General features: G+C 39.1%; 98 protein-coding genes and 4 pseudogenes (1 of these 102 only partly in view). 63 read left to right on the top strand and 39 right to left on the bottom strand.

What is annotated here, in order from left to right; translation table 11 throughout:
• Both tssM and E0H80_RS07980 read left to right on the top strand, forming a co-directional pair.
• Positions 1-737, top strand: partial view of a type VI secretion system membrane subunit TssM gene (gene tssM / locus E0H80_RS07985; RefSeq protein ID WP_131364741.1) — the 3' end only. It extends 3,088 nt beyond the left edge of the window; 737 of the gene's 3,825 nt are visible here — the last part of the coding sequence; its start codon lies off the left edge, out of view; it ends in the stop codon at positions 735-737.
• A 135-nt stretch (positions 738-872) separates the two neighbouring features.
• Positions 873-1,589 carry an OmpA family protein gene (locus E0H80_RS07980; protein ID WP_416224583.1) on the top strand — a complete coding sequence of 239 codons (717 nt, stop codon included), beginning with the start codon at positions 873-875 and terminating at the stop codon, positions 1,587-1,589.
• Positions 1,590-2,355: 766 nt separating this feature from the next.
• Here E0H80_RS07980 and E0H80_RS07975 read toward each other — a convergent pair.
• The 3 genes from E0H80_RS07975 to E0H80_RS07965 form a co-directional block, all read right to left on the bottom strand.
• The gene (locus tag E0H80_RS07975) at positions 2,356-4,560 is read right to left on the bottom strand and encodes an OsmC domain/YcaO domain-containing protein (RefSeq protein ID WP_131364737.1); all 2,205 of its coding nucleotides are present in this window, start codon (positions 4,558-4,560) and stop codon (positions 2,356-2,358) included.
• Positions 4,561-5,074: 514 nt separating this feature from the next.
• Positions 5,075-5,632 (bottom strand): DUF4385 domain-containing protein, encoded by a 558-nt coding sequence (locus E0H80_RS07970; protein WP_416224580.1) that lies wholly within the window; start codon positions 5,630-5,632, stop codon positions 5,075-5,077.
• A gap of 293 nt (positions 5,633-5,925) precedes the next feature.
• Positions 5,926-6,141, bottom strand: coding sequence for a cold-shock protein (locus E0H80_RS07965; RefSeq protein WP_067723482.1), 216 nt, complete (start codon positions 6,139-6,141; stop codon positions 5,926-5,928).
• A 1,173-nt stretch (positions 6,142-7,314) separates the two neighbouring features.
• Here E0H80_RS07965 and E0H80_RS07960 point away from each other — a divergent pair.
• The 4 genes from E0H80_RS07960 (at position 7,315) to E0H80_RS07945 (ending at position 11,578) form a co-directional block, all read left to right on the top strand.
• Positions 7,315-7,704 carry a hypothetical protein gene (locus E0H80_RS07960; RefSeq protein WP_131364735.1) on the top strand — a complete coding sequence of 130 codons (390 nt, stop codon included), beginning with the start codon at positions 7,315-7,317 and terminating at the stop codon, positions 7,702-7,704.
• A gap of 293 nt (positions 7,705-7,997) precedes the next feature.
• The gene (locus tag E0H80_RS07955; RefSeq protein ID WP_131364733.1) at positions 7,998-8,447 is read left to right on the top strand and encodes a universal stress protein; all 450 of its coding nucleotides are present in this window, start codon (positions 7,998-8,000) and stop codon (positions 8,445-8,447) included.
• An 849-nt stretch (positions 8,448-9,296) separates the two neighbouring features.
• Positions 9,297-10,145, top strand: a complete 849-nt coding sequence (otsB, locus tag E0H80_RS07950) for a trehalose-phosphatase (protein WP_131364731.1) — start codon at positions 9,297-9,299, stop codon at positions 10,143-10,145.
• Positions 10,133-11,578, top strand: coding sequence for an alpha,alpha-trehalose-phosphate synthase (UDP-forming) (locus tag E0H80_RS07945; protein WP_131364729.1), 1,446 nt, complete (start codon positions 10,133-10,135; stop codon positions 11,576-11,578). Before otsB ends, E0H80_RS07945 begins: the two co-directional genes overlap by 13 nt.
• 77 nt (positions 11,579-11,655) lie before the next feature.
• On the opposite strand, the gene E0H80_RS07940 is transcribed toward E0H80_RS07945, so the two are convergent.
• On the bottom strand, positions 11,656-12,846 hold the full coding sequence (locus E0H80_RS07940) for an MFS transporter (RefSeq protein ID WP_131364727.1): 1,191 nt from the start codon (positions 12,844-12,846) through the stop codon (positions 11,656-11,658).
• A 641-nt stretch (positions 12,847-13,487) separates the two neighbouring features.
• Here E0H80_RS07940 and E0H80_RS07935 point away from each other — a divergent pair.
• Entirely contained in the window at positions 13,488-13,811 is a 324-nt protein-coding gene (locus tag E0H80_RS07935) for a pyrimidine/purine nucleoside phosphorylase (RefSeq protein WP_131364725.1), read from the top strand.
• A gap of 102 nt (positions 13,812-13,913) precedes the next feature.
• Here the strand turns inward: E0H80_RS07935 and katE are convergent, their stop codons facing one another.
• Both katE and E0H80_RS07925 read right to left on the bottom strand, forming a co-directional pair.
• Positions 13,914-16,040 carry a catalase HPII gene (katE, locus tag E0H80_RS07930; RefSeq protein ID WP_131364723.1) on the bottom strand — a complete coding sequence of 709 codons (2,127 nt, stop codon included), beginning with the start codon at positions 16,038-16,040 and terminating at the stop codon, positions 13,914-13,916.
• A 91-nt stretch (positions 16,041-16,131) separates the two neighbouring features.
• Positions 16,132-17,538, bottom strand: coding sequence for an iron-containing redox enzyme family protein (locus tag E0H80_RS07925; RefSeq protein ID WP_131364721.1), 1,407 nt, complete (start codon positions 17,536-17,538; stop codon positions 16,132-16,134).
• A 238-nt stretch (positions 17,539-17,776) separates the two neighbouring features.
• Here E0H80_RS07925 and E0H80_RS07920 point away from each other — a divergent pair, with 238 nt between their 5' ends.
• From E0H80_RS07920 to E0H80_RS07910, 3 genes are all read left to right on the top strand, one after another.
• Positions 17,777-18,247 (top strand): CinA family protein, encoded by a 471-nt coding sequence (locus E0H80_RS07920; RefSeq protein ID WP_131364719.1) that lies wholly within the window; start codon positions 17,777-17,779, stop codon positions 18,245-18,247.
• A gap of 196 nt (positions 18,248-18,443) precedes the next feature.
• The gene (locus E0H80_RS16610; RefSeq protein WP_165494294.1) at positions 18,444-18,584 is read left to right on the top strand and encodes a hypothetical protein; all 141 of its coding nucleotides are present in this window, start codon (positions 18,444-18,446) and stop codon (positions 18,582-18,584) included.
• A 781-nt stretch (positions 18,585-19,365) separates the two neighbouring features.
• The gene (locus E0H80_RS07910; protein WP_131364717.1) at positions 19,366-20,232 is read left to right on the top strand and encodes an SDR family oxidoreductase; all 867 of its coding nucleotides are present in this window, start codon (positions 19,366-19,368) and stop codon (positions 20,230-20,232) included.
• A gap of 105 nt (positions 20,233-20,337) precedes the next feature.
• On the opposite strand, the gene E0H80_RS07905 is transcribed toward E0H80_RS07910, so the two are convergent.
• Entirely contained in the window at positions 20,338-20,631 is a 294-nt protein-coding gene (locus E0H80_RS07905; RefSeq protein WP_131364715.1) for a hypothetical protein, read from the bottom strand.
• Positions 20,632-21,222: 591 nt separating this feature from the next.
• On the opposite strand from E0H80_RS07905, the pseudogene E0H80_RS07900 reads away from it, so the two are divergent.
• The 9 genes and pseudogenes from E0H80_RS07900 to xseB all read left to right on the top strand — a co-directional run.
• Positions 21,223-21,702, top strand: a pseudogene (locus E0H80_RS07900) (lipocalin family protein); the annotation flags it as partial.
• Positions 21,703-21,809: 107 nt separating this feature from the next.
• Positions 21,810-23,231: a cryptochrome/photolyase family protein gene (locus tag E0H80_RS07895; RefSeq protein WP_131364713.1), complete on the top strand. Its 1,422-nt coding sequence runs from the start codon at positions 21,810-21,812 to the stop codon at positions 23,229-23,231.
• Between the two features lie 487 nt (positions 23,232-23,718).
• A complete protein-coding gene (locus E0H80_RS07890) occupies positions 23,719-24,042 on the top strand; it encodes a hypothetical protein (protein ID WP_131364711.1) in 324 nt (107 codons plus the stop codon).
• Positions 24,043-24,395: 353 nt separating this feature from the next.
• Positions 24,396-24,923, top strand: a complete 528-nt coding sequence (locus tag E0H80_RS07885; protein ID WP_131364709.1) for a fimbrial protein — start codon at positions 24,396-24,398, stop codon at positions 24,921-24,923.
• A gap of 22 nt (positions 24,924-24,945) precedes the next feature.
• On the top strand, positions 24,946-25,644 hold the full coding sequence (locus E0H80_RS07880) for a molecular chaperone (protein WP_131364707.1): 699 nt from the start codon (positions 24,946-24,948) through the stop codon (positions 25,642-25,644).
• Complete coding sequence (locus tag E0H80_RS07875; RefSeq protein WP_131364704.1) at positions 25,645-28,233, top strand: fimbria/pilus outer membrane usher protein; 2,589 nt, start codon at positions 25,645-25,647, stop codon at positions 28,231-28,233.
• Entirely contained in the window at positions 28,230-29,321 is a 1,092-nt protein-coding gene (locus E0H80_RS07870) for a fimbrial protein (protein ID WP_131364702.1), read from the top strand. The genes E0H80_RS07875 and E0H80_RS07870 overlap by 4 nt, the downstream gene beginning before the upstream one ends.
• Before the next feature lie 651 nt (positions 29,322-29,972).
• Positions 29,973-31,235, top strand: coding sequence for an exodeoxyribonuclease VII large subunit (xseA, locus tag E0H80_RS07865; RefSeq protein ID WP_131364700.1), 1,263 nt, complete (start codon positions 29,973-29,975; stop codon positions 31,233-31,235).
• Positions 31,228-31,422, top strand: a complete 195-nt coding sequence (xseB, locus tag E0H80_RS07860) for an exodeoxyribonuclease VII small subunit (RefSeq protein WP_131364698.1) — start codon at positions 31,228-31,230, stop codon at positions 31,420-31,422. The genes xseA and xseB overlap by 8 nt, the downstream gene beginning before the upstream one ends.
• Before the next feature lie 313 nt (positions 31,423-31,735).
• On the opposite strand, the gene E0H80_RS07850 is transcribed toward xseB, so the two are convergent.
• The 6 genes from E0H80_RS07850 to E0H80_RS07825 form a co-directional block, all read right to left on the bottom strand.
• Positions 31,736-31,954: a hypothetical protein gene (locus tag E0H80_RS07850; protein WP_131364694.1), complete on the bottom strand. Its 219-nt coding sequence runs from the start codon at positions 31,952-31,954 to the stop codon at positions 31,736-31,738.
• Positions 31,955-32,228: 274 nt separating this feature from the next.
• Positions 32,229-32,900, bottom strand: a complete 672-nt coding sequence (locus tag E0H80_RS07845; RefSeq protein ID WP_131364692.1) for a glycosyltransferase — start codon at positions 32,898-32,900, stop codon at positions 32,229-32,231.
• A complete protein-coding gene (locus E0H80_RS07840; protein WP_131364690.1) occupies positions 32,897-33,496 on the bottom strand; it encodes a class I SAM-dependent methyltransferase in 600 nt (199 codons plus the stop codon). Before E0H80_RS07840 ends, E0H80_RS07845 begins: the two co-directional genes overlap by 4 nt.
• Positions 33,489-34,271: a PIG-L deacetylase family protein gene (locus E0H80_RS07835; RefSeq protein ID WP_131364688.1), complete on the bottom strand. Its 783-nt coding sequence runs from the start codon at positions 34,269-34,271 to the stop codon at positions 33,489-33,491. Before E0H80_RS07835 ends, E0H80_RS07840 begins: the two co-directional genes overlap by 8 nt.
• Positions 34,259-35,287, bottom strand: coding sequence for an acyl-CoA/acyl-ACP dehydrogenase (locus E0H80_RS07830; protein WP_131364686.1), 1,029 nt, complete (start codon positions 35,285-35,287; stop codon positions 34,259-34,261). The genes E0H80_RS07835 and E0H80_RS07830 overlap by 13 nt, the downstream gene beginning before the upstream one ends.
• 229 nt (positions 35,288-35,516) lie before the next feature.
• The gene (locus E0H80_RS07825) at positions 35,517-36,680 is read right to left on the bottom strand and encodes a zinc-dependent alcohol dehydrogenase (protein ID WP_131364684.1); all 1,164 of its coding nucleotides are present in this window, start codon (positions 36,678-36,680) and stop codon (positions 35,517-35,519) included.
• Between the two features lie 1,007 nt (positions 36,681-37,687).
• Here E0H80_RS07825 and E0H80_RS07820 point away from each other — a divergent pair.
• A complete protein-coding gene (locus tag E0H80_RS07820; protein WP_131364682.1) occupies positions 37,688-38,875 on the top strand; it encodes a catalase family protein in 1,188 nt (395 codons plus the stop codon).
• Between the two features lie 196 nt (positions 38,876-39,071).
• On the opposite strand, the gene E0H80_RS07815 is transcribed toward E0H80_RS07820, so the two are convergent.
• The 6 genes and pseudogenes from E0H80_RS07815 to E0H80_RS07790 all read right to left on the bottom strand — a co-directional run.
• Positions 39,072-39,296: a hypothetical protein gene (locus tag E0H80_RS07815; protein ID WP_067867129.1), complete on the bottom strand. Its 225-nt coding sequence runs from the start codon at positions 39,294-39,296 to the stop codon at positions 39,072-39,074.
• Positions 39,297-39,588: 292 nt separating this feature from the next.
• A complete protein-coding gene (locus E0H80_RS07810; RefSeq protein WP_131364680.1) occupies positions 39,589-39,810 on the bottom strand; it encodes a hypothetical protein in 222 nt (73 codons plus the stop codon).
• A 508-nt stretch (positions 39,811-40,318) separates the two neighbouring features.
• Positions 40,319-40,588, bottom strand: coding sequence for a hypothetical protein (locus E0H80_RS07805; protein ID WP_067867133.1), 270 nt, complete (start codon positions 40,586-40,588; stop codon positions 40,319-40,321).
• Positions 40,589-40,759: 171 nt separating this feature from the next.
• Positions 40,760-41,194: an I78 family peptidase inhibitor gene (locus tag E0H80_RS07800; protein WP_131364678.1), complete on the bottom strand. Its 435-nt coding sequence runs from the start codon at positions 41,192-41,194 to the stop codon at positions 40,760-40,762.
• Positions 41,195-41,823: 629 nt separating this feature from the next.
• On the bottom strand, positions 41,824-42,108 hold the full coding sequence (locus E0H80_RS07795) for a hypothetical protein (protein WP_131364676.1): 285 nt from the start codon (positions 42,106-42,108) through the stop codon (positions 41,824-41,826).
• A gap of 112 nt (positions 42,109-42,220) precedes the next feature.
• Positions 42,221-42,362: pseudogene (locus tag E0H80_RS07790) on the bottom strand (IS5/IS1182 family transposase); the annotation flags it as partial.
• Positions 42,363-42,780: 418 nt separating this feature from the next.
• Between E0H80_RS07790 and E0H80_RS07785 the strand changes: the two are divergent.
• Complete coding sequence (locus tag E0H80_RS07785; RefSeq protein ID WP_131364674.1) at positions 42,781-43,215, top strand: PaaI family thioesterase; 435 nt, start codon at positions 42,781-42,783, stop codon at positions 43,213-43,215.
• Between the two features lie 81 nt (positions 43,216-43,296).
• Here the strand turns inward: E0H80_RS07785 and E0H80_RS07780 are convergent, their stop codons facing one another.
• The 5 genes from E0H80_RS07780 to E0H80_RS07760 all read right to left on the bottom strand — a co-directional run bounded on the left by E0H80_RS07780 (position 43,297) and on the right by E0H80_RS07760 (position 49,027).
• Positions 43,297-44,142, bottom strand: coding sequence for an IclR family transcriptional regulator (locus tag E0H80_RS07780; protein WP_067867166.1), 846 nt, complete (start codon positions 44,140-44,142; stop codon positions 43,297-43,299).
• Positions 44,143-44,272: 130 nt separating this feature from the next.
• Positions 44,273-45,490 carry a CaiB/BaiF CoA transferase family protein gene (locus tag E0H80_RS07775; protein WP_067867168.1) on the bottom strand — a complete coding sequence of 406 codons (1,218 nt, stop codon included), beginning with the start codon at positions 45,488-45,490 and terminating at the stop codon, positions 44,273-44,275.
• A gap of 12 nt (positions 45,491-45,502) precedes the next feature.
• Complete coding sequence (locus E0H80_RS07770; protein WP_131364672.1) at positions 45,503-46,705, bottom strand: 3-oxoadipyl-CoA thiolase; 1,203 nt, start codon at positions 46,703-46,705, stop codon at positions 45,503-45,505.
• 21 nt (positions 46,706-46,726) lie between these two features.
• A complete protein-coding gene (locus tag E0H80_RS07765; RefSeq protein WP_131364666.1) occupies positions 46,727-48,244 on the bottom strand; it encodes a 3-hydroxyacyl-CoA dehydrogenase in 1,518 nt (505 codons plus the stop codon).
• 3 nt (positions 48,245-48,247) lie between these two features.
• Positions 48,248-49,027 carry an enoyl-CoA hydratase gene (locus E0H80_RS07760; protein ID WP_131364664.1) on the bottom strand — a complete coding sequence of 260 codons (780 nt, stop codon included), beginning with the start codon at positions 49,025-49,027 and terminating at the stop codon, positions 48,248-48,250.
• Positions 49,028-49,338: 311 nt separating this feature from the next.
• Between E0H80_RS07760 and E0H80_RS07755 the strand changes: the two genes are divergently transcribed.
• The 4 genes from E0H80_RS07755 (at position 49,339) to E0H80_RS07740 (ending at position 54,688) form a co-directional block, all read left to right on the top strand.
• Positions 49,339-50,493: an acyl-CoA dehydrogenase family protein gene (locus E0H80_RS07755; RefSeq protein ID WP_131364662.1), complete on the top strand. Its 1,155-nt coding sequence runs from the start codon at positions 49,339-49,341 to the stop codon at positions 50,491-50,493.
• Between the two features lie 57 nt (positions 50,494-50,550).
• Entirely contained in the window at positions 50,551-51,789 is a 1,239-nt protein-coding gene (locus E0H80_RS07750) for an MFS transporter (protein ID WP_067867178.1), read from the top strand.
• A 122-nt stretch (positions 51,790-51,911) separates the two neighbouring features.
• Positions 51,912-53,624 (top strand): electron transfer flavoprotein-ubiquinone oxidoreductase, encoded by a 1,713-nt coding sequence (locus E0H80_RS07745; RefSeq protein ID WP_131364660.1) that lies wholly within the window; start codon positions 51,912-51,914, stop codon positions 53,622-53,624.
• Positions 53,625-54,250: 626 nt separating this feature from the next.
• Positions 54,251-54,688, top strand: a complete 438-nt coding sequence (locus E0H80_RS07740; RefSeq protein ID WP_416224582.1) for a DUF2147 domain-containing protein — start codon at positions 54,251-54,253, stop codon at positions 54,686-54,688.
• A 214-nt stretch (positions 54,689-54,902) separates the two neighbouring features.
• On the opposite strand, the gene E0H80_RS07735 is transcribed toward E0H80_RS07740, so the two are convergent.
• Together E0H80_RS07735 and E0H80_RS07730 are read right to left on the bottom strand one after the other, a co-directional pair.
• Positions 54,903-56,594, bottom strand: a complete 1,692-nt coding sequence (locus tag E0H80_RS07735) for an AMP-binding protein (RefSeq protein ID WP_131364658.1) — start codon at positions 56,592-56,594, stop codon at positions 54,903-54,905.
• A 100-nt stretch (positions 56,595-56,694) separates the two neighbouring features.
• Complete coding sequence (locus tag E0H80_RS07730; protein ID WP_131364656.1) at positions 56,695-57,321, bottom strand: TetR/AcrR family transcriptional regulator; 627 nt, start codon at positions 57,319-57,321, stop codon at positions 56,695-56,697.
• A gap of 146 nt (positions 57,322-57,467) precedes the next feature.
• On the opposite strand from E0H80_RS07730, the gene E0H80_RS07725 reads away from it, so the two are divergent.
• The 8 genes from E0H80_RS07725 to E0H80_RS07690 all read left to right on the top strand — a co-directional run bounded on the left by E0H80_RS07725 (position 57,468) and on the right by E0H80_RS07690 (position 66,987).
• Positions 57,468-58,640, top strand: a complete 1,173-nt coding sequence (locus E0H80_RS07725; RefSeq protein ID WP_131364654.1) for an isovaleryl-CoA dehydrogenase — start codon at positions 57,468-57,470, stop codon at positions 58,638-58,640.
• 42 nt (positions 58,641-58,682) lie between these two features.
• Complete coding sequence (locus tag E0H80_RS07720; RefSeq protein ID WP_131364652.1) at positions 58,683-60,284, top strand: carboxyl transferase domain-containing protein; 1,602 nt, start codon at positions 58,683-58,685, stop codon at positions 60,282-60,284.
• 12 nt (positions 60,285-60,296) lie between these two features.
• Positions 60,297-61,097: an enoyl-CoA hydratase/isomerase family protein gene (locus E0H80_RS07715; RefSeq protein WP_131364650.1), complete on the top strand. Its 801-nt coding sequence runs from the start codon at positions 60,297-60,299 to the stop codon at positions 61,095-61,097.
• Between the two features lie 13 nt (positions 61,098-61,110).
• Positions 61,111-63,105, top strand: a complete 1,995-nt coding sequence (locus tag E0H80_RS07710; RefSeq protein ID WP_131364648.1) for an acetyl/propionyl/methylcrotonyl-CoA carboxylase subunit alpha — start codon at positions 61,111-61,113, stop codon at positions 63,103-63,105.
• On the top strand, positions 63,102-64,004 hold the full coding sequence (locus E0H80_RS07705; RefSeq protein WP_131364646.1) for a hydroxymethylglutaryl-CoA lyase: 903 nt from the start codon (positions 63,102-63,104) through the stop codon (positions 64,002-64,004). Before E0H80_RS07710 ends, E0H80_RS07705 begins: the two co-directional genes overlap by 4 nt.
• Before the next feature lie 103 nt (positions 64,005-64,107).
• Complete coding sequence (locus E0H80_RS07700; protein ID WP_131364644.1) at positions 64,108-64,815, top strand: CoA transferase subunit A; 708 nt, start codon at positions 64,108-64,110, stop codon at positions 64,813-64,815.
• Positions 64,816-65,445: a 3-oxoacid CoA-transferase subunit B gene (locus tag E0H80_RS07695; RefSeq protein WP_131364642.1), complete on the top strand. Its 630-nt coding sequence runs from the start codon at positions 64,816-64,818 to the stop codon at positions 65,443-65,445.
• A 132-nt stretch (positions 65,446-65,577) separates the two neighbouring features.
• The gene (locus E0H80_RS07690) at positions 65,578-66,987 is read left to right on the top strand and encodes a short-chain fatty acid transporter (RefSeq protein ID WP_131364640.1); all 1,410 of its coding nucleotides are present in this window, start codon (positions 65,578-65,580) and stop codon (positions 66,985-66,987) included.
• A gap of 105 nt (positions 66,988-67,092) precedes the next feature.
• On the opposite strand, the gene E0H80_RS07685 is transcribed toward E0H80_RS07690, so the two are convergent.
• The 4 genes from E0H80_RS07685 to E0H80_RS07670 all read right to left on the bottom strand — a co-directional run bounded on the left by E0H80_RS07685 (position 67,093) and on the right by E0H80_RS07670 (position 72,106).
• Positions 67,093-68,097 carry an NADPH cytochrome P450 oxidoreductase family protein gene (locus E0H80_RS07685; protein WP_131364638.1) on the bottom strand — a complete coding sequence of 335 codons (1,005 nt, stop codon included), beginning with the start codon at positions 68,095-68,097 and terminating at the stop codon, positions 67,093-67,095.
• A 77-nt stretch (positions 68,098-68,174) separates the two neighbouring features.
• Positions 68,175-69,419 (bottom strand): OprD family outer membrane porin, encoded by a 1,245-nt coding sequence (locus E0H80_RS07680; protein WP_067867205.1) that lies wholly within the window; start codon positions 69,417-69,419, stop codon positions 68,175-68,177.
• A gap of 77 nt (positions 69,420-69,496) precedes the next feature.
• Positions 69,497-70,870 carry an MFS transporter gene (locus E0H80_RS07675; RefSeq protein ID WP_131364636.1) on the bottom strand — a complete coding sequence of 458 codons (1,374 nt, stop codon included), beginning with the start codon at positions 70,868-70,870 and terminating at the stop codon, positions 69,497-69,499.
• A gap of 321 nt (positions 70,871-71,191) precedes the next feature.
• Positions 71,192-72,106, bottom strand: coding sequence for a LysR family transcriptional regulator (locus E0H80_RS07670; RefSeq protein WP_131364634.1), 915 nt, complete (start codon positions 72,104-72,106; stop codon positions 71,192-71,194).
• 115 nt (positions 72,107-72,221) lie between these two features.
• Here E0H80_RS07670 and E0H80_RS07665 point away from each other — a divergent pair, with 115 nt between their 5' ends.
• The 14 genes from E0H80_RS07665 to E0H80_RS07600 all read left to right on the top strand — a co-directional run bounded on the left by E0H80_RS07665 (position 72,222) and on the right by E0H80_RS07600 (position 85,158).
• Positions 72,222-73,331, top strand: coding sequence for a muconate/chloromuconate family cycloisomerase (locus E0H80_RS07665; protein WP_131364632.1), 1,110 nt, complete (start codon positions 72,222-72,224; stop codon positions 73,329-73,331).
• Positions 73,332-73,346: 15 nt separating this feature from the next.
• On the top strand, positions 73,347-73,637 hold the full coding sequence (catC, locus tag E0H80_RS07660; RefSeq protein WP_067867210.1) for a muconolactone Delta-isomerase: 291 nt from the start codon (positions 73,347-73,349) through the stop codon (positions 73,635-73,637).
• A gap of 165 nt (positions 73,638-73,802) precedes the next feature.
• Positions 73,803-74,723, top strand: a complete 921-nt coding sequence (gene catA, locus E0H80_RS07655) for a catechol 1,2-dioxygenase (RefSeq protein ID WP_067867212.1) — start codon at positions 73,803-73,805, stop codon at positions 74,721-74,723.
• Positions 74,724-74,804: 81 nt separating this feature from the next.
• Complete coding sequence (gene benA / locus E0H80_RS07650; protein WP_131364630.1) at positions 74,805-76,190, top strand: benzoate 1,2-dioxygenase large subunit; 1,386 nt, start codon at positions 74,805-74,807, stop codon at positions 76,188-76,190.
• Positions 76,187-76,678 (top strand): benzoate 1,2-dioxygenase small subunit, encoded by a 492-nt coding sequence (gene benB, locus E0H80_RS07645; RefSeq protein ID WP_131364628.1) that lies wholly within the window; start codon positions 76,187-76,189, stop codon positions 76,676-76,678. Before benA ends, benB begins: the two co-directional genes overlap by 4 nt.
• An 80-nt stretch (positions 76,679-76,758) precedes the next feature.
• Complete coding sequence (gene benC, locus E0H80_RS07640) at positions 76,759-77,775, top strand: benzoate 1,2-dioxygenase electron transfer component BenC (RefSeq protein WP_131364626.1); 1,017 nt, start codon at positions 76,759-76,761, stop codon at positions 77,773-77,775.
• A 16-nt stretch (positions 77,776-77,791) separates the two neighbouring features.
• A complete protein-coding gene (benD, locus tag E0H80_RS07635) occupies positions 77,792-78,577 on the top strand; it encodes a benzoate diol dehydrogenase BenD (protein ID WP_067867439.1) in 786 nt (261 codons plus the stop codon).
• 60 nt (positions 78,578-78,637) lie between these two features.
• Positions 78,638-79,879: a benzoate/H(+) symporter BenE gene (gene benE, locus E0H80_RS07630; protein WP_131364624.1), complete on the top strand. Its 1,242-nt coding sequence runs from the start codon at positions 78,638-78,640 to the stop codon at positions 79,877-79,879.
• Positions 79,876-80,562, top strand: coding sequence for a 3-oxoacid CoA-transferase subunit A (locus E0H80_RS07625; protein WP_131364622.1), 687 nt, complete (start codon positions 79,876-79,878; stop codon positions 80,560-80,562). The genes benE and E0H80_RS07625 overlap by 4 nt, the downstream gene beginning before the upstream one ends.
• A 17-nt stretch (positions 80,563-80,579) precedes the next feature.
• Positions 80,580-81,233, top strand: a complete 654-nt coding sequence (locus E0H80_RS07620) for a 3-oxoacid CoA-transferase subunit B (protein ID WP_067867223.1) — start codon at positions 80,580-80,582, stop codon at positions 81,231-81,233.
• A 174-nt stretch (positions 81,234-81,407) separates the two neighbouring features.
• Positions 81,408-82,613 carry a 3-oxoadipyl-CoA thiolase gene (pcaF, locus tag E0H80_RS07615; protein WP_131364620.1) on the top strand — a complete coding sequence of 402 codons (1,206 nt, stop codon included), beginning with the start codon at positions 81,408-81,410 and terminating at the stop codon, positions 82,611-82,613.
• A gap of 88 nt (positions 82,614-82,701) precedes the next feature.
• Entirely contained in the window at positions 82,702-83,478 is a 777-nt protein-coding gene (pcaD, locus tag E0H80_RS07610) for a 3-oxoadipate enol-lactonase (protein WP_131364618.1), read from the top strand.
• Between the two features lie 150 nt (positions 83,479-83,628).
• Positions 83,629-84,345, top strand: coding sequence for an SIR2 family NAD-dependent protein deacylase (locus tag E0H80_RS07605; protein ID WP_131364616.1), 717 nt, complete (start codon positions 83,629-83,631; stop codon positions 84,343-84,345).
• An 84-nt stretch (positions 84,346-84,429) separates the two neighbouring features.
• A complete protein-coding gene (locus E0H80_RS07600) occupies positions 84,430-85,158 on the top strand; it encodes an HAD family hydrolase (protein ID WP_131364843.1) in 729 nt (242 codons plus the stop codon).
• A gap of 33 nt (positions 85,159-85,191) precedes the next feature.
• Here the strand turns inward: E0H80_RS07600 and E0H80_RS17130 are convergent, their stop codons facing one another.
• From E0H80_RS17130 to E0H80_RS07585, 3 genes are all read right to left on the bottom strand, one after another.
• Positions 85,192-85,383, bottom strand: a complete 192-nt coding sequence (locus E0H80_RS17130; protein WP_228259965.1) for a hypothetical protein — start codon at positions 85,381-85,383, stop codon at positions 85,192-85,194.
• Positions 85,384-85,701: 318 nt separating this feature from the next.
• Positions 85,702-86,871 carry a thiolase family protein gene (locus tag E0H80_RS07590; protein WP_131364614.1) on the bottom strand — a complete coding sequence of 390 codons (1,170 nt, stop codon included), beginning with the start codon at positions 86,869-86,871 and terminating at the stop codon, positions 85,702-85,704.
• A 95-nt stretch (positions 86,872-86,966) separates the two neighbouring features.
• A complete protein-coding gene (locus E0H80_RS07585) occupies positions 86,967-88,748 on the bottom strand; it encodes an acyl-CoA dehydrogenase C-terminal domain-containing protein (protein WP_131364612.1) in 1,782 nt (593 codons plus the stop codon).
• A 639-nt stretch (positions 88,749-89,387) separates the two neighbouring features.
• Here E0H80_RS07585 and E0H80_RS07580 point away from each other — a divergent pair.
• Positions 89,388-89,996 carry a TetR/AcrR family transcriptional regulator gene (locus E0H80_RS07580; protein ID WP_067867238.1) on the top strand — a complete coding sequence of 203 codons (609 nt, stop codon included), beginning with the start codon at positions 89,388-89,390 and terminating at the stop codon, positions 89,994-89,996.
• A 31-nt stretch (positions 89,997-90,027) separates the two neighbouring features.
• Here E0H80_RS07580 and E0H80_RS07575 read toward each other — a convergent pair whose 3' ends face one another.
• Entirely contained in the window at positions 90,028-90,963 is a 936-nt protein-coding gene (locus tag E0H80_RS07575) for a LysR substrate-binding domain-containing protein (RefSeq protein ID WP_067867240.1), read from the bottom strand.
• Positions 90,964-91,259: 296 nt separating this feature from the next.
• Between E0H80_RS07575 and E0H80_RS07570 the strand changes: the two genes are divergently transcribed.
• Entirely contained in the window at positions 91,260-92,867 is a 1,608-nt protein-coding gene (locus E0H80_RS07570) for a GMC family oxidoreductase (protein WP_131364610.1), read from the top strand.
• Between the two features lie 185 nt (positions 92,868-93,052).
• The gene (locus tag E0H80_RS07565; protein WP_228259964.1) at positions 93,053-94,483 is read left to right on the top strand and encodes a coniferyl aldehyde dehydrogenase; all 1,431 of its coding nucleotides are present in this window, start codon (positions 93,053-93,055) and stop codon (positions 94,481-94,483) included.
• 83 nt (positions 94,484-94,566) lie between these two features.
• On the opposite strand, the gene cysK is transcribed toward E0H80_RS07565, so the two are convergent.
• On the bottom strand, positions 94,567-95,565 hold the full coding sequence (gene cysK, locus E0H80_RS07560) for a cysteine synthase A (protein WP_131364608.1): 999 nt from the start codon (positions 95,563-95,565) through the stop codon (positions 94,567-94,569).
• A gap of 254 nt (positions 95,566-95,819) precedes the next feature.
• Between cysK and plsB the strand changes: the two genes are divergently transcribed.
• From plsB to E0H80_RS07525, 7 genes are all read left to right on the top strand, one after another.
• Positions 95,820-98,321, top strand: a complete 2,502-nt coding sequence (gene plsB, locus E0H80_RS07555) for a glycerol-3-phosphate 1-O-acyltransferase PlsB (RefSeq protein WP_131364606.1) — start codon at positions 95,820-95,822, stop codon at positions 98,319-98,321.
• A gap of 198 nt (positions 98,322-98,519) precedes the next feature.
• Positions 98,520-98,837 carry an ArsR/SmtB family transcription factor gene (locus tag E0H80_RS07550; RefSeq protein WP_067867249.1) on the top strand — a complete coding sequence of 106 codons (318 nt, stop codon included), beginning with the start codon at positions 98,520-98,522 and terminating at the stop codon, positions 98,835-98,837.
• A 101-nt stretch (positions 98,838-98,938) separates the two neighbouring features.
• Complete coding sequence (locus tag E0H80_RS07545; RefSeq protein WP_067867251.1) at positions 98,939-100,672, top strand: SulP family inorganic anion transporter; 1,734 nt, start codon at positions 98,939-98,941, stop codon at positions 100,670-100,672.
• A gap of 313 nt (positions 100,673-100,985) precedes the next feature.
• Positions 100,986-102,179 carry a serine/threonine transporter SstT gene (gene sstT / locus E0H80_RS07540; RefSeq protein WP_067867253.1) on the top strand — a complete coding sequence of 398 codons (1,194 nt, stop codon included), beginning with the start codon at positions 100,986-100,988 and terminating at the stop codon, positions 102,177-102,179.
• Between the two features lie 33 nt (positions 102,180-102,212).
• Positions 102,213-102,887 carry a YoaK family protein gene (locus tag E0H80_RS07535; RefSeq protein WP_131364604.1) on the top strand — a complete coding sequence of 225 codons (675 nt, stop codon included), beginning with the start codon at positions 102,213-102,215 and terminating at the stop codon, positions 102,885-102,887.
• 14 nt (positions 102,888-102,901) lie between these two features.
• Positions 102,902-103,438 (top strand): DUF2058 domain-containing protein, encoded by a 537-nt coding sequence (locus E0H80_RS07530; protein WP_131364603.1) that lies wholly within the window; start codon positions 102,902-102,904, stop codon positions 103,436-103,438.
• A 233-nt stretch (positions 103,439-103,671) separates the two neighbouring features.
• Positions 103,672-104,943, top strand: a complete 1,272-nt coding sequence (locus E0H80_RS07525; RefSeq protein ID WP_131364601.1) for a mechanosensitive ion channel family protein — start codon at positions 103,672-103,674, stop codon at positions 104,941-104,943.
• A gap of 260 nt (positions 104,944-105,203) precedes the next feature.
• Here E0H80_RS07525 and E0H80_RS16605 read toward each other — a convergent pair whose 3' ends face one another.
• Together E0H80_RS16605 and E0H80_RS07520 are read right to left on the bottom strand one after the other, a co-directional pair.
• Positions 105,204-105,365, bottom strand: coding sequence for a hypothetical protein (locus E0H80_RS16605; RefSeq protein ID WP_165494292.1), 162 nt, complete (start codon positions 105,363-105,365; stop codon positions 105,204-105,206).
• A gap of 521 nt (positions 105,366-105,886) precedes the next feature.
• Positions 105,887-106,411: a hypothetical protein gene (locus E0H80_RS07520; protein WP_131364599.1), complete on the bottom strand. Its 525-nt coding sequence runs from the start codon at positions 106,409-106,411 to the stop codon at positions 105,887-105,889.
• Between the two features lie 758 nt (positions 106,412-107,169).
• Here E0H80_RS07520 and E0H80_RS16830 point away from each other — a divergent pair.
• A pseudogene (locus E0H80_RS16830) lies at positions 107,170-107,521 on the top strand (mechanosensitive ion channel family protein); the annotation flags it as partial.
• Positions 107,522-107,673: 152 nt separating this feature from the next.
• Here E0H80_RS16830 and E0H80_RS07510 read toward each other — a convergent pair.
• On the bottom strand, positions 107,674-108,330 hold the full coding sequence (locus E0H80_RS07510) for a hypothetical protein (RefSeq protein WP_131364597.1): 657 nt from the start codon (positions 108,328-108,330) through the stop codon (positions 107,674-107,676).
• Between the two features lie 206 nt (positions 108,331-108,536).
• Here E0H80_RS07510 and E0H80_RS07505 point away from each other — a divergent pair, with 206 nt between their 5' ends.
• From E0H80_RS07505 to E0H80_RS07485, 5 genes and pseudogenes are all read left to right on the top strand, one after another.
• Positions 108,537-110,390 carry an ABC transporter ATP-binding protein gene (locus E0H80_RS07505; protein ID WP_131364595.1) on the top strand — a complete coding sequence of 618 codons (1,854 nt, stop codon included), beginning with the start codon at positions 108,537-108,539 and terminating at the stop codon, positions 110,388-110,390.
• A pseudogene (locus E0H80_RS16825) lies at positions 110,390-110,823 on the top strand (dehydratase). The gene E0H80_RS07505 and the pseudogene E0H80_RS16825 overlap by 1 nt, the downstream one beginning before the upstream one ends.
• A gap of 126 nt (positions 110,824-110,949) precedes the next feature.
• Positions 110,950-111,978 carry a helix-turn-helix transcriptional regulator gene (locus E0H80_RS07495; protein WP_131364593.1) on the top strand — a complete coding sequence of 343 codons (1,029 nt, stop codon included), beginning with the start codon at positions 110,950-110,952 and terminating at the stop codon, positions 111,976-111,978.
• A 71-nt stretch (positions 111,979-112,049) separates the two neighbouring features.
• Positions 112,050-112,424 carry a glycine cleavage system protein GcvH gene (gene gcvH, locus E0H80_RS07490; protein WP_067867270.1) on the top strand — a complete coding sequence of 125 codons (375 nt, stop codon included), beginning with the start codon at positions 112,050-112,052 and terminating at the stop codon, positions 112,422-112,424.
• Positions 112,425-112,739: 315 nt separating this feature from the next.
• Positions 112,740-113,921 (top strand): MFS transporter, encoded by a 1,182-nt coding sequence (locus E0H80_RS07485; protein ID WP_131364591.1) that lies wholly within the window; start codon positions 112,740-112,742, stop codon positions 113,919-113,921.
• Positions 113,922-114,021: 100 nt separating this feature from the next.
• Here the strand turns inward: E0H80_RS07485 and E0H80_RS07480 are convergent, their stop codons facing one another.
• Entirely contained in the window at positions 114,022-115,215 is a 1,194-nt protein-coding gene (locus tag E0H80_RS07480; RefSeq protein ID WP_131364589.1) for a PilT/PilU family type 4a pilus ATPase, read from the bottom strand.
• Between the last annotated feature and the right edge of the window lie 128 nt (positions 115,216-115,343).

Raw genomic sequence — 115,343 nt, 5'->3', positions numbered from 1 at the left:
AAATTAGCCAAATCTTTGGTGAAAATGGGAGTATTGCGCGCTTCGTGAAAGACAATCTGGATCGGTTGGTGATCCGACGAGGTTATAGTTTAACGTCAAAAACATGGAAAGATTTAGGTGTCAGCTTAAACCCTCAGTTTGTTATGAATTTTCATAGCTATGTTGCACCGAGTCATGGTATGGCGACAGGAGAGTTAAAATCAGTATCAACTGCAACGAATCAATCCAACTTTCAATTCTACCCACTTGAAAATGCGCAACTACTTTCTTATACCATTGATATTGATGGTCAGAGAATGGTCTATGAAAATGGTATTCAGCAATGGGTGAATTTTGTCTGGCCAAATCAAGGCGCTATTGCTGGTGCACGTATTACAGCTGTAGATTTGGAAGGGCAGACTCATACTATTTTTGATGAGCCGGGTGAATATGGAATTAACCGCTTAATTGATAGTGCGCAGCGCACTCAACATCAAGATGGTAACAGTTTTGAAATGATTTGGAAAAATCAACAAAATCCGAACTTGGCTGTGAAAGTGAACTTTCGCTTGATTAGTGGTAATTCAGGACAGATTGGTTCAAGTCGCGGTTATGCAGGCATGCACCTGGTTGATCTGGTGGTAAATCATAAGTCCGTGCATGTCGTTGCTGCGCAAGCAGCACCCATATCTGTTGTCGCAGTCAAAGCCAATACAACATCTCCATCATCGGGCTTTAATGGAGCACACTATGAGTAATAAAAAATCAATCATTAAAAGTGAGCTTCAACTGACTTTAAGCCAAAGTATGGAATTATTTAAACACACATTTACTAATGAATAAAAATTATGAAAAAACAAATAATTATAAATATTTTTAAGGCTGCTTTCTTTATGTCCAGTGCTGCAGTCGTTGCTTATGCAGACCCGATTGTAATTGAAGGTGCTGTACCCAATGAAACGAGTAAACAAGCGATTTTAAATAAAATGCATGCTGTTTATGGTTCTGGTCAAGTGATTGATAAAATTCAAGTTCGTGCTGTATCTGCACCAAATGGTTGGAGTGATTCAGTGACTGAAGTCATTACACCAGATTTAAAAAAAGTTAAACAAGGAAAATTAACTGTACATGGTACACAGATGGATTTGGCTGGGAAAATGTTAAATCAGAATGACATTCAGCCAATTTCATTAAATTTTAATAGCTTAGTTCAAGCACCGTATCGTTTGAAAACGCGATTAACAATAAATCACGCAGAACAGAAAATTATTGATCAGGCTTTAAAAAATCGAATTATTGAATTTGAATCTGGAAGTACTGTATTAGCAGCTTCAGGGAGGCAGATTTTAGATGAGATGGCGATCGTATTAAATAAGGTTGGTGGCAAAAAAGTAAAGATTATTGGCCATACAGATAATTCAGGCGATTCAGCGAAAAATTTAAATTTGAGCCAACAACGTGCGACAGCAGTTAAAAATTATTTAATTGGAAAAAATATTCCTACAAATAGTTTAAGTGTTGAAGGTGTAGGTTCAACTAAACCGGTTGCTGATAACACAACAGTTGAAGGTCGTAAGAAAAATCGTCGAATTGAATTCGAAGTTTTATAAGTTATCTATAAAGAGTTACATAATTGTATGTAACTCTTTATAGATAACTTCAATTTCGTATAATGTATATTATGTTAAATAGAATATCTAAGATTGTAGCCTACACAACCTTAGTTGTAGCCCTAGCTCCAGATCGTGAATCTGGATAAGTTTACTCATAATCTGGAGTAAGCTAAGTAACATAATATATGTTATGCCGAAATCTAAGCGTCTTACATTTTAGAATCTATTATTCTCAAAATATAAGCTTTATGTTTTAAAAGAAATTCTCTTTTTAATTCTTGATGCCGCCTCTTTAGTGACATAAATATTTTTATGTCGATATAAATATCCGGATTCTATTCTTACTCGTTTAGAAAAATTGATTCTACGGACAATGGAATCAATAGACCTCTTGCAAAAATCATTTTTTGATCAATTCTATGTTGTAAATTGCAGCAATCAAATTCAGGCGTAAACCGATATGTTATTTAAATGATGTATATAGAATCAGAGAGTTAAACTTACTTTCACCTAATGAAAGTAAGTTTATGCGCTTAAATCCAATAAAAGTAAAATACAATATTAAAAATCCATATATTTCATTAACTTAATTAATATATAGTTTTCTTGTGTATATTCATATGCCAAAAACAAGCCGAATCATTTGAAATCATTTGGCTGGTTGCTTAGGCTTAAGCATTTAGAAATATACTTATTTCACCTAAAAAGCTTAGGAGCAACTTCCTGGTGGCGGTGATTGCTCCCTCCCCGCTATGCAGTATTCCTATTTTAATAAAGCTGCAAACTTAGCACGTGCTGCATGAAGTTTTTTATAGCTCTCGATCAGACGTAAATGCCGCTCTAAGCCTTCCAGTTTCATACTGGTTTCAGTTAAGCCATAGAAGCGGATACTGCCATCCATAGAACCAATCACGGCATCCATACGTTCATCACCAAACATACGGCGGAAATTGGCTTCATAATCATCCAAATCCATGTCGTCATCCAGCTCAACTTCAAGCACAACATTTAGGCATTGGTAGAATAAACCGCGTTCAACCGTATTGGTGTTGTATTGCAGGAATTGTTCAACTAAATCTTTCGCTTCTTCAAATTGCTGTAAAGCAATATAAATGAGTAGCTTAAGTTCCAGAATAGTAAGCTGTCCCCAAACGCTATTATCATCAAATTCAATCCCAATTAAGGTCACGATATCGGTGTAATCATCAGATTCACATTCCTCTAAACGCTCAACCAAGGCTTCAAGCTGCTCTTCCTCCAAACGGTGGATATTTAAAATATCTTCACGGAACTGAAGCGCTTTATTGGTATTGTCCCAAATTAAATCTTCAACCAGATAGATTTCAGAATAACCTGGCACCAAGATACGGCAAGCCGTCGCACCTAAATGCTGATACACCGCCATATATACTTCTTTGCCCATTTGTTCGAGAATACCGAACATGGTTGCAGCTTCTTCCGCATTGGCATTTTCGCCCTCAGCAGTGAAATCCCACTCTACAAACTCATAATTAGATTTTGAGCTAAAGAAACGCCAAGACACTACACCGCTTGAATCGATAAAATGCTCTACGAAGTTGTTTGGCTCAGTCACTGCATTGCTGCTAAATGTTGGTTTGGGTAAATCGTTTAGACCTTCAAAACTACGACCTTGCAATAGTTCAGTTAAACTACGCTCTAAAGCCACTTCTAGCTTTGGATGCGCACCGAAAGAGGCAAATACTCCACCAGTACGTGGGTTCATTAAGGTCACGCACATCACCGGGAATTGACCGCCCAATGAAGCATCTTTCACCAGAACAGGGAAACCTTGTTCTTCTAGTCCTTTGATACCTGCCACAATGCCTGGATATTTCGCCAAGACCTCTTCTGGCACATCTGGAAGCGCAATCTCACCTTCTAAAATTTCACGTTTCACCGCACGTTCAAAAATTTCAGACAAACACTGTACTTGTGCTTCGGCCAAAGTATTACCGGCACTCATTCCGTTACTTAAATACAAGTTTTCAATCAGATTTGATGGAAAATAAACCACTTCATCATCGGACTGACGGACGAATGGCAATGAACAGATTCCGCGCTCAATATTGCCCGAGTTGGTGTCATACAAATGCGTACCGAGAAGCTCATCTTCAGGGTTGTAAATCTCTAAAGTATATTCATCCAGAATTTCTTTTGGTAACTCACCTTCTGAACCTGGCTTAAACCATTTTTCATCTGGGTAATGTACAAATTCAGCATTGGCAATATCTTCACCCCAAAACTGATCGTTGTAGAAGAAGTTACAGTTGAGACGTTCAATGAACTCCCCTAAGGCCGAGGCCAACGCACTTTCTTTAGTTGAACCTTTGCCGTTGGTAAAACACATTGGTGATTGTGCATCACGAACATGTAATGACCACACGTTAGGCACAATATTACGCCATGAAGCAATTTCAATCTTCATGCCCAAGCCGGCCAAAATACCTGACATATTGGCAATGGTTTCTTCTAGAGGCAGATCTTTACCCGGAATAAAGGTACTGCTGTCTGAAGCTAGACTCGGCATCAATAAAGCTTGTGCATCGGCATCAATGCTTTCCACTTGTTCAATGATAAATTCAGGACCGGTTTGGATCACTTTTTTAACCGTACAGCGGTCGATTGAACGCAAAATACCTTGGCGGTCTTTTTCAGAAATATCAGATGGCAATTCGACCTGAATTTTAAAAATCTGTTTGTAACGGTTTTCTGGATCTACAATGTTGTTCTGCGACAAACGAATATTATCAGTCGGGATATCACGCGCTGCACAATATACTTTTACAAAGTAGGCTGCACATAAAGCAGAAGATGCAAGAAAATAATCGAATGGCCCTGGTGCTGAACCGTCACCTTTATAACGAATCGGTTGGTCGGCAATTACCGAAAAATCATCGAACTTGGCTTCTTGTCGAAGGTTGTCGAGATAATTAACCTTGATTTCCATGCTGCTGGCACCTAACTATTCTCATGTGCCACTATGGCCCAATAAGATTCTAAATATTGAAACATAAGCCGAATCACGGAAAAGAAATTGACTTAAAAAAGAGAGTAACTAGCGTCATCCGTTTAGTGAGCACACCGAACGTCCGACATTTGCAATAATGGGCAATATTATAGAGGGATTTGGTTTAATTGATAACTTTTCTCTGTCTTTAAAGATTAATTATAAAAAATCCTTAACATAATAATAACTTAGAAAATATTTGCATAATCTCAAGTCATGTATTTCAAAATATGAGAATAAATATTATAAGTAAGGACGCTCTAGCGCTCGATCATCATTTTTAAGTATTGCCCTGATTTCACCTTAAGACCTAATTCAATCATCATTTTTAAGTATTGCCCTGATTTCACCTTAAGACCTAATTCAATCTCATATACGTTTTAGAATATCTGGGATGTAATACATTAAATTTCTGTTGTTGATTCATTCTACCTTTTAGGCCAGCTATTCCAGGTTACGCTTGGCTATTTTTCTGAATAAATGCATTAAATTTATCTTTTAGTTCTAAATACTTAGAATTTAATTTGGCTTCATCCCATTTCTTCTTAAAAATTCGTGCTGCCGCAGCTTTAACAGGATCTTCTACACTGCGTGCTAACTCTGGCCGACCATGTGCCCCACTCAAACCTTTCTTGTCTTCGGGCACTGAACCCTTATACTTCTTACCGCCTTTATGATTGGCATAGCGACGTGCGCGGGTATAACCCATTTGTAAAAATTTTCTGGCCATATCCGCACCAATAAAATCATCTTGTTCTAAATACTTTAAAAATAACGCATAGATTTTTTCGCTACTACCTAAAGCTTTATCTTGATCGGAAAATTGCCAATGCGGCAGTATTTCTGATTTATAGGGTTCTACCAGCAGTACCCCTTGTTCGCCCCGGCCAATACGATACAGCTCGGGTCTTTTTCTAAAATTAATATTTTTAAAATCCAAGGAATAATCAAAACTTTTTGAAAAAACGCGAGATTCTCGCTTGGGTACATCCGGTTGCCGATCTGGATTCACTATAAAAACTCCATGAATATTGCGCAGAAACTTGCTTGCTGCGTATAACATCATGGCGGATTGGATTAAAAATTTGCAGAGGATTTTTGCAATCAGATATTATTGTTATTAAATAAAGCTGTCAGATATAAATATTATAGAGAAACGAATAAAAGATAGCTTGAATGAATAAAATACATCGTCTATAGACACAAAAAAAGCCGAGAATCTCGGCTTTTTTTGGTATAAAAAAATAAAATAATTGGTAATTTACATTACTTTTAATTTATCTGATTTTTGTATTTTAATATCTGTTAGATAGCAACGATATTTACTGCATTTGGGCCTTTCTGACCTTGTGCAACGCTGAATTCAACTTGCTGGCCTTCCATTAAGGTTTTGAAGCCTGAACTAGCGATTTCGCTGAAATGAGCAAAAACGTCTGGACCATTTTCTTGTTGAATGAAACCAAAACCTTTAGTTTCGTTGAACCACTTAACAGTACCTTTAACAACATTTGAGTTAGACATAATAAATCCTACTGATTTTTAATAATTTTTAGTCATTTTACTGACCGAGTATAACTTGGAAAATAATAAAGAATGAAACTTAAAATCTGAAAAAACGAAGGATTATGACTAAAACTGCGATACTTAAAGAAGATTTACCGAAACAAGACTTTTTTTCTAGTTGAGTTAATAATACATGAATTAAATGAATATTCAAGTTTTTTTATAATTATTATTTATTGTGTTGATAAAAAATATGTATGCAAATGAAAATGATCAATTTTCTTAAATTTAACCAGGCGGGAATTTATTTTAGATTCAACTCAAGCACTAAAAAAACAGTTTTAAACGGGTATACGATTTTAATATGCAACAGAAATATCTTGTCATTTTGCCTATCGTTATCTACCTAAATAGATACCCTTTGGTTAATATTAAATTCACTAAAAAATCAAAGAGCTAAAGCTGCAATCAAAACTGATATGTTATTCTGAGAGGGATCTTCATATTTTATTTCATCTGCCTAAGGGGGGCTTTAATGTATAAAAAGATTGAAGATCAGAATTAAATCAGATTCTTATTCATGCCAGACAAAACACATAACATAATAATAATTACCGCATTAGCCCTGCTATCCCTCTCACCCCCTTAACTACAGAAATGATTTGCCTGCGCCTAATTTAGGTACAGTTGCATATGCCCCGAATAATATGACATCTGTCGCTATAGAGCTTTCATATGCGTATTTTTCCTAAGGCTATGTTTGGGTCAGTTGGTCATGAGGCCTTTGACGGTAAATTAATTCTCATGATTGGAACTGTGCTATTCACGTTATCATTACATAGCACTGATTTATATTGATTTTAAATCCTGAATTTATCTATAAGATTTTTTATCTCAACCAAATAAGGTAAATATCGAAGATTTTTGTCTTACCAATTTAAAAAATTGATTGAGATATTTATTTTTTAATATTTTTTTGTTTTAAACAGACTATTTTGCTTCAAAAAAGATGCGTTTAAGATCAGGGGGAAATGTATAAACAATGATTAAGTAATTTCTACAGTTATTGTTTTTTATTAATTTCCCTATTTCGATCTGAACAAAATTTCGATTCGTCTGATTTTTAAATGTTGTAGTTGTGTAAATTTTATCTATATGGTTAGATCATTAAAAAATTATAAGGAATAAAAAATGAAATTCCATTTACTCGTTGTTTATATAGCTTTAATGTTTAATTTTGCCCATGCAGCACAATGCTTATCAGCCAGTGAATCCAAAGAATTAAATAATATATATCAAAAATCGAGCGAATTTTATCGTCATGTCAAACTCGATTGTGAGTCTACTGATGAAATAGTTCAAAAAAACTGTAACTCTCCCGAACATAAAAAAATATTAGAAATATATCTCCGGACTGCAATCTATGATTATGAAAATACTCATGGAGAGGCCTTAACAGGCAAACCCTACCAACGTGAATATCATTCTGCTTTCAAAGAGGTCACCAGTAGTTTTGATAGTTGTGACGATCTAAAAAAATCTTTGAAATATTTCTTATCTACCTCTATCTGGACGGATTAAACAGTATATAAAGCATTTTCTTAAATAATCTGGTTATAGGGATGATGCTCAAGCACGTAACTCCTTTATAGACATCTTTTTTATGACTTTTTAGTGGAATTGAATAACCAGTTAATGGTGATAAGTACCTGATCATCAATCAGGTCAGTAGAAAAAACCATTAAGGGTAATAGCTCTAATACTTTCGAAACATAAGAGATGGAAAAGATCTATTTTTATCCTTTTTTATCCCCCTTCTCTAGCTATGTTAATCTTTAGGTAGATAAAGAATCTTGAAACAAGAGGAACGTATCATGGATTGCCAACACATTTTACTGTCTGTTGATGATTCCCCTATTGCCATAGCTACAGCTGATCAGACCATCGTTTTGGCCAAAGCATTAGGCAGTAAAGTCACCATAGCAAGCGTTGTCGTGATAGATCCTTTAACCAGTGTCAGTTTTTATAAAAATGTACCTGGAGTAACGGATTATTATATGGAAGCAAAAGCTCATGCTAAAAACATTTTGGCCGAGCTAGGACTGAAATTTACCAATGCAGGTATTGAAACCACTACCGAACTCCTTAGTAGTCAATCCCCTAGCGAGGCCATTGCCAAACTTGCTGATGAATTAAATATTGATTTAATCGTCGTAGGTTCTCATGGGCGTACAGGTTTTAAAAAAGCTTTTATCGGCAGTATCGCACAAGAGATTCTAACTTCAAGCCATGTACCGGTACTTGTGGTAAAACATACAAAATAATTCCGAATAAGCAATAAATTAGTCCACTTTTTAGTAGGCTAATTTATTCTATTATTTTCTATATATTTTTTAAAAAATTAAATATTTATAATTATTTTAATTGCTCATTAAATAGTTTTTAAACAAAAATATTTCGCATTTTCCATGCGAGCTATCCAAGCACAATGTGCCAATAATTTTTTGAATACCTCGATTAAATCTGATTTTTGTAGAGTTTTAATCAAACCAATACCTGATTAACATAGGTTTTTTTTACATCGTAAAATACCGTTGTGCGGTTAATTTGCACTAATCTCAATCCTACTCTTTATAGGTCGCACTAAAACGGTTCTTTAACGACCATCACAAGTTAATTCAAGCGCATCAAATAATGCTTTGTGCATAAATTATTCTAATACTTGAATACGAATTTTATTTTACTCTATTTTAATATATCTTGGTTTAACCTTTAAATTCAAAATAAAGTAATAAAACCCATATGAATCCAAAGGTATATTGTGAATAATTTCAATAGATTATTTTTTGTTAAATATAAATCATACCTATTGAGTACACGATGTATGAATCCATATATTTATATTGGGCCATAAAAGCTAAGTTAAAGATTTAAAGCTAAAAATTATTTATTTAAAGCAGAGTTTGTTTTTTATTTTCCTCAAATAAAAAATAAGTTGATTTAAGTAACAAAAGTAAGAAGATGTTACTAAAAACAAAAATATAACCAAAATTAAAAAAAGAACAAATGATGTAAATTTTATTTAAATTATGTAGGTTTAATAATAAATTTGATCAATATTCAATTTTTTAATGCTATTACTTATTAACCAGAATAAGTAGTAGATATCAAATATGTATAATGCTAAAAGCCAATTTTTAAATAATAAATCTTATTCATCAAATGTGTTGCAAATTATTACTCATTATTTTTCTAAAAAAAAACAATATTGTTTATTTCTTGATATAGATGGGACACTTTCTGAATTTCATGTAGATCCTACAAAAAGTTTTATTCCTAAAAATACTTTGCAAACATTACAACAGTTAAAAGATTTAAATATTCATGTTATTGCTATTACTGGACGTTCTGTAAAAGTAGCATCTCAGCTCTTTTCCCCCCTTCAGTTACCCATTGCGGGAACACATGGTTTGGAAATACAAATTGATCAGCAAGAGAAATTAAATACTGGCATTAATGAACTTAATATTTCTTTGCTGCAACACCATGTTCAAAAGGCTTGCCTTCCTTATCCTCAACTGCTAATTGAAAATAAAGATTATTCAGTCGCTCTACATTACCGTCAATGTCCTGAACTGGCTGAAGCCACAAGAAAAATTGCACAGGATATTCAATACTTACACCCAGAACTTAAAATTAATGAAGGTAAATATGTATTTGAATTATTACCTTTAGAGGCTGATAAAGGACAGGCCATTCAAAAGATTTTACAGCATTATAATTTCAGCAACGTTTTACCTATTTTTATTGGCGATGACAAAACAGATGAAGCTGGTTTTAAAGTTGTAAATGACTATAACGGTGTGAGTATAAAAGTTGGAGAGGAGGAAACCGAAGCATCCTATCACCTTAAAAATGTTGAAGATGTCGCTAATTTTCTGGATTTATTTTCACAATTCTTAAAAACTCATTTTTCAGGACAGTCTCAAGTATCAAATGGAGAAAAAGCATGTCTAAATTAATCGTATTATCGAATCGTGTAAGTTTACCTAATCCTGATAAATCCACTGCAGGTGGCTTGGCAGTTGCTCTGCAAGATGCGCTGAGCGATATTGGAGGAATTTGGCTAGGTTGGAATGGTGAAAAAATTGAAAATCATCAGCAGCCAAGCTTTAGTCTGGCTGCATATAAAGGTGTGGAATACATCACCTGCCCTCTAACTGAAGAGCAATATAGCGGCTATTATTGTGGCTTTGCAAATAGTACCCTTTGGCCAGCCATGCATAATCGTGAAGACCTAATAGAGTATAAATCAGAAGAATTTAAAACGTATCAACAAGTAAATCGTTTATTTGCCCAGCAGCTTTCTAAAATCGCTCATCCGGATGACATTATTTGGGTTCATGATTATCATTTTTTAAGTGTGGCACGTTATTGTCGTGAATTGGGCATGCGAAATAGGATTGGATTTTTTTTACATATCCCCTTTGCTGATTTAAAAATCTGGAGTTTACTACCTACAGCTCAAAACCTTATTCAAGATCTTTGTCATTATGATGTGATTGGATTGCAAACTGAACACGACCAAAAACAATGTATGGATGTATGTCATCATTTCTTAGCATCTCAGGTCATTCATCCTAATGTGTTGAGTTATAACTATCGCCAGATCACTATCCAATGTTATCCCATTGGTATTAATCCAGAACTTATCCAGAAAGTCGCTCAGCAGAAAAAAGGCAATCCTCACCCAGTCTTTGACTTTAAAGATTTAAAGGATCAAAAAACTATTATTAGTGTGGATCGGATTGATTATTCCAAAGGTTTAATTGAGCGTTTTAATGCTTTCGAAGATTTTCTGAAAAACAACCCCGAATATCATAAAAACATCACCGATTTACAAATTGCTTGTCCATGCCGCATGGAGATCCCCGCTTATAAAAATTTATATGAGCTTATGGATTCAAAAGTAGATTCAATTAATCACGAATTTGCACAGGACAATTGGCAGCCCATCAATTGTACGTATGAAACTGTAGAGCATGATGCGTTGATGAAAATTTATCGTCAGTCCGATATCTGTTGGGTCAATTCTTTGCGTGATGGAATGAATCTGGTCGCAAAGGAATTTGTTGCGGCACAAAATCCTAACAATCCTGGGGTTTTAATTCTTTCTAAATATACTGGTGCAGCAGAGCAAATGTCTGAAGCCATTATTGTGGATCCGGATAGCTGTGGCGATATGGTTAAGGGATTAAAAACAGCTTTAACCATGCCGAAATCAGAACGTTTAGAGCGTCATAAACATTTAATGCAGGGTCTTAAACGTTTTGATATTACTGACTGGCGTAATGCTTTTTTAAAAGATCTTAGACGAGTTGAAATGTTCAATATGTCTAAACCGTCCCATCGCAAATCCTATACTTACTTTGCTCATCAGCAAATATATACTTAAGAGAGGTTATTTCTTCTAGCGACTAAAAAGCCGGGATATCATTGTATATACCGGCTATATATATATTTAAATGAAAATTAAGAAGTCTTAAGCTGTGTGAAATGATTTAAAAAGGCGATCAGCATTAATAAAACGGCAATTATCCCAAAAACAAGGGTTAATCCCATCATTTCACTGGTCAATCCCACCAAAGCAGGTCCTAATAAAGATCCGCTATAAGCCATAGTAGAAACACAGGATAATGCTGCTGCTTTGGGCATGACATTTTGACGACCGACACGTGAAAACATCACCGGTACAATATTCGAACAACCTAAACCCAATAAAGAATAACCTGATAAAACAACTATCCAATGTGGTGCCATAACTACAGTGAAAAGACCCAGTGATGCACAAATTGCACTATAAATAATGATATTTTTTTCACCCAGTATTCTCTGTAAGTAATGACCAGCAAAACGTCCAACCGTCATTGCGATAGCAAAAAATGTATAAGCAAGTCCAGCAAATGCAGGTTTTAAGCCATATTCACTGACTAAATAAATACCACTCCAGTCCATAGCTGAACCTTCTGACAGAAAAGCAATAAAACAGATCAGACCAATCAATAAAATTAGTGGACTAGGTAATTTTCTCGTCTTATTTTCATGTTCAGAAGGGTTGATTTTTTTATCGTTTTCAATTTTAGACAAACTATTGGGAACAGCAATTAAACTAATAACCATGAGTAAAATGCAAACGGCCAATGCACTCATGAGTGGTGATAGGCCGATCGCAAGTAATGCCGTTACAGTCATTACTCCAGCCAATCCACCTAAACTGCACATACCATGGAATTGAGACATCATACTTTTAGCACTGTTTTTTTCAACAATGACTGCTTGTAGATTAATCGCAACCCCTAAGCTCCCGGCAGCTGTACCAAACAAGAATAATGCTACAGACATAAAGATTACGCTGCTACTCAAAGCAAAAGTCGGTAAAACCAGTAATAAGATTAACATTGCTACTGAGATAATTACACGACAGCCTACTTTCTGAATGAGTAAACCTGTTGCCGGCATAGCAATCATGGAACCTAATCCTATACTCAGCAGCAAAGTGCCAAAGTCGGCATGATTGAGATGCAGTCGTTGCTGCGCATAGGGAATAAGAGGTGCCCAAGCGGCAGTACTTAATCCAAGAGTAAAAAAGCAAAGTAAAGTAGAGAGACGCTGTGCACTAGGTTGTGTTGCATGGTCTAAATGTACTGTTTTGGAAGAAAACATGTGTGAGCCACCACGATAAGAAAGTTCTGGGCATCCAAATCCAAAATAATTCCATAGAAAAACCCCTGTAGATTTATTGAAAACTATTAAATCTACGGGGGTTAAATTTGGCGAAATTATACACAAAACAACTATAAATAAATTGTCTTTTTTAATTATTTAAGAACTGTTTTGTAACTGTTCCCTATTACATAAAGTACGCTTAAAAGATGTTATATATAAGCCATTAAAATAAGAGATTATTTAGTAGATATATAGAAAATAGAACTCATTTTTATACCGCATGCAGTGGTCCAGGCTGCATATACCTGTACATCAAAAATTATAGCTGAAACGAAAAAATAAATAATTTATTTAATGCTTGGCTGATTGGTGAGCAATAGATCACGTTAAATATCCTGTAAATTAAAATAAAAAATTTCACATAAATAGATTTAACTTTCGCTTTAAAGAAAATAGGAGAAATTTATTTTAATATATTGAATAATTGAGTTTTTTATAAAAATAAAATCGTCATTAAAAGCCATTAAGTAAATTTACATAATTAAACTAAAAAATATATTTCTCCTGTATATGTTTGGATTTCAAATACATATTCTAATATTGCTCAATTATTATAAAAAAATTTCAGGAGCATCTTTATGTCAACTCAATTTGATTTTGTTTCTGTGGTGAAAAAACCAAATATTTATTTTGATGGTTTATCTATTAGTCGCACCATTCAGTTTAAAAATGGTATAAAAAAAACAATAGGCGTGATTTTACCCACAGAACGACCTTTAACCTTTGAAACACATGTGTCTGAGCGTATAGAAATTATTTCAGGTAAATGTCATGTACAAATAGCAAATGATATAGAAAGTCAGATTTATTTTGCTGGACAATCTTTTTATGTTCCAAAGAATAGTCAATTCAAGATTATGACAGATGATATCTTAGATTATATTTGTCACTTGGAAGACTAAATTTCCACAAAATCAACGAATAAGGGGAACAGTAATGTTCCCCTTATTCGTTGAAAATTTGCTCTACATGGCCTTGATAAAAATCTATACTTTTATAGCCATTTAAGCAGGAATAGCTTCCGCATTTTTCTCCCTCGCCCAAATGCGATGATGACGAATTAAATCCTTAAATTTTTCCTGTATTGTAGAAAAATTATCCGTACTTAATGTACCCTCATCCGTAACGAGTTGTAGAGCATCAAGTAATTTTTGCTTATCACCTAAAAATACAATCGGTTTTAAATGCTTATAAGCTTCAAGAATGTAGTGTTTAGTCACACCATCTTGTTTCACTACTTCGTAATTATCACCATCAACAACAATCACTGCATCATAAGCGATGGATGGTTCTGCTTTCTGCATTCCATTTGAATCCAGTTTCGCCTGTTTGTTATTTAAAACTGGCGCTGGCGTAGGTGTGAGTATGTGAGCAACTGCATTTTCAGCTTTCGCCCACTGCTGAATGGCTTCAATATTGTCTTGGTTCACCTTATCATGAACCAGTACAGCAATTTTTCTTGCTTTAATATCTTCTGGAACAAAAGCCTCCATACTAAATTTTGCCGATTTTTCTACTGTAGATGATTTGATATTTTGTGAAGAACCAGCAACTTCTATTCCCAAGTTTTTACCCACTTGTTGAGCCAAATCTAAATCAATATTCGCCAGTATTTCTTGTACTTCTCTTTCTCGAATATGTTTGCGCTGCACTTTGCTTAATTCAAAGGTGTAAGCATCTACCACATGTTTTTGTTCATGAGGCGCCAAACTCTTGTAGTACAAACGTGCATGAGAGAAGTGATCTGAAAATGATTCACTTCGTGCACGAATTTTCTTCCCATCAATACGCTCCTGATAGCTCTCAAAACCACCATTTTCTACAGCAGGTGCTGTTTCTACAGGCCAATTATTATCAATGGAATTGGGTTGATACGATGCCTGACCTTTATGAATTGTGGTTTGGTGCATCGCATCTCGCTGGTTATTATGAAATGGGCAAACCGATTTATTAATCGGCAGCTGATGGAAATTAGGTCCACCTAGGCGGCTCAGTTGTGTATCGGTATAGGAAAATAAACGGGCTTGTAATAGTGGATCATTAGTAAAGTCTATTCCAGGCACAATATGACCAGGACAAAACGCAACTTGTTCAATTTCAGCAAAGAAATTATCGACATTACGATTCAGTACAAATTTTCCAATGGGTGTAACAGGAACCAGTTCTTCAGGAATAATTTTGGTGGGATCGAGCAAGTCAAACTCAAACTTCATTTCATCTTCTTCTTCCACGATCTGAATCCCTAGTTCCCACTCTGGATAATTTCCTGCTTCGATCGCTTCATATAAATCACGTCGATGAAAGTCAGGATCCTTGCCAGATAATTTTTGAGCTTCATCCCATACCAACTGGCTTACACCCTGTTTTGGTGTCCAATGATATTTAATAAAAATGGCTTTACCTTCGGCATTAATCAACCGGAAAGTATGCACACCAAAACCCTGTATTGAACGTAAATTGCGTGGAATAGCCCGATCAGACATCGCCCACATCACCGCATGAGCCGATTCGGGAACCAATGAGACGAAATCCCAGAAGGTATCATGGGCAGACCCCCCCGTAGGAACTTCTGTATGGGGCTCGGGTTTGACTGCATGAACAAAGTCTGGGAATTTAATCCCATCTTGCACAAAAAATACTGGTGCATTATTACCGACAAGATCGTAATTGCCTTCCTGTGTATAGAACTTGATGGCAAAACCACGAATGTCACGTACAGTATCTGCAGAACCCCGTGGTCCTTGCACTGTAGAAAAGCGCACAAATATTGGTGTTTGAATTTCAGAGTTAGTCAAAAAGCCGGCTTTGGTATATTTTTCATTCCCGGCGTATGCTTGAAAATAACCATGCGCACCCACACCGCGCGCATGCACAATTCGCTCTGGGATACGTTCGTGATCAAAATGTGTGATTTTTTCCCGGAGTATAAAATCTTCTAATAAGGTAGAACCCCGCACTCCTGCCCTTAAGCTATTTTGATTATCAGCGATTTTTACACCCTGATTGGTCGTGAGTGCTTGATTAGTAGCATCACTTCGAAAAGCGTCTAACTGTTGTGTTTTTACGCTTTCATTTTTTTTATCTAAAGTATCAGTACCTGCTACTTCACTTTTGTTTGTTTTAGGGTCCATATTTCTACCTATAATTGTTAGTTAAAGTACTACCGAGGATGTTAAAAAGCGATGCAAATAACCTTGTGTTTACATGCAATTAATGAATAGATTAGTTTTTCTCGCTCAGAAAGGGAAAAAGATAATCCACAAAACGTCGAGTACACCAAAGGCCAGTTTCGTTATGATGAGCATGAGGTGCCAGATAAGGCAGCAATTTATTTATTTTGACAGCTAAATTGCCTGATTCGGAAATTTGCTGCTGTAGGGTCTCTAACTCTGCATTAGCTAAATAACTGAACAAGAATTCATCTATAGAGTTAGAAGTAGAGCTGACCTTTTTATACTTCGAATACGATTGTTTAAAATAGTCGCCTGCAATCCAGTCATGAATGATTTGCTTTTCAGTCGCATTAAAGACCCCATACATTTTGCCTTCTTCATGACTGATCAACTTCCAGAACCTGCTTTGTTCAGGATCCTGATTTAAAATAATCCACTGCTTTTCAATCAGCAGTTCTACAAATTCTTCGACTAAATTCGGCTCTGAAAGCCACTCATTAATAGAGCGATTATTAAATTTACATTTATCATTATGAATGACATTGCCGACCAGAGCTTTTCGTTTCAAAATATTAATCACTAAAGCTTCTGAACTTAAATTTTTAATAATTTGTCTAGAGGATAATCCTTTGTTATTCAAAGCAAAGCCGATTTTCATTTTTTCCATAAATGAATCTTTATCTTTGAATTTTTTATAAATTTTTTCCAAGGCCTTAATGGATAAGTTTGCATGACCATTGTCCATATTATCTATAGTGATATGCAGATTAAAATATTGGGAATTAATGCCTAATTCATTGAGTTCATAATTGGTAATCAGAAGATGTAATGGCAACTGTTCGTAGCCCAAATTAAAACCGACTATTTCAGGAATAAATTCAGGGGGAGCATAAGCAAGTGCTAATTGAATTGCAGGCTGATGATAATATTCATCTTCTAATTCTAATACGAAGTGTTCCAGCCCCAGCTTAACCAGTAAATCATCAAATAAACTCACATGATTAGATTTGGCTAAGCCCAACCCTAATTCCTCTACATATATTTGGATTAACTCATGAAAAATTGGATCATTCCAATAATGAACTAAGCTATATAACCATGCACCATCTACCCGCTTTACCGGAGCAACTTTAATAAGAAATTCAAAAGCTTGACTTACATTCTTAAAATACTCTCGTTCTCCCCCGCTATTCCTTCTGTCTTTATATAACTGATATTCACCACATTGAAATTTATTATCATTACATAGCCATTCAGAAATTTTATTCAATTCCGAAGGAAATTCTAAGTTATCTAAATTCAAGCTCTGAATTTCCTTATGTAGAAAACTTGCAGCTTTCCGCTCTTTATCCTGTTGGCTAATGTGTGAATTCATAAAATAATTCACTAGATCGCAGTAATTCTGATGATTTTTATCAATTAAATCGAGTAAGCGTTCTGTTACTGCTACTGGCATTTTTATTCTCCAAGCGGTAATTCTGCTATAAACATAAGTTATCAATATGACATGGGAAAAGATTCAAATTGTTATTATTCGTTTAATTTATGTTTAAATAACTTTTAGGTATTTATATAAAACAATCACTTAGATTACATAAATTCAAAACCATGAAAAAAATTTTAAAAAACTATATTGTTAATATCCACCTTGCTTCTTAAAATAATGTAATAAAAAATCAGATATGGTTATAAATATGACTACTAAATGCTGTAAATTAATGGTCAAAAATAATCTTAATATTACTTTTATTGAAAGTGCTTCTGCAGGCTATCTGGCTTACCGATTCTCTCTTAGTCCTTTTTCTGGTGAAATTTTAAATGGTGGATTAGTTTGTTATGATTTAAAAATCAAGAAAAATATTTTAAAAATCCCCACTAGAATGATTAAAAAATACACACCAGAGTCGTCTAAAATTACTGAACAATTAGTTCAAAAATCAAAAAAAATATTCAAATCAGATATATATGTTGGATGTACTGGGTTGCTCAAACCTGGGGGGTCAGAAACAAAGGATAAACCTGTAGGAACTTTTTTTTATTCCATTTTATATAAAAATAAACTATATAGTTATCGGTGTTTTTGCAAAGGAAAAAAGGAAGAGAAATTAAAAAAACTGATTAATTTGGTATGTAAGAGTTTAGTTGAAATTATTAAAAATAATTAATTTTTTAATAGCATTTATCTTATTTTAATTTTTAATATATTTTGTTTATTGAAATCACTCTATAGAAACATTAAATATAATATCAAAAAATATGTAACATCTATTTTATTTATTAATTAAAAATTCATGCTAATGATTATATCTAGTTTATACAGATTCTAAAATTTTAATAACTGTATATTATGAGGTGTAAAAAATGAGTAATGTAAATAATCAGCAAGATCAAAATAATATTCACTCTAATAATCCCACTCAACAACAGAATGACAATCAGCGTCAGCAAACTGGACAACAGAAAAATTTTGGAAAAAATCTAAATGACCAAAATAAACAGTAGAAATAATTTGTAAATTAAACATTATTTATCCCACATAAGGGTATTAAATCACCTTATATATTGATTCAAGAAACAGCAGTTAAATAACGACTAATGCGAATTTAGAAAATCAAAATCATACTCCAAACAGTGTTAAATCTTAAAAATATGGGCGTAAAAACCACACTAATCAAACATATTTCAATGATTTACATCGTGTTATTCCAGATGTTGGTTATGCTCGAGATTTATCTTCTGCCTATGAGTTTGAACGTAATTCCCGATCTAAATATGGTAAAAATGCACATTTTGAAGATTCCAAAAATGATCGGAAAGTAAAATGGGATAAATTTAAAGCAGAGTCATTTTTAAAATGGGATCAAGTTAAAAATGCAATAAAAGATGCATGGGATAAAATTTAATATTTTATAATATTGGCTTTTATAGTGTATATTTTTCTGAAAAATAAAAATAAAAATAAAAATAAAAATAATTTATAATCTTAAATATGATTATTTTTTTTAATATTTATTCGTGTCATAATGATAATTCTATTCATTATTAATATATAATAATGAATAATTTATAAAAATTTAATCTAGTATTCATTTTATAAGAACAATTAATGATGGTCGAATTTTTTGAAATGTATTTCACAAATTTTCGGTTATAGCTTGATTTAACTTACTCTCTAAATAAGCTATTTAATTAATCAATTATGTTATTTAATGTTTCTCTATAATAAAATATATTAAAAATCTAATAATATATTATCGATATATTGAAGAATATGGGAAAGAATATGAACAAATATCCTAAGACTCCATCTATGGAAGTGCAAAGCCATCAGCCTGGCATTCAATCCAAAATGCATCCCCAGCCCGAAGTCATCAAAAACAATTACAAAGGAAGTGATAAATTAAAAGATAAGGTCGCTTTGATTACTGGCGGTGACAGCGGAATCGGTAGATCTATTTCGGTACTATTTGCCAGAGAAGGTGCAGATATTTGCATCTGCTATTTAGAAGAAGATCAAGATGCGCTTGATACTAAAAAAATGGTTGAAAATGAAGGACGTCGTTGCCTACTTATAAAATGTGATTTACAACATCAAGATGAAATAAAGAAAATGGTAGATACTGCCCTTCAAGAATTTAAAACTATCAATATTTTAGTCAATAATGCAGGAGTGCAATATCCACAAAAGTACATTACCGATATCAATACACAGCAACTTTTTAAAACCTTTGAAGTAAATATTTTTTCAATGTTTTATTTAACTGAATTATTAGTGCCCTATATGAAACAAGGCGATACGATTATTAACACTACAAGCATTACCAGTTATCATGGGCATGACTTGCTGATAGATTACGCGAGTACCAAGGGTGCAATCACTTCTTTCACACGTAGTTTATCTACCAACCTATTAAAAAATAAAACAGGAATTAGGGTGAATGCTGTCGCTCCCGGACCTATTTGGACACCCTTAATACCGAGTAGTTTTGATGAAGAACAATTGAAAGATTTCGGTAAAAATACACCGATGGGACGTATGGGACAGCCCAGCGAAGTCGCTCCCGCATATTTATTTCTTGCCTCAGATGAAGCAAGTTATATCTCTGGACAGGTCATTCATGTCAATGGTGGTAGCATTGTAAATGGTTAGATAAATATTAAAAAATTAAGTCTATATTAAATAATGCAGAAATTATTGAATACAGCTTATAAAAAGGCGCGGATCTAAGATCCGCGCCTTTTTATTTGTCATGCATTACTTTTGTTGGTCTTGCTGATTTTGCTGACGTTGTGAATCATTTTGTTGCTGCTGTTGACGTTGCTGATCTTGAGGGTTTTGCTGGTTAGGCTGACGCTGTGGATCATTTTGTTGCTGCTGTTGACGTTGCTGATCTTGAGGGTTTTGCTGGTTAGGCTGACGCTGTGGATCATTTTGTTGCTGCTGTTGATGTTGCTGATCTTGAGGGTTTTGCTGGTTAGGCTGACGCTGTGAATCATTTTGTTGTTGTTGACGTTGTTGATCTTGAGGATTTTGCGGTTGATTAGCCATTTTTAGTTCCTTCCTATTTTTAAAATAAAATAAGTCACATGAGTTTGTAACTATTCTAAATTTGCATATTCATTGTTATAAAGCTATGAGGCTCATGTGACATTTATTGTCATTGTAAATTTAAATTTTTTACAAATTAAATAAATGTTTCATTAAAATCAAATTATTTAAATATTTTAAAAGGAATTTATTACATTTTTTACCGAATCAAAACATAGATAAAGTTCAAATGGAGGAATTAATTCTATTGGGTTTAAGTCATACTTTTTAGGTAAATTTTCTAAAATAGTGCTCCATTCAAATAGAATGTAACTTTTAAAAAGTTACTAATGTTTATGAGGTCGCTAACACTATTTCGGGATAGATACTCTCCAATAAATGATGAGTTAATATTTATTCTCATTATTACATAATATTACACCAAATATTAAAAAGGTAATTAATGTAAGTATATGAAGTTAATCTCATATTTGAGTGGAAGGAATATTTATGTCGAACATGGGTAAAACATCAAGTGTTAACTTGGCAAAAATTGTATTAGCTCTGATGATTGGCACTAGCAGTATATTAACGCAAGCACATGTATAGACAGAGCCATTACAGGCTGTTGAAAAAGTTGATCTAAATAAGTATTTAGGAACTTGGCATGAAGTTGCCAGAAAACCTTTGTATTTTCAAAGAAAATGCGACAGCAAAGTGATCGCGAACTACTCTTTAAACAAGAATGGCAATATTAAAGTCGATAATAGCTGTTATACAAAAGATGGAAAGTTCAAACAGACGATTGGGGAAGCATTTGTACAAAATGCTCCGCTTAACTCCAAACTAAAAGTAAGTTTTTTACCTAAAATCATCCGTTGGTTTCCTGTGGGACGTGGCGATTATTGGGTTTTAAAAATTGATGAAAATTATGAAACAGTATTGGTGGGCGAACCCGATAAAAAATATATGTGGATTCTTTCTCGTTCACAACAGCCTAAACCAGAAGTGGTACAGGAGTATTTGGATTATGCGGAATCTATTGGATATGACTTGAGTGATGTGATTAAAACCAAACAGATTCAAAAATAATTTCCATCATGAATGATCTAAAGCATGAATCTAATGTTCATGCTTTTTTTCGATTTAAACATTGCATAAAATAAGCCTCAATCACCTTCTCGAGACATGATATGTCCATGCAGTTAATTTGGTTTCGACAAGATTTACGAATTCAAGACCATGCCGCTCTTTGGCATGCTGCTCAAGCGGGACCCTGCATTGCCTTGGTTGTCATTTCACCTGAACAATGGGCCCTACACAATGATGCCGCTGTTAAAATAGATTTTTATTTAAGACAACTTCAGGTGCTTAAAACCCAGCTAAAAAACCTCAATATCCCATTAGTGATTCGGCATATTCCGCTATGGAAGGATATTCCCCAAGTCGTTTTACAGCTTACAGAACAACTCAAAGTCAATTGCATCCATGGCAATATTGAACTAGGTGTCAATGAGTTGAAGCGCGATGCACAGATCCAAAAGCTTCTAGATAAATACAATAAAACACTCGAGCTGTATCATGACCGCACTTTATTCCCTGTCGGTAGCATTCGCAATAAAAGCCAGCAACCTTATCAAGTTTTTAGCGCATTCAAGAAAAATTGCTATGAACGATTCAGTGTGAGTTTGCCGCAGTGTTATCCTCAAATTGAAGCACAGCCTGATCTTCAACTTGACTCTCTCGAAGAAGGGTCTATTTGTACTTTTGCAGAGTTATATCCAAATCATCCTTCAATAGAACTCCAGGATCGTTGGCCGGTTAGTGAAGAATATGCCTTAACTTTATTGGATGATTTCATCAATGATAAAGTGATTCACTATGAGAAAGAGAGAGACTTTCCTCATCTGGCCTCAACCAGCCAATTATCACCCTATTTAAATTCCGGGATGATTTCTATTCGTCAATGTATTCAGGCCTTATTTCGTCGACAGCATGGACACTTCCATATTGAACATTCAGGTCAGCAAACCTGGCTGGATGAATTATTATGGCGCGAGTTTTATCAACATATTCTATTCGATTTTCCGCAAGTCTCTAAACATCAACCCTTTAAGGCTGATACACAAAAAATCCACTGGCGTGACCAAGCTGAAGATTTGGCCGCCTGGCAGCAAGGGCAAACCGGTATTCCTATTATAGATGCAGGAATGCGCCAATTAGTGGCAACGGGCTGGATGCATAATCGGGTGCGCATGATCACGGCGATGTTCCTGACCAAAAACCTGCTGATTGACTGGCGGCTCGGGGAACAATGGTTTATGCAACATTTAATTGATGGTGATTTGGCAGCAAATAATGGCGGGTGGCAATGGTGTGCCTCTACAGGTACGGATTCAGTGCCCTATTTCCGTATATTTAATCCCATCAGCCAATCGCAAAAGTTTGATGCAAATGGTGACTATATTCGTCAATGGGTTCCTGAACTGGCTCATTTGGATGCCAAAACCATCCATGAGCCTTATGCCAGAAATTCCAATTTGGCTTTAAATTATCCTAAACCGATTGCAGACTTGAAACAAACCCGAATTCGGGCAATCGAGGCTTTTAAAAGTATTTGAATGAATATGTTTTAGGTATTTAAACTAAAAATTTAGAATCAAAAATTTTCAATTCCTAATTTTTTCTAGTATTTACATCAGAAAATTATACGTAATAAAAAAGCTTAATATTATTGTTAAGCTTTTTTATCTCTTTGTCTTAGCTGACTGCTCTTAAAACTTATAATTTTTGTTACGAAACATGCTGTTTCTTATTATGTGATAATAAATTTATTATAATTAAATTACTAATATATAGATATTACAATGAAGGAGTAATCAATAAAATTTATTATTAATCAATATCTTACGAAAAAATTTATCCGACATTTTTTTAAAACAAATATCTCTATTAATATGATGAAAATTTAAGTTTTATCTTTAATGAATTTATTTTAAAAAATAATGTGACTCATTTATCACTAATGAAATTTTGTGTTTATTTAACACACTGCCAAGATAATAGTTAATATGTTATAAAAATAAAAACATGTAAGAGCAGAGAGATATGTATAAAAAATTAATTTTAACTATTATATTTACTCTTAGCCCTTTATCTATTTTTGCCCAAACTGAAAGCAACCTTAACTTCACAGGTGAAATCTATGAAAATACGTGTGACTTAATGAGTCCTTTTGATGACGAAAAATGTGAAATTTTAAGTAAAAATTCATCAATCAATGACATGGTCATAAATAAAGAAATGCAATTCTCACAAAATATTCAAACTTATATAAATAATTTCAGAGAAATACATACCACTTTTTATGCTGTAAATCTTAAATCAATAAAAAGCGTTCAAGCAACAAATTTAGAAATCATTTATAAATAAAATAATAACTATAATTTTCAAATAAATAATGATTTTTTATTGTTTTAGTCTGTAAATTCATCTTGAATTTGCACTCATCAGTCAATTTGTTTTTTTATATTTAATATCCAATTTTTTTCTTTTGTTTTAAACAATTTATTTTTATCTTTATAAAATTTTATTGAATAATTTTTAAAGAATTACTCTGCAGTGTTAACTAAATGTATAAAAAGTGTTGGCAAAAAGTTTTTTTCTGATACTCTCTTAAGTGAGACATGTGTCACATTTTATACAGTATTTGTGCTTGTGAGCGTGTTTTTTAAATCAATATTAAGTTTAATAAAAACTTATTCTTTATCTAAGAGTTACGTAAAATGAAAACACAAATTGCTTTATTACTTGGTACACTTACTACTCTAACAATGACTTCTCACGCACTTGCTGCGGGACAGATTAATTTTACAGGCGAAATTGTAAACGCGGCTTGTGATGTTAAAATTAACAGTAGCACTACTAACGAAGTAGTTTTAGGTAAATGGCCGACATCTATGTTTAAAACGGCAGGTGATAAATCTACACCGCAGACGTTTACCATTAATGTAGATAATTGCGCAGCAGGAAGTTATCAAGTAAATTTTGCGGGTGCAACAGATGCTACAAATCCGAAACTTTTAAAAACTTCAGCGGCGACTGGCGTAGGTATCGGCATTGCGAAGGCAAGTAATACCTCAAATTTAGTAAATTTAAATACTCCTGCTTCTACTACTGATTCAAATGCCTCATTTATTACAACAGGTACGACCGGATCATTACCTTTACAAGCGTTCTATGAAGCTACTGGTGCTGCTGTTGTAGCAGGTAAAGCGGATGCAACTGTAAGCATTACTTTACAAGTAAAATAATCAATGAAATTAAGGAATTAACATGCGTTTGAACCCATCTATTTTAGCTCTCGTTTTAGCTGGTATTTCTTTTGCTAATTCGAGTCAGGCTGCGGTTCAAGCCATGGCAAGTCGGGTTATTTATAATAGTGAAAATAAAGCTGCAACACTCTCACTTAAGAATAACTCGACTAAGCCTTATATCGTTCAAACTTGGCTAGAACCAGGTGAAGATAAGACGGCTCCAGCCAAAGTTCCTTTTATTGTTACTCCGCCTTTAATCAAGATTGAGTCGCAAAAAGAATCTGTTTTGCGCTTTATATATTCAGGTTCAGGTTTACCGACCGATCGCGAGAGCCAAGTGTGGATTAATATTCAAGAAATCCCACCTAAGCCTGAAAATGAAAATACCTTACAGCTTGCAGTACGTTCTAAAATCAAATTGTTTTATCGCCCTCAACAAATAGAGGCCGACCTACCTGCCGCGGTAAAAAAATTAAAGTGGTATGTGGAAAATGGAACTTTAAAATTAAAAAATAACAGTGCTCTTTTTATCACGATTGGTGATTTAAAATTGGGAAATAATTCTGCCCCTATTCGAAACATGAATCAGGATATGGTTCCGCCCTATCAAACGATAGATGTATTAGCCAACGTCTCCAAAGACGTGAAAAGTATTCATTATACTTATATTAATGATTACGGCGGAAATACCGAGATGCCAGTAATTTTTTTAAAATAAATGCTAAATCAATCACTTAAAAATAATTCTCACTATTTTAAAGTTGTTGTAATAAGCTCGAGTCTATGGGCATTCAATGCTTATGCTGACGACTCAGAATTTAATACCGCATTTTTAAAAGATGTCACAGATCAAGTGGTTTTTGAGGCTGTGACTAAAGGCTATTCCATATTGCCGGGCGAATATGAATTTACCGTTTATATTAATAATCAACGTATTGATAAAAGAGTAATTAAATTTTATCAGCAAGGCCAAGCAGTCATACCCTGTATAGATGCACGCTTTATTGAAGACTATCAAATCATTTGGAATTCAGAAAAAAATGATGCCAAAAGTGCAAGTGATGAATGCTATGACTTAACTTCCTTACCAGAGGCTAAGCTAAGTTTTGATGCAGGCCTACAGACGTTAAATGTTTTTGTTCCTCAAATCTTTTTACAGCAAAATATCCGAGGCTATATCCCGGCTAAGCTTTATGATCAGGGTATTAATGCATTGATCTTAAATTACAATGCGAACAGCAATATTTATAAGAATAAATCAGGTACAAATCATGTTAATAGCAGCTTATTTTTAAATAGCGGATTTAATTATGGTGCCTGGCGTTATCGTAACCAGAGCAGTTATTCTAAATATAGTGAGCAAGAAATACAGTGGGATAATGTCATCAACAAGCTTGAACGCGATATCCTTCCCTTAAAAGCGCGTTTAGAAATCGGTGATACGACGACTAGCAATGATGTGTTTGACAGTGTCAATTTTCGTGGATTACAGTTTAGTAGTGATGATGCGCAATTACCCATTGGCTTACAAAATTATGCACCCATCATTCGAGGCACAGCATTGAGTAATGCACTGGTTGAAGTGCGGCAAAATAATTATCTTGTGTACAGCATGAATGTGGCTGCGGGAAATTTTGAAATCAAGGATTTATATGCTGCCAATCAAAGTGGTGATTTAGAAATTCGTATTATTGAAAGTGATGGCAGTATACGTAAATTTACTCAGCCCTATTCTTCTGTACCTAATATGCTTCGCGCTGGACAAAACAAGTATCAAATCACCGGCGGGCAATATAAAAGTGGCTCCAGTGATTATCAACCTTATTTTGGTCAGCTCAGTTATACCTTGGGCTTAAATAATTATCTTACCCCTTATACCGGGATACTGGTGGCTGAAGACTACTATGCGGTCGCAGGTGGTTTCGCTTGGTCATTGGGTCATTTAGGTGCATTTTCTACAGATCTCAGCTATGCAAATAATACCCTCTCTGATGGTCGCCAAGAAGACGGTCTAGGGCTGCGTCTTTTATATGCCAAGTCTTTGAATACCCGGGGCACCGATATCCGTTTTGCAGGCTATCATTACACATCAAAGGGTTATTATGGCTTTGCTGATGCCGTACAAGAAAAAGCCCAGTGGAAAAATGGTCGTTATGAATATATTTATCAAGATAACAATTTAGTCGATGATTCATCCGGTTTAGAAAATGAGCAAACCAATACCTATTATTCGAATACTTACTATAGTAAAAAAAATCAGTATCAGATTTCTTTAAGTCAACAGTTCGGTAAATGGGGACAAATGTACGCCAATTTATCCGATATCCAATATTGGCAAAAAGATTATAATCAACGCAATTGGCAAATTGGCTATAACAATAATTTTCAGCGCCTGTCATATGGCATGTATTACCAAAATAGTAAAAATTTATTTAATGGCTCTGATTATTCAGTAGGATTAAATTTTAGCTTGCCCATTGATCAGTATAAAAAAATCAAAAAATATAATCTAAGCTCAAATAATAGTTATCAATATTCGCCCTCATCGGGAGCTATTACCCAAACCTCACTTTCTGGCACTTTTTTAGAAGATAAAAATTTACAAATACAGGCACAACTGGGTCATTCGGAGACTTCTGCAAACAATTTTAATTTAAATGCAGCTTATCGAGGTACAAAAGCCAATAGCAATTTTGGTTATGGCTATACTCAGGATAACCAGCAATTTTATGCGGGTGTGAATGGTGGGATCTTGGTGCATTCCAACGGTATTATTTTTGGGCAGCAACTCACTAGCTCTCCCATTTTAGTTGAAGCCAAAGGGGCTCAAAACATTCGTATTGAAAACCAAACCGGCTTGAAAATTGATAAAAATGGCTATGCTATTATTAGTAGCAGTAATGCATATGCCAGAAATCGGGTAGCCTTGAGAGCAGAAGACTTGGGGCAAAATATCTCCATTGAGGATTTAATTAAAACAGATATTGTTCCGACCAAATATGCGATTGTAAAAGTTAAATTTAATGTTAAAAATGGACACAGTGTTTTAGTCAATTTAACCTTTAATGAAAAAGAACTTGCCACAGGAACAGATATTACTGAAATAAACGGATTAAGCCGTGTTGGTCTGGTTGGATTAAATGGGCAGGCTTATCTAACAAATGTAGAATCAGGGCAAACCCTTATGGCCAAATGGGGTGATGCTGTAAATCAGCAGTGTCAGTTTACCCTGCCTCAGCTGAGCAATCGGGCAATGGGCTATGATGAATTGACAATTTCATGTGAAGCTGGAGATCTTAATAAATGAATATAAAACTTCTTCGACTCATTCGAAATTTAGTCATATTTTCTGTAAGTCTGGTAGCTGTTCAAAATACCTGGGCGCTACGTTGTTTATCTGGTCCGAAAGCATCCTCTTCCTTTGATATTGACAAAGCAAACAATACGACCAATACCACCACTGTAGGTGATATAACAGTGACCAGCTTTAATCAGGCTGCGAATAATTTGCTTTGGGAATCCCAAACTTATAGTTCAACTTTTACCTGTTATGATGATGCTCAATCCAATACTAATGAAGATGCATATTTATACATTGATAATATCGCACAACAATTGGCAAATGATTTTAATGATTCCAACCTGATTATTGGAATTCGGTTTAATGGCAGAGAATATCCAATTAGCAAAAACATGGATAAAATTTATACCGGCAAGCAAGCAATTAGTTATCAACCGAATGCGGGTACAATTTTTTCAGTGGCTGCTGAAAACTGCCGATTTATTGAAAAATCACCATTATTTAGACGATGTGCTGATCCGCAAACCCTTACTTTAAATTATTCTTTGTTTATTAAATCTCGTGGGACAGGTAAGAATTTTCCGGCATCATCAGCTAAAACTTATCAAGTATTTCAACTTGATGGTGCAGGTGGACGTAATGGTAAAGGTAATTTCCAAGAAAATGTCGATGGAATTCGAATCAATTATGTTGAATGTGTTCCCGTGCTGACCACGCAAACAGTAGATTTAGGCAAGTATTACTCTTATCAAGATGTGAATACCATTCTCCGAAAAGTACCGTTTAGTATTAATGTTACGACGAATGGTAAGGACTGCGCACAATACCCATTTGTTGGTGCATTTAGTTCATCACTACAAATTGATAATCAGACAGTGACTGCAAGTGAAACAAATATGAAAAATACCATGGGTATTCGTATTTTTGAACAGGGCAGCAGCCTACCTATTAACTTAAATCAAAATATCAATTTTGGTAAAAGTTCTGGTTCTCAAATTAGCAAGAATTTTGAAGCAGGCGTTTTATTTTTAAAATCACCTACAACTACAGGCAAATTTAGTTCGGTCATTAATTATGAAGTTTATTTCAAATAATATAGAGTGATGTTTTTATTGAATGAAGTACTACAACTTAAAGAATTGCCATTAGTTGTAATTTACTCATCTAAAATTAATAACGAGCGATGCTCTTAAAGCTTATGATTTAAATAATCGTTCTACGAAGCGTAAACTAGATCCATGGTTTTATCTTGCATAAGAGCTAAAAAATAAAGCCTTATAGTCTCTCCCAAAACTATAAGGCTTAGATCTGTAACTTACTCGTTATAACTTACGTTCCCTCAGGGTTCGTAGTTACGTTTTTATAATTATTATGCAATTTCCATCTATACAGGATGAAATTTATTAAATCAATAATTACATATATATAAGCTAATTCATATCGGCAATCTCTTGTTTCCTTGTAAGCATTTACCTACAAAATAAAATGCTATCAATTTTATACAGCTGTTTACAATCTAGATAAGAGCATTGATAAGAACCGAAAAAGGGATTAAAACCCCTCTACATTACTTAGGTTTATGCTTGAATGCTATTTTTCGTCCTCACTTGAAATATATAAACTCACTCACATGATAAATAACTTGAAATCACTCCTATAAACACAATGTAGACTTAAGTAAGTTGAATTGCCTTTCTGGGATCATTTCTATACTATTTTTATAACGACACCTTGCCAGCATATCTATGTTCGGATCTCAACTTTCATTAAGTGAATACTTATCTGCCATAAAAGAAGTTATCCGTATAGCTTTTGATGAGCCGGTGTGGATAAAAGCAGAGATTCGTAATCTCAGTATTAAAGGTGGGCATTACTATTTAGAGCTGGCGGAAAAAGAAAAAGATACCGATAAAGTCATTGCCAGCTGTAAAGCAACAATCTGGAAGTTTTCAGCAGCCAAAATGGTTAGAAAATTTGAACGTGAAAGCGGGATTGAGCTTGCAAAAGATTTAAATGTTTTTATAAAAGTAAAAGCCAATTTTAGCCCTCAGTATGGTTTTTCAGTCAATGTAGAAGATATTGACTCTAGTTATACTTTGGGTGACATTGCTCAACGCTATCAGCAAATATTAGAGCATCTTCGTTTAGAAGGCTTAGCCAATAAAAATAAATTACTCCCTCCGCCTTTTGATATTCAAAATGTTTTAGTCCTCGCGCCTGAAAATGCTGCAGGTCTGGGAGATTTCAAAAAAGATGCCGATGCTTTAGATCAGGCGGGGGTTTGTCACTTTGTCTATCACACGGCGACTTTTCAAGGAGATACAGCCGCTGTCAGTATGATTGAATCACTAGCGAATGGCTTAGCTCAGTGGGCAACAGATTTCGATTCCACTCCCGATCTGATTGTGATCATTCGGGGCGGTGGCGCTGTGAATGATTTAGCGTATTTGAATGACTACCCTTTAGCATCTTTGCTGTGTAGATGTTCAGTTCCCGTATGGGTAGGCATCGGTCATGAAAAAGACCGAACCATTCTGGATGAAGTTGCCAATCGTTCTTTTGATACCCCCAGTAAAGTGATTGGGGGAATTCGAAACCTGATTGTTGAACGGACCAATGGAGTACTTCAATCCCTACAGAGCATTAAAATTTTATCTGAGCACCACATCGCGGTCTATCAGGGCCAAAATGATCAACACATCAAAGTGATTAAAACGCTTGCTCAAAATCAGGTTAATACCACTAAGCAAAGCCTTGAATTAATGAAAAGCAATAACCAATATTTTGCGCAACAACAACTTAAAATGGCATCAACCTCGGTTGAATCATTGATGCGGGAAACCTTATTACAAAATCCTAGCAATGTGATGGCCAAAGGTTACGCTGTTGTCCGTAGCCAAGGAAAAGCCATTCGCTCTATTCAGCAAATTTCAGGCGATAGCATTCAAGTAGAACTGCAGGATGGCATTATCGACGCCCATGTAAAAAAGGTAATCAGCAATGGCTAAAAAAGAATTAAGCTTTAAACAAGGTTATGAGGTTCTCAAGAAAAATGTTGAACTGCTTGAGTCTCAACAAGACCCCGATATTGATAATCTAATGAAGATTGTTGAAGAGTCCATGGCTGCATATAAAGCCTGTAAGTCACGTATAGATGCCGTGCAACAGGCTCTGAACGAGACCTTTAAAGATTGATTAATCCGCTAATTTTTAAATACTCATTAAGCACCTTCAAGCACTTCATGGGTATTATTCTATCTGGAAAAAAGATGCCACAAAAACTTTTAAATCCGTCGTAATTGTCTTTCTCTTCGTAACAGTCCAAGTAACTTTTTTCGCTGGATAATCTGATCATCAGTAAAGGGTAATTTGATTCTCAGCTCAGCAAACGTGAGCAAATGGTTCTCAATCAAATAACTGTCCTGTTCTCTAGTCCAGTGAGTTGTGGCTTCAAGTTGCTTTCGGGATCGTCTATTCATTGACGGAATTATAAAACCTCTATCTTCGACTAGACACTTGAAACAATGACTTCCCAAATAATAGAATTTTCTTCAGCTTCACAAAACCCTACCACTTCATCACTGTCATCCATTTGGGGAATAAAATGATTATTATGCATATCATAATAACCGGCATGGTCTTGTGCCTTAGCTAAGGTGACTTCATCACCGAGCACTTTATTAATCGTTCTTTGTTCACCAGAATTTGGATTTTTAATTTTGATCATAGCTGTTTAACTCCCTATCTATGTTTCTATCATAAGGAATCTAGAGTAAATGTATAACTTACTTTGTAAGCTTGAATGTAAAGGTGTTGATTTTTAATATTTACAACTCGTCCTTTTATTAAAGACCAGAACTGCTATTGCTAAAATCAATTTTGGAATCAGGTCTTAAAATAAATTATATTTTAAATAGTTACCTTATATAAAAGCCTATATACCGTTAATTCTTTTTATTATTCTTAATTTCTCAGTTTAAAAAAATATTTATAAGTTAAAACTATTTGATTGGACTGCTTGCTATTTCTAGCTGATGTAAAAAACTGGAAAACCCTTCTGGTGCACGGGCATTTAAACGGCTACTCGTCTTAACGCGTACTAAATTACTCCAGATGATTTTCAAATTCAGCTTCAGCATTCGCTGGATTAGATCAACGTCTTCATGACAGCATAATGCTTCAAATCCACCCGTTTGGAGATAGGCATTTGAACTAAAACTCAAATTTGCACCATGAATATGGGGATGATTCATGACATCCTGATAATGTGCCAAGTAGTTTTTCCGGGTAAGAATGGAAAAATTTTGCCAGCTATCAACTTCCACCACCCCACAAATTGCATCTGCAGGTTGATGATTGATTTGTTGTAAAAGCCATTGGGTATCCACCCAAGTATCAGCATCAGTGCATGCGATCCAGGTCGCGCCTGAATCAATAAGGTGACGCACCCCTAAATCACGTGCTTTACCTACGCATCCAAAATTGCACTGTAAATATTCAACCCCTGCATTTTGGACAATTTCTAAAGATTGATCATTACAACTGTCTAATACAACCAGTACGCGGACTTCCTGGCTCAAAGTTGGCAAAGCTTGTATTGCTAGGCGTATATGATGTAAACACTTTTCTAAGTATTGTTCTTCATTACACGCTGGAATTACAATCCCAATCATATCAAGCCCTCTTTGAAAGCCAAAGTGGTTGTTTCTTTACTCCATAGATCAATTATACAATCAGGATCGTTGACATTCAAATAATGCTGTAAATGAAACTGCTGTTTCAATAAGTGATGAACTGTCTCACCTGTCAATATAAATCCATCAATCGGATAACGCCAATGACAACATAAAACTACCCCTTGTGAAGTTAAACTATTTTCAACTTTTTCTATTAATTTGGATAACTCTTCTGGTTGAAGATAGTACATAATTTCACTGATAATAATCAGATCAAATGAACCAGCAGGAAATTGGTCAGGAATACGCTGCTGGATGACTTTTACATGAGATAAATGTTCAAGACGTATTTTCGCCAACTGTATCGCTTTAGAATTAGCATCGAGACAGATTAATTGCTTAGCTCTTTGAGCTAAGTGCTGACTAAAAATGCCGTTAGAACAGCCAATTTCCAATACCTTTGAATAGACAGGTTTTAAAAGCAAGGCCAAGCAAATTTTCCGTTTACGCTCTTCATACCAACGCTGTTCATACTCCCACGGGTCATCACTTTTTTTATAAAGTTCATCAAAATAATCTGTTTGATTAAGCACAAATATAGACCTCGTAAGGCAATAAAATTCGTTGAATAGTCTGTTGCGATAAAATAGGCCCTTGTCCTGTAGTTGTATCGATTTCCAACTGGCTTTTAAAACACAGGATTGCTTTATTTTTATCTTGTAATTGTTGTGGGGTAAGTTTCAGCTTTAAAGCCTTTTGCCATGGAATACGGCGATCATCCGGAGTGGCCCAATGCCATGCCCAGATCAGTACTTGATAACAGCTTAAGCAAGATTCATTTGTCAATTGTTGTACAACTCGTCCCGTGGCTTCATGATCAGGATGCCCATCTTTATCAAAGGTACATACCAGAATATCATCCGGACAGATCAATTCTGTTAAAGCTTGATAAAGCCTGCCTTGCTGAGCAGTAATTTCGCCATCCCTCAAATTTAAAGCAATACGTTTAACTGCATGATTTAACCCTAATACTTCAAGCGCATGATGAGTTTCAGCGGGCCGTATGGTATCTAATTGATCAGGTGTGTAAAGCAGTGAGTCTGGATGACTTTGAGTCCCGTTGGTGACGGCTACAAGTACAATGTCACGCTTAAGCTCGGCAAGTTGTTGTAATAGTCCTGCACAACCTAGAACCTCGTCATCTGGATGTGGTGCAATGATAAGGACACGCTTTCCTTCAGGAAAACAGGAGACTAGATCTAACTGTTTTAAAGACTCCAGTCCAGGCCAACCTCGCCATTCTTGATAATTAGTTCCCTCTCCATAAATAATGCGATCTCCCACCTCATGGTCTTTTATAACATCCATGTAGCACCTTCATCTTTCTGAAGTACAAGCTTTGCAATTTGCTCTAAATCAAATGCTGCATGACTCTGTCTTAAAAAGACCGGCAAGTCTGCTGCCAAAGCGGCAAAGGTTCTATTTTCACAGAACGGTCGCGCACCGAGCGCCTTACCCACTTGATCTAAAATCAATTGTGCAGTCTGCTCAACTTTGGCACGTAATATCCGGATAATGAGTTCATGCTTTTGCGCAGGATATTGATCAATCTGATGTGCGACATGATGAAAATATTGTTTCGTTGTAAAGAGTAAAGTACTAATTTCTCCCAGATACATCAGACGATAAGCATGCGGCTTCGTTTGGCATTCCTGATATAAAAAATCGGCCAGACGTGTTGCAGCCCCAAACCAGCAGGCTGCCACTCCAGCTGCGCCGTGCCAAAACCCGGGTCTTTCTAAATAGGCATTTGAATCACCCACTGCTTCAGCATATACCTGATTAAAAGTTATTGATGCTGTACGGGTATGCTGCATTCCAACAGCGTTCCAACCCTTATGTTCGATTTGAATATTTGGCTGGCTCATATCGACAATGATTAATTGTGAATGATCGCGCTCATCGCGGTAGGTGAGCAGACCATAATCAACTAGTCCTGCAGCCGAACACCAGTTTTTCTGACCTGAACAGAGCGCTTGCTTAAAATGAATGGGATTTGTACTTCCTTCCGCTGCCCATACCGCCCAAAGCCCAGTTTTGACCGGACTATAATTTAATTCATTTAAAATGCTCAGTGCATCCAGATGGGATTCAAACCATTTGGCTAAATTTAAATTAGTGGATCCAACTTTTGCCAATATCTTCCATCTCGCTAATGTTTCTCCTTCTCCCGGATGAGGAATATCAGGTACAAACATGACGAGTTTTTTAATGGTATGTTCTAAATTTTGATGAATATCAGTTTCATGCTGTTCAAATTCAAACAAAACTTTATTTAAACCCAAGGATATTTCTCCTTTTATTTTATTGCTATACGCATTCATTCATACACCATAAATAGGAGTTTATAAGTGAATTTTATTTCTGTTGCATTTAAATCCATCTTAAAATGGTTAATTGTTTGAATTATAGTAATTTTGTATAGTAATGATAAAATAATATGAATTGCTTAAAGCAAAACAGTAGCACCATTTAGCATGACGCTACCGTTTAAGATAATTTACTTTTATATGATTCATTAAAGAATCTCAATGCACCATTTAGGGTGTCAAGTTAAGGCGTCAAGATCACTTTACGGCAGTCCTGTTCACGTTTATCAAAGATACGATAACCTTCAGCCGCTTCTGACAGATTCATGCGATGAGTGATAATGACTTCGGGCGATAAGTCGCCGTTTTCAATATACTCTAAAAGTTGAGGCAAAAATTTATGCACATGCGTTTGTCCCATTTTGAAAGTAAGACCTTTATCAAAGGCATCTCCAAACAGGAATCCGTGAATGGGGCCTGCATACACACCCGGCACACTCACCACACCACCGCGACGCACCGCGGCTATACATTGACGTAGCGCTGCCCCACTTGAACCTTCAATTTTAAGATTGGTTAGCACAGTTTCAATCATGCTTCCCTTAGCTTCAAACCCAATCGCATCAATGACCGCATCTACACCGCGTTGACCCGCAGTATTACTGATAATAAATTCGGCTGCATCGACCTTGTCAAAGTTTACAGGAATTGCCCCATAGGTGTTGCGAGCATACTCCAAGCGATAATGATTATGATCGACCATAAAGATCTGTTCAGCACCTAACATTTGTGCACATGCAGCGGATAGCAACCCCACAGGACCTGCTCCATAAATCGCTACACTGGAACCTTTACCAACATTTGCATTGGTCACCGCTTGCCAGGCAGTGGGCAGAATATCGGTGAGGAATAATACTTTTTCATCGGACAATGAGCCTGGTACCTTAAAAGGCCCTACATTTCCCTTTGGCACCCGTACATATTCCGCCTGACCGCCCGGTATACCTCCATATAAATGACTATATCCAAACAGTGCTGCACCTGGGGGAATCTGTTTCTTATTTAAAATGGCTCCTCGCCCGGTATTGGTCTTTTCACACGCTGCAGTCAAATCATGTTCGCAGAAGAAACAGTGGCCACAGGCAATAACAAAAGGGATAATCACCCGATCGCCTTTTTTGACTTCGGTGACAGCCGGCCCTACTTCTTCAACAATTCCCATAAATTCATGCCCGAAAATATCCCCTTCTTCAGTTGCAGGAATCTTACCGCGATAAAGGTGCAGGTCTGAACCGCAGATGGCCGTCGCAGTGACCCGCAAAATGACATCATCAGGTTCCTGAATCACTGGATCTGGAACAGACTCGACTCGAACATCTCGAGTGCCATGATAAGTAAGAGCACGCATAATGATTTCCTCTACTATTTTTCTATTTGAGTTTTAAATGCCACATTCATGGTGAATAGGTTTTTTTAAATTTTACGGTGGATATTTTGATACCAAACAAGGCTTCTTTAAACTTATGGCTAAACAGACAATTGTTCATGTCTAAAATTGTATAAAATATAACCTTTGAGTTATTTAATTGTGTATTTGAGGTATCTATAAATGATCAGTTTTGAATCTATTCCTTTCGTTTATATAAAAATCTTTTCTAACCCAAGATGGTTTTAACTGATTTTTCTCTACTTATAATTTATTGGCTAAGTCAAAAATGAATACCTTATCGTCTTTTCCAAAATGATAAAGCTTAAAGCGTAGCTGCTCTTTTATGCTTTGCATTTATATGATTTCGGAATTATTTTATTATAATTATTATGTGATTTTGCAATATCTTTGTTGTGAGGTTTGTTTTGAACAAGATGAGCAATAACTTCTATCGAAAATTTCTTTTTTGTAAGTGACTCCCTGCAAAAATAAAGATTTCATCCCTTATACAGGTGAGTCACTACAAGTAAGCGATCAATAATTTAAATAATGCGAATTAAGTGAAAATTCTAATTTTTAGCTGGCAAAAATTAGAGTATGCATATCTATTTCAATTCATGTTTAATTTTCATATTCTTATTTTAATAAGGAGTAATGAGTTTAAAAAACACTAAACAATAATTATAAGTGTTGAGTAGAAAATAAGGGATGACAAGATTTATAGCAAACAGCATATAAAGAAACCCTGACAGAACATCGGAGCTTATTTTTTTGTAATCCACTTTTCTATAGCCCCTAAAATGATATCTTGCAAGATATCTATAAAGTTGGTTTTTATTCATATCCCACATTGTGACTAAATGAGTCAAAAAAATGTCATAGATATTATAGTCATTTAGTGTATTAAATAAGCTCAAGGCTTTTAACATTCTGAGCGCAAAAAAATAATATATTTTGCTGTTATCATTGCAGCAAGGAGAAAACCGATGCCAAATATGATGCGGCCGATACACTTTACGCTACTGTTCACTCTGGCACCTTTAGTGGTGATGATCATCGGTTGCTCTGCTACGAAACCTCAAAACTCCACCCTTACAACGCTTCCCGCTCCTAACCGGATTGCTTATCCCAGCATTGATCCTGGTCTAAGTGAAAAACTGTATCCTGATGAAGAGGCAATAGCCGAAAAAATCTCGGAGGTAATTGAAAAATCCATCCGTACACAATATTCCGCGGGCACTGCCCTTCGTGATGCACATCCGAAAGCTCATGGATGTGTACGAGCAGAGTTTCATGTGAGGGAAACACTTCCTCATTCCCTTGCGCAGGGAATTTTTATTCCCGGTAAAACCTATCAGGCATGGATTCGTTTCTCGAATGGTTCCCGTGATGCAACGAAGGCAGACATTAAAAGAGATGCAAGAGGCATGGCAATCAAGATTTTAGGTGTACCCGGGGAAAAACTTTTAGAGGATGAGGCCACCACACAAGACTTCATTATGATCAATCATCCAGTATTCTTCGCTAATGATCCTGAACGCTATATGGCATTGATGAAGGATATAAATAGCGATAATTTTTTTAGAAAGTTGCATATTCCTTTCGCACTTGGTGCTAAAGGAACTCTGAATGCATTAAAGCTCAATACCAGAATTTCAAATCCCCTGAAAACCCGATATTGGTCGATGGTTCCTTACCAGTTAGGACTAGGTAATGATCGTCAGGCGGTAAAATATTCTGCTAGAGCTTGCTCCACAGTAACAGACCCTATACCAGAAAAACCGAGTCATGATTTTCTGCGAAATGCCCTACGAAATAGTCTACAAAAGGGCGATGCCTGTATGGAACTTTTGGTGCAACCTAGAACATCAGATCTGTTGCCCATCGAAGATTCAATGACCGAATGGAAAGAAACGCATGCACCCTTTTATCAGGTCGCGACTATTCGTATTCCTGAACAGATTTTTGATACACCTGAACAGAATAAATTTTGTGAAAATCTTTCTTTCACTCCATGGCACTCTTTACCTGAACATAAACCACTCGGAGCAGTGAACCGACTGCGTAAAGTGATTTATGACCGGATCAGTCGAGTCAGACATGAGATGAATTCCGTCAGCAGAAACGAATTCCCAATCCATGATTCATCGAAGCCCATTAACTCAGTTAAATGATAATTATCAGGATAATATAGCAAAATTTCAGGTTTGAGGAAGGTATTATGCTCATCTTTTCAAGTCTAATTTCAAATCTAAGTAGCCTTACAATTTAATAAGATATGCTTCTTGCTCTTGAGCATTTAGATTAATGGATAGAAAGGATCTATTAATCAAATTTGACCATAAAAAACCTCCCACAGGAGGCTGGTTGTTATTCTATTATTTCTATAATTAAGATGAATCTCTGACCTAAAGCAAGACGCATATTAGGCATCACCGAATGTCTAGGCATTTTGTCATAGGGATGTTTAGCTGAACACAAATAATTCCCCTCTCGATCACGATAAAAATAATTTAAAATACCCATGCTGGTATCTTCCTCAGCATCGAGTTCTATCATTTCACCTGTATTTCGATCTCTAGCAATAATTTTCATTCTAATGCCTTATATGTGGATTAGGCTCTACAACTTATCATGACGAATAAATAAAATTTCTATCTGGGAACTTAACCCATACTGATTCTTACATAAGAAAAGAAAAAACTGCCCATAACTTTTATATGACGGGGTTTTATCGGCCGTAGTAGATTCGGCTATCAGGGGTGAAACTCATATTTTGCCTAGGTTTTTTCCACATTTTCGGCACACTTTGATTGTCTTGCCCTTGTCATTCTGTTCATACTCATATGCGTGCCAACAACACAACTCTCTTAAAAATTGCATTAAATTAATACTCCACGGTAATCACAAATGTATTCTCGCCCTCTAAATGAGTTTGAAAATTAAAAGCGTGTTTTCGGCAGTATTCTTCCAATTCTAAAATTGCACCCTTTTCAATAGAATCTAGAGGTTCTTTTAACCGAACGGGATTTTGCTCTCGTTTAGCAATCGCATTGTGAAGTTCAGTAAATAACTCTTCAAATGTGAGTAGCGAAGTTGATTCAGTCATTTTGGTCACCATTGATTACCAAAAATACAATTATAACCTAAATATAAAGTCATAAAGGCTTCAATAATAAATCACAAACATTTGTTTTATATTATTAATTATCTATATAGTATTTACTCATCCACTTCGGTAATCAAATTCATTAAAGCATTCATAGGCATAAAGACAAAATAATTCAGGTGGAAATTAGCGCATTTAATTTTTTTTAAAAAATAGAATTTTAATTCAAATAAAATATACTTAATCGGGTGAATTATTCGAATTTAGCTAATTGATTTATTTTTCTCTATTTTCGAATAATTAAAAGATTTCACTCATACTTTATTGATAAATTTTAAAACAACTATTTTCAATAATTTGTTTAAATTGATTTTTTTAAAATGTAACCAGTTTGATGGTAATAAAAAAGCCCACCGTTGTTAGGCGAGCTTCTCTTGTTATTTGAATTGATTAAAGGAATAATATTAAAACAAATTAATTACTTATAATATTAAAATAAATTAAACACTTATCGATGTAATTGTTTATACACCCATGCCAGAAAATCATTTTTATGCCGTATAGGAGGCGCTAAATTAATATTGATTATTTGTCGGCTGCCAAATTTACCAATAATTTTAGAAGGTGAATCAAGCCTTATCTCCGATTTTTGATCCTGCTGTATTTCTGAAAAAAATTCTAATAATAGATCTAACTCTCCCTTGGTTTTAAAGTTTGGCTTCTCAGCCATAAAGTTATAAACTTGCTGTAACATCTGAAAATTAGTGGCACTTTTCATTTTTCATTACTCCAGCAAACCTATTAATTAAATAATATACACCCGAAGAATTTCAAAAATATTCACTGCATTTGTTAGCTGATTGTTCACATTTAGTTATAAAAAAAGCCCATCTTTCGATGAGCTTTTAAGCTGTTATTTTTACGTCAATAAATTTACTTTAATAAAAAATTAACCACAGTTTGCTTGGGTAATTTTCTTAGTAACTGGATCGATGGTCACTGTAATTCGATTTGCACGGTAATCCATCGTCACTGGCTGTCCAGGCGCTATTCTACGAATAATTTCAGATTGAGTTTTTTGTTTAATCTGGCCATCAGTTAAACCCATTTGTCCTACCAAAACTTTCGCTTCCTCTGCTAAGCATTCTTTTGAACTGTCTCGGAAATATTTCCACTCTTCAATAACCTGATTATTTGGCAAATGGCAATAAGCTACCTGACCGCTCATCTCATTTTTGATTTCTAATTTTCCACCTTGGTTAATACAATACTCACTCGCAGGATTGGCTAGAGCTAACTTTGGTGCAAGAGCACCTGTGTTGTGTACAGTTGAACAGGCTGCAACTGAGGAAATTATAAAGCCTAGTAACGCTATTTTTTTCATGATTTTGAATTCTTAGTAAAATTCAAAGATATCAAAAATAGGAATATTATCAATGTTGTTATTTAAAAAAAATAAGCTCATTTTTGGATGAGTTATTTTTCTTTACAATCTTTTATTAGTTTATTAAAAAATCAAAGTAGTCGTTTAATCTTTTTTTTAAATTTAATTCTATCGGTTTTTGGAATTACCTTTAATACCCCCCTGTTTTGGGGTGAATAACAATATTATCTTAATTTAAATTAAATCCTTTTTTCACTCATGATTATTTAAGGTAACGCCATCCAATTTAAACTTACTTCATCCTCTTTTAATTATTTTTAATGATTTTTTTCGACAATTATTTCTATGGCGCAACTGCTTATAGCTTTTACGTCTTTCAAAATTAGAATTTTAGACAGGCGTATAACCTTGTTATTATTATTTCCAATAAGTTACAGAAAAGCATTTATTTTATTATTTTATTATTTTAATTATATTGACCTATTTATCATTTATTTCGTATTTTAGGTAAATTATTTTATATAAATCCAAAACAACATTTGTTTAATGCTGCATTCCCTTTATATGTGCTGAAAATTAAAAAAATGACAATAAAAATCTCATTTTTCGGTGAGCTTTTTTTGAACAGATTAAATCACAGCTTCAGTTTTAAATTGTGGATGCTGTAATCGATATAGAATCAATGCTTCCTTTTCCTTATCTAAAAAAAATTCTGACTCTTGCTGCCATGTAGATTTACAGCCATCAAAATGTGTATTGTCAATAGTCCAATTGGAAACCACACCATAAATAAAAGACTGATCTGCAAACACTAATTTAGATTGATTGCCAGTTTCACTTTTAAAAACCTTATGCGTTGGTAAAGAACCAAACACATGAAAGCGAGTGTACAAATATTTATAAGTAAGATTCATGGTAAAAGTATTCTCCGCTACATTGAACTATAGCAGGAAAGTACAAATTCCATTACAGGTAAAACCAGATCTAAGGCAATAAAAGCCCATGAATTTAACGCAGTTTAATTCATAGCCTATGAGGGCGACCTGATTTTTTTGAGTGATCCTGCTTTTTCTAAAACTTCTACCATTTCAATAAAAATTTGTCGAGGCATGCCAACCAAGCGCTTGAATTCAGAATTTGAAAAAAGATTTAATTTCTGATATCTCAGTAAATTTATATTAAAGTGGTTTTTACTTTCGCCGGAGGTCTATTAATTAAATAGAAAGTTTTATTGAACAAAAGATGATTTAAAAATTAGATTTGATGCACCCTTGCTGATGCAAGCGGTTAGATTTTTTATCTTACATCAGAGGATTATAATCAAGATTGAATGATAAGATGCTATTGCTGAAAGCTCCATTGCTTCACGTTTACTTCTCTGTGGAACATTTCTAAACAAAAATATCCATACAATTAATTATAGAAACAGTCAATTTACATAAATTTCTAAAAACTCATTAAACTATACTGAATAACATAATAAAGACCCATAAACTTTTAGTTTTACTGAGCGGTATTTAATTCCAAAATAACTTAAAAAATATTAAAATAGTCACAACTAAAAGGCGTATAGGAAATAAGATTAAATGTCGATGGATCAATATACAGGATTAGAATTTTTAACTGCTCTCAAAAATGGTGAAATTCCACATGCACCCATGGCCAGAACCATTCCCATGAAACTGGTGGATGTACAAGAAGGTTATATCGTGTATGAGGTTACGCCCAGTGAAGAACATATTAATTTACAAGGTGGCGTACATGGTGGTTTTTGTGCCACGGTTCTAGACAGTGTAACGGGTGGAGTTGCCCACTCGATTATGGACAAAGGCAATCGCTTTGCTACTGTTGACCTGAATATAAAAATGATCCGCCCCATGCAGGTGGGAAAAATCTATCGAGGCATTGGGCACTTGATTAATGCAGGACGGACAATTGTCAGTACCGAAGGAAAAATTATGGATGAAAATAATAAAATTTATGCGCATGGTACTGCGACATTAATGATTATTCGAAAATAAATAAAAAGAGCAGTCTCTATTCAAAAAGATACTGCTCTTTATTTGATAATTTAAGTAATAGGTATAGGGTCTTAATACCCGCTACCCAACATCTATACGAATATTATTTACCATATGCACTAAGCGTGGAGCAATTTCATCTTCCAGCTTTTCACGGCTTAAAATAAAGCTGGGTCCACCACAGTTAAATACCAGTAATCCATGCTGATCATGATAATAAGGCGCGGCTACTGAATTCACATCTTTCTGCCAGTCACCGACCGAGAAACAATATCCGAAATCTTGATAATCTTTAAAAGCTTTATCTAATTCACGATTTATTTTTATCCAGTCTTCTTTGTGTTTGGCACGAATGGCATTCAATAGAAACTCACGCTCGTCTTCCGGCATTGCTGCCAGACATGCACGACCCACTGAACTTAAATGAAGGGGTAAATAAGTACCCACTTGGCGTCGCATAGTGACATTACCCTTGCCTTGCACGACATCTAGGTAAATCATGTTTAAGCGATCTCGGGTTGCCATGGCAACAGCTGCACCTGCGTAATCCGCTAATTCTTTCATGTACGGATGTGCAATCGAACGGATTGAAAGATTCGATAACATCGAATAACCAAATGAAAGCACCCCAACAGAAAGCTGAAATTTACTTGAGTTTGGTACTTGTTTTAAATACCCCAAACGTGAAAGCGTATGGGTTAAACGGGTAATGGTCGGTTTCGGCAAACCCGTCATTTGGGAGAGTTCTTGATTGCCTAAATATTGATGTTTTGGGGTAAAACAACGTAACAGTTCCAAGCCACGGGCAAGAGCGGTAATATATTGGCGATCATTTTCCTCCTGCATATCCTCAATAGGATCCAGGAGTTCATATCGTAAAGGAGCTAATAGCTTCTCCGCTTGTTCCGATTCCGTCACTTCAGTCATTTAAATGGCCTAATTTCTTTAATTCTGTTTCGCAATGCGAAAATTATAATATAAATATCCTATTAATAGCAAAGAAGCAACTTATAAAAAGTTGCTTCTTTATTCATCTTAACATGGCTTTTAAGAGGGATTAACCAATAATACCTTTGCTTCGTAGTTCTGCTAATTTTTCAGCATCGGCTACACGCGCCAGAATTTCATTGGTATGTTCACCCAGCATTGGAGGAGCTTGCTTGTATTCCACCGGAGTTCGAGAAAGTTTGATTGGAGAACCAATCACTTTCAGCTTATCTTTTAAAGGATGCTGCATTTCAACCAGCATATTTCTGGCTTTCACTTGCGGCTCTTCAAAGGCTTGCTCAAGGTTATTGATTAATCCAACCGGTACTTTCACTGCATGAATTACTTCAACCCAATGCTTCGCATTATCGCTAAGGAAATGTGCAGACAATAACTCGCCAATTTCACTGCGGTGTTTAATCCGTAATGCGTTGGTGGTAAAGCGTGGATCCTTTGGTAATTCCGGCAAGCCAATCGCATTGCTGAGTGACACGAATTGTTTGTCATTACCGCATGCAATAATAAAGTCTTGGTCTGCTGCTTTAAACACCTGATAAGGCACAATATTGGCATGCGCATTACCATAACGACCCGGCACTTTACCTGATGCTAAATAGTTCATGCCTTGATTGGCTAGAGTGGCCACTTGCACATCCAGCAATGCCATATCAATGTGTTGACCTAGACCAGTAATCGTACGATTCCACAATGCCGCTTGAATGGCAATAGTTGAATACAGACCTGTAGTTAAATCAGCGAAGGCTACACCCACTTTTTGTGGACCTCCACCCGGTAAATCATCTTTTTCACCGGTCACAGACATTAAACCGCCCATGCCCTGAATGATAAAGTCATAACCCGGTTCAGGTGCACGTGGGCCGGTTTGACCAAACCCGGTAATTGAGCAATACACCAATTTCGGATTGATGGCATTGAGGCTATCGTAATCCAGTCCGTATTTTTTCAGCGAACCGGCTTTATAGTTTTCAATCATCACATCAGAGTCTGCAGCTAAAGCGCGGACCAATTCCTGACCTTCAACAGTCGAAATATCAATCGCAACAGAAAGTTTATTTCGGTTCGCAGATTGGTAATAAGCTGCTTCACGTGTGTCCTCGCCTTGATTGTTCTTCATCCAAGGCGGACCCCATAACCGGGTGTCATCACCCGTTTCTGGACGTTCAACTTTAATCACTTCTGCGCCTAAATCCGCGAGGATTTGACCACACCAAGGACCTGCAAGTACGCGACTTAAATCCAGTACGCGAATACCCTCTAATGCACCCATGTGTCTTTACCTTTATACGCGTTCAATAACCATTGCGAGACCTTGTCCCACACCAATACAAAGACTGATCACGGCATATTTTTTGCCGCTACGTTGCAGTTCACGTGCCGTTGATAATGCCAGGCGAGCACCCGATGCACCCAGTGGGTGACCGACTGCAATGGCACCACCATTTGGATTTACACGCGGATCATCCAGTGCAACGTCCAAACCTCGAAGGCAGGCCAACACTTGAGAGGCAAAGGCTTCATTGATCTCGATAATGTCCATGTCTGCCAAGGTCAGGTTGGCACGTTTTAATGCCAGTTTGATTGCCTCAACGGGACCTGCGCCCATAATACGAGGCTCAATCCCTGCTGCACCCGATGCCAAAATCTTAGCAATCGGCTTAAAGCCCAAGGTTTGCTCAGCTTGCTGGGAACCAATAATTAATGCCGCAGCACCATCGTTGACCCCTGAAGCATTACCCGCAGTGACGACACCGCCCTCAAACAATGGTTTCAGTTTTTGCAAAGCTTCCATATTAGACGATGGGCGTGGATGCTCATCAAGCGCGACTAATTTAGGCGCTAACTTACGACCTTGCGGCACTTCAATACCGACAATTTCACCTTCAAAGAAACCGGCCTGTTTTGCCGCTTCATATTTGGCTTGCGATGCTGCGGCAAAGGTATCTGCATCTTCACGACTAATGTTATATTCAACTGCAACGTTGTCGCCAGTTTTTGGCATGGTGTCATCACCAAACTGCTTTTCAAGGGCAGGATTTGGGAAACGCGCACCAATCGCAGAATCGAACACTTTAAAATCACGACCAAAAGCTTTTTCAGATTTGGCAAATACAAATGGCGCACGCGACATCGACTCGACCCCACCCGCGATAAAAATCTCGCCTTCGCCACAGCTAATGGCACGCGCTGCATCAATGACAGAGGCTAAACCAGATGCACACAGACGGTTCACGGTTTGCGCCGGCGTTTTTACATCCAAACCTGCAAGCAATGCGGCATGACGTGCGATGTTACGGCTGTCTTCACCGGCTTGGTTAGTGTTACCCAAAATCACTTCATCATAGATATTATTCGGTAAATTGTGTTTTTCTACCAAGGTTTTAATTACATGCGCAGCCAGGTTGTCGGGACGAATCTTTGCAAGCTCACCGGCATGACGACCAAATGCGGTACGTACGCCATCATAAATATAGGCATTTAGCATAAAAAATTCCTTTTGACTTGCTTAGACAGCTGCGCTGTGAAGTAAAGATAAATTCAGTTGTGCACGACGTTTGAGCCATGGGCTTGGACGGTAGCGCTGATCACCGGTATTGGCATAGATTCGCTCTAGAATCAGCAAAATACGTTGGCTACCCAATACATCTCCCCATGAAATTGGACCATGCGGATAACCCAGACCCAGTTTCACCGCCTTGTCGATATCTGATGCTGTGGCAATTTGTTGTTGAGCAATATCACACGCCAGATTGACCACCATTGCCAATACACGCTGTGCCACAAAACCAACGCTTTCAGCAATCACCGTCACGCCTTGTCCATCTTGGGCAAAAATGGCATGCGCCTGTTCGATGTAATTTTTCGCGGTCACGATAGACGGCATCAAGGTGCGGTGCTTGGCAAAATCGGTCAGCAAATCAATACTCACGGCACGGCTTGCATCGACATTGAAGCGGATCGCTGCCGTTGTCGTGTCTTCACCATAAGTAGCTAGGATGATTAAGCTGTCTGCCGCAGGTTGTTCTGCGCTGTCCAATACGAGACCTTGCATGCGGATGTAATCACGTAATACGCTGGCATCTTGCTCACGATCCGCCGTAATCCATACTGCATTAAAGTTTGTTACTTCTGGAACAGCTGATACAGGTGCTTCATTGGTCTTTTTGCCATCATTATATTTATAAAAGCCTTCACCAACTTTACGACCAATTTTCTTTCCAGCCAACATTTGACGGGTTAAAGCATGCGGACGGTAACGGTCTTCCTGATAGAACTGATTAAAAATCGATTCCATCACCGGATGCGATACATCCAGTGCAGTCAGGTCAAATAATTCAAGCGGCCCCATACGGAAACCGGCACCGTCACGCAATATCCGGTCGATCTCTGAAATAGAGGTAACACCTTCACCCAACGCTTTTAACGCTTCGGTGCCGTAAGCACGGCCAGCATGATTAACGATGAATCCAGGAGTATCTTTGGTACGGACACCAAAATGTCCCATGCGCTGCGCCAGTTCTAACAAATCTGCAACCACTTGTTCTTCTGTTGCAAGCCCTGCAATCACTTCGACAATTTTCATTAGTGGCACAGGGTTAAAAAAATGGAAACCGGCCATCCGCCCTTGATATTGAAGATTTGAGGCAATTGCGGTTACAGACAATGAAGATGTATTGGTGGCTAAAATCGTGGTTGGTGCAACAATCGCTTCAATTTGTTTAAACAAACTTTGCTTGATCTCAAGGTTTTCGATGATGGCTTCAACCACCATATCCACACCGGCAATCTGTTCAATACTGTCTAAAACCATAAAACGCGCCAAAGTTTCATTCAGCACCTGTTCCGTGAATTTACCTTTGGCCTGCAATTTTTCCAGCATGGTTGTGAGTTTGGCCAAGCCGGCTTCTGCGGCACCGGCTTTTACATCAAATAAGCGAACTTCAACACCGGCTTGCGCAGCAATTTGCGCTATGCCCATGCCCATTACACCAGTGCCGATCAACGCAATAGATTGAATGGTCATATCTTATTCTCCCCTGTACTGTGCAGGACGTTTTTCAAAAAATGCGTTTACACCTTCTTTTTGATCTTGGGTGTCAAATAGAATATGGAAGGCTTTACGCTCTAAGGTTAGTGCACCTTGCAATGACAAGTCTTGACCCAAGTTGGTCACTTCTTTAATTTGCTGCACCGCAATTGGAGAGAAGCTCGCGATGGTTCTTGCAATCTCAAGTGCATGGGCAATGGTATTTTCATCTTCAACCACCTCAGACACCAAACCCATTTGACTTGCTTCTTCAGCACTGATGAATTTACCCGACAACAGCAACAGCATGGTTTTAAACTTGCCAATGGCACGCAGCAAACGTTGCGTACCGCCCGCACCCGGCATGAGTCCCAGTTTCACTTCAGGTTGTCCGAATTTTGCCGACTGCCCGGCAATGATGATGTCAGCATGCATCGCCAGTTCACAGCCGCCACCCAAGGCATAGCCGTTGACCGCCGCAATAATCGGCTTAGTGCAATCGACAATGCTTTGCCAGTACTGTTCGGTATGACGCAGATACATTTGCGCTGTAGTTGCAGTGGTAAAGTCCTTAATGTCCGCGCCGGCGGCAAACACTTTTTCCCCGCCGGTCAGTACAATCGCGCGTACAGCGGGGTTCTGGTTTAACTGCTGAAAAGTGTGTGAGAGTGCCTGACGTAATTCCAGATTGAGTGCATTCCTTGCTTCGGGTCGATGAATTTCTACAATCGCCACGCCATCTTCTTGAATATTCAGTTTCAATATTTGGGTGCTTTCCATAATTTTCTCATTTCGCACTGCGGTACAATAAAACCAATATACATAGTTTTTACGATGATTCAAGCTTACCTTAGGGTGCTTAAATATTTTATCTAGGTGCAAAATAAATTAATTTATATTAATAACAACAAGTTATACACAGGATATAAATAAAAGTAAATACCGCATAGCGATATTTACTTTTATTTATGTTGTTTAGTTGTGATTTTTTGATTAGTATCCAATTAAATTTAGCTTAGTGACTAGATCTTGTTCGATTTCTGCTTATTCAAAACCGAACAGGATTTACATCCTAAAAACGGAGTTAGGACATGATTCGTGATCAGGAAACCTTAGACCAGTTAGTCGATATGATTCGTCAATTTGTTGAAGGTGTATTAATCCCAAATGAAGAACTCGTTGCTGAAACAGATGAAATTCCTGTAGAAATCGTGCAGCAAATGAAAGAGTTAGGATTGTTTGGTTTAACCATTCCTGAAGAATATGAAGGTCTGGGTCTGACTATGGAAGAAGAGGTGTATATCGCCTTTGAACTGGGTCGCACCTCTCCTGCTTTCCGTTCGCTTATTGGTACCAACAACGGTATTGGTGCTTCCGGCCTGATCATTGATGGTACAGAAGAACAAAAACAATATTTCCTGCCGCGCTTAGCCAGTGGTGAAATTATTGGATCATTCTGCCTAACCGAACCGGATTCTGGTTCTGATGCTGCATCTTTAAAAACAACCGCAGTAAAAGATGGTGATGAATACATCTTGAATGGTACAAAACGCTTTATTACCAATGCCCCACATGCCGGTGCATTTACGGTAATGGCACGTACCAATCTTGAATTGAAAGGTTCAGCTGCAATTTCGGCATTTATTGTTGATAGCAAAACCCTTGGTATTTCTCTAGGTAAACGTGACAAGAAAATGGGGCAAAAAGGCGCACATACCTGTGATGTGATCTTTGAAAACTGCCGCATTCCAGCATCTGCATTGATCGGGGGTGTCGAAGGTGTTGGTTTTAAAACGGCAATGAAAGTGCTTGATAAAGGTCGTATTCATATTGCCGCAATAAGCGTTGGTGCAGCAACTCGCATGTTAGAGGATTCACTTCAATATGCAGTGCAACGCAAGCAATTTGGCCAAGCGATTGCAAACTTCCAGTTGATTCAAGGCATGCTAGCCGATTCAAAAGCTGAAATTTATGCAGCTAAATGTATGGTACTTGATGCGGCTCGTCTACGTGATGCAGGCAAAAATGTCAGTACTGAAGCTTCCTGCGCAAAAATGTTTGCTACAGAAATGTGTGGCCGTGTGGCAGACCGTGGTGTGCAAATCCATGGGGGTGCAGGTTACATCAGTGAATATGCTATTGAACGTTTTTACCGCGATGTGCGTTTATTCCGTTTATACGAAGGTACAACTCAAATTCAACAAGTAATTATTGCGCGTAACATGATTAAAGAAGTTACGCATTAACAGTTTGGCTGAGTCACTCTCCTTGCGACTCAGTCTTTTTTTATAAGGTAATGGATTATGGCTGTTAATACTTTATCCAAAATTAATTCAAACACATGGAAAATTGCATTTATTTTTGCGTTCTTGGCCTTATTGGTTGATGGCGCAGACTTAATGCTTTTATCTTACAGTTTAAGCAGTATTAAAGCTGAATTTGGATTAACAACGGTCGAAGCAGGGATGCTTGGAAGCTTTACTCTGGCAGGTATGGCGATTGGTGGTATTTTTGGTGGATGGGCATGTGATAAGTTTGGTCGCGTGCGCACTGTAGTTGTCTCGATTTTATTGTTCTCTGTATTGACTTGTGGTCTTGGTTTTACTCGGTCTTTTGCAGAATTCGGCACTTTACGTTTCTTCGCCTCCCTCGGTTTGGGCTCTTTATATATTGCCTCTAATACGTTGATGGCAGAATATGTGCCGACAAAATACCGTACAACTGTACTTGGTACACTCCAAGCAGGTTGGACAGTGGGTTATATCGTAGCAACCTTGCTTGCAGGCTGGTTAATTCCAGACCATGGCTGGCGTATGCTGTTCTACGTGGCCGCGTTACCGATTGGTTTGGCCATTCTGATGCATTTAATGGTGCCAGAACCTGCTGCATGGCAAGAAAACCGTTTCAAGAAAGTAGAAGTGACAGACAAACCTGCTGAATCAACCTGGAAAATGATTTTTCAGGACAAGAAGAACCGTAATATGTTCATTCTTTGGGCATTAACAGCGGGTTTCCTGCAATTTGGTTACTATGGTGTAAACAACTGGATGCCAACATACCTAGAAACTGAATTGGGTATGAAATTTAAAGAAATGACGGCTTATATGGTCGGTACATATACCGCAATGATTCTGGGTAAAATCCTTGCTGGCTATATGGCAGATAAAATTGGACGACGTTTTACTTATGCATTCGGTGCCATTGGTACAGCAATTTTCTTGCCTCTGATTGTATTCTATAACTCACCAGAAAATATTCTTTATCTATTGGTGATCTTTGGCTTCCTATACGGTATTCCATATGGCGTAAATGCAACGTATATGACTGAAAGTTTCCCGACAGCCGTACGTGGTACCGCAATCGGTGGTTCATACAATGTGGGTCGTCTTGGTGCTGCCATTGCACCTGCGGTCATTGGTTACTTAGCAAGCGGTGGTTCTATTGGTCTTGGTTTCCTTGTAATGGGTGCAGCATACTTTATTTGTGGTGTGATCCCTGCTCTGTTCATCAAAGAAAAACAATACGATCCACAAAAATCATAAATTTTTAAACACATTAAAAAAGTCTCTTAGGAGGCTTTTTTTATTTGAAAAATATAAAATTAGACTTCATAACAAATTTTAAAAATGATAAAATACCGCCAAGCGAAATAAGGTTTTACATTATGGATGATATAACTAGAGAATCGATGGAGTTTGACGTCGTTATCGTAGGCGCAGGCCCTGCGGGTCTTTCTGCAGCGATCAAAATCCGCCAACTTGCAATTGCAAACAATCTAAACGATCTGTCCGTTTGTGTCGTGGAAAAGGGCTCTGAAGTCGGTGCACATATTCTGTCGGGTGCAGTACTTGAACCGCGTGCCATGAATGAGTTGTTCCCGGACTGGAAAGAACAAGGCGCGCCGCTTAATGTGCCTGTAACCGAAGACAAAACATTCTTCCTGCTTTCAGATGAAAAATCACAGGAAGCACCGCACTGGATGGTGCCAAAAACCATGCACAATGATGGCAACTATGTCATCTCGCTTGGCAATGTGGTGCGCTGGTTAGGCAGCAAAGCCGAAGAACTGGAAGTTTCCATTTTCCCGGGCTTTGCCGCTTCAGAAATCCTCTATCATGCAGATGGTACGGTAAAAGGCATTCAGACCGGTGACATGGGCATTGGCAAGGATGGCGAACCGACGCACAACTTTACCCCGGGTTATGAACTGCATGCCAAATACACCATTTTTGCTGAAGGCTGCCGGGGTCATTTAGGTAAACGCCTGATGGCACAATACAATCTGGATAAAGATGCTGATCCACAGCATTACGGCATCGGGATTAAAGAGCTTTGGGAAATTGATCCGGCAAAACATAAACCGGGTCTGGTCATGCACGGTGCAGGCTGGCCTCTTGCCGAGACCGGTTCTTCAGGCGGCTGGTGGCTGTACCACGCTGAAAACAACCAGGTGACCTTGGGCATGATCGTCGATCTGTCCTATACCAACCCGCACATGTATCCATTTATGGAAATGCAGCGCTGGAAAACCCATCCTTTAATCAAGCAGTATCTGGAAGGTGGCAAGCGTATTTCTTATGGTGCGCGTGCCGTGACCAAAGGCGGTTTTAACTCGCTACCGAAATTCACTTTCCCTGGCGGCTCTTTGATTGGTGATGATGCCGGCTTCCTGAACTTTGCCAAGATCAAAGGCTCACATACTGCGATGAAATCCGGCATGCTCTGCGGTGAAGCGGTGTTTGAAGCGATTGCAGCTGGTGTGGAAAAAGGCGGTGATCTGGCGGTTGCGCGTGTTGTAGAAGGCGAAGATTTCTTTGCTAAAGAATTGACAGCTTATACCGAAAAGTTCAACCACAGCTGGTTGAAAGAAGAGCTGTATAACTCGCGTAACTTTGGCCCGGCGATGCACAAGTTTGGTCAGTGGATGGGCGGTGCGTTTAACTTTATCGATCAGAACGTGTTTAAAGTTCCATTCACTTTGCATGATCTTGTTCTGGACTACGCGGTACTAAAAACTCAGGCAGCGGAAAGCTTTAAGCCAACCTATCCAAAACCGGATGGCAAGCTGACCTTTGACCGTCTGTCTTCGGTGTTTGTATCCAATACCGTACATGAAGAAAACCAGCCAGCGCATTTGAAGCTGACCGATGCCTCGATTCCGGTGAATGTGAACCTGCCGAAATGGGATGAGCCTGCGCAGCGCTACTGCCCGGCTGGGGTCTATGAAATCATGGAAAATAATGATGGCTCAAAACGTTTCCAGATCAATGCAGCCAACTGTGTGCACTGCAAGACCTGTGACATCAAGGATCCGTCCCAGAACATCACTTGGGTAACGCCGGAAGGTGGTGGTGGTCCGAACTATCCGAATATGTAATTTGGTGACGTTTGGAAAGATAATGTTTAGCATCTCACAAAAAAGTGCCTGAACATTATCCTACCCACAATGCAGACGTTTGAATAACGCCTTCATTTATTTTTTTAGGTAATCTGAGTCTCCCAGGAGGCTCAGATTAAAAATATTTTTACTGACTATTCACATGAGTTAAAAATTAAATGTGAATCATTTTAATAAAACTGCTTATTTGACACTGACTGATAATTTTCATGATGAATTTTTTATCTCATAAATTAAGACAATTATAAAAACTCATGTAAATAAATTTTTATAAAAACGCTTTATCAATATGGTGCCGAAATCTTCTGAACTCGCACTACTATCTTGTTGATATCATAAATATATTAGATAATACAAATAATATCTTAATCTATATAAAATCATGTCAAACGACTGTATTTACTTACTTATTAATTTATCTTGATATACGTTAAAAACACAAATACATGAAAAATTCATAATAAATACTATTTTATTTAGCATACTCCTATCTGAACATAGTTCTTCAATGCATGTTTTCCGAGTAGAAGTCTTGTAGCTGTATTACACAACTTCTATAAATTTTGAAGAAAAACTTACTCAAAATCAGTTGAGGTCTAATGATGATAAAAACAACTCTAAGCGTATTAGGACTATCTTTAGTTTCTAGCCTAGCTCTAGCTTCCGATCCCTTACATGGCACTAAATGGAAAACTATTGATGATGTGACTAAAAAACCATTATCAGTTGTGCAGTTTACTGAAACCTCTAACGGTGTGCTCTCTGCAAAAATCGTGGATGTTCTGGAAGCGAGTGAAAGTGAAAAATGCACAAAATGTGCGGGTAAATTCCATAACAAACCACTTAAAGGTATACAGATTGTCTCAGGTCTGAAAAAGACTGCAAACAATGTGTATGATAACGGGAAAATTACCGACCCTAAAAATGGTAAAACCTATAGCTTTAATGCCAAGCTATCTCAAGATGGTAAAACCTTGGCGGGTCGTGGATATATTGGTATTTCTGCTTTAGGACGTAACCAAACTTGGGTTCGTGTCAACTAATCCTGATTGAAGTATTTAAAAAAGCGACTTTATTAAGTCGCTTTTTTATTGGTAGGCATAACCGCTAATAATCGACTGTCATAACAATGAATATCGGTGTTATTCAAACCTGAATACTTTTAATATTTTTAATTTTCTCAAATTTCTGCTCCTCCCGTTATTTAGCATACTATCGGGAGGAATGCAGATTGTGAGAGAAAATAAGCAATCAATCTTAAGCAATATCTTCCACTAAATTCAGTTCCTGACGCATCAATTCCTGCAATTTGAACTTTTGCGCTTTGCCTGAAGCTGTCATTGGAAATTCGGTAAAGAAGCGCACATATCGCGGTACTTTATTGTGAGAGATATGTTCAGCGCAGTATTCACGAATGGTTTTTTCATCGGTTTGATGGTCGTCATGTAAAATAATACATGCACACAACTCTTCACCATATTTGGCATCCGGTAGCCCAATCACTTGCACATCGGACACATCGGGATGGGTATATAAAAAGTCTTCAATTTCTTTGGGGAATAAATTCTCGCCGCCACGAATCACCACGTCTTTAATTCGGCCTTTAATTTTCACAAAGCCATCTTCATCCATTTCGGCAATATCACCGGTGTGCATCCACTTGGCAACATCAATCACTTCCTGAGTTTTGTCGTTGTCTTCCCAATAACCCAGCATGACCGAATAACCACGTACACAGAGTTCACCAAGTTTTCCACGCGGTACCACTTTGCCATTTTCATCAACAATCTTGATTTCAAGATGTGGATGTACCCGGCCGACAGTTCCGACACGGCGTTCGACCGAATCTGAAGTCGAGCTTTGCACACTCACAGGTGCAGTTTCAGTCATACCATAACAGATGGTGATTTCGGCCATATGCATACGGTCAATTACACGCTGCATAATTTCACGCGGACACGGGCTGCCCGCCATAATACCGGTACGAAGGCTGGAAAGATCGAACGCATCGAACTGCTCATGCTCAAGCATGGCAATAAACATGGTCGGAACGCCGTAAGCGGCCGTGCATTTTTCTTGCTGAATGGTTTTTAAAGTGTCGAGCGGATTAAAAACCGCCGATGGATAAACCATGGTTGAACCATGAGTAATACAGGCCAAATTACCCATCACCATGCCAAAACAGTGGAATAATGGCACCGAAATGCAGACCCGATCCTGTGCGGTTAGATGAATCGCTTCACCGACAAAATAACCATTATTTAAAATATTATTATGCGTCAGCATGGTTCCTTTCGGATTACCCGTGGTGCCCGAGGTAAACTGAATGTTAATGGTTTCATCAAATTGTAAATCAGCGGCAATCTCTTGTAATTGCTCTAACTGAACAGCGGTCGGTTCTGGCAACAAGTCAGCAAAACGATGAATACCGATATGCTGTTCATGATCAATTTTAATCACGTGCTTTAAATGCGGCAGGCGTTTTACAGAAAGTCGTTTATCTACCGATTCGGTAATTTCAGGGGCAATTTTAGTTAAAATTTCCTGATAATTACTGGTTTTAAATTGTGCTGCAATCACCAATGCCTTGCAGGACACTTTATTCAGTACATATTCAAGTTCACTACTTTTATAGGCTGGATTCAGATTGACCAGAATTATGCCGGCTTTAAAGGCTGCAAACTGGGTGATGGTCCACTCCACACAATTTGGCGACCAAATCGCAATTCGGTCGCCCTTTTCCAAGCCCAATTGAAGCAGGCTACAAGCAAATGCATTGACCTGATCCTGCAGCTGTTTATAGCTTAAGCGTACATTTTGATGCACGCTGACCACAGCATCCTGTTCAGCATATTGCTGACATGCCTGATCAAACTTTTCACCAATGGTCATCCCAAGTAAAGGCTGACTGCTTGCTCCATAGGCATAACTTAACCGTACTTGTGTCATTGAATCGCTCTCCTTGATTCTTTGTAATTATGATTCTTTCACTTTAATTGTTTTGACTCAGACGACTTTTCCAAACAGCCTTATTTTTGTGTTTAACTGATCACTCACCCTCCTTTAAATAAACGCCACTCACACAAAAATCGGCAATCTGTTTGACAAAATAGTCTTTATACGCCTGATCAAACCTGACACTTTTAGAAGGATTCAAGGGTTCAATCACCACAAAAGTCATGGCACCCACCACACACAAGGCTGCGGTATTTAAATCTTCAAATCCAAACTCACCATTGATTTTACCTTCGGCAAGTATTTCATTAATGCTTTGTTTAATCAGTTGCTTGCTGCGAAAACGCTCATGTTCGAGTAAAGGATCGACAGGTTCAAACATCAGCGAATACGCAAGTTGGGGGCTGTTCAATGCACGTTTAACAAAAGTCGTCACTGCCTTGTGTAATTTTTCAGTTGCAGAAAGATCACTTGCAGCAATGGTGTTCAAAACTTGAACTTCATACTGAATGGATTCTGACAATACCTCAATTAACACCTGACTTTTGTTATCGAAATAACGATAAACCAGACCACTGGATACGCCTGCACGATCAGCAATTGCCTGAATTTGCGCATCTTTAAAGCCCCCTAGAGCAATCAGTTCACGCGCAGACTGCAAAATCGTTTGACGGTTTTGCTCCATTCGTTCCTGCATCAATGATGATCTTTTATAACTCATAATCTTATTCTCATCCAGCTAAAATGAATTGTAAATCATTTTGTGAATTTTGATTCACTTTTTTAAAAAATAGTTGTATTGTAAAAATCAAGCACAACAAAAATGCTTTTGGAACAACAAATATAACCATCAGGATGAATGAAGAAATGAATCTACAAAGCTTAAATTTCGGTTTGGATGAAACGTTAATTGCCCTTAAAGATTCAATCGCAGCATTCTGTGCAAAGGAGATTGCACCGATTGCTCAGCAAGTTGATCAAGACAATGAATTCCCCGCTCACCTGTGGAAAAAATTTGGTGATATGGGGCTGCTTGGCCTGACTGTAAGCGAGGAATACGGTGGAACGAACCTGGGTTATTTGGCCCATATTCTTGCGATGCAGGAAATTTCTCGCGCATCCGCCTCTATTGGCCTGTCTTACGGCGCTCATTCTAACTTATGTATCAATCAAATTAATCGCAATGGTTCTGAACAACAAAAACAAAAATATTTACCTAAACTGATTTCCGGCGATTTTGTCGGTGCTTTGGCAATGTCTGAACCCAATGCAGGTTCCGATGTGGTCAGCATGAAACTCAAAGCCGAAGATAAAGGTGATCATTACCTGCTGAATGGTTCAAAAATGTGGATCACCAACGGTGGCGATGCTGACGTATTGGTGGTTTATGCCAAAACTGATCTGCAAGCTGGTTCTAAAGGCATGACGGCTTTTCTGGTTGAGAAAAGCATGCCAGGTTTTAGTCATGGCACGCATTTAGATAAATTAGGCATGCGCGGATCAAACACCTACCCGCTTTTCTTCGACAATGTAGAAGTGCCGAAAGAAAATGTGCTAGGCGGTGTGGGCAATGGCACCAAAGTTTTAATGAGTGGTTTGGATTATGAACGTGCTGTTTTAAGTGCCGGCCCGCTAGGCATTATGGATGCCTGTCTGGACACGGTAATTCCCTATATTCACGACCGCAAACAGTTTGGTCAGGCACTCGGTGAATTCCAGTTGATGCAAGGCAAAATTGCCGATATGTATTCGACTTGGCTGGCTTGTAAAGCGCTGGTTTATGCCGTGGGCGCTGAATGTGACAAGGCTGATCATAGCCGCAGCTTACGTAAAGATGCAGCCAGTGCAATTTTATATGCTGCTGAAAAAGCCACCTGGATGGCAGGTGAAACCATTCAGACCTTAGGCGGCAATGGTTATATCAATGAATTTGCAGCAGGCCGTTTATGGCGCGATGCCAAATTGTATGAAATTGGTGCGGGAACTTCTGAAATCCGTCGCATGCTGATCGGACGTGAACTGTTTAATGAAACAGCTTAAATCACGAGCGCTTGGCACAATGAATAATAAGGAAGTTTGAACATGAATATATTACAAAGCAAAATTAATATTCGAAGCGAAGATTTTAAAACCAACCAGACTGCCATGCAGATTTTGGTCGATGACTTAACACAAAAAGCGCAAAAAATTGCTTTAGGCGGCGGTGAAAAAGCGCGCGAAAAACATTTGGCCCGCGGCAAACTTTTACCACGCGAACGTGTTGATCATCTGATTGATGCCGGAACTGCCTTTTTAGAAATTGGGCAACTGGCGGCTTATCAAGTTTATCCAGATGATGTGCCGGCTGCCGGCGTGATTGCCGGAATTGGTCAGGTGAATGGCGTGACCTGCATGATTGTCGCCAATGATGCCACGGTAAAAGGCGGCACTTATTATCCGCTGACAGTAAAAAAACATTTACGCGCTCAAGAAATTGCCGAACAAAATCATTTGCCATGTATTTATCTGGTCGATTCAGGCGGCGCATATTTACCCATGCAGGATGAGGTGTTCCCGGACCGTGATCACTTCGGTCGTATTTTCTATAACCAGGCGCGCATGTCAAGCCAAGGTATTGCTCAAATTGCTGTAGTGATGGGTAGCTGTACCGCAGGGGGGGCTTATGTCCCGGCCATGTCGGATGAAACCATTATCGTGCGTAATCAAGGCACCATTTTCCTGGGTGGCCCGCCTTTGGTGAAGGCTGCGACGGGTGAAGTGGTCAGTTCCGAGGACTTAGGCGGCGGTGATGTGCATACTCGTCTTTCTGGGGTGGCCGATCATCTGGCTGAAAGTGATGAACACGCGATTGCCCTAGCCCGAAATATTGTGGCGAATTTAAATAAAAAACCCAATAAAACTGCAGATGAAATTGAAGCACCGTTATTTGATGCTCAAGAACTTTATGGTGTGGTGCCCAGTGATGCACGTAAGCCCTTTGATGTGCGAGAAGTGATTGCCCGTATTGTCGATGGTTCACGTTTTGACGAATTCAAAGCCCGTTTTGGTACCACGCTGATTACCGGTTTTGCTGAACTTTTCGGTATGAAAGTCGGCATCATCGCCAATAATGGCATTCTGTTTTCGGAATCTGCACAAAAAGGGGCGCATTTCATTGAACTGTGTACCCAGCGCAACATTCCCCTGCTCTTTATTCAGAACATTACCGGCTTTATGGTCGGTCGCCAGTATGAAAATGAAGGCATTGCCAAAAATGGTGCCAAACTGGTGATGGCGGTGGCCAATGCCAATGTACCAAAATTGACTTTAGTGATAGGCGGATCATTTGGTGCCGGCAACTATGGCATGTGCGGTCGTGCCTATTCTCCACGCTTTCTGTGGACTTGGCCAAACTCGCGTATTTCGGTGATGGGTGGTGAACAAGCTTCAAGCGTACTTTCTACCTTAAAACGTGACCAGATTGAACAAAAAGGTGAAAGCTGGTCAGCCGAACAGGAAGATCAATTTAAACAACCGATTCGTGATCAATACGAGCGCCAAGGTCATCCTTATTATGCTTCAGCGCGTCTTTGGGATGACGGTGTGATTGATCCTGCGCAAACGCGTCAGGTCTTGGGCTTAAGTTTGGCAGCTGCGCTGAATGCGCCCATTTTACCCACCAAATTTGGCGTGTTCCGCATGTAGGGGGTAAAAATAATGAACTATCAATTTTTACAACTCGAACAACAGAGTCAGGTCGCTACGGTCTGGATTAACCGCGCTGAATTGCACAATGCCTTTAATACCAACGTTATTGAAGAATTACAGCATTGTTTTACTGCATTAAACAGTCGTGATGATGTGCGGGTGGTGGTTTTGGCTGGACGCGGAAAAAGTTTTTCAGCCGGTGCCGACTTGAACTGGATGAAACAGGCCGGACAAGCATCTCAAGCGGAAAATGAAGCCGATGCCTTAAAGCTGGCAAAAATGTTGCAAAGTCTGGCGACTTTAAAACAGCCGACTATTGCCCGTGTGCATGGAATCGCGTTTGGTGGCGGCATGGGGCTGGCTTCAGCCTGTGATATCTGTATTGCCAGCATGGATGCCAAATTTGCCACGTCTGAGGTTCGTTTAGGTTTAGCGCCATCGACCATTAGCCCCTATGTGATTCGTGCCATCGGTGCCCGTCAGGCTTCGCGCTACTTCTTAACCGCAGAACGGATTACTGCCGAGCAAGCGCACAAAATCGGTCTGGTTCATGAGGTTACAACGGTAGAAGAACTGGATAGCAAGATTGACGAAATGGTTCAAGCCTTGCTTTTGGGTGGCCCTCAAGCACAGGCATCATCGAAACAACTGATTCAAATGGTCGACCAACAGGTATTAACCGAAGAATTACTGCTGCAAACTGCTCAACATATTGCTCATATACGCCAAGGATCAGAGGCCAAGAATGGCTTGAGTGCTTTTTTGGATAAGCAAAGTCCTTCCTGGATTATCTCTACAGCACAACAATAATAAGGATCATACAATGTTTGAAAAAATCTTAATTGCAAACCGTGGTGAAATCGCCTGCCGTGTGATTCGTAGCGCAAAAAAACTTGGAATCGCCACGGTGGCGGTCTATTCAGATGCCGATGCCCAATCGCAACATGTCAAACTAGCCGATGAAGCGATTTATATCGGCGAATCCCCTGCCGCACAAAGTTATTTACAGATGGACCGCATTATTCAGGCTGCGGTAAAGACCGGTGCTCAAGCGATTCATCCAGGGTATGGCTTCTTGTCTGAAAATGACCAGTTTGCCGAAGCCTGCCAAGCCAACAACATTATCTTCATTGGTCCACCGGTAGCCGCTATTTTGGCTATGGGTTTAAAAGCAACCTCGAAAACCTTGATGGAAAAAGCCGGTGTTCCGCTGACCCCGGGCTATCATGGCAGCAATCAAGAGGCTGAATTTTTAAAGCAACAGGCCGATGCAATTGGTTATCCGGTCTTGATTAAAGCCAGTGCCGGAGGTGGTGGGAAAGGCATGCGTCTGGTTGAACGCAGTGAAGATTTTCTGGGTTCACTGGCATCTTGTAAAAGCGAGGCCAAATCGAGCTTTGGTAATGATGAAGTGCTGATTGAGCGCTATGTGATTAATCCGCGTCATATTGAAGTACAAGTCTTTGGTGACTCACACGGCAACTATGTGCATTTGTTTGAACGTGATTGTTCGGTACAGCGCCGTCATCAAAAAGTGTTAGAAGAAGCCCCAGCGCCATTGGTTTCACAAGACAAACTTGATGCCATGCGCCAAGCCGCCATTGATGCCGCACGTGCGGTCGATTATGTCGGTGCAGGAACGGTCGAATTTATTGTCGAGCAAGATGGAACCGCGTATTTCATGGAAATGAATACCCGTCTACAGGTTGAACATCCGGTCACTGAAATGATTACTGGGGTTGATCTGGTGGAATGGCAATTGCGTGTTGCTTTTGGTGAGCCACTACCAAAACAGCAAGATCAGTTAAAGATTCACGGTCACGCCATTGAAGCCCGTGTTTATGCCGAAGAACCGGAAAAAGGCTTTATTCCTGCGATTGGGCAAATCAGCTATCTACACTACCCTGAACAAAATCAGCATGTTCGTGTCGACAGCGGTATTGTTCAAGGCGATGAAATCAGCAGCTATTATGATCCGATGATTGCCAAACTGATCGTGTGGGGCGAAAACCGTGAAGCGGCTTTATTGCAAATGCATCATGCCCTGGGTCAGTTCCATGTCGATGGTCTGGGTAATAATATTGCCTTCTTGGACCGTATTATTCGCTGTGATTCATTTAAAAATGCCGAATTGGATACCAACCTGATTCAGCGTGAAGATGAATTCCTGTTTAAGAATATTCCATCATTACAACCGGAGTTGGTGGTTGCCACGGCATTGACTGAATTACTCCTGCGTTTTAGCAAGAATAAACCGGCAAGCAATCCGGTCTGGCAAAGTGAAACACTATGGCGCATCAATATTAGTCCAAGTTATGCGATTAAATTAAAGTTAGACGAGACCCTTATCCAAGTCAATTTAAGCGCTGAAAAAAAAGCTTTTGTTGCTGAATATCAAGGTGAAAAATTCCATATTTCCGGACAGCTTTTAAATAGCAATAGCGCACATTTCAATATTAACGGCAAACAAGACAAAATTGCGTTTAGCCAAAATGCACATGGCCTCACTATTTTCAAAAATGGTCAAAGCCACAAGTTCAGTTATTTGAATCAGAAATTCAATTCTGAGGATGCACAAAGCACTGAAGGCAATCTAAAAGCACCCATGCCGGGCGTGATTACCCAAGTTCTGGTTGGCGCCAATGATCGGGTGAAAAAAGACGATGTGCTAATGACCCTTGAAGCCATGAAAATGGAATATTCAATTCGCGCACCATATGACGGCATCATTGCAGCTTCCTATTTCCAGGCTGGTGACCAGGTCAAAGCCGGCGATGAACTGGTGGAATTTCAGGCCTTGGCGGAGGAAGTTGCATGAATGACTTTGTCAAAATTGTAGAAGTCGGTCCGCGCGACGGTCTGCAAAATGAAAAGACCCCTTTGACGCTTGAGCAGCGCAAAGACTTTATTCTGGACTTGATGCAAACAGGCTTAAAGTCGATTGAAGTGGGTTCTTGTGTTTCGGCAAAGTGGGTGCCGCAAATGGCAGATAGTGATTTGCTGTTTAGCCAGTTGCCACAAGATCCCAATATTCAGTTCAGCTTGCTGACCCCAAATTTAAAAGGCTTTGAGTCGGCTTTAGCAGTCGGTTGTAAAGAGGTTGCGGTATTTACCGCAGCTTCTGAAAGTTTCGCCCGCAAGAACATCAACTGTTCCATTGATGAAAGCTTTGAAAAATTTGCCGATGTCATGGCAGCAGCCAAAGCCAATGATATTAAAGTGCGTGGTTATGTCTCCTGTATGGTCGATTGTCCTTATGAAGGGGCAATTGATCCTCAGCAAGTCGTCAAAGTCAGCAAGCGACTATTGGATATGGGCTGCTATGAAGTGTCCTTAGGGGAAACCATTGGTACCGCCACTCCGGATCGGGTCAAACAAGTATGGGAGGTTTGTTTGGCCGAATTGGACAGCCAGGTTTTAGCCGGACATTTTCATAATACTTACGGCATGGCCATTGCCAATATTTATCAATCGCTTACTCAAGGCATTCGGGTTTTTGATTCTTCGATTGCCGGTTTAGGCGGTTGCCCCTATGCCAAAGGTGCTTCGGGCAATGTTGCCACGGAAGACTTGTACTATCTTTTATCCAAGATGGGCTTTGAAACTGGTATTAATCTGGATGCCTTAATGCAGGCCAGCCAAAACATCAGTCAGGTATTAAAGCGCAACAATCCATCCAATTATGCCAATGCCTATTGGCAAAACAAGTGTGCTTAAACGCTGCATGATTTTCTCATCGCCAAGAAATCATGCAGGAAGTTTATAAAAAATTAAAGTTCGGTCATACACGGCCTGACCATAAATAAAAAAGAGGGATCAAATGCCAAATAAGGTTTATGAAAGTGCACAAGCGGCATTACAAGATATTGTCAAAGACGGTCAAACCTTGGCGGTCGGTGGTTTTGGTTTATGTGGTATCCCGGAAGCTTTAATTGCAGCGCTTAAAGATACGGGTGCCAAACAACTGACCTGTATTTCCAACAATGCCGGCGTCGATGGTTTTGGTTTGGGACTTTTATTAGAGACCAAACAAATTAAAAAAATGATTTCATCTTATGTCGGTGAAAACAAAGAATTTGAACGTCAATATTTGAGCGGCGAACTGGAAGTTGAACTAACACCGCAAGGTACTTTAGCTGAAAAACTTCGTGCCGGTGGTGCAGGTATTCCGGCCTTTTTCACTCAAACCGGTGTCGGCACTTTAATTGCCGAAGGCAAAGAAGTTCGTGAATTCGATGGCAAAGAATTCATTCTGGAAAATTCCTTAACTGCCGATATTGCCTTGATCAAAGCCTATAAAGCCGATAAAGCCGGCAATTTGATTTTCCGTAAAACCGCACAAAATTTTAATCCGGTCTGTGCTATGGCCGGCAAAATCAGCATTGCTGAAGTGGAAGAAATTGTAGAAATTGGTGATTTGGATCCCGATGAAATTCATCTTCCCGGCATTTATATCAACCGGATTGTTTTAAATCGTAATCCTGAAAAACGCATCGAACAAATGACATTAAAAACGGAGGCGGTATAAATGGCTTGGACGCGCAATGAAATGGCACAGCGTGCCGCTTTGGAACTGGAAGATGGTTTCTACGTTAATTTAGGCATCGGCTTGCCGACATTGGTCGCAAACTATATTCCTGAAAATATGGATGTCTGGTTACAGTCGGAAAATGGCCTACTCGGTATTGGTGAATTTCCAACTGAAGCAACGGTAGATGCCGACCTGATCAATGCCGGCAAACAAACGGTCACTGCGCGTAAAGGTGCGGCGTTTTTTTCCAGCGCGGAATCTTTTGCGATGATTCGTGGCGGTCATGTCAACATTGCCATTTTAGGTGCCATGGAAGTTTCCCAAACAGGTGATTTGGCCAACTGGATGATTCCGGGTAAAAAAGTCAAAGGTATGGGCGGTGCCATGGATCTAGTCGTAGGTGTACAAAAAGTAGTGGTGTTGATGGAACATTGCGCCAAAAATGGTACGCCAAAAATTGTGGATCAATGTGCCTTGCCACTGACGGGTAAAGGCGTGGTACACCGGATTATTAGTGACTTAGGTGTACTGGATATTACCGCTGACGGGGTCAAACTGGTTGAACTGGCAAAAGAGGTCAGCTTTGAAGATATTCAAAAAGTCACCGGTGTCAAACTGCTTCAATAATGCTGTGTTGCTGTGATCTTCTATTCCCGCTCTCCCCTTAAAGCTGACCAAAGTTTTAAGGGGAAATCATTTCTGGCATAGATTTTCCTGCTCTAAAAACAAGAGTTTCAACTATAAAAGGAAATTAAAAGTATGGATAACTCTCAAAACATCTTGCAACGGTTTGCCCTGAAAGTCAGTGACTGGTCAGAAAAATGGTTTCCCGATTCCTATATCTTTGCACTTTTAGGTGTGGTGATTGTCGCGATTGCGGCCATGGGGATCGGTGCGCCTGTGCAAGATGTAGCTATTTCATTCGGTAACGGTTTTTGGAGCCTGATTCCGTTTACCATGCAAATGTGTATGTTGATCGTGGTCGGTTATGTGGTGTCTGTCTCCAAACCTGTAGAACTGCTCATTCAAAAAATGGCGCAGATTCCAACTTCCGGTCGAAATGCCATTGTTATGGTCGCCACTGTCAGTTTATGTATTTCTTTAATTAACTGGGCTATGAGCACGGTGTTGACCGCTCTTTTGGTGATTGCCTTGGCAAAGCGCAAAGAACTGAATATGGATTATCGTGCGGCTGCCGCTGCTGCCATTATTGGCATGGGCGCGACCTGGGCACTCGGCATCAGCTCATCCGCTGCGCAATTACAAGCCAATAAAGCCAGTTTGCCTGAGCCAATTTATAACTTAACCGGCGTGATTCCTTTCACTGAAACCATCTTTTTGCCGCAGTCGATGATTATGACTGGCGTACTGATTGTTGTTTCGATCGCGATTGCCTTCTGGTCGGCGCCAAAAGGAAATAGCATTAAGACTCTGGATGATTTTCCCATTCAGTTTGAAGATGAAAAGAAAGAAGTTCAGACAAGTAAACGACCGGGAGACTGGCTGGAAAACTCTCCCATTTTAAGCATTCTCATCGTCGCGTTGGGTCTAATCTGGATGTTTAACGAATTTACCAAAAGCAATCCGATTATCGCGATCTCTAGTCTGAACACCTATAACTTTATCTTTTTAATGCTCGGAATTGCCTTGCATGGCACCCCCCGAAACTTCCTAAATGCCGTGTCCAAGGCCGTACCTGCGGTATCGGGTGTACTGATTCAATTTCCGTTGTATGGCAGTATTGCTTTTATTATGACCAGTGCGATGAATGCACAGGATTTGTCCCTGTCTCACTATATTGCGGAATTTTTTGTCTCGATTGCCTCTAAAGAAACTTTTGCCATTGTGATGGGGATCTATTCAGCCATTTTAGGATTCTTTATTCCCTCTGGTGGTGGAAAATGGATTATTGAAGCGCCGTATGTGATGCAGGCAGCGCATGATTTAAAAGTCCATCTGGGTTGGTCAGTGCAAATTTATAATGCCGCTGAAGCACTTCCGAACCTGATCAATCCGTTTTTTATGTTACCCATGCTGGGCATCTTAAAACTCAAAGCCAAAGATGTGATTGGCTTTACCGTGACCCAGCTGATTTTCCATGTTCCTCTGGTATTGTTTTTATTATGGATCTTGGGTCGAACCCTGACCTATATGCCCCCTACTTTTTAATCCTACAATATAGAAATCAAGGGCATGTCAACATGCCCTTTTGTATGACTCATTCGATTCAATCAATAGACCTGACTTTAAGAGATATCCCGTTGATAATGCCCTTCAAGGTTTCAGCCCTACTAGCTGTTCAGCACCTAGAACACTTAACAGGGTTTGCTCCACTTCTTGCGCCATGCCTTTTAAACTGCCACAAACATATATGGCGGCACCTGCTTCAACCCCACTTAAAAGCTGTGCCGATTTTTGCTGCAAGATATGCTGCACATAGATTTTTTCAGACTGATCACGGGAAAATGCATAGTCCACTTCAGGTAGAAAGCGTTGCGCTTGCCACAGTTGAATCTGCTCCTTATAAAGATGATCGAACTGCTGTTGTCGCTCAGCAAAAATCAGCCAGTTTTGGGGCTCATTCCATTGCTGCCTTTGCGACAAATGAGCGACCAAGCCTGCGATTCCTGTCCCATTGCCAATTAAAATTAACGGTTCCTGGGTGGGTTTTAAATAAAAGGCGGGCTGAGAACGAATTCTGGCGATTGAATATTCACGAATGGCCAACAGATCAAAACGCTGAATCCAATCATTAAAAGATTCATTCGGCAACTGTTCGGGTATTTGGCTTAAATTCTTAAACTGCAATGCCGCTAATAAATCTTGATTAACTATTTGTTGCTGTACCTGTAAAAAGGCTTGTATATCTTCAAGCAGATTGCCACATTGAACTTCTAGAATATCGCCAGATGACCGGGGTGTACTTTCAGCATAAGACAGTTGAATGTGATAAATCGGCTTGCCTTGGCTCCCTGTATTTAAGCACACCCGATTTTTTAACATAAAGGCACGCCAGTTTTGCGCTTGTTCAACAGGAGTGAATTGTTGCTGCGTGAGCTGTTCTAAACCTTGTGTCCAGCGCTTTAAATCTGCTTGCTTTAAATGGTCGACACAGACCATTTCAAATACAGCTTTCGCCTGATGCTGTTTTAGATGTTGATCTAAGGCTTGTCCAAAACGGCAAAAATGCGTATAGGGTTTATCACCCAAAGCTAAGATGGCATAAGACTGGTGGGAAAGATCTAAGGCGGGATGGCTAAAGGTGTTTTTTATAGCCATTCGTGCAGTATTTGTGTATAAAAAATCCCAGTGTGAAAACTGGGATTTTTTATAAACTCAATCTGTTATAGGACTGATTAAAATTTCTTTGTATAAGTTGTTAGCACGCGATTTTCTTGGAAAGAGTTGCCATGTTCAACATCATAATTGATATATAACCATTGGAATGCCAAGCCTTTTAATTTTGGATTTTGCGCTTCATAAGACAAAATAAAGTTAGTTTCTGATTCATGGTTATCACGACCTTGTGCATCTTTAAAACCTGTACCATATACATATTTAACCAATGTATTTAAACCAGGTACATAGTCTTTGAAATTATAGCCATATAACAAATGAACTGACTTCTCATCCTTTTTAAAGAATCCTGTCGTATTCCAGTTAATAAAATATAACTCTGGCAAGAAACCATCAGGTAAAGGATAACCGGTATCACCAAAAATTTGCTGATAGCCTAATCCCAACGTCTGATTTCCGACAGAAACTTTCTCTAGTAATCCTATATTGTGGTTGTCAATTTCCCCTGCTTTAGCATCACCTGAGTCTTGAGATCTAAAATATTTTAACCGTGTTTGGGATTTTAAATAATCATTTTTCCATGAATACTCTAAGCCAAGGTAGTGTTTGTCGTACAAATCCTCTAAATCACCATAGTAATATTCTGCTTTGACGTTTGGCGTAACATCATATTTTAAATCAACATAATTGAGTGCATCTGAATAATTCCTAACGCCATTTGTGGTCACTGAAAATTCATGAAACCCTTCTTCATAGCGCGGTGAAACCTGAGTAACACGGCCTAATTCAAGTGCAAGCTTATCGTTTACTTTGGACTTTATTTGTCCACCCCAATACGAACTGAGTAATTGGCGACTTCCATCGACAGAAGTAATCGGTAGGTCTAACCACAATTCACCAATTTTAAGTTCAGTGGTGTCATATTTGGCTTTGAACGTTCCACCATACTTAAAGAAGTTACGATCTTGCGTTTGAGTATTTTTGTTAAATGGCAGAATCGTATCATCAATATGACGATCACCACTTAAACGTACAGCATATTGCAGTGAAGCATCTAGACCAAGTTCAATCGGTTTGTCTGCAATAGTCAAAACAGTAGGAATATATTTAGATTGATAAAATCCTGAAATCCCTTGCGACCAACTTCCTGGATCTTTAAGGTTTTCATTATCAAAATTACGCTCAATAAAAGCATTCTTTAACACTAATTTAAATTGGTTTTCATTGCTTTCAGCATGGCCCACATTACACAGCGCCATATTTCCAATCATAATAGCCAAAAGAGGTTTTAATTTAAGATTCATAATATTCCCTTGAATTTAATCCTTATTTATTAATTTACTGACTAAAGGTTTTAAGCTTTAGTCAGTTTTCCATTAATTTAGTTCGCAACTTTTTTAACTAAAGTTTCTTGATTTAAATCTTTTTTGACTTTATGAGCTCCATCTACAGAAGCTTTCAAATTCACCAGATAAATAGCAATCGCTGCAATAATTCCTGGAATCGCTATGGCTAGGAAGTTCATTTGATGCGGTAATTCAAAGGTTAATAACGTACCGGTTAAGACTGGCCCAACAATAGCGCCAATTCGTCCAATTCCTGATGCCCATCCCATACCTGTCGAGCGAACTGCGGTTGGATAAAACTGTGCAACGAAGGTATAAAGTAGAATTTGTGAACCAATGGTTGCTGCACCAGCAATGGCAATCAGAACATAAAGAACCGCTTGTGGGCTATTAAAACCAAGCAAGATTAAAGCAATCGCACCGACAGTAAACATAGTGGTGAGCACGGGTTTTAAATGGAATTTATCTGCTAGAACTCCGCCACCAATTGCACCGATCATGCCGCCAATATTCAGGGCAAACAGGAACATGAGACTTGCACCCAATGAATAGCCGGCCTGAATCATCAATTTCGGTAACCAGCTGCCTAATGCATAGACCATGAGCAAGCACATAAAGAAGGCTGCCCAAAACATTAAGGTACTGAACATGCGGCCTTGCTGGAATAAAGCGCGTAATGGTGCTTCATCACCCACCGTAGGTTCATTCAAAATAAAGGTCGTTTGTGGGCCAATTTCTTGTTCAGGAGCAATTTTTTTCACAATTGCACGAGTCTGTTCTGTTTCACCTTTTTTGGTCAAGAACATCAATGATTCTGGTAAAAATTTCCAAATCAACGGTAAAGTAAACAAAGGAATACTGGCAAGATAGAACATGATTTTCCAGCCATAAGTGGGTACTAACCAAGCACCCAATAATGCTGAAGCCATACCACCAATGGCATAACCACTGAACATAATGGCAACCAATGTACTGCGAATACGTTTAGGGGCATATTCGGTCATCAGCGCAACCACGTTTGGCATGACACCGCCAATACCTAGTCCGGCCAAGAATCGTAAAATTCCAAACTCGGTCGGTGTCGTTGCGAATGCACCTAGAAATGTAAAGCCACTGAAAATGCTGATACAGATCATGATGGTCTTTTTACGACCCAGCTTGTCTGACAGCGTTCCGAAACTCATGGCACCAAACATCATGCCGAATAATGCGGTACTGGCGAGCAAACCTGCCTGTACTGTAGTGAGTGCCCATTCTTGCATTAAAATAGGTAAAACGACGCCATAAATGACCAAATCATAACCGTCAAAAATAATAATCATTAAACACCAAATCAGCACTCCCCAATGAAAAGGCGTAAATTTGGCTTCATCCACTAAAGTATTTATGTTCAATTTGTTGGTATTCACTTTGCGCTCCTGCATATGAATCTTTAGATTTGTAGCCACAATGCAGCAAAGTGATTTTATTGTCCAAAACCGATTGCATATATATTCATACCTTAAAAGTAAGACGAGCGATATTAAAAGCCAAAACAATACTTTATAGATATGCAGAAACTATATAAGGTTGATTATGATATTTAATTTTCTATTTCAAGCTTTGTTGTTTAAAAAAAAATGCCTGCTGATCAAATATAAAATACTGATCGGCAGGCATATTATTAAAAATAGTCGAGTAATTTTTAGGATAATAATTCTAATGATTATAGGAAAATTAGTTCTGATCTGTTAAATCACGGCACGGTCGTAACCAATCGCCTCTAAATCATAGACCTGATAAATACAGTCAAATAATGAACGGATATCATCACTTTCATCCATACTGCGAATCGCCAGAAATATCGGGCTAACTGCAGCATCATCCAGTATCGGAATATAGTGCAAGTGCGGTAACTGTATGGTTTTAGCGCTTTCCGGAACCACGCAAATCCCTTCACCTGCAGCAACCAGGCCTAAAGCCAGCTGAATTTCGCGAACTTCTTTTAGACTTTTTGGATCTAAGCTGTATTCGGAAAAAAGAGAGCGGACTTGGGTAGAAAAGTTAGGTTTGGGATGACTTGGATATAAAAACAGGTTCTCATCGACAATGTCTGTAAGAAAAACACCTTGCTTTTGCATGGCCAGTGGGTGACTTGAATGAACAGCCACCATGAGGGGCTCTTCGCGCAAAAGGATCCGTCTTACGGCAGGATCCGAAATGCGCAGTCGACCAAAGCCTACATCTATACGTCCCTCTTTAAGTGCTTGAATTTGATTTTTGGTGCTCATTTCAATCAGTTCAATTTTCAAATGCGGTTGTTGCTGACGAAATAAATACACGATTTTTGGCAATAGTCCGTACAATAAAGAACCAACAAAACCCATCGTAACAGTTTTTTCGACCATCCCCACCCGTTGGGTCATCGCCTTAATCTCTTCAGCATTAGACAAAAGTTTAACAGCATGCTGATAAAAAAATTGTCCTGCTTCAGTTGTCATTAAAGGTCGACTTCCACGCTCAAAAAGCTGAATACCGAGCTCTGCTTCTAGGTTTTGTATCTGACGGCTTAAAGGAGGCTGGGCAATAAACAGTTTTTCAGCCGCTTTGGTGAAGCTTTGTTCCTCAACTACGGCAACAAAGTATCGTAAATGTCTTAATTCCATAATTACCCATACCTTTAAAGCATATTAAAATGCAAATTTGATCTTAGACAGCATAACTTTATTCTTTTAAGGTATACCACATGAGATAGACAAAGCAAGATTGGGAAGCTTAAAGATGTACAAATCCATAGAAACATTGCTTGTTGAAATTCCAACCATCCGTCCGCATAAGATGGCGGTGGCAACCATGCAAACCCAAACATTAGTGTTGGTGAAAGTCACGACCGAAGACGGTTTTACCGGTTGGGGCGAAGCGACCACGATTGGCGGATTGGGATATGGGGATGAAAGTCCGGAAAGCGTTAAAACCAATATTGAAACTTATTTTGCCCCATTACTGAAATCACTTTCAGGTCTAAATGTCGCTCAAACCATTCAAATCCTAAAACGTCATATTAACGGTAACCGTTTTGCTAAATGCGCTATTCAAACTGCGCTCATGGATATTCAGGCACAACGTTTAGGTTTGCCGCTCAGTGAAATTTTAGGCGGTCGTCTACGTGACAGCGTGCCTGTACTTTGGGTATTGGCGTCAGGTGATACTGATAAAGACATTGCCGAAGCGAAAAAAATGATTGAGCTGAAACGTCACAACGTATTCAAACTCAAAATCGGTTCGCGTTCTGTTGACGCGGATGTCGAGCATGTTCTGACAATTAAAAAAGCCCTAGGTTCTGATATCTCGATCCGTGTCGATGTCAATCGTGCCTGGTCAGAACTGCAAGCGATTAAAGGTATTCAATTGTTACAAGATGGCGGTGTCGACCTGATTGAACAACCATGTGCCATTGAAAATCTGGATGCCATGCAGCGTTTAACCCGTCGTTTTGATATTGCCATTATGGCGGATGAATCGTTAAACGGTCCGCAGAGTGCCTATCAAATTGCCCGCAACAATGGTGCATCGGTATTTGCAGTCAAAGTTGCACAGTCAGGTGGTCTGATTGAAGGTTGTGAAGTTGGAAAAATTGCCAAACTTGCAGGCATTGATCTATATGGCGGCACCATGCTTGAAGGTCCAGTCGGTACGATTGCTTCAGCGCATGTGTTTTCAACTTTCGAAAACTTAGCCTATGGCACAGAGTTATTTGGTCCATTGCTACTGACTGAAGAAATTTTAAAAACACCTCTTCAATATCAAAACTTTGAGTTGGTTCTGCCAACTGTAGCAGGTTTAGGTATCGAACTGGATTTAGACAAAATTGACAACTTACGTCGTCAGTAATTGAAGGAATTAGATATGCTTTTCCAAGTACGTATGGATGTAAATATTCCGCTAGATATGCCGATTGATAAAGCCAGCGAAATTAAAGCAGTTGAAAAGGCTTATTCGCATGATTTACAGCGTCAAGGTAAATGGCGTCATATCTGGCGCATTACCGGTCAGTACTCAAACATCAGTATTTTTGATGTCGAGAGCAATGAAGAACTACACAATATTTTACAAGGTCTTCCGCTATATCCATATATGAATATTGAAGTCATGCCGCTGAACCGTCATCCTTCTTCTATTCATGAAGACGATCGCTAATTTTAATAATATGCAACATGGTGAGAGTTTATTCACCTTCTGTAGAAGCGCACCGCCCCTTAAAAGGCAATTGACAAGGATTGTGGCCAGCCAGCTTTAGCCAGCCAAAATAAATGCTAAAAAGCCTGCCACTCAAAAATGTATACATACTTCAGGAGCAATAGTATGAATCGCCAAGAAATTGATGCACTTGTAAAAAAAATGAATGTCGACACAGCGACAGGTCCTGTAGATGAACGTGTACAACAGGTTGTTGTACGTTTATTGGGTGATCTTTTCCAAGCGATCGAAGACCTTGATATTTCACAAACTGAATTGTGGAAAGGTCTTGAGTATCTTACTGATGCAGGTCAAGCCAATGAACTTGGTTTATTAGCGGCTGGTTTAGGCTTAGAGCATTATTTAGATTTACGTGCAGACGAAGCAGATGCCAAAGCAGGTATTACTGGTGGTACACCACGTACCATTGAAGGTCCTTTATATGTAGCTGGCGCACCTGAATCGGTAAGCTTTGCTCGTATGGATGACGGTTCTGAATCAGATAAAGTCGATACCTTAATCATTGAAGGTACGGTAACAGATACCCAAGGTAACCTTGTTGAAGGTGCTAAAGTTGAAATTTGGCATGCCAACAGCCTAGGTAACTACTCGTTCTTTGATAAAGCACAATCTGATTTTAACTTGCGTCGCAGCATCATTACAGCTGCCGATGGTCAATATACCGCATTAACTACCATGCCAGTAGGCTATGGATGCCCTCCTGAAGGCACGACTCAATTTGTTTTAGACAAACTTGGCCGTCATGGTAACCGCCCTTCTCACGTGCACTATTTCATCTCTGCACCAGGCTACCGTAAGTTGACCACCCAATTTAACATTGAAGGCGACAAATACCTTTGGGACGACTTTGCATTCGCAACTCGCGACGGTTTAGTTGCAACAGCTGTAGATGTAACAGACGAAACTGAAATTGCAAAACGTGGTCTGAATAAAGCATTCAAACACATTCAGTTCAATGTTGAACTTGTGAAAGAACAAGCAGCTGCACCTAACACTGAAATTGATCGTCGTCGCGCAAGCGCTTAATGACCTCATCATAAGGAGCCGAGATGTCAATTTAATGACATCTCGGCAACTTGCCTAAATTTGGAAAGTCGGAGAACGGACATGCCTCGTATTCCTGTAATTAACACCAGCCATCTTGATCGCATTGATGAATTACTGGTTGAAAATTATGAAACAGGTGAATTTAAGCTTCATCGTTCAGTATTCACAGATCAAGCCTTATTTGATTTAGAGATGAAATATATCTTTGAAGGCAATTGGGTTTACTTGGCACATGAGAGCCAAATTCCGAATAATAATGATTATTACACGACCTATATGGGTCGCCAACCGATCATCATCGCACGTAACCGTGCTGGTGAACTCAATGCAATGATCAATGCCTGTTCACACCGTGGCGCACAACTTTGTCGTCATAAGAAAGGCAACAAGGCAACTTATACTTGCCCATTCCACGGTTGGACATTTAACAACTCGGGTAAATTGTTAAAAGTAAAAGATCCTGCTGATGCAGGCTATTCTGATTGCTTTAACAAAGAAGGTTCTCACGATCTTAAGAAAGTGGCCCGTTTTGAAAACTATAAAGGTTTTTTGTTTGGCAGCTTAAACCCAGATGTTCAACCCTTAGAAGAATATCTTGGCGAAGCAACCAAAATTATGGATATGATTGTTGATCAGTCTGATCAAGGTCTTGAAGTTTTACGTGGTGCGTCTACTTATACCTATGAAGGTAACTGGAAGCTCACTGCCGAAAATGGTGCCGATGGTTACCACGTTTCTGCCGTTCACTGGAACTATGCAGCGACAACTCAACAGCGTAAAGAAAAAGAAGCTGGTGATAATGTCCGTGCAATGAGTGCCGGCGCTTGGGGCAAACAAGGTGGTGGTTCTTACGGCTTTGACAATGGTCACATGCTGCTTTGGACACAATGGGGCAATCCTGAAGACCGTCCAAACTTCCCGAAAGCAGAGGAATATACCGAGAAATTCGGTGCTGCCATGGCGAAATGGATGATCGAGCGCTCTCGTAACCTGTGTATTTATCCAAACGTCTATTTCATGGATCAGTTCGGTTCACAAATTCGTGTACTTCGTCCTTTATCTCCCTCTAGGACTGAAGTCACCATTTACTGTATCGCACCTGTGGGTGAAGACAAAGAAGCGCGTACACGCCGTATTCGCCAATATGAAGACTTCTTCAATGCTTCAGGTATGGCAACTCCTGATGACTTAGAAGAATTCCGTGCATGCCAAGCTGGCTATGCAGGTATTGCGCTTGAATGGAATGATATGAGCCGCGGTTCGAAACATTGGATTCAAGGTCCAGATGATGCAGCCAATGAAATTGGTTTAAAACCAAAACTTTCAGGCATTAAAACTGAAGATGAAGGTTTATACCTGGCTCAGCATGAACACTGGTTACATTTGATGAAAGACGCGATTACTTCTGAAAAAGAACTTGCTGCAACTGAAGGAGAAAACGCATGAGCGCGATGACTTTAGAAAATATTGCTCAATTCCTCTACAAAGAAGCGCGCTTTCTGGATGATGAACAATGGGATGACTGGTTACAGTGTTATGCCCCATCAGCAGAATTCTGGATGCCGTCTTGGGATGATGATGATAAACTGACTTCAGACCCTGAGTCTGAAATTTCCCTGATTTATTATCCTGACCGTCAAGGTTTAGAAGATCGTGTATTCCGGATCAAGACTGAACGTTCTTCTGCAACCATGCCCGATACCCGTACCAGCCACAACATTTGTAACATTGAAATTGTTGAGCAAAACGGTGATCAAGTGACTGTACGTTTTAACTGGAATACTCTAAGTTTCCGTTATAAAACCAATTACAGCTACTTCGGCATGTCACGTTATGTGATTGATTGCTCAAGCGAGCAGTTCAAAATCTTAAACAAATACGTGGTGCTGAAAAACGATTATATCAATCAAGTCATTGATATTTACCACCTCTAAAAACCTGCAACATGCCTTCAGCTAAATGGAATATTGGCTGAAGGTTATCAACCGTTTTAAATATTTATAGGATTCTAGCCATGTCAAACCTAAATGTTGCACTTCAATTTGAAGATGGCGTTACACGTTTTATTAATGTCGTTCAAGGCGAAACCTTGTCTGATGCTGCATACCGTCAAAAGATTAATATCCCTTTGGACTGTCGTGATGGTGCTTGCGGAACGTGTCGTGCGTTTTGTGAATCAGGTTCGTTTGACATGCCTGAAGAAACTTATATTGAAGATGCGTTAACGCCTGAAGAAGCCGCTGAAGGTTATATCTTGGCATGCCAATGCCGCCCGACTTCTGATGCAGTATTCCAAATTCAGGCATCATCTGAAGTATGTAAAACAGAAATCCACCAGTTCCAAGGTACGCTTGAGCGTGTTGAAAAATTATCAGACTCAACCATCACTTTTGATATTCAGCTAGATGAAGGTCAACCTGACATTCACTTCCTCGCAGGTCAATATGTGAATGTAGGACTGCCGAATACTGACGAAACGCGTTCTTATTCTTTCAGTTCTAAACCGGGTAACCGTTTAACAAGTTTTGTCGTACGTAACGTGCCGAATGGCAAAATGAGCGAATTTTTAAGTGCCACTGCCCAAACCGGTGACAAAATGACTTTCGCCGGTCCATTTGGCAGTTTTTACTTACGCCCTGTGATCCGTCCTGTACTTATGTTGGCAGGTGGAACAGGTATTGCACCGTTTATGTCAATGCTGCAAGTGTTAGAAGAAAAAGGTTCAGAACACCCTGTACGTTTAGTGTTTGGTGTAACCAATGACTTTGACTTGGTGGCAATTGAAAAACTGAATGAACTTCAAGAAAAATTCCCTTGGTTTGAATATCGCACAGTCATTGCCAACCCAGAATCTGCGCATGAACGTAAAGGTTATGTAACGAGTCATATTGAAAATGACTGGTTAAATGCAGGTGATGTCGATATCTATCTGTGTGGTCCTGTCATGATGGTGGAAGCTGTTCGTGGCTGGTTAGAGGCGGAAGGTGTTAAACCTGCAAGCTTCTTATTTGAAAAATTCTCTGCAAACTAATTCGGGAATCCATCAAATGTCTGATCGTCAAAGATTTCAAAATAAAGTCGTGATTGTAACCGGTGCCGCTCAAGGCATTGGTCGCGGTGTTGCCCTACAGGTGGCATCGGAAGGTGCACAAGTGGTCATGGCAGACCTTTCTCCTTATGTGGAAGAAGTTTTAGCTGAAATTCAAGCTGCCGGTGGTGATGCTGTGACCATCAATGCAAACCTAGAAACCTTTGCAGGTGCACAATCGGTTGTTGAAAAAGCATTAGCGACTTATGGTCGTATCGATGCCCTGATTAACAATGTCGGTGGCGCAATCTGGATGAAGCCTTTCCAAGAGTTTTCTGAACAAGAAATTCTTAAGGAAGTGAATCGTTCATTGTTCCCGACGATGTGGTGTTGCCGTGCAGTTTTACCTGAAATGATTAAAAATCAGAAAGGTACAATTGTAAATGTGTCATCTATTGCCACCCGTGGTATTAACCGTGTGCCTTACTCTGCTTCTAAAGGCGGCGTAAATGGTTTAACCGCTGCTCTTGCGTTTGAGCATGCCAAAGATGGCATCCGTGTTAATGCAGTGGCTACAGGTGGAACCGAAGCTCCGCCACGTAAAGTGCCGCGCAATGCCAATCCATTAACCGAATCTGAACAAGCCTGGATGCAAGAAGTGGTTGATCAAACCATTGATCGTACTTTCTTGGGTCGCTACGGCACCATTCAAGAGCAAGTCAATGCAATCGTATTTCTGGCTTCAGATGAATCTTCATATATGACAGGAACTGTGGTTCCTGTAGGTGGTGGCGATCAGGGTTAAACCTGATCTCATCAAAATTCAACAGGATCATTGAAATCTACGCATGGAGGCAATAGCCCAATGGCATCCCTGTTTAAAACTTTAAAAGATGATTGGTCACTTTCAGCAACAGTCGCAGGATTTCTGGCTGTGCTGATTTCCTATTCAGGCCCACTCATCATCTTCTTTCAGGCTGCACAAAAAGCCAATGTTCCCTCCGAGATGATGATCTCGTGGATCTGGGGTATTTCCATCGGTGCTGCAGTTGCCGGTATTTTTTTATCCATCAAATACAAAGTACCTGTAATTACCGCATGGTCTGCGCCCGGAACCGCCTTGTTGGTGACCCTTTTTCCCGGTTTAAGTTTAAATGAAGCCATAGCAGCCTACATTACGGCTGCTTTAGTGATTTTATTCATTGGCTTAAGTGGTTACTTCGACAAATTACTGCACTGGATTCCGCAATCTATTGCGGCCGCGATGATGGCGGGAATTTTATTTCAGTTTGGTTTGGGACTCTTTACAGCCACAGACACTATGCCGTGGATTGTCTTTAGCATGCTGCTGGTGTTTTTAGTCTCTAAACGGATTTCACCGCGTTATAGCATGCTTTGGGTCTTGATCACGGGTGTCATTTTAAGTCTGGTACTGGGCAAAATGAATCCGGTTGAAATGAGCTTTAGCTTGGCCATTCCACAATTTATTGCGCCTGAATGGACCCTGAATGGCATGCTGAATTTTGCCATTCCCTTAATTTTGGTCAGCTTGTCTGGACAGTTTTTACCGGGTATGGCTATTATGAAACTTAGCGGTTATGACACCCCGGCCAAACCCATCATTACGGCTACCAGTATCGCTTCATTAGCGGTGGCCTGCGTAGGAGGAATCACCATTGTCTTGGCCTCTATTACTGCAGCCTTGTGTATGGGTAAAGATGCGCATGAACTGAAAGAAAAACGCTATATTGCCGGGATTGCCAACGGCATTTTTTACATTTTAGGCGGTTTATTTGCCGGCAGTATTGTCATGTTGTTCAGCTTACTGCCTAAAGAACTGGTCGCCGCATTGGCAGGCTTGGCTTTGCTGGGTGCAATTGGTATAAATATTACAACCGCCATGAAAGATGAACATCAGCGAGATGCCGCACTAATCACATTTTTAGCTACAGCTTCAGGCATGCATTTTTTAGGACTCAGTTCCGTATTCTGGGGAATTTGTATTGGCTTAATTGCCCATGTCATGCTGAGTAAAAAAGCAGATACCCCACCTCCTCATTCAATGTCTAATCAAGAAACGCCATTATTGCGTCAGGAAAAACTATGATTGATAAAAGTACAGCGTCTCTCACTGAAGCGCTCTCCCACATTAAAGATGGTGCCACCATCATGATTGGCGGTTTTGGTACAGCTGGACAACCGGCAGAACTGATTGATGGTTTAATCGAACTTGGTGTAAAAGACCTGGTCATTGTCAATAACAATGCCGGCAATGGCGACTATGGTTTGGCCAAACTGTTAAAAACCGGTGCAGTACGCAAGATTATCTGTTCTTTCCCGCGCCAGTCCGACTCTTATGTATTCGATGAAATCTACCGTGCCGGCAAAATTGAACTGGAACTGGTACCGCAAGGCAATCTGGCCTGCCGTATTCAGGCGGCCGGAATGGGCCTCGGTCCAATTTACACGCCGACTGGTTTTGGTACCTTGTTGGCGGAAGGCAAACCGACCCTGAACTATGAAGGCAAAGACTTTGTGCTGGAAAACCCGATCAAGGCCGATTTTGCCTTGATTAAAGCGCATAAAGGCGACCGCTGGGGCAACCTAGTCTACAACAAGTCGGCACGCAACTTTGGCCCGATCATGGCGATGGCCGCCGATGTCACCATTGTCCAGGTATCTGAAGTGGTTGAACTGGGCGCGCTCAATCCTGAACATATCATCACCCCGGGAATTTTTGTACAGCATGTGGTGGCGGTCACTCCGTCTGTCCTAGGCAAAGATCAATAACGAATAAGGAAAATATGATGAGCTACACTAAACTTAGTCGTGATCAAATTGCAGAACGTGTTGCACAAGACATTCCCGATGGTGCTTATGTCAATTTGGGCATTGGCTTGCCGACCAAGATTTCCAATTACTTACCAAAAGACAAAGATGTGTTTCTACATTCTGAAAATGGTCTTTTGGCTTTCGGTCCACCACCGGCTGCTGGCGAAGAAGACCCGGAACTGATCAATGCCGGTAAAGAGTTTGTGACTTTATTACAGGGTGGCGCGTATTTCCATCATGGCGACTCGTTCGCGATGATGCGTGGCGGTCACCTGGATATTGCGGTACTGGGTGCTTTCCAGATTGCTGAAAATGGCGATCTGGCCAACTGGCATACCGGAGCACCGAATGCGATTCCTGCTGTGGGCGGTGCCATGGACCTGGCGGTGGGTGCGAAAAAAGTCTTTATCACCACTGATCATGTGACTAAAAAAGGCGAACCGAAAATTGTCGCGGAACTCAGCTACCCAGCAACCGGCCTGAAATGTGTCGATCGCATTTATACCGATTTATGCGTGATTGACGTGACCAGCGACGGCATGAAAGTAATTGAGAAAGTTGAAGGTTTAACTTTTGATGAATTGCAGGCTTTGACCGGTGCAAAGCTGATTGATGCGACACAGGGTTAATACGCTTTAACAAAATTTTAAATCTGCCCTTTAATTCCCCTGAGCGAGACTTAAGCAGTGCTTTAAGTCGCTACGCAACCAAGGGACGACTTTATACTCAAGCTCAAATCATTTTGAAGCCCGGTAAGTCGCCCTTGTTTCAGGAGGGATTAAAGGAGCTAAAAGGATTAAATAATGAAAAACGCCTATATTATCGATGCCATTCGTACGCCATTCGGTCGTTATGCCGGTGGTCTGGCACCTGTTCGTGCCGATGACCTCGGTGCACTGCCTATCAAAGCCTTAATGGAACGCAATCCATCGGTTGACTTTGCAAAAGTGGATGACGTGATTTATGGCTGTGCCAACCAGGCCGGTGAAGACAACCGTAATGTCGGTCGTATGTCGGCCCTTCTTGCCGGTCTGCCGTATCAGGTGCCTGCAACCACGGTAAATCGTCTATGCGGTTCATCGATGGATGCTGTAGCGATGGCTGCACGTGCCATTAAAGCTGGTGAAGCAGAGCTGATTATTGCCGGTGGTGTAGAATCCATGTCACGCGCACCTCTGGTGATGGGTAAATCTGAAGGTGCTTATGGCCGCAGCCAGAAACTTGAAGACACCACCATGGGCTGGCGTTTTATCAATCCGAAGCTGAAAGAAATGTATGGCGTAGAAACCATGCCGCAAACCGCGGAAAACGTGGCTGAGCAGTTCAACATCAACCGTGCCGATCAAGACCAGTTTGCGCTAGAAAGCCAAAAGCGTACTGCAGCAGCACAAGCGCGTGGTTTCTTTGACCAGGAAATGATTCCGGTCAGCATTCCACAGCGTAAAGGCGATGCAGTTGTTGTTGCAAAAGATGAACATCCTCGTGCATCGACTACCCTTGAAGCGCTCACCAAGCTAAAACCGGTGGTGAAAGCCGATGGTACCGTGACTGCCGGGAATGCGTCAGGCATTAACGATGGTGCAGCAGCCCTGCTGATTGCTTCCGATGATGCTGTAGCACAGTATGGCTTAAAACCACGCGCCAAGATTATTGGCGCAACTGTGGTCGGTGTTGAACCCCGTATCATGGGCTTTGGTCCTGCGCCTGCAATTAAAAAGCTCTTGGCTCAAACAGGTTTAACCCTTGAGCAGATGGATGTGATCGAGCTGAATGAAGCTTTTGCAGCACAAGCCTTGGCGGTGACACGTGATTTAGGTTTGGAAGACGGCTCAGAGAAAGTCAATCCGAATGGTGGCGCGATTGCGATTGGTCATCCACTCGGTGCATCTGGAGCACGTCTGATTACCACGGCACTGAATCAACTTGAAGCAACAGGTGGCACCTACGCGCTGTGTTCAATGTGTATTGGTGTCGGTCAAGGCATCGCACTCATTATTCAACGCGTTTAATCCTCAGTATAGTCCCCCTTCTTGCATTTCGGCTTACAGCCTTGCTAGGGGGATTTAGGGGATATATATAATAAAGGAATAGATTTTCATGCCAACTTTTAACTCTAATGGTGCTCAAATCAATTACCAAACCTTTGGTAATGTCACTAAACCGGCAATCATCTTTTCAAATTCGCTCGGAACGAATTATGGAATGTGGCAACCTCAGATTAATCATTTTCAAAATGATTTTTTTGTGATCTGTTATGACACACGTGGTCATGGTGCTTCTTCTGCTCCAAAAGGTCCATATACGCTTGAGCAATTAGGTCAAGATGTCGTGAATCTGCTTGACCATCTTGATATTGAAAAAGCTGTTTTTTGCGGTATTTCGATGGGTGGCTTAACCGGACAATGGCTTGCTATTCACAAGGCCAAGCATTTTAACAAAGTTATTGTCTGTAATACTGCAGCGAAAATTGGTCAGGAACAAGCCTGGAATGAGCGTGCAGCACTGGTACGTGAACAAGGTTTACAGCCGATCGCTTCAACTGCAGCCGGGCGCTGGTTTACGGAAAAATTTATTCAAGACAATGCAGCAGAAGTTGAAAAGTTGCAAAATGGTCTGGCAGCTGGCAGTGCTGAAGGTTATGCAAGTTGTTGTGAAGCTTTGGCAAAAGCAGATTTACGCAAACAACTTAAAGACATTGCGGTGCCAGTATTGGTTGTAGCAGGTCAGCAAGATCCCGTGACCACAGTGGCTGATGGCCAATTTATGGTTAATCAGATTAAAAATAGTGCTTTATTTGAAATTAATGCCTCGCATATTTCAAATATTGAATGTCCGGATGAGTTTAATCAGGCGGTTCAACAGTTTATTGCTTGATAGAAAAACAACACAATGAGCCCTCACAACTTTGTGGGGGTTTTTGTTTGATAGCTGCTTAAAAGTAAAATTAAAGTGTGATGTAAAACTTATAAAACCTGAATAATTTATGATAAGTTTATCTAAACCAAAGACAGCGAAGCGATAGAAATGCCAAAAATCGTGATTTTTTCCGGTGCAGGAATGAGTGCAGAAAGTGGAATTAATACCTTTCGTGACCATGATGGACTTTGGGAAAATTACAAGGTTGAAGATGTCGCGACACCCCAGGCATGGCAAAAAAATCCAGAATTGGTGCAACGCTTTTATAATGCACTGCGCAAAAGTGTTCTGGAAGCACAGCCAAATTTAGCACATCAACTCATTGCCAAAATTCAGGACTTTGCAGCATGTGATGTCATTACCCAAAATATAGATGACTTGCATGAACGCGCTGGAAGCCGGCATGTTTTACATTTACATGGCAATATTCGCTTGGCCAAAAGCTCTGCCCCGGGTGCCGAGTATTCGGAGACTTTCTATCCAGTTCAAGGCTGGGAATTAAATCTGGAATGCGACAAATGTCCGCAGGGCTATCCGCTGCGTCCGCATGTGGTCTGGTTTGGCGAAGCCGTCCCTGCTTATGAGCAAGCCATGCAACTGGTTCAAGATGCCGATATTTTTATCGTCATTGGATCCAGTTTGGTGGTTTACCCTGTTGCCGGCCTGATTCATGAAATACCTGAAACATGTGAAGCCTATTATATTGACCCTAAAGCCAATCACCTTCGTGTACCCAAGCAATATCATTTAATCCCCGAAACCGCGACTCAAGGTATGCAGATGCTATTTACCCAACTTAAAGAACGATTTTCAAATAACAGTTAAAACAAGAAATATTTTCTATTCATCTTACCGGGCATATTCAGACGAGATATAATTCAGCTCATTCAAACCAAATGTCAGATGAAAATGTTTCAAGGGAAAAAGTTAATTTGTTTTGATTTAGATGGCACCCTGATTGATTCCGTGGGAATCTGGAATCAAGTCGATGCCGCCCTGATTCAGCAGTTATCCAATATTGAAGTGGATCTGAAAACTATTCAGCAGCAGCGGGATATCCAGCTGAAAATTTTCAGACAATCTGCTGATCCATATTTGGAATATTGCGGTTATCTGAACGAATTTTATGCTTTTGGATTAACCAAAGCACAAGTCAAATCACGACGTTATAGCATTTCACATTATTTTCTGGATCATGTCGTCCCCCTTAAACCACAAGCCAACCTATTGATTCATACGCTTAAACAACGAGAAATTAAATTAGCGATAACCACCACCACCAGTTTATCCAATATTCAGCGTTATCAAGACAACAACACCCTTATTAATAGCAAAATTGATTTCACGAACGATTTTTCACTGATCTTAACCCGAGAAAATGTCGAAAACATCAAGCCACATCCTGAAGTCTATTTAACCGCACTTCAGCATTTTGGCTTTAAAGCGGAAGAATGTTTAATTATTGAAGACTCACTCATTGGTGTCGAGGCAGCGAAACAAGCCGGTATTGAGGTTATCGCCATTTATGACCAACATTCGGCACATGAGTTAGAGGAAATTAAAGCTCAGGCAAATTATTTTGTGCAGGATTATGCCGAGTTATTAAATTCTCTTAACGGGATAGAAAAGATGCCGTGACTGAACTAAATCATGGTATGTGATTCAATTATTTTACTTTTTATAAAGTGAGTTTGAATCTACCAGAGTTCCGGTTGTCTCATTAATCACACCGTTATTTGCATTCACCTCAAGTAATCCATTCTTGCTGAAGGAGGCAGGAATAGGATTTTCCTTTTCAGTTTTACTGGTGGCTTTGTCTTTTAAGATATTGGTAATTAAATAATTATCACCATTTTTACTCATCACCAGTGAATTTTCAAGTTTTTGGATTTTCTAAGGTGTTTTTGAAGTGCCCTGATCATCTAGTGCTTTGGATCAATATCAATAATGACCCGCTCCTCCATTTCAGTAAAAAAGTAGGCCCAGTAACCGCATGAACCGGTTGAAATAACGATCTTTAGTGAGGGAGAATGCTGCGATAACAGCCATATTAGTACGCAGTAAATTAATGATGACGAGTATTATTTTCCAGTTCAGATAGTAGAAACAACAAACACCATGCTCCTAGCGCACTAGAATGATGGTGTTTGTTGGACTTACTGATGGATTCATTGAACCAGTTTAAATTAACTCGACCGCAATAGCAGTCGCTTCACCACCACCAATACATAATGCTGCAATGCCTTTCTTGCCGCCAGTACGTTGCAGTGCATGAATCAAGGTCACAATAATACGTGAACCTGATGAACCTAGGGGATGTCCAAGGGCACACGCACCACCGTTCACATTGACTTTGGCTTCATCTAAATTAAAAGCATCCATGGCTGCCATAGTCACCATCGCAAAGGCTTCATTAATTTCCCAAAGATCAACCTCAGCAGCCGTCCAGCCAGTTTGCTTCAAGACTTTCTCGATTGCACCCACGGGAGCAATACTAAATTCAGAAGGATGCTGTGAATGGCCTGCATAGGCGATAACTTTAGCCACAGGTTCAAGTCCACGTTCAGCTGCAATTTCTTCTGAAGTAATCACCAGTGCAGATGCACCATCGCTGATTGAACTGGCATTTGCTGCTGTAATGGTTCCATCTTTTTTAAATGCTGGACGTAAAGTTGGAATCTTGTCAGCTTTGGCATTGAGTGGTTGCTCATCTTGCTCAACAATCACCTCGCCTTTACGGCCAGATACGGTTACAGGTGCAATTTCAGCCTTGAAATAACCATTATGAATTGCCGTCACCGCTTTATTTAAAGAGCTGATTGCAAAAGCATCTTGCTGTTCACGGGTATAACCTTTTTTATCGGCCATCTCTTGGGCAAGTATGCCCATGGACAAACTGGTTTCCGCATCTTCTAGACCTTCCTGAAACATGTGATCTGTGGTTTTACCATGTCCCATACGGTAACCGGCACGTGCTTTTTCAAGTAAATATGGCGCATTGCTCATCGATTCCATACCACCGGCAACCACAATTTGTGCAGAACCGGCTTTAACAGCATCTGCAGCCTGCATCACCGCTTTCATACCCGAACCACAAATCTTATTGATGGTGGTTGCACCGGTAGAATCAGGCAAACCTGCCTGGCGCATCGCCTGACGTGCTGGCCCTTGCTTTAAACCTGCAGGTAACACACAACCAAAAATCACTTCATCAATATCAGTCGGCTGTAAGCCTGAACGTGCAACTGCTTCTTTAATGGCCACTGCACCTAAATCGGGTGCTGTACATGCTGAAAGCGAGCCTTGAAAACCACCCATCGCTGTACGTACAGCATTCACAATAACAATCATTCTTTTCCATCCTCATTTATAGATTTTGTTCACTTACATGAACAGAATACTCTACCCATGTCATTTCCTTTTGAAGTAAAGCACTGGTCTTAGACTTAAGATTGAGCCGTAAAGTAATCTTCTGGCAACTGCATCATTAAGCTTGAACCGGCTTTAATTTGTGCAATACGAGCAGTCATGCCGGGTAATACTTTCTCTGCAAAATACTGCGCCAAAATAACTTTGTTTTGATAGAACGCTTCGGTTTTAGCTTGAGCCACTTGTGCGATTCTAGCAAACATATAACTAAAGCTCAGCAAGCCCACTGCATGCAAGTAATCTACCGCAACACCGTTGGCAAAATCCGGCGCGCCTTTCGCCTGTTGCAAAATAAACTGGGTGATGGCTTCTACTTCATTACACGCATTTAAAGTTGCAGCTTTAATGGCAAGTGAATCCTCTAATGTAGCGACAAATTCACGAATTTCAGTGATATATTCCGCCATATTTGCACCATTGTTGCGAATGGTTTTACGCCCGATTAAATCCTGAGCTTGTACGCCATTGGTACCTTCATATATTTGTGAGATCCGCAGATCACGCACGCATTGTTCCATGCCCCATTCCCGGATATATCCATGACCACCAAACACCATTTGGGCATCCAGCACCGCATTCAATGCCGTATCGGTTAAATAGGCTTTGGCGATTGGCGTCAACAATGCTACACGGTCATTGGCTTTTTTCACCGCTTCCGCATCGCTAGAGAATTTGGTGATATCCAGTTGCTGACCGACATACACCGCAAATGCACGCGATGCTTCATTGTTGGCGCGAGCGTTAAGGAGCATACGGCGTACATCACCGTGGACCAAAATCGAATCGGCTGGCTTTTCTGGAGATTTTACCCCAGTGGCACTGCGACCTTGCAAACGGTCTGTGGCGTATTGCGCTGCATTTTGATAGGCAAACTCAGATGCGCCCAGTCCTTGAATGCCCATCGACAGGCGTTCATAGTTCATCATCACAAACATCGCCGCCAGACCTTCGTTTTCCTTACCCACCAGGAAACCTTTAGCGCCATCAAAGTTCAACACACAAGTTGCAGAACCTTTAATGCCCATCTTGTGTTCAATAGAACCGGCACCCATGCTATTACGTTCGTCCAATGAACCATCTTGATTGATCAGGAATTTTGGCACGATAAATAAGGAAATACCGCGTGAACCTGCAGGTGCGTCCGGTGTTTTTGCCAACACCAAGTGAATAATGTTTTCTGACAGGTCATGTTCACCGCTGGTAATAAAAATTTTGGTTCCGCTAATGTCATAAGAACCGTCATCATTGCGTTCCGCTTTGGTTTTAATAATGCCTAAATCGGTTCCTGCATGCGGTTCAGTCAGACACATGGTACCGGACCATTCACCCGTGTAAATTTTAGGTAAATAGGTTTGCTTCTGCTCTTGAGAGGCATAGTTGTTCAATGCCATACCTGCGCCTACGGAAAGTAACGGGTAAAGCATAAACGAGGGATTGGTTGCCCAAATCATTTCATCCGCAAGAACAGTCAGCATTTTTGGCATGCCTTGACCGCCCCATTCTTCTTCTGCGCCCAAGCCAATCCAGCCACCTTCTGCGTATTGCTTGAATGCTTCTTTAAAACCTTGAGGCGTGGTGACTACACCATTGCTAAATTGAGCACCACCTTCTTCATCACTTGAGCGGTTTAAATCCAGAATGACATTTTTAGAAAATTTCGCCATTTCTTCTAAAATGGCATTGGCCGTTGCCATGTCAATGTGGGCTAAGTCATCATTACCCTGCCAAAAATCTTCAGCCTTAAATACGTCATTTAAAATAAAATCCATGTCTTTAAGAGGTGCGTTATAAATAGGCATATTGCTTTCCTTGGGTGAAGACTTCGCATTAAACCGTGAAGTGCTTTTTTAAGTTGTAAGAACCTAAACTGAAATAAATAGCTGTATTTCAACCGCCATCTATTTAAATAGAGTTTGGGCGTTTAAACCGGTTTTCAATTACCCTCAGGAGAAATGGAATTGAACTCAGAACCGCGTTTGAAAGATTTTCTAAAAGGATTTAAGCATCAAAATGTGTTCATCCGATGTTCACTTGAATGCTTGCGAAATAAAACCTCTTTTCTGTAATTTACTTTGACTTAAAGGATCCATCTTGAAACCTCATCTTTAAATGACCGGTTGAAATACTGTCTGATCAGAACATTATTCTGTTTGCGTTTATTCAGTAAATTCACTTTTACAGCCAAATGACAATAAAATAATTATTCTCCAATTGGAATTTTATTGTCGATTATTGACCTCGCAGGTTCTCATTTATTGACTTTTAATTTTCGCTATGCAATTGAGCGTTATAAAATTAAAAATGGGGTTAAATATAAATATAAATATCTATTTTAACTGTTAATTTTTACCCCTACCCGACAATGGTGGAATGGTCATCAGGATTTTATCGGTATATGTTGAAGACGCTTTTTTTAATGTCTGCTTGGAACGATTGCCATGAATACAGTACGCCAACAAAATTTTCTATTACGCAAAGAGAAAATTTTAGCCATGGCGGAAACGCTGTTGCTGGATAACAATCAGGATATTACCCTTGGAGAATTGGCCTCTGAACTGGATATTGCCAAAGGCACTATTTATAAGCATTTTACAAGCAAGAATCAGCTGTATTTAGAACTGATTATTTTAAATGAAAAAAGACTGTTGGAAATTTCAAAGAAATATAAAAATAATATTAAAACCTATGTTTCGCAGTACATGCTTTACAACATGTTAAATTCTAACAGGACTATTTTATTACATGTGATTGAAGACCGATTAACCAACAATGAAAGAAAATTAAAAGAATTATTTGAAGAATTATATCAGGTACGTGAAGAGCGGATTATTGAAATCAAGGACATGACCGACCAATATTTAAAATCTTTAGATAGCGCCATGTCGATTCGGGATTATTTATCTTATATCTGGACGGTAACTTATGGTGCATCATTACTCCTCAATTCAACCCATTATCAAAAGTCCATTGGTTCACGTGAACGTTTAATCAAGCTGTATATTAATCAGGCGCTGATGACACCTGATAAAATCTCTTCAGTGCATTAATCATCATCCATGATTGAGTTTCTGGTTGCTATTATGGATGAATAATCCCATGAGCTGAACCATCTAATTCATTCATATGACTGAATAATTCATGGCACATCTGACGTAGCCATTGATGGCTGGTTTTATGATGACAGGACATGTGCCAATATTGTTTTACCGCATAGCTTGGAAAGGTAATGGGCGCTTCTAAAATTTGTAAATTGCCGCGCGACAATAACACTTTACTTAAATAATAAGGCACCGTCGCAATCGCATCAGTTTCCTGAACCACCAACCCCACGCCTAAATAACTCGGCAGACGCATCAGGATATTACGTTTTAATTCTAAATTTAATAACTCGTTTTCAATATGGTAGTGCCCCATTCCCGCATCAATATCAATATGCGATTCACTGATATATTGTTCAGTCGTTAAACTGTTTCCACTCAGCCTTGGATGATCCTTAGAAGCAATCACCACATAATATTGTTCAAATAATTTTTGCTGATAAAAACCATTTTCCAGATTCGGTAAAAAACCAATCGCCAAATCAATTTCACCATTGGCCATTTGATAACTGGTTTCAGAGGTAATCGCACGGACATTTAAACGAATGTTGGACGCATGTTGTTTTAAATACTGGGATATTTTAGGCAATAACACCAAATGCGACACATCGGTCATGGCAATGGTAAATTTTTGCTGCGAGGTGGACTGGTCAAAATTAATGGTGAAATTATTAATAATCTCGACTTTACTGAGTGCCTCACTGACCAATGGGAAAAGCTGTTTAGACAGTTCAGTCGGCACCATTTCATTGCCGATTCTTAAAAAAAGCGGATCATTATAATGTTGACGAATCTTATTTAGGATATTACTGACCGTCGGTTGGCTCATCGACAGATTTTCTGCTGCAACCGAAACACTTTTATATTTATAGATATAAAGAAAAACACTGAGTAATTTACAGTCAAGCTCAAACACGAATCGAAATCCCTAATCTTCTATTGTATAAAACTGCTCTATCATCTGCTTTTTTTGACATATTTCCAATGTTGATTTATACCGAATATGGCCTGGAATTGTAATTAAATTAATGCCGATCATATCCGGATGAATAACAATAAAATATTTTTTTATTTTATGAATCAAGCTTTAAACTGTATATCTTTTCATCTCAAGCTTCGGTAAGATCAGTTTCAATAGGTGATTAAAACAATAGAAATATCACTTAAAACAAAAATGACATTCAAGAATAAATCACAGGAACAAGATCCTCTATGGAAAACCAGATATTTGATTATATAGTCATTGGTGGCGGCAGTGCCGGCTGTGTACTGGCTGGACGGTTATCAGAAAATCCAGAAATTTCAGTGTGTTTATTAGAAGCTGGTAGTCATGGCAATACCTGGACGGTAAATACCCCCGCCGCAGCCGTGATCAGCATACCGAGCAAAATCAACAATTGGGCTTTTGAAACCGTGCCGCAAAAAGGTCTTAATGGGCGTAAAGGTTATCAACCGCGCGGGAAATGTTTAGGTGGATCTTCTGCCATTAACGCAATGATTTATGTGCGCGGTCATCAAAAAGACTATGACCAATGGGCGGAACTGGGTAATCACGGTTGGAGCTATCAGGAGGTTCTGCCCTACTTCATTCGTTCGGAAAACAATCACGATATTGAAAATGAATATCATGGCAATACCGGACCTTTATCGGTATCGAATTTGCGCACCGATAGTCCATGGCATGAACGTTATATTACCGCAGCCAAAGAACAAGGTTATAAAATTCTGGATGACTTTAACGGCGCGGAACAGGAAGGTTTAGGGGTATATCAAGTCACGCATATTAACGGTGAGCGCTGTAGTGCGGCGCGTGCCTATTTATTTCCGCATCTGCAACGTTCCAACCTGACCATTTTCACCCATGCATCGACACAGCGTATTTTAATTGAAAATCAGGTTGCAGTGGGCGTTGAGGTTAAACATGCGGGACAAATTAAACAGCTCCGTGCCAACAAAGAAGTACTGTTAAGCGCAGGGGCAATGCATTCGCCGCAGATTTTAATGCTCTCCGGTATTGGTGATAAAAAAGAGCTGCTTGAGCATGGTCTTGACGTGGCTCAGCATTTACCGGGTGTGGGTAAAAATTTCCACGATCATCCTGACTTTGTTTTTAGTTATACCGTCAGCGATATTGCCGGTACTTTTGGGGTTTCATTGGCCGGTACGGTTGACCTGATCAAACAAATTTCGCGCTACCGTAAAGAACGCCGTGGCATGCTCAGCACCAACTTTGCCGAATGTGGCGGCTTTTTAAAAAGCACCCCGGAAAAGGATATTCCGAATTTACAGCTGCACTTTGTGGTGGCCTTGGTTGATAACCATGCGCGCACTTTTCATGCCAGTCACGGTATTTCCTGTCATGTGTGCCTGTTAAATCCGAAAAGTCGTGGCAGCATTCAAATCAGTGGTCCAAGCATTGATGATCCTTTATTGATTGACCCGAATTTCTTGGATCATGAAGATGATATTGAAGACATGGTCGATGCCTATAAAATAACGCAACAACTGATGCATTCACCGGTATTGAAAATGCTGCATAAAAAAGACCTGTTTTGTGCTTCGGTCAAAACCGATGATGAAATTCGGCACATTTTGCGTCAACGTGCCGATACCGTGTATCACCCTGTCGGCAGTTGTAAAATGGGCGTTGATGATATGGCCGTGGTTGATCCGCAGCTTTGTGTCTATGGCATTAAAAATTTACGCGTGGTCGATGCTTCCATTATGCCAAATGTGGTCAATGGCAATACCAATGCCCCAACCATCATGATTGCTGAAAAAGCGGTGGATATGATACGCAGCAAGCAGTTGCATGCTTAATTCAAACAGCAAGCTCGGCTGATTCTTAATTCACTTATAGCGACTTGAGGATATATTTGAACCTGTTATGTAGTATTTTAAAAATATTCAAAGGCATAACAATTGAGAATCACGGAATCATACTGAAAAATTCAAGTTACTCTCTTTTCAAGTTACTCTCTTATTACTGGCAAAGGATATGCAGGATGTTGAATCACCAAATGGATCAAAATACAGATCAAAATATCTCGTTCGAATTACAACAATTATTCCAGAAGCAAAAGCAGGCATTCACCGAAAACAGTTATCCGAGTCTAGAACAGCGTAGGCAGCAGCTTAAAAGTTTGCAGCAAATGATTCTGCAAAATAAGACCGAGATTAATGTGGCTATTAATCATGATTTTTCCAATCGCAGCCATTCTGAAACCGAAATGTTCGAGGTCATGACCAGTGTATTCGGCATCAAATACGCATTAAAAAATCTCAAGAAATGGATGCGTCCCAGCAAACGTCATATCGGCATTCTTTTTCAGCCTGCGACAGGTTATGTCTTGTATCAACCGGTCGGTGTAGTAGGCATCGTGGTCCCGTGGAATTATCCGCTATTTCTCGCCATTGGCCCACTTTGTCAGGCTCTTGCTGCAGGTAATCGGGTGATGTTGAAAATGAGTGAATCTACTCCTGAGTTTTCTGCACTGTTTAAACAACTCATTACCCAAGCCTTTCCGGAAGATTTGGTCTGTGTAGTGAATGGCGATGCAGAAGTTGCGCAGCAATTTACCCAATTGCCTTTTAATCATATTTTATTTACCGGTGCCAGTGAGGTCGGTAAACATGTGATGCGTGCAGCAGCCAACAACCTCACGCCTGTGACCTTGGAACTTGGAGGAAAGTCTCCCGCGCTGGTTTTAGCCGATGCCAATATACGCGAGAGCGCACGGCGGATTGCTTTTGGTAAAGCCATGAATGCTGGACAAACCTGTGTTGCACCCGATTATGTGCTGATCCCTGCACAATTACAGACCCAATTTATTGAAGAATACTCCAACGCAATTCAGGAATTTTTTCCAAAATTAGTCGATAATCCTGATTACACCGCAATTATTAATGAACGTCAGCTCAATCGTTTGAATCGCTATCTTGAAGATGCAGCTGCAAAAAATGCCACCATTAAAATCATTACCGATGCTTCTTCAGGACGACGTTTGGCGCATTATGTTTTAAGCAACGTCACAGATGATATGCAGGTGATGCAAAATGAAATTTTTGGTCCCTTGTTGCCGATTGTGACTTACCAGCAGCTTGATGAAGCAATTGACTATATTAATCAAAGACCTCGCCCTCTGGCTTTATATTATTTTGGTTATAACAAGCACGATCAGCAAAAAGTTCTGATGCAAACTCATAGTGGCGGTGTTTGCCTCAATGAAACCCTGATGCATGTCGGTCAGGAAGATCTGCCTTTTGGTGGTGCGGGTACATCCGGTATGGGTAACTATCATGGCCATGAAGGTTTTGTCACCTTTAGTCATGCAAAAGCCGTGTTTGACCGGCCGAAATTTAGCTTGATGCGTTTGTTCTATCCGCCTTATGGCACATTTATTCAAAAACTGATTTTAAAGCTGTTTATCCGTTAATTTTTTGCCTCGGATATCTCTAATAAAAAGGCTGAAGATCAACTTCAGCCTTTTTAGGTATTAGGAGAATCATTCTTGCTGGATTAATCGGCAGAAATATCTTCAAATAAAACCGAAGATAAATAACGTTCACCGGCATCCGGTAAAATCACCACAATGGTTTTGCCGGCATTTTCAGGACGTTCTGCCAGTTGAGCTGCTGCTGCCATTGCCGCACCACTTGAAATCCCGACCAAAATACCTTCATGAGTTGCGGTTTTACGCGCCCACTCAATCGCGGCTGAACTGTCAATTGCAATGACTTCATCCACCAAGTTTAAATCCAGATTTTTTGGAATAAAGTTTGCGCCAATACCCTGTATTTTATGCGGTCCCGGAGTCAGCGCTTCACCACGTTTGGCTTGTCCAATAATTGGCGATTCAGCCGGTTCAACTGCGACTGAATAAAGCGCTTGATTTTTCACTTGCTCAAAATAGCGTGAAATACCGGAAATGGTACCGCCTGTGCCTACGCCTGAAACTAAAATATCAACCTTACCGCCAGTAGCTTCCCAAATTTCAGGACCGGTGGTCTGTTCATGAATTTTAGGGTTGGCCGGGTTTTCAAATTGCTGCGGTAAATAATACAGTTCCGGTTGTTCAGTGGCCAAACGTACGGCTTCATCCACTGCACCTTTCATGCCTTTAGCCGGCTCAGTCAGGATCAGATTTGCACCAAATGCTTTTAACACTTTACGACGTTCAACACTCATACTTGCAGGCATGGTCAAGGTAATGTCATAACCTTTTGCCGCAGCTACGAATGCTAGTGCAATCCCGGTATTACCACTGGTCGGCTCTACAATATGCATGCCGGGTTTAAGCAAACCTTTTTCTTCGGCATCTGCAATTAAAGCGGCACCAACACGACATTTCACGGAAAATGCAGGATTACGGCTTTCAACTTTACCCAGTACCGTGGCGGGTGCAGAAATTGAACGATTAATGCGAATTAATGGGGTGTTGCCAATTGATTCAGCATTATTACTATAAACCGCAATGCCTAGATTATTTGGTGTTGGAAATGCAGAATCTGTACTCATTTTAACTCCTTGAGCGATCTTTTGATTTTAATGCCATTTATTTATCATAAGCCATTTAGACGATGAAGATAAGTTTTTCTATTTCAATTTTTTCTTTTTAGTCCTAAAAAATAAAGACTTTTCCAGATTATATCGCCGTGGTTTCTCTTAAATCGTTACAACTTAAATGACTTATTTGTCATCAATAGGATTTGTATTTATCCTTGTTATTGCACACAATATCCCTCAAATGAAAACTGATTTTAGGGAAGCAAATGTCTAATAAGGGTTATAGCCGATTCTATCGACAATTTACACAGAAAATCCTCGATAAAATCGTGACTCCTCAAGTCTTAGGCAATACTGAAGAATTAGAAAAAAATATAGAAGATCAGCTTGATAAAAAATTGATTTGTTATGTCTTACAAGATGCTTCACTCAGCAATACGGTATTAATCGATACTGAAGCGAAAGCACGTAAACTGCCTTCAGTTTTTGCGCCATTAACGATTCAGCAGTTTAAAGAAGATGACTCGATTCTGGCTTTAAATGTGCCGAGTTCGAAAAATGAGGCTTATCATTATTCAGCCAAACTGATTCGCCTGATTGAAGTTTTAGACAATTACCCAGAATACGATATTGAACTGGTGCCGGTAACCGTTTTATGGGGTCGTTCACCTGAATATGAGGGTTCTTGGTTTAAAGCCTTATTTTTCGATGCTTGGTCCACCCCATCCAAATTAAAACAAGCCTTGAATATTTCATTATATAGTCGTGAAAACTACATTGAATTTCATAAGCCAATTTCTCTTAAATCAGCGATTGAAAAAGCCAAAATTGAGCATCCTAACTTTTCTCCTGCCCATTCGATTGTTAAAGAACTCAATACTAATTTTAATAAACACAAAGAAGCCATTTTAGGGCCCGATTTATCCGACCGTCGCAATTTGATTAATAAGTTAATGAAAACCGAAACGGTTCAGGATGCCATTCGCAAAGAAAGTATTGATGATAAAATTAGTATGTTTGAAGCGGAAAATCGTGCCAAAGGTTATTTAACCGAAGTGGTTTCGGATTTTTCCTATTCAACTTTACGTTTTGCGGAACTTGCCCTGACCAAATTATGGACGCAACTTTATGACGGGATTGAAGTGCATAATTTCGATACGGTACGGGAGTTGGCCAAGGATTATGAAATTGTCTATACCCCATGCCATCGCAGTCATATCGATTATTTGCTGCTATCTTATGTGATTTTTAACCGTGGACTCATGGTTCCGCATATTGCTGCAGGAATAAATTTAAACCTGCCGATTGTGGGTCAAATCATGCGTGGTGGCGGTGCCTATTTTATTCGCCGTACCTTTAGTGACAATGAACTTTATACTTCAGTTTTTAAAGAGTATTTACACAGTCTTTTATCACGTAACACACCTTTGGAATACTTTATTGAAGGTGGACGTTCGCGCACAGGATTATTGTTGCCACCTAAAAAAGGCATGCTTTCGATGACGGTTCAAAGTCACTTACGCGGCGCGACCAAACCGATTGCTTTTATTCCGACCTATTTTGGTTATGAAAAGCTGATGGAAGGCACCTCGTACTTAAATGAACTCAATGGTAAACCCAAGGAAGCCGAATCGATCTGGGGCATTTTAAGTTCAGCGCGTAAAATTGAAAAAGTTTTTGGACAGGTTCATGTTAATTTCGGCGAACCTATTTTTCTCGATAAAATATTAACTGCGAATCAGGCAGATCAAATCAAATTAAATATTGATGATGAATTACCGCAACCCGTAGTTCAGACTGTCAATCAAGTCGCCAGTTCAATCTTAGAAAATATTAATAAAGCTGTTGTAGTGAATCCGATTTCATTGATTTCATTGATTTTACTTAATGTTGAAAATCATGCTTTAACTGAAAATGCTTTAATATCGCAGATTGATCAATATCGTCAGTTATTAAATAAAACAAAATATGATCAAAGAATGATGATGACGGAATTATCCAGTGCTGAAATTATTCAATATGCTCAAAAATTAAAACAGGTTGAAACTTTTAATCAAAATAATGAAAACTGGATTCGTGTTGCTGAAAGCCAAAAAATTCTGTTAAGTTATTTTAGTAACAATATTCTGCATTGTTTTATTATGCCGGCATTAATTGCCAAGCTAATTCAATCTTATAAAAAGATTTCAAGTCATTATTTAATCGATACCGTTAAAAATATGTATCCCTATTTTAAAGAAGAGTTTTTCTTAAAATGGAATCTGGAAGAATTAGAAAGTGAAATTGTATTAATTTTAAATAGTTTAGAACAATTGGGCTGGATTATTAAACAAGATAATACAGTCTCGATTGCATTAGATGAACAGATGCAAAATAAGTTGTTATCATTGGCACATCTGTCTGATTCTAGCCTAAATAATATGATGATGATTTCAGGATTGCTCAAGCAGTACGCTCCTACTCAATCGCTGACCATGAAAGCGTTAGAGAAAATGGGTAAAGCAGTATTGCAAAAACTTTTCCAGACTCAAAAAATTCAATCTGGCTATTATTTTGACAGTGCAACCTTAAAAAGTTTTATTTCTATACTGAAACAAAACAGTTTATTAAAAATTCAAGATGACTATTTTGTTATTAGTGATGATTTTGAAGATAAAATGTCAGCTATTTTTAACTGGTATAATCTTGATACTCGTCAAGCCATTATCCAAGCACTTCATTTTAATGAAAAAGAATTAAAACAATTTAAACAAGCGATAAAAAAATAAGATTAATTTATTTTTTACAATAAAATAAGGCATGGAGTTTAAACTCCATGCCTTATTTATTTATATATTTTATTCATATAAGAATATTTGATATTTAGCTTCATTAAAAACCATTGAAAATATAACTTTTTACTAATGTATTCAATTATACAACCCTTATACTGCATATATTACTGATGAGTAGTATGGAAATGCTGTATGAACACCGATCTTGAAATTGCGTCTATGCATGATTCTGTCGATATTGTTGTCACAATATTAAAATCACTTGCCAATACAGATCGCCTTGTTATTTTATGTCATCTGGCTAAACAGGAACTTAATGTTTCGCAAATTGAAGAAAAGACTCAAATTAATCAACCCACCCTATCTCAACAGCTGATGATGTTACGCAAAAGTGATGTGGTTTCCACCCGTCGTGAGGGTAAACAGATTTTCTATTCCATTAAAGATGAAAAACTGGTTCAAGTTTTAAATACGCTCTATCAACTCTACTGCCCTAAAATTTTAATTTAATTCTATAAATATCATTAAATTAAAGAGATAAATCCATCATGCTAAGACTTCTTAGCATTTTTTATGCATAATATATCTAAAATAGTGATTTAGCTTTAGATATGTCAGATTTAAATTCTCGCTTAACAAGATTATTGCCTGCTTGGCAGTGGCTGCACAAATATAACCAAGCTAAATTTAAATCAGATCTTCTTTCTGCACTGATTGTCATTGCAATGCTGGTTCCGCAAGGTATGGCTTATGCCATGCTTGCAGGCTTACCGCCGATTATGGGCTTGTATGCCAGCATTCTGCCGATGATCATTTACGCCATGGTCGGTGGCAGCCCTACGCTATCGATCGGTCCGGTGGCGATTATTTCGATGATGACTTTTGCCACTTTAAATCCCTTATTTGAAGTCGGCTCTCCGGTTTATATACAAGCTGCCTGTCTGCTTGCAGTAATGGTCGGAGTGATTTCATTATTGCTCGGAATATTTAGATTTGGCTTTCTGATTCAATTGATTAGTCATCCAGTGATTAAAAGTTTCATTATTGCTTCCGCTTTGCTGATTGCTTTAGGTCAATTTAAATTTCTGGTTGATGTCCCTTTAAAAGCCAATAATATCCCTGAATTCCTGTTCAGCTTTTGGCAATACATTCGCTATAGCAATATTCAAACCTTCATTTTTGGCATGTTTGCCTTACTCTTTCTCATCTATCTGCCTAAAGTTTTAGGTTCCAATGCCGTCAAGAGCCGCATCGGTTCTACAGCTTTTATCTCTAAAGCCTTGCCATTGGTACTGGTGGTGGTTTCAATTGCTGCCGTTTATTTTCTGAATTTACAAGAAATCGGGATTAAAACCGTCGGAGACGTTCCTTCAGGATTCCCGCCGATCACGATGCCGTTCTGGAATATGGATTTGGTCATCACGCTATTACCGGGTGCTGCGATGATCGCCATGATTAGTTTTGTCGAGTCTTTATCCATCGCTCAAGCGACTGCTTTACAACAGCGTAGTAATCTAAATAGCAACCAGGAACTGATTGCCTTAGGTTTAGCCAATTTAAGTGCCGGTCTGAGCTCTGCCTTTCCTGTCACCGGCAGTCTGTCTCGAACTGTGGTTAATGCGGACTCGGGTGCTAAAACGCCAATGGCGGGGGTATTTTCCTCGCTGCTGATTGTTGTGGTCAGTCTTTATTTCACCGGTTTTTTTCGTGATTTACCTTTGGCTATTTTGGCAGCCACCATTATTGTCTCTATCTGGAAGCTGGTCGATTTCAAACCTTTTATTGAAACTTGGCGTTATTCAAAAGCAGATGGTATTGCCATGTGGATTACCTTTTTTGGCGTGATCTGCATCGATATTTCTACCGGTTTAATCATCGGTATAGTCTCCACCTTTATGCTTTTATTATGGCGGATTAGTCGCCCCCATATTGCGGTGATTGGCTTGGTTGAAGGTACGCAGCATTTTAGAAATGTACAACGTCATCCGGTAATGACCTGTTCAAAAGTCATTTCCATCCGTATTGATGAAAACCTGACTTTTCTAAATGCCAATACTTTAAAAGGTTTTTTAATTAATACAGTGAGTCAAAATAAAAATTTAGAACATGTGGTGATCAATTGTTCGAGTATTAGCACAATTGACCTGAGTGCATTAGAGATGCTCGAAGATATCAATGCTGACTTTATAAAAATCAATATCAAATTGCATTTTTCTGAAATCAAGGGTCCAGTGATGGACAAATTACAGCATTCAAAACTGTTAAAGCATTTAAGTGGTCAGATTTTTCTCTCTCACTTTCAAGCCATGCAAGAACTTTCCCCTGAAGTTTTTCTAAATGAATAAGATCAATACCCCACTATAAATCTAACTGGTGTATCCATAACCATTGACTGGATTAAATTGGGTTAATGGTGATGAATACATGAAGAAATGCTTGAAGATTTCAGCCCCATAATGACGCTTTGCATCATTTGGATGATAAATATATTTCAAGTTTTGGCCTCAGAAAAATATTTAAAAATAGAAATATCAACTTTAAAAATAAGTATTTAGTTTTTATATAAAAATTATTTTTTAGCAGCCACTATTTTAGGTATAAAATGGCGAGCATATTTGTGAATTTTTTTAGTCCTCGTATTTGTAACAAGGCACCCTTATGTTCTCTGCTTTAATGCGTTTGAGTTTAGTCTCCCGAATTATTATCGCCATTATTTTAGGTATTGGTGTTGCTGTCTTGTTCCCCAATGTGGCTCCCTACTTAAGCCTGTTGGGTGACTTGTTTATTAAAGCGCTTAAATCTGTTGCTCCTATATTGGTTTTTGTCTTGGTTTTATCGTCCATTGCTAATTTTAAAGTTGGACATGGCGCTAAAATCAAACCCATTATCGTGATGTATGCTGTGGGTATGTTCTTGGCTGCGTTAAGTGCAGTGATTGCGAGTATCATTTTTCCGAGTACCCTATTTCTGGATATTCCCGCAGAAACCAACTTGCAACCCCCCGGCAGCTTGATTGAAATTTTAAAGAATCTGCTGTTAAGTTTTGTGGCAAACCCTGTTGTTGCAATCAGTGAAGCGAACTTTATTGGCATTTTGGCTTGGGCCGTTGCTTTGGGTACCGCATTCCGTCATGCCAGTGACAGCACCAAAGTATTGCTTACCGACGCTGCAAATGCGGTAAACACCGTGATTCGTCTAGTGATTAATTTTGCACCGATAGGTATTTTTGGTCTGGTGGCGGTAACCGTTGCAGAAGCCGGATTAAGTACTTTTGAAAGTTATGCACAATTATTAGCCGTGCTGATTGGCACAATGTTCTTTGTGGCCTTGGTGGTGAATCCGGTTATGGTTGCCTTTGTTACCCGTGCAAATCCGTATCCGCTGGTGTTTAAATGTCTACGTGAAAGCGGCATTACCGCCTTCTTCACCCGCAGCTCTGCAGCAAATATTCCAGTGAATCTGGATTTAGCCAGACGTTTAGGCGTGAATGAATCTACGGCAAATGTGGCCATTCCCCTTGGTGCGACCATTAATATGGCCGGTGCTTCAGTCACTATTACAGTGCTGAGTCTGGCTGCTGTGAATACTTTAGGGATTCCGGTTGATTTCACTACTATGCTGGTTTTATCGGTTCTTGCCACTGTTTCAGCCTGTGGTGCTTCAGGTGTTGCTGGCGGTTCTCTGCTGCTTATTCCAGTGGCGTGCGGTTTATTTGGTATTAGTTCAGATATTGCGATGCAAGTCGTTGCCATTGGTATGGTTATCAGTGTATTGCAAGATTCAACTGAAACAGCATTAAATTCTTCTACAGATGTGTTATTTACTGCTGCTGTAGACCGTGGTTTAGATTAAGATAGTCATTATTAAGAATTTTTTTATGACGTTATGCCTCTTCAAACTTTACCACTTTGGGTTCAATTAGGTGCTTTTCTTCTTGCCGTAAATGCAGGAATGATTAACGTCCTCGGACTGGTGACCGTCTTGCATCAGTCCGTTTCGCATATGACCGGCAATGTCAGCATGTTGGCCATGGCTTTACTGCACTGGCAACCTGAACAGATCGTCTACTTGGGCCTGGTGGTCCTATGTTATGTGATCGGGTCATGTTATAGCGGATTGATACTGGGAAATAGCCACTTTAGCTTAGGGCGCCGTTATGGTTTGCCTTTAAGTCTGGTGGCTTTGTTCATTTTACTGTGCTGGTTTCTATTGCCCTATTTCCCACGCTATGCCTTGCTTTGGGCATGTGTGGCGATGGGCGTACAAAATGCCATGTTCAGTCATTATAAAGGCACAATTATTCGCACCACCCATTTATCTGGTGTTTTAACCGATTTAGGTTTAGCGTTAGGTTATCGCTTACGTGGTTTAGAGATAGATCGCAGACGGATTATTCTGCATTTAGCCATTTTTTTTGGATTTTTCCTGGGTGGTTTAGTTGCCAGCATGATTTATCCTTATTTAAAATTAAATTCATTCCTTGTCCCTGCGCTGTTGAGCTGGACGCTTAGCATCGTATATTGGATTATTTATTTTCGTTATCGACGTATTCAAGAGTAGTTTCGGAATTTATTATGGTCAAAAATGCATTACAGGCTCAATTGCTAAAAGCCGGTTTAGTCGATAATAAAAAGGCTAAAAAACTGTCTAAACAGGCGGTTCATGAACAACGTACTGGACAAAGCAACGAAGCCGAATTGAAAGCGAAAATTGCGCAAGATAAGCAAGAAAAACTCGCTAAAGATCAAGCTTTGGATTTAGAGAAAAAACGTCTGTTGCAGGGTAAAGAATTAAAAGCTGCCATTGTTCAAATGATCAATCAGCACAAAATTCACGACATCGATGGCGACGTGTCTTATCAGTTTATTGACGAGAGTAGAATCAAAAAGATTTATCTCAATCAGCAAATTTATAATGCGCTGGTTTCAGGTTCATTGGTGATTGCCAAAGAAAGCGAATCTTATGCAGTTTTACCTAAAGCCTTGGCAGATCGCATTAATGACAAAATGGAAGGTTTTATTATTGTGAATAATTCTGAGAATAATGAACAAATCACCGATGAAGAAGATCCATATGCAGCGTATGTGATCCCTGATGATTTGATGTGGTAAGTCCGCTTATCTACATTAAAAATAGCGATGCCAATATGTTTATTGGCATCGCTGCTAAAATTAAAAATAAACTTAAAAAATTGTTAAAGATACTCGCAGTCTGATCTCGACATTATACAAGGTCGTTAATTCAGTTTGAGTTCATGTAGCTAAAACGTTACCGTCTACAATGATAAAAGCATAACTCTATAAACTATAAAGAATTTTTAAATCTCTATCTTGAGGGTATACTTTTGCAGCATTTTGCTTTTATCCAAAATATTCAGGATTGGTCAGATCAATATCCATGGTTAGAGATGCTGACCTCCTTAAGTATCTTAATTTTACTGGCAGTTCTGGCAAACTTTATTGCCAAGCAAGTGGTGGTTCGGGGTATTCGCAAGCTCGTTTCAAAGATGAAATGGGCTAATTCGAGTATTTTTGCTGAGCATAGCGTTATCAGCCGTATTTCAAATATTGTGCCTGCAATCGTCATTATGAACGGCATCGTGACAATTCCGCACATTTCAGGAAAATTGGTCACCTTGGTTCAGATGGGTGCACAAGCCTTTATTTTTCTGACTCTGGCATTGGCCATCAGTGAATTTTTAAGTATCTTCAACCTGATTTATCAGCGTAATCCAAAATCAAGAAATAAGCCGATTAAGGGTTATTTACAACTGGTTAAAATGATTATCTTTATTGTCTGTGGCTTGATGATTTTAGGCACATTTCTGAAAAAAGATGTCTTTACCTTGCTGGCAGGCTTTGGTGCCATGGCTGCGGTGCTGATGTTGGTGTTCCAAAATACCATTCTGTCTTTAGTGGCTTCAGTGCAGATTTCATCTTATGACATGGTGCGTATTGGTGACTGGATTGAAATGCCGACCCTGAATGCAGATGGTGATGTCATTGATATGTCATTACATACCATTACCGTACAGAACTTTGATAAGACTTTTACCACCATTCCGACCAATAAACTGGTGACGGATACCTTTAAAAACTGGCGTGGTATGGCTTCTGCCGGTGTACGACGCATCAAACGCTCAATCTACATTGATCAGAGTAGCGTGCATTTTATGAATGAAGCTGAACAGCAAAAACTCAAAGAGTTTTTATTGCTCGATCAATACTTAAATACCAAACATAATGAACTGGCAAGCTTTAATCAGCAATTATCCAATCAGGCTTCATATAATCAGCGTCGTTTGACCAACTTAGGGACATTTCGTGCCTATGTGGAATTTTACTTAAACCAGCATCCCGGTATCGCGCAAAATCAATCTTTAATTATTCGCCAATTACAACCGACCAGTGAAGGTTTGCCACTAGAAGTTTATGCTTTTACCAACACCACGGTATGGAAGGATTATGAGGCAATACAGTCGGATATCTTTGATCATCTGATTGCAATTATCCCGGAATTTGGTTTGAAAGTTTATCAAGCTCCTTCTGGCGCTGATTTTAAGCAATTTTCAGCTATTACAGCGGCGAGAGCACAACCCAATCATTCATCGGTTTAAGCTTTAAAATAAAGCGGGGTTGTCGTAATTGAAAACAACGCTTTATTTAAGAAAATCAGTTATGAATTATATTTTTATAAGCGTTAAGCAGATGTAATTACTTTAAATGACGAACTGATTATGATTTAAAAAACCCCTCAAAAGAGGGGTTTTTATTACTTTTATTTTTCTTATTTTAAATAACAACAGTTTTAAAGACCTGAATTCAAAATTTTAAACAGGAAATATATCAGCCTTTAATTTCAGTAATTTACCAGTTTTTACTGAGGCTGCTTCAATAAATTTGAGTATTGAAGATGTTGGTTGGGTTGATCAAGCTGTGGATTAGGAGGAGTATATCCCTTCTCATCGTTCGGCCTTTGAGAGAATTCAATATGTAGGTTCGGTTGATCCAGTTGCGGATCTTGGGGTTGGTTATTCATGTTTAATTCCCTCTTTTCAGATTGTGAATCTATATCACCTAAATTACAACACTAGCAATTTACCCTTTTTTTTACTTTATCTCAGTCTAACTCTGTATCAATTTACTTCATTGTAAACCGACAGCACTTTATATTACTGATTCCCCACTAGACCTTTAAAATCACGTTCACAATTGTTACCTAAAATCACATGTCTTTAATATTAAGAGCAGCATTAAAAATAACTTCACTTATATTGAGTTCATAATTATTTAATACTGAGACTCCCCAAATTAATGTCAGCTAAGATCAAAGCCAGAAAATAACGACTGTATAAATTAGAACTCCGGCTGTTGAAAAAATCATTTAGTAAATATGCTCACGTGGAGTTTGCAAAAATTAGCTCTCACTTGACAGGCATTCTAAAAAAATGAGGATAAATTAAACAGGATTCAACTTCTACATCAAGTACTAAAGCAAAAAAAGCCAACCTTTTAAAATTAAAAAGACTGGCTTAAATTTAATTGAAATTATTGAAGCTGCTAGGGACGTAAACGATTCCATGCATCACGTGAAGCGTGTTTAGCCTCCTCCCAAGAGAGTCGTGATTCTGCTTTTGATTGCTCCCATTTAGACCGAAGATCGGGTTCTACATCTTCAAACCTTTTGGATGAATCATAGGTAGATAAATCCTCATAACCTACCCGATAGGCATGCCGATAATCGCGATCATAGTCCAAATCCGGATAAGTATTTTGCAAGGACTTATAATAGGGTTGATGAGCACTGTTTTCACGCCAATAGGTATCTTCAACAGTGGGATCTATCGCTTCACCTGCTGTACTGCCGGCTATACCTCCCACTATGGCACCCAATGCTCCACCGACAATAGCTCCGATTGGGCCACCCGCACTGCCGATTGCGGCTCCTGCAGCAGCTGCACCTGCAGCACCTACACCTGTGCCCACTGGATGTGGATCTCGCTCATCAGTGTGTGTATCAGCATTTAAATCCTTTCTTGTCTGATTTGGATTGTTGTTATTACGATCATCATCAGGGTTGACCATCTTTTTTCTCCTTATCACATTATGGTGTTTAGGGAAAATGGCTGGTTCTAGCCAGTTTCACTTCTCACGATTTATCTTCAAAAAACATTTAGTTTAAATGTATTGCTATTGATCAGCTTTCACATCAATGTACCGCTTCTACGCACTTGAGCTTATTTTGTGCATAGGGCTAAGCAGTGTATTACTTTGCCTATTCTTTAAATCGCCCATATTTTCATTTTTATTTCTTTCGTATAGGGAATAAAGAATAACTGCAATAATTACAACGACTATGACAGCGATTATGATTTTTACATCTTTTGAGTTCATATTACTCTTCCCTTTTGTTAAATAATGAAACAATAAATCTGGTAAAACCTTGAACCCCGAGATAAACCCTGCATAACAATTAATATTCAGCGAGCAGAAGATCAAAGTTTTATTTGGGTTGTTTATCGGGATGTTCTTGGTGATGATCGTTTTGTTGATTTGGTTATTTTTGTGGGTTTTGTTTATCTGGTTCTTGAGTAGTCATAGTCATTTATATTTACCTCCTACAGTAGGTATTTTGATATATAACGCCCAAATCCTGACTTTCTTTATTAACTTTACTCTTTATATTTCATTCACCAATTCTTCATCTGTTTCAATTTCCTTCAATGTAAATTTTATAAATCTATATGCTTGATACATAATTAAAACTTAAAAAATTTATTAACATTTATTACTAAAAGCATCACAAGATTTAAGCAATAAACCACAAAATAAATCAATAATTCAATACCAAACATAGTGGACTGGAAAGCTTTAATCAGTAATTGCCGAATCAGGCATCTTATAATCAGCGAGGTTTAACCCAGTTAGGGACATTTCGAGCCTATGTGGAATTTTACTTAAAACAGCATCCAGATATCGCGCAAAATCAGTCTTTAATTATTCGCCAATTACAACTGACCGGTGAAAATTTTCCAGTTGAGATTTAGGCGTTTACAAACACCGCGGTATGGAAGGATTATGAGGCGACAATCGGATAATTTTGATTATCTGATTGCGATTATTCCAGAATTTGGTTTGAAAGTTTATCAAGCACCCTCAGGCGCTGACTTAAAGGAATCATCGAATGTTTCTTAAAGCCAATGAATAAAATAAAAGCCTGAAACTGCATGCAGTTTCAGGCTTTTTAATGGTGTAAATTTATTGCTTGAGAATTTAAATTATGAGTACAGAAATAACAAAGTGCTAAACACCCACCAACATCAGATGATATGTGTAGCGTTATACGCTCAGCCCGCTTGAGCAAATTGATGCAGCTCTATGAGTTCTTGGATTATTCTTTGAAAATTATGTCCGAGGTCAGACTGATCTTCCCAGATACTTTTACCGTTGAGCAGCATGTTCTGATAAGCCTGATCCTCATAGATTACCGTATTCAAAAACTGAGTACCGGGCATATTCTTAAGCAAGTCCTGAGTTTGTATCAACTCTGAAAGTTGATGCTGATCAGGAAGCTTATTTAATACAGTATAAACTTTTAATTGAGTATTATATTGTGCGATCCCAATCGCCAATTGCACCAGTTCGGTTTCAAGCTGAATATCTTCTGGATTGATCGAGTTGGGAATAATCAGCTTATCGGCATGTTTCAGGACTGAACGTAAAGCGGGTGTATCCTGGCCATCAATATCGACGACTATATGATCAAAACGCTGTTTTACCATTTTCAGACGATGATCCAGACTATGGCCATCCTGCTTTGCTATATCCAGATGCTCAAAAGAAAATAGTTTATTTGAGTGATTCGCCCATTCATAATCATGACCTTCCAGATTGGCATCTATTAGCATTACGGAGCCTTGGCCACGTAAAGATTTAGTCAAATGTACTGCTATCGTGGTTTTCCCTGAACCTCGTTTACGGCTGGCCACTACCCAAATACTCATATCCAATTTCTCTCACGTGTAATTCTTTTCATTATGAAAAATGGTTTAAACCTTAATATAATTATGAGTTTAGAATTACGTATCTATCATGAAATGTAAAGTCTGATTTTGATAATATTTTGTGGAGATTTCGCCCAATTCTGCACTTGTAAATATTGAATCCTTTATAATCACTCCAAAGCAAAATGCATGATAAGAGTACGTTAATGTTTCGATGGCTTGAAAGACTGGTTGATCCCTATCCCACCAAAAACCTGAATCAACCTTTACCGACCAAGTTTTTTCCCTTTGTCTGGCAGGCAGCCTACGGCGTACGCCGTTATTTACTGTTACTGGTATTATTTACTGCAGGCGCGGCAAGTTTTGAAGCGGTACTGTATGCAAAAATTGGCGATTTGGTCAATTGGTTGAGCAAGAGTCAACCCGACACCTTCTTAGCAGAACATGCGCAAAATTTAACCCTCTTGACCTGTATTTTGCTGGGCAATATTTTATTCGCTAGCATGCAATCCCTGATCAAGCATCAAATTTTATACAGTACCTTCCCCATGCGTCTACGCTGGCGCTTTCACAACTTGCTCCTGCTGCAAAGTCTGGATTTTTTCCACAATGATTTTGCCGGCCGTTTATCTGCCAAAGTGATGCAAACTTCACTTGCGATCCGTGAATTCTGGGTAATTTTGGGTGACATGCTGGCTTATGTGCTCATTTATTTTGTCACCATCAGTGTTGTTCTGGGTGCGATCTCCCCGCTGCTGATTTTGCCACTGATGCTGTGGTTGGTGCTGTTTATTGTTGCGGCTTGCTATTTTATTCCGCGTTTAAGCCAGATTTCCAATAAACAGGCAGATGCACGTGCAGTAATGACCGGTCGCGTAACAGATGCCTATACCAATATCCAGACCGTGAAACTGTTTGCCCATGCGGGTCGTGAAAGCCAGTATGCCAAAGAATCCATGCAAGGTTTCATGATCACGGTTTATAGGCAAATGCGCTTAGGGGTGCAGTATGAAATCAGTATTAATTTACTCAGTGTGGTTTTATATGTAGGCGTGTTAGGGACAGCTATTTGGCTCTGGATCAATGGGCAAGCTCAACTGGGTATTATTGCAGCCACGACGGCCATGATCTTAAAACTCAACAGTATTGCCGAATTTATGATGTGGCAATCATCCGCTTTGTTTGAAAATGTCGGTACCATTCAAGACGGCATGAAAACTATGGGCCGCCCGATCAGCATTCAAGACAAGAAAGATGCCCAGCCTTTACTGGTGCCACAGGGTGAAATCAAGTTCGAAGATGTCAGTTTTGCCTATAACAATAGAAATGTGATTGATCATTTAAATTTAACCATTAAACCGGGTGAAAAAATTGGCATCGTGGGGCGCTCTGGTGCAGGTAAATCCACCCTGATTCAGTTATTGTTGCATTTTTATACTCTCAACCAAGGTCGCATTTTGATTGACGGTCAAAATATTGAAGAGGTAACTCAAGACAGTTTGCGTAAAAGCATTGCCTTGGTGACTCAAGATACTTCTTTGTTGCACCGTACGGTGGCTGAAAATATTAAATATGGTCGTCCGCATGCAAGCGATGAAGAAATGTTTGAGGCGGTTCGTAAAGCCAAAGCTGAAGATTTCATTCCGCAGCTGACCGATTTACGCGGTAAATCTGGCTATGAGGCCTATGTAGGTGAACGTGGGGTTAAACTCTCTGGGGGGCAACGTCAACGCGTGGCCATTGCAAGGGTATTTTTAAAAGATGCGCCTATTTTGATTCTAGATGAAGCGACCAGTGCTTTGGATTCTGAAGTTGAAGCTGCGATTCAATCCAGTCTGGATGACTTGATGGAAGGCAAAACCGTTATTGCCATTGCCCATCGCCTGTCGACCATTGCTCAAATGGATCGTTTGGTTGTACTGGATGAAGGCAAAATAGTGGAACAAGGCACCCATGATGAACTTGTGGCCCTGAATGGTATTTATGCACATTTGTGGCAAAGACAAACAGGCAGTTTTTTGATAGAACAACAGGCCTTAAAGAAAAAGGAAGCGCATTGATGCTGTATTTGGAAGATATAAAAATGGGTGATCGTTTCATCAGTCGTGAATATGAAATGACTCTGGAGTAAATTAAGAAATTTGCCCATGCTTAGTATCCGCAAGTTTCCATACTGATGAAGATCAGGCCAAAGCGCATCCCATTTTTCATGGAATTGCAGCCAGCGGCTGGCATACGTGTGGCGTGACCATGCGTTTATGAACAGAATACTTTCCTGTCGCTTATGGCCTGATTGGTTCGGAATCCAACCTGCACTGGCCACGTCCAACCCGTCCTGGCGATAAAGTTCATGTGGAAGTTGAAATTATCGCCATTAGGCCATCAAAAACCAAAACTGACCGCGCTATATTGAGTTATGTAACTCAAGCATGGAATCAGAATTATGATGTGCTACTTATCTCTGCAACGAAAATTTTGGTTTTTAAAAAATAATTCAAATCTGTTTAATTTACAGGCTTTGATAAATTGTCGAACAATTTTAACAGGATACTGTTTGTTTTCATGCCAATATAAAAAATCAACAAATAGAAAAACCGACTTAAGTGCAATGGATAGCGCATGAAAATGATTTCTCCAAGACAGGATCAGGGAATACCTGGGGTTTACGGTCTATTGCTGCTCGATGTAGTGTCACGCTGGGGCTACAATGCAGAAGCCTTGTTTACCCCCTTCCATTTAAGTAGTGAACAGCTGGCAGAGCCAAATTTTCGCATTCCAACCCCTGTGGCAAATGAGCTGGTTAAACACGCATTACGTTTAACCGGTGAACCGACGCTGGGTTTTCATTTGGGTACTCAAATGCGAATCTCCATTCATGGTTTTATTGGTTATGCCATCATGACCGCACATGAGATCAGCGATGCTCTGGTTTTGGCCAACCGCTTTATTCAGCTGCGTTTACCATTTTTACAGCTTTATTTCTCAACCTTTGGCGAGAAGGCAACGCTGCAATTGCAATGCGATTTTGATATTGAGCCTTTAAGAACTGAAATTACGATTGCATTGACCTTCGGCATTGTCACAATGGCCAAAGCCTTAACGGGTTGTGAGGATTTATCTGGCGAAATTGATTTTGATTTCCCGAAACCAGCCGGTTTTGAGCGTTATATGGCAAAATTTCCGTCGCATCATTTCCGTTTTGAACAACCCCATTTACTCTCAAGTTTTGATAAAAAATACCTGAGTTTAAAAATGGTCAATGCCGACCCGATTGCCAGCCAGATTGCCATTAACCAATGTGAAGCTGAACTCTCGGCATTAGGTGAGCGCCGTCGTTTGGCGATGCGGGTGCGTGACATTTTGACCAATTCGGAACAGCATTATTTAAGTATCGAAAATGTCGCAGATCGACTGCATATGTCTGATCGGACTTTAAAACGACAATTGGCTGCTGAAGGTACGTCATTTTCAACCATCGTGGATGAAGTGCGTTATCGTCATGCAACATCGCTGCTTTCCCGCACAGATTACACCCTGGAGCTGATTGCAGATAAATTGGGTTATAGTGATGTGGCCAATTTTAGCCGGGCATTTAAACGCTGGAGTGGCCGTAGTCCAAGCAATTGGCGTAAAGATCCTTACTTATAAACTTTTGTTTTGATCAAAAAACCTGTATAAAACATGGCAAAAATGATTTGAATATTTTAAAGGAGTCATCAATGAACCATCCTTCAGAATTAAAGTACGCCAGTACACATGAATGGGTCAAAATTGAAGGTGATCTGGTTGTTACAGGTATTTCCGACCATGCACAAGATGCTTTAGGGGATTTAGTCTACGTAGAAGCGCCAGAAGTAGGCCAGCAAATCACTGCCGGTGAACAAGCCGGTGTGGTGGAGTCGGTTAAAACAGCTTCAGATATTCATGCACCTGTTTCAGGCGAAGTCGTAGAAGTGAACCCCGACCTGGAAGATGATCCGGACTTTGTGAATGATGATCCATATGGCAAGGGCTGGATTTATAAAATCAAGCCCAACAATATGGCAGATGTCGAAAAATTACTTTCAAGTAGTGAATATGAAGCAGGTTTATAATCCTGTTGATATCCATTAAAAATCAGTCTTTAGGACTGATTTTTTTATTTCAGGCGAACCTTAGTTAAATATATAAAAATCATGCCTAAAATTACAATACGAGATTATTATCAAATAAAACCAGACAATTAAATAAGCTAAGATATTTTATTATTGCTTCAGCTATCCTTTTTAAGCCTAATCCTCTAAAATATATATCATCTAACGATGATCTGACTTATTTTTATTTATTATAAAAACATTTTTCTAGTCCACAAAAATAATTGCCTCGATAAGCCTGATAAATCGTCTACTTCTTACGAATATAGGTAAATTATGTCTCCTATAAATACAGAACAGTTATGGAATAAGTCCTTTATTCTATGTCTGGCCAATAATCTATTTTTGTTTGTGTTTTATTTTGCCCAAACCACAATTTTACCTATTTATATTTTAAATGAGTTACATGGAACCTTGGCCCAAGCAGGTTTAGCCATGACTTTATTTATGGCATCCTCAATCGCAGTTCGTCCCTTTAGTGGTTTAATTATTGAAAAATTTGGTCGTAAAAAAACCTTATATGTTTCCGAAGCCTTGTTTTGTCTGTTTTCTTTTGCTTATTTATTTGCTGACAATTTGAGCTTTCTTTTAGTTATTCGCTTCTTGCATGGAATTTGGTTCAGCATCTTAACCACGGTTACCGTACCAATTGCCAATGATTTTATTCCTGCACAGCGTAAAGGCGAAGGCATGGGATATTTTGTCATGTCTATTAATTTGGGTATTGTACTTGGCCCTTTGCTCGGCTTGACATTAATTCAGCCGCTGTCTTATCCCATGGTCGCAGGAATTTTAGCTGCCATTATCTGTATAGGTTTTATTTTTTGTTTTATGATTCCCATTCAGACAGAAGCCAAACCAGTACAAACGAAAGGCAAACCGCATTTATCTTTGCAAGATTTTGTAGAGAAGAAAGCTTTGCCCGTGTCAATTATGGCCATGATCATTTCTTTTTCTTATGCCAGTATCATGTCGTTCATTTCAACATTTGCCGAATCAAAAAATCTGCTTCCCTATGCCAGTTTGTTTTTTGTAGTCTTTGCCATTTCAATGATGAGCTTGCGACCAATCACCGGAAAAATTTACGATCGTAAAGGCCCAAATTATGTGGTTTACCCTGCTATTGCGCTATTTTCTATTGGACTGATTGTTTTAAGCCAGATCAACACCTTGACTGGATTGATGCTTGCTGCAGTGTTTATCGGTATGGGCTTTGGTTCGGCTCAGCCCTGCTTGCAAACCATTTCCATTCAGCGTTCCCCGAAAGATCGAATTGGACATGCAACTTCAACTTTCTTTACCTTTTATGACATCGGAATTGCGGTTGGCTCGATCTTGCTCGGTGCGGTGATTGCTCATCAGGGCTACAGCTTTGCCTATCTACTTTGTGCAGTTATCACGGCATTGAGCTTAGTTTTTTATAAAATATTTGTAGATCGCAAACATAATGCAGCCTAAAAAGGCCATCTAGATTCGTATAAAAGAAATAAGCATCATCCTAAAATGGGATGATGCTTATTTTTATCGTAGCGCTGGATATTACTTTTCCATTATTCAATTAAGCTTGGTTCTCTTCCTTGGTGTCATTTTCTTCCGGATTACTTTCTTGCACCATGCTAAATGATGTTGTTGAACCGGGTACAGATTGATCCTCTCTCGAACTTTTTAATTTGATCTGTAAACGCAATTCATTCATGGAATCTGCATTACGCAAAGCTTCTTCATAACTAATCGCGCCTTGATTATACAAATCAAATAAAGCCTGATCGAAAGTTTGCATGCCCAATTCACGGGATTTTTTCATGATTTCTTTGAGTTCATGAAGTTGACCTTTGAGAATATTATCAGCAATTAAAGGGGTATTGAGCAAAATTTCAATGGCTGCACGACGTCCGCGACCATCTTGAGTACGCACCAGTCGCTGGGAAATAATCGCCTTCATGTTGGAAGACAAATCCATCAGTAATTGATTTTTTCGTTCTTCCGGGAAGAAGTTAATGATCCGGTCAAGGGCCTGATTGGCGTTGTTGGCGTGTAGCGTGCCCAAACACAAATGTCCGGTTTCGGCAAAGGCAATCGCGTGTTCCATGGTTTCGGTATCACGGATTTCACCAATTAAAATGACATCCGGTGCCTGACGTAAAGTATTTTTCAAAGCATTGTGCCATGAGTGACTATCTACCCCAACTTCACGGTGAGTAATCATCGACTTTTTGTGTTTATGTACAAATTCAACCGGGTCTTCAACCGTAATAATATGCCCGGCTGAGTTTTCATTACGATGATCAATCATGGCGGCTAAAGAGGTCGACTTACCCGAACCGGTCGCGCCAACCACTAAAATTAAACCACGTTTTGACATCATTACATCTTTAAGCGATTCAGGTAATTTTAACTGGGCAAAATTTGGAATTTCCGCAGTAATGGTACGAATCACCATACCCACTTGTAACTGTTGTTGAAATACATTAATACGAAAGCGCGAAACTTCTGGAACGCTAATGGCAAAGTTACACTCGAGTTCTTTTTCAAATTCCTGTCGCTGTTTTTCGTTCATTAAACTATAAGCAAACAGTTTGGTTTTATCCGCGGTTAGCGCTTGCTGTCCAATCGGTTTCATCACACCCTGATGCTTAATACTCGGAGGGAAATCTGCTGAAATAAATAAGTCTGAGCCACCATATTCCACAACTTTGGTCAGCATATGAAATATTATTTTACGCGCTTCTTCCAATAATTCCGCACTATACATATTTGTTCCCATTTAAACTTACTTCAAGTATTCAGCCATACATACAGTGAATTGTATTTCTTAACCAATTAGTTATTACTTGGTAGCATTTTTATTATTCTGCCTAAAGAAATCATACGACTCAAATC

This window comes from Acinetobacter sp. ANC 4779 (genome assembly GCF_004331055.1).
Taxonomy (GTDB): Bacteria; Pseudomonadota; Gammaproteobacteria; order Pseudomonadales; family Moraxellaceae; genus Acinetobacter.
This window is presented reverse-complemented; position numbering and strand designations above follow the sequence as displayed.

Bases quoted from the DNA above. Each gene is read 5' to 3' on its own strand.
- pcaF (WP_131364620.1), top strand. From the start codon at position 81,408: ATGAAAAACGCCTATATTATCGATGCCATTCGTACGCCATTCGGTCGT.
- E0H80_RS07730 (WP_131364656.1), bottom strand. From the start codon at position 57,321: ATGAGTTATAAAAGATCATCATTGATGCAGGAACGAATGGAGCAAAAC.
- E0H80_RS07545 (WP_067867251.1), top strand. From the start codon at position 98,939: ATGTCAGATTTAAATTCTCGCTTAACAAGATTATTGCCTGCTTGGCAG.
- E0H80_RS07680 (WP_067867205.1), bottom strand. From the start codon at position 69,419: ATGAATCTTAAATTAAAACCTCTTTTGGCTATTATGATTGGAAATATG.
- E0H80_RS07870 (WP_131364702.1), top strand. From the start codon at position 28,230: ATGAATATAAAACTTCTTCGACTCATTCGAAATTTAGTCATATTTTCT.
- plsB (WP_131364606.1), top strand. From the start codon at position 95,820: ATGTCTAATAAGGGTTATAGCCGATTCTATCGACAATTTACACAGAAA.
- benE (WP_131364624.1), top strand. From the start codon at position 78,638: ATGGCATCCCTGTTTAAAACTTTAAAAGATGATTGGTCACTTTCAGCA.
- E0H80_RS07835 (WP_131364688.1), bottom strand. From the start codon at position 34,271: ATGGATGTTATAAAAGACCATGAGGTGGGAGATCGCATTATTTATGGA.
- E0H80_RS07670 (WP_131364634.1), bottom strand. From the start codon at position 72,106: ATGGAATTAAGACATTTACGATACTTTGTTGCCGTAGTTGAGGAACAA.
- benA (WP_131364630.1), top strand. From the start codon at position 74,805: ATGCCTCGTATTCCTGTAATTAACACCAGCCATCTTGATCGCATTGAT.
- E0H80_RS07805 (WP_067867133.1), bottom strand. From the start codon at position 40,588: ATGAAAAGTGCCACTAATTTTCAGATGTTACAGCAAGTTTATAACTTT.
- E0H80_RS07495 (WP_131364593.1), top strand. From the start codon at position 110,950: ATGAAAATGATTTCTCCAAGACAGGATCAGGGAATACCTGGGGTTTAC.
- E0H80_RS07975 (WP_131364737.1), bottom strand. From the start codon at position 4,560: ATGGAAATCAAGGTTAATTATCTCGACAACCTTCGACAAGAAGCCAAG.
- E0H80_RS07625 (WP_131364622.1), top strand. From the start codon at position 79,876: ATGATTGATAAAAGTACAGCGTCTCTCACTGAAGCGCTCTCCCACATT.
- E0H80_RS07505 (WP_131364595.1), top strand. From the start codon at position 108,537: ATGTTTCGATGGCTTGAAAGACTGGTTGATCCCTATCCCACCAAAAAC.
- E0H80_RS07480 (WP_131364589.1), bottom strand. From the start codon at position 115,215: ATGTATAGTGCGGAATTATTGGAAGAAGCGCGTAAAATAATATTTCAT.
- xseB (WP_131364698.1), top strand. From the start codon at position 31,228: ATGGCTAAAAAAGAATTAAGCTTTAAACAAGGTTATGAGGTTCTCAAG.
- E0H80_RS07980 (WP_416224583.1), top strand. From the start codon at position 873: ATGTCCAGTGCTGCAGTCGTTGCTTATGCAGACCCGATTGTAATTGAA.
- E0H80_RS07945 (WP_131364729.1), top strand. From the start codon at position 10,133: ATGTCTAAATTAATCGTATTATCGAATCGTGTAAGTTTACCTAATCCT.
- catA (WP_067867212.1), top strand. From the start codon at position 73,803: ATGAATCGCCAAGAAATTGATGCACTTGTAAAAAAAATGAATGTCGAC.
- E0H80_RS07825 (WP_131364684.1), bottom strand. From the start codon at position 36,680: ATGCGTGCTCTTACTTATCATGGCACTCGAGATGTTCGAGTCGAGTCT.
- E0H80_RS07745 (WP_131364660.1), top strand. From the start codon at position 51,912: ATGGATGATATAACTAGAGAATCGATGGAGTTTGACGTCGTTATCGTA.
- E0H80_RS07940 (WP_131364727.1), bottom strand. From the start codon at position 12,846: ATGTTTTCTTCCAAAACAGTACATTTAGACCATGCAACACAACCTAGT.
- E0H80_RS07685 (WP_131364638.1), bottom strand. From the start codon at position 68,097: ATGGCTATAAAAAACACCTTTAGCCATCCCGCCTTAGATCTTTCCCAC.
- E0H80_RS16610 (WP_165494294.1), top strand. From the start codon at position 18,444: ATGAGTAATGTAAATAATCAGCAAGATCAAAATAATATTCACTCTAAT.
- E0H80_RS07885 (WP_131364709.1), top strand. From the start codon at position 24,396: ATGAAAACACAAATTGCTTTATTACTTGGTACACTTACTACTCTAACA.
- E0H80_RS07955 (WP_131364733.1), top strand. From the start codon at position 7,998: ATGGATTGCCAACACATTTTACTGTCTGTTGATGATTCCCCTATTGCC.
- E0H80_RS07775 (WP_067867168.1), bottom strand. From the start codon at position 45,490: ATGGGTGCATTAGAGGGTATTCGCGTACTGGATTTAAGTCGCGTACTT.
- E0H80_RS07780 (WP_067867166.1), bottom strand. From the start codon at position 44,142: ATGACTGAAGTGACGGAATCGGAACAAGCGGAGAAGCTATTAGCTCCT.
- E0H80_RS07760 (WP_131364664.1), bottom strand. From the start codon at position 49,027: ATGGAAAGCACCCAAATATTGAAACTGAATATTCAAGAAGATGGCGTG.
- E0H80_RS07890 (WP_131364711.1), top strand. From the start codon at position 23,719: ATGTATAAAAAATTAATTTTAACTATTATATTTACTCTTAGCCCTTTA.
- E0H80_RS07520 (WP_131364599.1), bottom strand. From the start codon at position 106,411: ATGGTCAACCCTGATGATGATCGTAATAACAACAATCCAAATCAGACA.
- E0H80_RS07565 (WP_228259964.1), top strand. From the start codon at position 93,053: ATGTTGAATCACCAAATGGATCAAAATACAGATCAAAATATCTCGTTC.
- sstT (WP_067867253.1), top strand. From the start codon at position 100,986: ATGTTCTCTGCTTTAATGCGTTTGAGTTTAGTCTCCCGAATTATTATC.
- otsB (WP_131364731.1), top strand. From the start codon at position 9,297: ATGTATAATGCTAAAAGCCAATTTTTAAATAATAAATCTTATTCATCA.
- E0H80_RS07820 (WP_131364682.1), top strand. From the start codon at position 37,688: ATGCCAAATATGATGCGGCCGATACACTTTACGCTACTGTTCACTCTG.
- E0H80_RS07535 (WP_131364604.1), top strand. From the start codon at position 102,213: ATGCCTCTTCAAACTTTACCACTTTGGGTTCAATTAGGTGCTTTTCTT.
- E0H80_RS07910 (WP_131364717.1), top strand. From the start codon at position 19,366: ATGAACAAATATCCTAAGACTCCATCTATGGAAGTGCAAAGCCATCAG.
- E0H80_RS07770 (WP_131364672.1), bottom strand. From the start codon at position 46,705: ATGCTAAATGCCTATATTTATGATGGCGTACGTACCGCATTTGGTCGT.
- E0H80_RS07710 (WP_131364648.1), top strand. From the start codon at position 61,111: ATGTTTGAAAAAATCTTAATTGCAAACCGTGGTGAAATCGCCTGCCGT.
- benB (WP_131364628.1), top strand. From the start codon at position 76,187: ATGAGCGCGATGACTTTAGAAAATATTGCTCAATTCCTCTACAAAGAA.
- E0H80_RS07880 (WP_131364707.1), top strand. From the start codon at position 24,946: ATGCGTTTGAACCCATCTATTTTAGCTCTCGTTTTAGCTGGTATTTCT.
- E0H80_RS07620 (WP_067867223.1), top strand. From the start codon at position 80,580: ATGAGCTACACTAAACTTAGTCGTGATCAAATTGCAGAACGTGTTGCA.
- cysK (WP_131364608.1), bottom strand. From the start codon at position 95,565: ATGAGTACAGATTCTGCATTTCCAACACCAAATAATCTAGGCATTGCG.
- E0H80_RS07530 (WP_131364603.1), top strand. From the start codon at position 102,902: ATGGTCAAAAATGCATTACAGGCTCAATTGCTAAAAGCCGGTTTAGTC.
- E0H80_RS07700 (WP_131364644.1), top strand. From the start codon at position 64,108: ATGCCAAATAAGGTTTATGAAAGTGCACAAGCGGCATTACAAGATATT.
- E0H80_RS07605 (WP_131364616.1), top strand. From the start codon at position 83,629: ATGCCAAAAATCGTGATTTTTTCCGGTGCAGGAATGAGTGCAGAAAGT.
- E0H80_RS07765 (WP_131364666.1), bottom strand. From the start codon at position 48,244: ATGACCATTCAATCTATTGCGTTGATCGGCACTGGTGTAATGGGCATG.
- E0H80_RS07895 (WP_131364713.1), top strand. From the start codon at position 21,810: ATGCAGTTAATTTGGTTTCGACAAGATTTACGAATTCAAGACCATGCC.
- E0H80_RS07965 (WP_067723482.1), bottom strand. From the start codon at position 6,141: ATGTCTAACTCAAATGTTGTTAAAGGTACTGTTAAGTGGTTCAACGAA.
- E0H80_RS07690 (WP_131364640.1), top strand. From the start codon at position 65,578: ATGGATAACTCTCAAAACATCTTGCAACGGTTTGCCCTGAAAGTCAGT.
- E0H80_RS07810 (WP_131364680.1), bottom strand. From the start codon at position 39,810: ATGACTGAATCAACTTCGCTACTCACATTTGAAGAGTTATTTACTGAA.
- E0H80_RS17130 (WP_228259965.1), bottom strand. From the start codon at position 85,383: ATGAGTAAAAATGGTGATAATTATTTAATTACCAATATCTTAAAAGAC.
- E0H80_RS07905 (WP_131364715.1), bottom strand. From the start codon at position 20,631: ATGGCTAATCAACCGCAAAATCCTCAAGATCAACAACGTCAACAACAA.
- xseA (WP_131364700.1), top strand. From the start codon at position 29,973: ATGTTCGGATCTCAACTTTCATTAAGTGAATACTTATCTGCCATAAAA.
- E0H80_RS07720 (WP_131364652.1), top strand. From the start codon at position 58,683: ATGAATATATTACAAAGCAAAATTAATATTCGAAGCGAAGATTTTAAA.
- E0H80_RS07850 (WP_131364694.1), bottom strand. From the start codon at position 31,954: ATGATCAAAATTAAAAATCCAAATTCTGGTGAACAAAGAACGATTAAT.
- E0H80_RS07585 (WP_131364612.1), bottom strand. From the start codon at position 88,748: ATGCCTATTTATAACGCACCTCTTAAAGACATGGATTTTATTTTAAAT.
- E0H80_RS07845 (WP_131364692.1), bottom strand. From the start codon at position 32,900: ATGATTGGGATTGTAATTCCAGCGTGTAATGAAGAACAATACTTAGAA.
- E0H80_RS07750 (WP_067867178.1), top strand. From the start codon at position 50,551: ATGGCTGTTAATACTTTATCCAAAATTAATTCAAACACATGGAAAATT.
- E0H80_RS07510 (WP_131364597.1), bottom strand. From the start codon at position 108,330: ATGAGTATTTGGGTAGTGGCCAGCCGTAAACGAGGTTCAGGGAAAACC.
- E0H80_RS07590 (WP_131364614.1), bottom strand. From the start codon at position 86,871: ATGATTGTTATTGTGAATGCTGTACGTACAGCGATGGGTGGTTTTCAA.
- E0H80_RS07600 (WP_131364843.1), top strand. From the start codon at position 84,430: ATGTTTCAAGGGAAAAAGTTAATTTGTTTTGATTTAGATGGCACCCTG.
- benC (WP_131364626.1), top strand. From the start codon at position 76,759: ATGTCAAACCTAAATGTTGCACTTCAATTTGAAGATGGCGTTACACGT.
- E0H80_RS07925 (WP_131364721.1), bottom strand. From the start codon at position 17,538: ATGCCAGTAGCAGTAACAGAACGCTTACTCGATTTAATTGATAAAAAT.
- gcvH (WP_067867270.1), top strand. From the start codon at position 112,050: ATGAACCATCCTTCAGAATTAAAGTACGCCAGTACACATGAATGGGTC.
- E0H80_RS07830 (WP_131364686.1), bottom strand. From the start codon at position 35,287: ATGAATGCGTATAGCAATAAAATAAAAGGAGAAATATCCTTGGGTTTA.
- E0H80_RS07665 (WP_131364632.1), top strand. From the start codon at position 72,222: ATGTACAAATCCATAGAAACATTGCTTGTTGAAATTCCAACCATCCGT.
- benD (WP_067867439.1), top strand. From the start codon at position 77,792: ATGTCTGATCGTCAAAGATTTCAAAATAAAGTCGTGATTGTAACCGGT.
- E0H80_RS07785 (WP_131364674.1), top strand. From the start codon at position 42,781: ATGTCGATGGATCAATATACAGGATTAGAATTTTTAACTGCTCTCAAA.
- E0H80_RS07800 (WP_131364678.1), bottom strand. From the start codon at position 41,194: ATGAAAAAAATAGCGTTACTAGGCTTTATAATTTCCTCAGTTGCAGCC.
- E0H80_RS07875 (WP_131364704.1), top strand. From the start codon at position 25,645: ATGCTAAATCAATCACTTAAAAATAATTCTCACTATTTTAAAGTTGTT.
- E0H80_RS07755 (WP_131364662.1), top strand. From the start codon at position 49,339: ATGATTCGTGATCAGGAAACCTTAGACCAGTTAGTCGATATGATTCGT.
- E0H80_RS07725 (WP_131364654.1), top strand. From the start codon at position 57,468: ATGAATCTACAAAGCTTAAATTTCGGTTTGGATGAAACGTTAATTGCC.
- E0H80_RS07715 (WP_131364650.1), top strand. From the start codon at position 60,297: ATGAACTATCAATTTTTACAACTCGAACAACAGAGTCAGGTCGCTACG.
- E0H80_RS07550 (WP_067867249.1), top strand. From the start codon at position 98,520: ATGAACACCGATCTTGAAATTGCGTCTATGCATGATTCTGTCGATATT.
- E0H80_RS07815 (WP_067867129.1), bottom strand. From the start codon at position 39,296: ATGAAAATTATTGCTAGAGATCGAAATACAGGTGAAATGATAGAACTC.
- E0H80_RS07960 (WP_131364735.1), top strand. From the start codon at position 7,315: ATGAAATTCCATTTACTCGTTGTTTATATAGCTTTAATGTTTAATTTT.
- E0H80_RS07485 (WP_131364591.1), top strand. From the start codon at position 112,740: ATGTCTCCTATAAATACAGAACAGTTATGGAATAAGTCCTTTATTCTA.
- E0H80_RS07935 (WP_131364725.1), top strand. From the start codon at position 13,488: ATGTCAACTCAATTTGATTTTGTTTCTGTGGTGAAAAAACCAAATATT.
- E0H80_RS07795 (WP_131364676.1), bottom strand. From the start codon at position 42,108: ATGAATCTTACTTATAAATATTTGTACACTCGCTTTCATGTGTTTGGT.
- catC (WP_067867210.1), top strand. From the start codon at position 73,347: ATGCTTTTCCAAGTACGTATGGATGTAAATATTCCGCTAGATATGCCG.
- pcaD (WP_131364618.1), top strand. From the start codon at position 82,702: ATGCCAACTTTTAACTCTAATGGTGCTCAAATCAATTACCAAACCTTT.
- E0H80_RS07920 (WP_131364719.1), top strand. From the start codon at position 17,777: ATGACTACTAAATGCTGTAAATTAATGGTCAAAAATAATCTTAATATT.
- E0H80_RS07735 (WP_131364658.1), bottom strand. From the start codon at position 56,594: ATGACACAAGTACGGTTAAGTTATGCCTATGGAGCAAGCAGTCAGCCT.
- E0H80_RS16605 (WP_165494292.1), bottom strand. From the start codon at position 105,365: ATGAATAACCAACCCCAAGATCCGCAACTGGATCAACCGAACCTACAT.
- E0H80_RS07695 (WP_131364642.1), top strand. From the start codon at position 64,816: ATGGCTTGGACGCGCAATGAAATGGCACAGCGTGCCGCTTTGGAACTG.
- E0H80_RS07580 (WP_067867238.1), top strand. From the start codon at position 89,388: ATGAATACAGTACGCCAACAAAATTTTCTATTACGCAAAGAGAAAATT.
- E0H80_RS07705 (WP_131364646.1), top strand. From the start codon at position 63,102: ATGAATGACTTTGTCAAAATTGTAGAAGTCGGTCCGCGCGACGGTCTG.
- katE (WP_131364723.1), bottom strand. From the start codon at position 16,040: ATGGACCCTAAAACAAACAAAAGTGAAGTAGCAGGTACTGATACTTTA.
- E0H80_RS07570 (WP_131364610.1), top strand. From the start codon at position 91,260: ATGGAAAACCAGATATTTGATTATATAGTCATTGGTGGCGGCAGTGCC.